The sequence below is a fragment of the Paenibacillus pinihumi DSM 23905 = JCM 16419 genome (assembly GCF_000422505.1).
In the GTDB taxonomy this organism is placed as follows: domain Bacteria; phylum Bacillota; class Bacilli; order Paenibacillales; family Paenibacillaceae; genus Paenibacillus_D; species Paenibacillus_D pinihumi.
This window is the reverse complement of the sequence record NZ_AULX01000006.1, coordinates 115,344-230,686: the sequence shown is the minus strand read 5'-3', so window position 1 is coordinate 230,686 and position 115,343 is coordinate 115,344. Positions and strand designations below refer to the sequence as shown.

87 protein-coding genes and 1 pseudogene (2 of these 88 cut by a window edge) are annotated in these 115,343 nt (G+C 47.1%); 73 read left to right on the top strand and 15 right to left on the bottom strand.

Annotated elements, in window-relative coordinates; translation table 11 throughout:
• A protein-coding gene (locus tag H583_RS0100885; RefSeq protein ID WP_028558820.1) for a UvrD-helicase domain-containing protein crosses the window boundary here: on the top strand, positions 1-808 show its final stretch. The gene continues 1,148 nt to the left of window position 1, outside the view; the window shows 808 of its 1,956 coding nt (coding positions 1,149-1,956); the start codon falls outside the window, past its left edge; it ends in the stop codon at positions 806-808.
• A 153-nt stretch (positions 809-961) separates the two neighbouring features.
• Here the strand turns inward: H583_RS0100885 and H583_RS0100880 are convergent, their stop codons facing one another.
• The 3 genes from H583_RS0100880 to H583_RS0100870 form a co-directional block, all read right to left on the bottom strand.
• Positions 962-2,116: a hypothetical protein gene (locus tag H583_RS0100880; protein ID WP_028558819.1), complete on the bottom strand. Its 1,155-nt coding sequence runs from the start codon at positions 2,114-2,116 to the stop codon at positions 962-964.
• Between the two features lie 563 nt (positions 2,117-2,679).
• On the bottom strand, positions 2,680-3,168 hold the full coding sequence (locus tag H583_RS0100875) for a hypothetical protein (RefSeq protein ID WP_028558818.1): 489 nt from the start codon (positions 3,166-3,168) through the stop codon (positions 2,680-2,682).
• A gap of 478 nt (positions 3,169-3,646) precedes the next feature.
• Entirely contained in the window at positions 3,647-5,116 is a 1,470-nt protein-coding gene (locus tag H583_RS0100870) for a hypothetical protein (RefSeq protein ID WP_245585812.1), read from the bottom strand.
• A 267-nt stretch (positions 5,117-5,383) separates the two neighbouring features.
• Here H583_RS0100870 and H583_RS0100865 point away from each other — a divergent pair, with 267 nt between their 5' ends.
• The 4 genes from H583_RS0100865 to H583_RS0100850 all read left to right on the top strand — a co-directional run bounded on the left by H583_RS0100865 (position 5,384) and on the right by H583_RS0100850 (position 16,106).
• Positions 5,384-7,591, top strand: coding sequence for an MrcB family domain-containing protein (locus tag H583_RS0100865; RefSeq protein ID WP_028558816.1), 2,208 nt, complete (start codon positions 5,384-5,386; stop codon positions 7,589-7,591).
• Complete coding sequence (locus tag H583_RS0100860; RefSeq protein WP_028558815.1) at positions 7,563-9,980, top strand: restriction endonuclease-like protein; 2,418 nt, start codon at positions 7,563-7,565, stop codon at positions 9,978-9,980. The genes H583_RS0100865 and H583_RS0100860 overlap by 29 nt, the downstream gene beginning before the upstream one ends.
• A 358-nt stretch (positions 9,981-10,338) precedes the next feature.
• On the top strand, positions 10,339-15,072 hold the full coding sequence (locus tag H583_RS0100855) for a DUF4011 domain-containing protein (RefSeq protein WP_028558814.1): 4,734 nt from the start codon (positions 10,339-10,341) through the stop codon (positions 15,070-15,072).
• Positions 15,073-15,098: 26 nt separating this feature from the next.
• The gene (locus H583_RS0100850) at positions 15,099-16,106 is read left to right on the top strand and encodes an AAA domain-containing protein (RefSeq protein WP_081666920.1); all 1,008 of its coding nucleotides are present in this window, start codon (positions 15,099-15,101) and stop codon (positions 16,104-16,106) included.
• Between the two features lie 145 nt (positions 16,107-16,251).
• Here the strand turns inward: H583_RS0100850 and H583_RS0100845 are convergent, their stop codons facing one another.
• Positions 16,252-16,476 carry a helix-turn-helix domain-containing protein gene (locus H583_RS0100845; RefSeq protein ID WP_028558812.1) on the bottom strand — a complete coding sequence of 75 codons (225 nt, stop codon included), beginning with the start codon at positions 16,474-16,476 and terminating at the stop codon, positions 16,252-16,254.
• Positions 16,477-16,645: 169 nt separating this feature from the next.
• Between H583_RS0100845 and H583_RS0100840 the strand changes: the two genes are divergently transcribed.
• From H583_RS0100840 to H583_RS0100785, 12 genes are all read left to right on the top strand, one after another.
• Positions 16,646-16,903 (top strand): hypothetical protein, encoded by a 258-nt coding sequence (locus tag H583_RS0100840; RefSeq protein WP_028558811.1) that lies wholly within the window; start codon positions 16,646-16,648, stop codon positions 16,901-16,903.
• Positions 16,900-17,151 carry a hypothetical protein gene (locus H583_RS0100835; RefSeq protein WP_028558810.1) on the top strand — a complete coding sequence of 84 codons (252 nt, stop codon included), beginning with the start codon at positions 16,900-16,902 and terminating at the stop codon, positions 17,149-17,151. Before H583_RS0100840 ends, H583_RS0100835 begins: the two co-directional genes overlap by 4 nt.
• 1,038 nt (positions 17,152-18,189) lie before the next feature.
• The gene (locus H583_RS0100830; RefSeq protein ID WP_028558809.1) at positions 18,190-19,476 is read left to right on the top strand and encodes an ABC transporter substrate-binding protein; all 1,287 of its coding nucleotides are present in this window, start codon (positions 18,190-18,192) and stop codon (positions 19,474-19,476) included.
• Between the two features lie 78 nt (positions 19,477-19,554).
• Complete coding sequence (locus H583_RS0100825; protein ID WP_051235810.1) at positions 19,555-20,442, top strand: carbohydrate ABC transporter permease; 888 nt, start codon at positions 19,555-19,557, stop codon at positions 20,440-20,442.
• Positions 20,443-20,462: 20 nt separating this feature from the next.
• Positions 20,463-21,290 (top strand): carbohydrate ABC transporter permease, encoded by an 828-nt coding sequence (locus H583_RS0100820; RefSeq protein WP_051235809.1) that lies wholly within the window; start codon positions 20,463-20,465, stop codon positions 21,288-21,290.
• A gap of 39 nt (positions 21,291-21,329) precedes the next feature.
• On the top strand, positions 21,330-22,355 hold the full coding sequence (locus H583_RS0100815; RefSeq protein WP_028558806.1) for a LacI family DNA-binding transcriptional regulator: 1,026 nt from the start codon (positions 21,330-21,332) through the stop codon (positions 22,353-22,355).
• Positions 22,356-22,384: 29 nt separating this feature from the next.
• Positions 22,385-23,335 carry a carbohydrate kinase family protein gene (locus H583_RS31500; protein ID WP_051235808.1) on the top strand — a complete coding sequence of 317 codons (951 nt, stop codon included), beginning with the start codon at positions 22,385-22,387 and terminating at the stop codon, positions 23,333-23,335.
• Positions 23,335-24,618 carry a glycoside hydrolase family 125 protein gene (locus tag H583_RS0100805; protein ID WP_028558805.1) on the top strand — a complete coding sequence of 428 codons (1,284 nt, stop codon included), beginning with the start codon at positions 23,335-23,337 and terminating at the stop codon, positions 24,616-24,618. Before H583_RS31500 ends, H583_RS0100805 begins: the two co-directional genes overlap by 1 nt.
• Before the next feature lie 58 nt (positions 24,619-24,676).
• Complete coding sequence (locus tag H583_RS0100800) at positions 24,677-27,763, top strand: glycoside hydrolase family 2 TIM barrel-domain containing protein (protein ID WP_028558804.1); 3,087 nt, start codon at positions 24,677-24,679, stop codon at positions 27,761-27,763.
• Between the two features lie 58 nt (positions 27,764-27,821).
• Positions 27,822-28,763: an aldo/keto reductase gene (locus H583_RS0100795; protein ID WP_028558803.1), complete on the top strand. Its 942-nt coding sequence runs from the start codon at positions 27,822-27,824 to the stop codon at positions 28,761-28,763.
• Complete coding sequence (locus H583_RS0100790) at positions 28,760-29,530, top strand: sugar phosphate isomerase/epimerase family protein (RefSeq protein ID WP_245585811.1); 771 nt, start codon at positions 28,760-28,762, stop codon at positions 29,528-29,530. Before H583_RS0100795 ends, H583_RS0100790 begins: the two co-directional genes overlap by 4 nt.
• A gap of 245 nt (positions 29,531-29,775) precedes the next feature.
• A complete protein-coding gene (locus H583_RS0100785) occupies positions 29,776-32,925 on the top strand; it encodes an alpha-mannosidase (protein WP_028558801.1) in 3,150 nt (1,049 codons plus the stop codon).
• 286 nt (positions 32,926-33,211) lie between these two features.
• Here the strand turns inward: H583_RS0100785 and H583_RS38025 are convergent, their stop codons facing one another.
• Positions 33,212-33,523 (bottom strand): retropepsin-like aspartic protease, encoded by a 312-nt coding sequence (locus H583_RS38025; protein WP_425414494.1) that lies wholly within the window; start codon positions 33,521-33,523, stop codon positions 33,212-33,214.
• A gap of 88 nt (positions 33,524-33,611) precedes the next feature.
• Positions 33,612-33,854 (bottom strand): hypothetical protein, encoded by a 243-nt coding sequence (locus H583_RS0100775; RefSeq protein WP_028558800.1) that lies wholly within the window; start codon positions 33,852-33,854, stop codon positions 33,612-33,614.
• A gap of 69 nt (positions 33,855-33,923) precedes the next feature.
• Here H583_RS0100775 and H583_RS37450 point away from each other — a divergent pair, with 69 nt between their 5' ends.
• On the top strand, positions 33,924-34,130 hold the full coding sequence (locus H583_RS37450; protein ID WP_036708035.1) for a hypothetical protein: 207 nt from the start codon (positions 33,924-33,926) through the stop codon (positions 34,128-34,130).
• A gap of 439 nt (positions 34,131-34,569) precedes the next feature.
• Here H583_RS37450 and H583_RS35030 read toward each other — a convergent pair whose 3' ends face one another.
• On the bottom strand, positions 34,570-35,436 hold the full coding sequence (locus H583_RS35030) for a helix-turn-helix transcriptional regulator (RefSeq protein ID WP_028558799.1): 867 nt from the start codon (positions 35,434-35,436) through the stop codon (positions 34,570-34,572).
• Positions 35,437-35,639: 203 nt separating this feature from the next.
• Between H583_RS35030 and H583_RS0100755 the strand changes: the two genes are divergently transcribed.
• From H583_RS0100755 to H583_RS0100610, 29 genes are all read left to right on the top strand, one after another.
• Positions 35,640-36,665 carry a sorbitol dehydrogenase gene (locus H583_RS0100755; RefSeq protein ID WP_028558798.1) on the top strand — a complete coding sequence of 342 codons (1,026 nt, stop codon included), beginning with the start codon at positions 35,640-35,642 and terminating at the stop codon, positions 36,663-36,665.
• Between the two features lie 52 nt (positions 36,666-36,717).
• Positions 36,718-37,845: a glycoside hydrolase family 88 protein gene (locus tag H583_RS0100750; protein WP_028558797.1), complete on the top strand. Its 1,128-nt coding sequence runs from the start codon at positions 36,718-36,720 to the stop codon at positions 37,843-37,845.
• Between the two features lie 20 nt (positions 37,846-37,865).
• Positions 37,866-38,831 (top strand): glycoside hydrolase family protein, encoded by a 966-nt coding sequence (locus H583_RS0100745; protein WP_028558796.1) that lies wholly within the window; start codon positions 37,866-37,868, stop codon positions 38,829-38,831.
• A gap of 11 nt (positions 38,832-38,842) precedes the next feature.
• Positions 38,843-39,271: an HIT family protein gene (locus tag H583_RS0100740; RefSeq protein WP_028558795.1), complete on the top strand. Its 429-nt coding sequence runs from the start codon at positions 38,843-38,845 to the stop codon at positions 39,269-39,271.
• Between the two features lie 16 nt (positions 39,272-39,287).
• Positions 39,288-42,269, top strand: coding sequence for a chondroitinase-B domain-containing protein (locus tag H583_RS0100735; RefSeq protein ID WP_028558794.1), 2,982 nt, complete (start codon positions 39,288-39,290; stop codon positions 42,267-42,269).
• Positions 42,270-42,534: 265 nt separating this feature from the next.
• Positions 42,535-43,491 carry an ABC transporter permease gene (locus H583_RS0100730; protein WP_051235805.1) on the top strand — a complete coding sequence of 319 codons (957 nt, stop codon included), beginning with the start codon at positions 42,535-42,537 and terminating at the stop codon, positions 43,489-43,491.
• Positions 43,491-44,372, top strand: a complete 882-nt coding sequence (locus H583_RS0100725; RefSeq protein WP_028558792.1) for a carbohydrate ABC transporter permease — start codon at positions 43,491-43,493, stop codon at positions 44,370-44,372. Before H583_RS0100730 ends, H583_RS0100725 begins: the two co-directional genes overlap by 1 nt.
• 31 nt (positions 44,373-44,403) lie before the next feature.
• Positions 44,404-45,981: a type 2 periplasmic-binding domain-containing protein gene (locus tag H583_RS0100720; protein WP_028558791.1), complete on the top strand. Its 1,578-nt coding sequence runs from the start codon at positions 44,404-44,406 to the stop codon at positions 45,979-45,981.
• Between the two features lie 389 nt (positions 45,982-46,370).
• On the top strand, positions 46,371-50,366 hold the full coding sequence (locus H583_RS0100715) for a carbohydrate-binding protein (protein ID WP_028558790.1): 3,996 nt from the start codon (positions 46,371-46,373) through the stop codon (positions 50,364-50,366).
• Positions 50,367-50,803: 437 nt separating this feature from the next.
• Positions 50,804-50,992 (top strand): DUF3934 family protein, encoded by a 189-nt coding sequence (locus H583_RS0100710; protein WP_028558789.1) that lies wholly within the window; start codon positions 50,804-50,806, stop codon positions 50,990-50,992.
• 55 nt (positions 50,993-51,047) lie between these two features.
• Entirely contained in the window at positions 51,048-51,491 is a 444-nt protein-coding gene (locus H583_RS0100705) for a HEAT repeat domain-containing protein (RefSeq protein ID WP_028558788.1), read from the top strand.
• 52 nt (positions 51,492-51,543) lie between these two features.
• Positions 51,544-51,831 (top strand): hypothetical protein, encoded by a 288-nt coding sequence (locus H583_RS0100700; RefSeq protein WP_028558787.1) that lies wholly within the window; start codon positions 51,544-51,546, stop codon positions 51,829-51,831.
• Between the two features lie 295 nt (positions 51,832-52,126).
• Positions 52,127-53,074 carry a nucleoside hydrolase gene (locus H583_RS0100695; RefSeq protein ID WP_028558786.1) on the top strand — a complete coding sequence of 316 codons (948 nt, stop codon included), beginning with the start codon at positions 52,127-52,129 and terminating at the stop codon, positions 53,072-53,074.
• Positions 53,074-54,030 carry a nucleoside hydrolase gene (locus H583_RS0100690; RefSeq protein WP_028558785.1) on the top strand — a complete coding sequence of 319 codons (957 nt, stop codon included), beginning with the start codon at positions 53,074-53,076 and terminating at the stop codon, positions 54,028-54,030. The genes H583_RS0100695 and H583_RS0100690 overlap by 1 nt, the downstream gene beginning before the upstream one ends.
• Before the next feature lie 94 nt (positions 54,031-54,124).
• Positions 54,125-55,339 (top strand): NupC/NupG family nucleoside CNT transporter, encoded by a 1,215-nt coding sequence (locus H583_RS0100685; protein WP_028558784.1) that lies wholly within the window; start codon positions 54,125-54,127, stop codon positions 55,337-55,339.
• Between the two features lie 145 nt (positions 55,340-55,484).
• A complete protein-coding gene (locus H583_RS0100680; RefSeq protein ID WP_028558783.1) occupies positions 55,485-55,688 on the top strand; it encodes an urea transporter in 204 nt (67 codons plus the stop codon).
• Between the two features lie 112 nt (positions 55,689-55,800).
• Positions 55,801-56,409, top strand: a complete 609-nt coding sequence (locus H583_RS0100675; RefSeq protein WP_028558782.1) for a hypothetical protein — start codon at positions 55,801-55,803, stop codon at positions 56,407-56,409.
• A 414-nt stretch (positions 56,410-56,823) separates the two neighbouring features.
• On the top strand, positions 56,824-57,504 hold the full coding sequence (locus tag H583_RS0100670; protein ID WP_028558781.1) for a response regulator transcription factor: 681 nt from the start codon (positions 56,824-56,826) through the stop codon (positions 57,502-57,504).
• Entirely contained in the window at positions 57,501-59,261 is a 1,761-nt protein-coding gene (locus H583_RS0100665) for a sensor histidine kinase (RefSeq protein WP_028558780.1), read from the top strand. The genes H583_RS0100670 and H583_RS0100665 overlap by 4 nt, the downstream gene beginning before the upstream one ends.
• Positions 59,254-59,808: a hypothetical protein gene (locus H583_RS0100660; protein WP_028558779.1), complete on the top strand. Its 555-nt coding sequence runs from the start codon at positions 59,254-59,256 to the stop codon at positions 59,806-59,808. Before H583_RS0100665 ends, H583_RS0100660 begins: the two co-directional genes overlap by 8 nt.
• A 507-nt stretch (positions 59,809-60,315) precedes the next feature.
• Positions 60,316-61,635, top strand: a complete 1,320-nt coding sequence (locus H583_RS0100650) for a lysine N(6)-hydroxylase/L-ornithine N(5)-oxygenase family protein (RefSeq protein WP_028558778.1) — start codon at positions 60,316-60,318, stop codon at positions 61,633-61,635.
• A 1-nt stretch (position 61,636) separates the two neighbouring features.
• Positions 61,637-62,008: a cupin domain-containing protein gene (locus H583_RS0100645; RefSeq protein ID WP_028558777.1), complete on the top strand. Its 372-nt coding sequence runs from the start codon at positions 61,637-61,639 to the stop codon at positions 62,006-62,008.
• The gene (locus H583_RS0100640) at positions 62,005-63,591 is read left to right on the top strand and encodes a class I tRNA ligase family protein (protein WP_028558776.1); all 1,587 of its coding nucleotides are present in this window, start codon (positions 62,005-62,007) and stop codon (positions 63,589-63,591) included. Before H583_RS0100645 ends, H583_RS0100640 begins: the two co-directional genes overlap by 4 nt.
• A gap of 16 nt (positions 63,592-63,607) precedes the next feature.
• Positions 63,608-68,638, top strand: a complete 5,031-nt coding sequence (locus H583_RS31480) for a non-ribosomal peptide synthetase (protein ID WP_051235804.1) — start codon at positions 63,608-63,610, stop codon at positions 68,636-68,638.
• 75 nt (positions 68,639-68,713) lie between these two features.
• Positions 68,714-70,516, top strand: a complete 1,803-nt coding sequence (locus tag H583_RS0100630; protein ID WP_028558775.1) for an ABC transporter ATP-binding protein — start codon at positions 68,714-68,716, stop codon at positions 70,514-70,516.
• Positions 70,497-72,284, top strand: coding sequence for an ABC transporter ATP-binding protein (locus H583_RS31475; protein ID WP_051235801.1), 1,788 nt, complete (start codon positions 70,497-70,499; stop codon positions 72,282-72,284). Before H583_RS0100630 ends, H583_RS31475 begins: the two co-directional genes overlap by 20 nt.
• 24 nt (positions 72,285-72,308) lie before the next feature.
• On the top strand, positions 72,309-73,586 hold the full coding sequence (locus H583_RS0100620) for an APC family permease (protein WP_028558774.1): 1,278 nt from the start codon (positions 72,309-72,311) through the stop codon (positions 73,584-73,586).
• On the top strand, positions 73,567-74,682 hold the full coding sequence (locus H583_RS35025) for an NAD(P)/FAD-dependent oxidoreductase (protein ID WP_051235799.1): 1,116 nt from the start codon (positions 73,567-73,569) through the stop codon (positions 74,680-74,682). Before H583_RS0100620 ends, H583_RS35025 begins: the two co-directional genes overlap by 20 nt.
• A 3-nt stretch (positions 74,683-74,685) precedes the next feature.
• Entirely contained in the window at positions 74,686-75,156 is a 471-nt protein-coding gene (locus H583_RS0100610; protein ID WP_028558773.1) for a GNAT family N-acetyltransferase, read from the top strand.
• Positions 75,157-75,307: 151 nt separating this feature from the next.
• Here H583_RS0100610 and rsgA read toward each other — a convergent pair whose 3' ends face one another.
• Positions 75,308-76,369: a ribosome small subunit-dependent GTPase A gene (gene rsgA / locus H583_RS0100605; protein ID WP_028558772.1), complete on the bottom strand. Its 1,062-nt coding sequence runs from the start codon at positions 76,367-76,369 to the stop codon at positions 75,308-75,310.
• A 579-nt stretch (positions 76,370-76,948) separates the two neighbouring features.
• Between rsgA and H583_RS0100600 the strand changes: the two genes are divergently transcribed.
• The 4 genes from H583_RS0100600 (at position 76,949) to bshB2 (ending at position 80,352) form a co-directional block, all read left to right on the top strand.
• Positions 76,949-77,350, top strand: coding sequence for an iron chaperone (locus H583_RS0100600; RefSeq protein ID WP_028558771.1), 402 nt, complete (start codon positions 76,949-76,951; stop codon positions 77,348-77,350).
• Positions 77,351-77,374: 24 nt separating this feature from the next.
• Positions 77,375-78,985, top strand: a complete 1,611-nt coding sequence (locus H583_RS31465) for a stalk domain-containing protein (RefSeq protein ID WP_051235797.1) — start codon at positions 77,375-77,377, stop codon at positions 78,983-78,985.
• 244 nt (positions 78,986-79,229) lie between these two features.
• Positions 79,230-79,574 carry a YojF family protein gene (locus tag H583_RS0100585; RefSeq protein ID WP_028558770.1) on the top strand — a complete coding sequence of 115 codons (345 nt, stop codon included), beginning with the start codon at positions 79,230-79,232 and terminating at the stop codon, positions 79,572-79,574.
• 121 nt (positions 79,575-79,695) lie between these two features.
• Positions 79,696-80,352 (top strand): bacillithiol biosynthesis deacetylase BshB2, encoded by a 657-nt coding sequence (gene bshB2, locus H583_RS0100580; RefSeq protein WP_028558769.1) that lies wholly within the window; start codon positions 79,696-79,698, stop codon positions 80,350-80,352.
• Positions 80,353-80,410: 58 nt separating this feature from the next.
• On the opposite strand, the gene H583_RS0100575 is transcribed toward bshB2, so the two are convergent.
• Positions 80,411-81,622: an IS701 family transposase gene (locus H583_RS0100575; protein ID WP_028558768.1), complete on the bottom strand. Its 1,212-nt coding sequence runs from the start codon at positions 81,620-81,622 to the stop codon at positions 80,411-80,413.
• A 249-nt stretch (positions 81,623-81,871) separates the two neighbouring features.
• On the opposite strand from H583_RS0100575, the pseudogene H583_RS38020 reads away from it, so the two are divergent.
• The 5 genes and pseudogenes from H583_RS38020 to msrB form a co-directional block, all read left to right on the top strand.
• A pseudogene (locus H583_RS38020) lies at positions 81,872-82,096 on the top strand (response regulator); the annotation flags it as partial.
• Positions 82,097-82,187: 91 nt separating this feature from the next.
• On the top strand, positions 82,188-83,237 hold the full coding sequence (locus H583_RS0100570; protein WP_028558767.1) for a sensor histidine kinase: 1,050 nt from the start codon (positions 82,188-82,190) through the stop codon (positions 83,235-83,237).
• Between the two features lie 132 nt (positions 83,238-83,369).
• Positions 83,370-84,083 (top strand): cytochrome c biogenesis CcdA family protein, encoded by a 714-nt coding sequence (locus H583_RS0100565; protein WP_081666917.1) that lies wholly within the window; start codon positions 83,370-83,372, stop codon positions 84,081-84,083.
• A 16-nt stretch (positions 84,084-84,099) separates the two neighbouring features.
• On the top strand, positions 84,100-84,654 hold the full coding sequence (locus tag H583_RS0100560; protein ID WP_051235792.1) for a TlpA family protein disulfide reductase: 555 nt from the start codon (positions 84,100-84,102) through the stop codon (positions 84,652-84,654).
• A 23-nt stretch (positions 84,655-84,677) separates the two neighbouring features.
• Positions 84,678-85,826, top strand: a complete 1,149-nt coding sequence (msrB, locus tag H583_RS0100555; RefSeq protein ID WP_036708030.1) for a peptide-methionine (R)-S-oxide reductase MsrB — start codon at positions 84,678-84,680, stop codon at positions 85,824-85,826.
• Positions 85,827-85,960: 134 nt separating this feature from the next.
• On the opposite strand, the gene H583_RS0100550 is transcribed toward msrB, so the two are convergent.
• On the bottom strand, positions 85,961-87,313 hold the full coding sequence (locus H583_RS0100550; RefSeq protein WP_028558763.1) for a glycoside hydrolase family 30 protein: 1,353 nt from the start codon (positions 87,311-87,313) through the stop codon (positions 85,961-85,963).
• Positions 87,314-87,479: 166 nt separating this feature from the next.
• Between H583_RS0100550 and H583_RS0100545 the strand changes: the two genes are divergently transcribed.
• The 12 genes from H583_RS0100545 to H583_RS37935 all read left to right on the top strand — a co-directional run bounded on the left by H583_RS0100545 (position 87,480) and on the right by H583_RS37935 (position 103,408).
• The gene (locus tag H583_RS0100545) at positions 87,480-88,295 is read left to right on the top strand and encodes an AraC family transcriptional regulator (protein WP_036708028.1); all 816 of its coding nucleotides are present in this window, start codon (positions 87,480-87,482) and stop codon (positions 88,293-88,295) included.
• 148 nt (positions 88,296-88,443) lie between these two features.
• Positions 88,444-89,295: a metallophosphoesterase family protein gene (locus H583_RS0100540; protein WP_028558761.1), complete on the top strand. Its 852-nt coding sequence runs from the start codon at positions 88,444-88,446 to the stop codon at positions 89,293-89,295.
• A 212-nt stretch (positions 89,296-89,507) separates the two neighbouring features.
• Positions 89,508-91,817 (top strand): helix-turn-helix domain-containing protein, encoded by a 2,310-nt coding sequence (locus H583_RS0100535; protein ID WP_028558760.1) that lies wholly within the window; start codon positions 89,508-89,510, stop codon positions 91,815-91,817.
• A 482-nt stretch (positions 91,818-92,299) separates the two neighbouring features.
• Positions 92,300-93,184 (top strand): ABC transporter permease, encoded by an 885-nt coding sequence (locus H583_RS0100530; protein ID WP_028558759.1) that lies wholly within the window; start codon positions 92,300-92,302, stop codon positions 93,182-93,184.
• A gap of 18 nt (positions 93,185-93,202) precedes the next feature.
• Positions 93,203-94,099 carry a carbohydrate ABC transporter permease gene (locus H583_RS0100525; RefSeq protein ID WP_028558758.1) on the top strand — a complete coding sequence of 299 codons (897 nt, stop codon included), beginning with the start codon at positions 93,203-93,205 and terminating at the stop codon, positions 94,097-94,099.
• 263 nt (positions 94,100-94,362) lie between these two features.
• The gene (locus H583_RS0100520; protein WP_028558757.1) at positions 94,363-96,012 is read left to right on the top strand and encodes an extracellular solute-binding protein; all 1,650 of its coding nucleotides are present in this window, start codon (positions 94,363-94,365) and stop codon (positions 96,010-96,012) included.
• A 115-nt stretch (positions 96,013-96,127) separates the two neighbouring features.
• Positions 96,128-99,181, top strand: a complete 3,054-nt coding sequence (locus H583_RS0100515) for an alpha-mannosidase (RefSeq protein ID WP_245585810.1) — start codon at positions 96,128-96,130, stop codon at positions 99,179-99,181.
• 272 nt (positions 99,182-99,453) lie between these two features.
• A complete protein-coding gene (locus H583_RS0100510; protein WP_051235872.1) occupies positions 99,454-100,140 on the top strand; it encodes a Fic family protein in 687 nt (228 codons plus the stop codon).
• A gap of 213 nt (positions 100,141-100,353) precedes the next feature.
• Positions 100,354-101,358 (top strand): methionine ABC transporter ATP-binding protein, encoded by a 1,005-nt coding sequence (locus tag H583_RS0100505; RefSeq protein ID WP_028558754.1) that lies wholly within the window; start codon positions 100,354-100,356, stop codon positions 101,356-101,358.
• Entirely contained in the window at positions 101,355-102,017 is a 663-nt protein-coding gene (locus H583_RS0100500; RefSeq protein ID WP_028558753.1) for a methionine ABC transporter permease, read from the top strand. The genes H583_RS0100505 and H583_RS0100500 overlap by 4 nt, the downstream gene beginning before the upstream one ends.
• 43 nt (positions 102,018-102,060) lie before the next feature.
• On the top strand, positions 102,061-102,918 hold the full coding sequence (locus H583_RS0100495) for a MetQ/NlpA family ABC transporter substrate-binding protein (protein WP_028558752.1): 858 nt from the start codon (positions 102,061-102,063) through the stop codon (positions 102,916-102,918).
• Positions 102,919-103,246: 328 nt separating this feature from the next.
• Positions 103,247-103,408 carry a GNAT family N-acetyltransferase gene (locus H583_RS37935; RefSeq protein WP_342663498.1) on the top strand — a complete coding sequence of 54 codons (162 nt, stop codon included), beginning with the start codon at positions 103,247-103,249 and terminating at the stop codon, positions 103,406-103,408.
• A gap of 9 nt (positions 103,409-103,417) precedes the next feature.
• Here H583_RS37935 and H583_RS0100480 read toward each other — a convergent pair whose 3' ends face one another.
• The gene (locus H583_RS0100480) at positions 103,418-103,927 is read right to left on the bottom strand and encodes a hypothetical protein (protein WP_028558751.1); all 510 of its coding nucleotides are present in this window, start codon (positions 103,925-103,927) and stop codon (positions 103,418-103,420) included.
• A gap of 406 nt (positions 103,928-104,333) precedes the next feature.
• On the opposite strand from H583_RS0100480, the gene H583_RS0100475 reads away from it, so the two are divergent.
• Complete coding sequence (locus H583_RS0100475) at positions 104,334-106,901, top strand: PEP/pyruvate-binding domain-containing protein (RefSeq protein ID WP_081666916.1); 2,568 nt, start codon at positions 104,334-104,336, stop codon at positions 106,899-106,901.
• A 230-nt stretch (positions 106,902-107,131) separates the two neighbouring features.
• Here H583_RS0100475 and H583_RS0100470 read toward each other — a convergent pair whose 3' ends face one another.
• From H583_RS0100470 to H583_RS0100460, 3 genes are all read right to left on the bottom strand, one after another.
• Positions 107,132-107,545 carry an organic hydroperoxide resistance protein gene (locus tag H583_RS0100470; protein ID WP_028558749.1) on the bottom strand — a complete coding sequence of 138 codons (414 nt, stop codon included), beginning with the start codon at positions 107,543-107,545 and terminating at the stop codon, positions 107,132-107,134.
• Between the two features lie 190 nt (positions 107,546-107,735).
• Positions 107,736-108,767: an ABC transporter substrate-binding protein gene (locus tag H583_RS31460; RefSeq protein ID WP_036708025.1), complete on the bottom strand. Its 1,032-nt coding sequence runs from the start codon at positions 108,765-108,767 to the stop codon at positions 107,736-107,738.
• A 108-nt stretch (positions 108,768-108,875) separates the two neighbouring features.
• Positions 108,876-110,477 (bottom strand): AraC family transcriptional regulator, encoded by a 1,602-nt coding sequence (locus H583_RS0100460; protein ID WP_028558748.1) that lies wholly within the window; start codon positions 110,475-110,477, stop codon positions 108,876-108,878.
• Positions 110,478-110,702: 225 nt separating this feature from the next.
• On the opposite strand from H583_RS0100460, the gene H583_RS0100455 reads away from it, so the two are divergent.
• On the top strand, positions 110,703-111,269 hold the full coding sequence (locus H583_RS0100455; protein ID WP_028558747.1) for an SLOG family protein: 567 nt from the start codon (positions 110,703-110,705) through the stop codon (positions 111,267-111,269).
• Between the two features lie 98 nt (positions 111,270-111,367).
• Entirely contained in the window at positions 111,368-112,546 is a 1,179-nt protein-coding gene (locus H583_RS0100450; RefSeq protein WP_028558746.1) for a GNAT family N-acetyltransferase, read from the top strand.
• Between the two features lie 217 nt (positions 112,547-112,763).
• Here H583_RS0100450 and H583_RS0100440 read toward each other — a convergent pair whose 3' ends face one another.
• Positions 112,764-113,813 (bottom strand): CotH kinase family protein, encoded by a 1,050-nt coding sequence (locus H583_RS0100440; RefSeq protein ID WP_028558745.1) that lies wholly within the window; start codon positions 113,811-113,813, stop codon positions 112,764-112,766.
• Between the two features lie 276 nt (positions 113,814-114,089).
• On the opposite strand from H583_RS0100440, the gene H583_RS0100435 reads away from it, so the two are divergent.
• Both H583_RS0100435 and H583_RS37300 read left to right on the top strand, forming a co-directional pair.
• Positions 114,090-114,518 (top strand): DUF2642 domain-containing protein, encoded by a 429-nt coding sequence (locus tag H583_RS0100435; RefSeq protein ID WP_028558744.1) that lies wholly within the window; start codon positions 114,090-114,092, stop codon positions 114,516-114,518.
• A gap of 19 nt (positions 114,519-114,537) precedes the next feature.
• Positions 114,538-115,343, top strand: partial view of a hypothetical protein gene (locus tag H583_RS37300; RefSeq protein WP_051235789.1) — the 5' portion only. The gene runs 70 nt beyond the window's last position; 806 of the gene's 876 nt are visible here — the first part of the coding sequence; the start codon lies at positions 114,538-114,540; its stop codon lies off the right edge, out of view.

Below are 115,343 nucleotides of genomic sequence, written 5' to 3'. Positions count from 1 at the left end.
TAAAATATTTAATGATAGCGTATTTACAGTGAAAAAACATGAAGATAAGCGTAGACTGAATAAATTTTTGCAAAAAATTTCGGAGGTATATAGTGATACTGAAAGGGTATATAGCATAAAATCAGTATTAAATGTTTTTTTGGAAACTGAACTGGGTAGACCAGAGTATATAAGCTCTATTATTGACGACGAAGACTACTCTTTAGTTTTAGATGTCAAACTAGAAGAGTTTAGGTTTCTTGCTCAATATTTAAAAACCCCAAATGTATCAACACAACATGGCGTAAAGGGAGAGAGTCATGACACAGTTTTTTTTATAGCGGAGGATAATAATAACAAGCCATTAGTTCATATGTATCGGTTCTTTAAAATGTGGAGTAGTATGGAAGTGTCACTTGATGATTTTGAATCCTTTTATTATGAATATGTTGAGTGGATAAATGAGACAATTTCTTACTTAGGGTTTAAATTAACTGAAATTAATAGTGCCTTGCATAAAGAACATCAGGGATACTTAAAATCAAGAGTTAATCATCTACTTAAACACTTCGAAAATAACGATTATTTTAAAAATTTATGCGAGAGTGAGTATAAAGCTTATTTAAAAAACTCTATTGTTAGAACGGCAAAAATGTGTTTTAAAGAAAGCCAAGTGTATGGTTCATTAAGTGCCTATCGTTTGTTTTATGTTGGTTGCTCCCGTGCACGCCAGAATTTGTCAGTATTTATCGACAAAACTAAAATTGAAGAATTTTCTTCTCAACTAATGAAGAAGTTTAATGAGACAGGATTTGTAATCGTGGAATAAACAAATTGAGAATTAAATCACAAATAATATAAGAGATTATCTTTTACTGATATGCTCGCCTTTATACAACAGGTTTAATTATTTCACCTGTATATTTAAAGGTGAGCATATCAAAATAGCAAAGAGGGGCGGATAACCTTTCTTTTTTTGGAACTAAGCTTTTTGATCAACTCTACTTTCATATTTACTTACAACAAGCTTGTTTCTTCTTAATAAATCGTTCATGCTTCGCGTCTGCTGATTGTATGCGCCAAAAGCTTGAATTTTAACTTTCGTAATAGGAATATTAATAGTTTCTTGATCGATTGTAATTATTTCATTGTTTTGAGTTGAATTTTTTTGTTGCAGATTTTTTATTTGTTCTTCAAGATACTTTCTTTTAATTTTTTCGGTTTCAATTTTTTCAATTAAATATTCTTGAGTAAGTTGTTCTGTTCTAATTTGTTCTTTCCTTACCTTTTGCTCTTGAGTTGCGTCATAAATAGTTTTTCCTACTTGAGCCACATTAGGTAAAATATCAAAGTAAGAAGGACTGCTATGTCCGAAGCTTTTAAAGTCGAGTTCAGGTAACGTTTCTTTTCTTTTTTTTAAATGATTGGAGCAGAGAATTTTAACTTTATTTTTTTCTTCTAAATAAACTCCAATTAATGGCTTCTGAATTTTATTAAAAGTTTCAAAAAAACTATTAAAGTATAATGGATACTTCTCTAGCGAAGTATTATTACTATCTTTTTTTAATTTAGTAATATACTCATCTATGTCAAGTTCATATTTAAGAAATTCGTTAAATTCACTTTCTAATTCCTTTTTTTGATTCAAAATATTGTTCTTTAATGTTCCAGTAGCAGTTTTTGGTAAATTTCTAATTGCTGCAGATGTCATTTCATCAAGAGCATCAGTAAAAGAATCACTTAATAAGTTAAATGATTGAAATAAAATGATGGAAGAGATATTACGTGTAAGTATTGCGTTTAATCTCTTGTACAATCTAATGAGCATTGATATTTTTAATATCTTTTTATTAGGATATAAACTTATAGGGTATCCAATAGACTGAAAATCAACAAATTGATTATTTTTTAATAAATCAACATATTCATAGTTGAAGTATCTTCTTTTAATAGGATTATTTAAAATTATAAGCTCTCTAGGTGATACTCCATTTTGTAACTCTTTCGAGATATTTCTTAATAAGTCTAACTTATAGTATTCGTTTCCGAAATTATTAATAAAGTTAGAAAGTTCCCAAGGGTCGAATATTTCATTAACTGTTCTAGTTAATGTTAATCCAAATCTCTCATGTTCCATAAAAGTTTACCCCCTTAACAGAAGTAGCCACATTCACCTGCTCGCGATGATAACTCGAATTAACATATTTTAAATATTTTCTTATACAAAACACTACATAATAACCTCGAAGCTCGGGCTGATATTAATATTCTTTTTGGCGTTTTTATAATGATTATGATATAGCGAACTATATCATAAATAGTAGAACAAAAAGCAAACTGACCGTTATAGTTGCAATTATTAAATATTAGAAGTAAGGTTTATCGTTTGGTATATTTAGGGCGACTAAACAAGTACATTGTTTTGTAACTCGAAAATATGTTGTCTCCGAATTTGAAGGTGGGCATAATAACTTTTTATGATAAAAAAATCTTATATTTTGACGAGTAATGATAATTGGTTGTTTGGATTCTCATTCTGTTTAGTAAAAAGTCATGATTACTCAACAAAATTACTCGAGTCGATTGCATCATCGTCATATGCTTATGAGAGAGAGTAAGTTCATCCACATTATTAATTTTAATGTAATGACCAAACTGTTTGAAGTATTCTAACTTAATTTTAAGTTGTAAAGAGTTGAGCTATGGCCGTTCCCTTTCTATCTCGTTTACAGCAGCAAGGTGTGCTTTTAAAATCTTATTTTTATCATTCTCAAAATAGATATGAAAAGTATAAACTACTAATAAAGCTCCAATTAAAATAGCTAATAAACCTATACCATATATATCTTTGACTGTTGTTTTTGTCATTGAACTTAAAATACTAATTAAGGAAACCATAATTGTGATTATTACTAAAAGTATTCCGACGAAAGACTGAACAAAATTATCTTTTGCAAATGAGCGCAGTTTTAATTTTGCAATTTTAAAGTCTTTATCAGGCAAACTTTTGTATTCATCATATATCACTATGATATCTATATTCCGGAATTTCTTTTTTCTTCTTGACCCCTTCATTACGTTGTAGTAAATATCATTAATAAAAGAATAATAGCTAATCCATTCTCTTACGGGGATAGCTATTATTAATATTATTATAATAGCTAGAAAAACCAATGTTAAAGTTTCCATTAAAAATTGCCTACCTTTCTATAATAGTAATCGAAAAAGCGTTCATATGCATGCGTATGGTTCCCTTTGGATTTCTGTTTTATTTTAACTCTCCTGATTGAGATTAAGTATTAATAATTAGCTGAGGAATAAGTTTATTATTACAATATCTTTTATAAAATGTTTCATGAAAAATATGAAAATTATTATATTATTAAATAAATTATAAGTATAATAACTCAATTTTATATATTCACTTAAAAAAGAGATATGTCTAGTTATCTACTAAAGTCAATTTATTAAGGGCGCGTCAAATTAATCTAAAAGATTACAACGAAGTGGAGCAGTTGAGCACCATAACAATAGCAATTACTAGATTAATGTGAAACCTCTTCGCTACGCTGAGTTACCCGATCTACTCCACACTCGCTTTATAAAGTATTGTATTTGATGTTGTTTAGATGTGAGAGAAAAGATGGTTACAAAAATTATTAGGCTATTAATTCATAATAACTTTCCGTAATCGATCTGCTAGAAACTCTTCAATAAAATTTTTGTTGTTCTCTTTAATCGAATTAAGTAGGGAGATAAGATCGTCGTCAGTAATTGGAATAATTGCTCCTCTGCCATCCTTGTATGTATCATTACATCTTTTGAGGAATAGCTCCATATTGTCTATCTTTCTACAAGTAATAATTCCAAACATACCTCTATTAGGGGAGAATCGACCAGAAAGCTGATCTAACTCAGGGTTTGCTACTTCAGAAGCATAATTTTTACATTCAATTACAACATATTGACTCGGTATCTTCTTGATATCGTGAAGCTGGTAAAAGAATCCTTTGGTGGCTGAGTTGTCAAAAGAAATGTCTATACGTTTTCTACCGTCGTGGATATCATCCTCAATTACAGGTCGAGTAAGATTGGGATAAAATAGGAACTCTATGATTCCAACAATATGTCGGTGATATCTTGTTGCTTGTTTTCCAGATCCAGTTTCTATATTCATAAGTCTATCTGTCAAATAGTCAACAAAATCGTTAACCTCTACTTCACCATCCAACTGTTCATTAGTTAATGGTTGCATTTGGTCTTTAGCTTTCTGTCTGAATTCACTAAATACAGTAGGATGCTTTTTTGTAAAATCACGAAGATATTCCTTGCGAAACGGTTCTTCCAATTTAATGAGTGTCTTTTTATAAGGTGGGAGTATTAAATCAGGTCCTTTCTTCCGTTTTTTAATTCTCACTAGTGAAGAGTTAAGACGAACATGTTCATGCTGAAGAAAGTTAAGGACAAAGTGTTGGCAGTATTTTTCTGGAGTGTAATAATAACTGAATGTTACAGCGCTTTTAGGGACGAGTAATATTACTCTCTCATTAATCACAAGCATATCTGTTAGATGAGAACCCCACCTCAATTCAGTATCGTTCCAGTAGTATCCTGAAGGTACTTCTTTTGTCAAACCAATTCCATGAAGCTTACACTGGGATTGGGTATACTTCATAAGATGTTTGCGTATAAGATTAGTTGTTAAATCGGATATTTTATCTTTTCCTACCCCATCTACAAATAGAACAAAATCTTCAAAATGTCCTATAAGCCCTGATTCTATAGCTCTACTATTCATTAAGCTATCAAATATTTTAGTTGCCTCGTCTGTTCCAACACCTCTGCCCCTTGGTCCATTAGATGATACTCCAAGGCAAGTCTCATTTGGCTCACTAAGATTCTCAAACAAAATTCTTGCTTCTTTTTTATAGCCTGAATCAAGCAACCCTATTACATGATGAAAAAAACTGTGAATCGTTCGATGAGCTGACATTGACCAAGGGTCTTTTCGGTACGATAAGAAATATGGATCAATAAATAACGGCAAGTCATTGTCGATGTCAATGTCAATGAAATCAAGCTCTCTTTGGCTCTTCTCAAGATTGAAAATTGCACTGATCTTAATGCTAACCCCCACCTTATCTTTGTAGCTTCATAATTCACAATATCTAATAACTTACAATATAATACAACAGATGACAATATATTTATCAAATTATTTGTGACTATTGTACCTTTACTAAGCACAATAATGATGCAGAAGAGGGAAGTTAATATATTAAATAGAATTCTTAATAAAATGCTGTTTTCGGGTCTAATAGAGAAATTTAAATATATAGACAATAATATTATATAATAAAGAATATACATCAGTTGATGTCACTAAATTTCCGGAGAAGATCCCATGACCCTTCCTACAAAATTATCAACCATATTTCGCATAAAACAAAAATCATACAAAATGGTTCTTATAATTTCTATCATTGATGAGTATAAAAGATTAGGCAACCGTCAATTGCCGCTAGATAATCTAGCTTCACGCTTTTTGCAATATTACAAACAAGCTGCTGTCGCGGGAAAAACAGTAGATATTCCTCCCAAGGCAATAGCGTCCCGATGGCTTGACTTTACAATTACGCAAACCAAATCTTTATTAAAAACACCGATAGCAGCACTATCATCCATCTTAGACAGCTCACCAAGCTCTATTACTTTTAAGCCAGAGATATGGGATATGCTAGATGATCAGACACTGAAAGAGCTTGAGAATTATGCTTGGTCTGAGTTAAATACATACAATCAGCAGCTAGCTGATAATACATCATCAACATTTTCTTTGCACGACGCACTAAACCAAATCCTTAACCAATACCCTCAAGCTAAAACTGAAAGCTTTGCCAATCATTCGCTCGGCACATTAGTCCGGCAGTCCATTCCTGAATATTTCCGGTCTTTGTCTTTCATAGATGAGAACTATAAAGTTCAGGGCTCCATCGGACAGGGAAATTGGGCGACCATTCCTTGGATCGCAATACTGGACAAGCGTAATACGACCACAACGCAAAACGGTCAGTATATCGTATATCTTTTTGCAGAGGACATGCAGTCCGTCTATTTGACGTTCAATCAAGGGGTAACAGCTCCCATAGAAGAACGAGGCAGGCGGGAAGGTCACCAATACCTTGAAGAAAAGGCCCAAGAAATAAGAGAACAGCTACCTCTAAAAGGTCTACAAAAAGATTCCGAAATCCGCCTCACTTCCAGCGGGCTTGGTCGGGACTATCAAGTATCCACCGTCGCTTACATTCGTTATGATCGGGACAATATCCCTGACGATGATCAATTACTTCAAGATCTGAAGAACGTGATGGATAACTATAAACTATATATGAATGATCTGGACGGACAAGATGTTGTCCAAGTAGCGGACGAGGTGGAGCCTATGAGTACGTTATCCATATCGGAGCAGATTGATAAAATTAAAGCCTATATCAATCATAAAGGCTTCTACTTCCCAGAGAATCTAATCGAAAACTTTTACTTATCCCTAAAAACAAAGCCTTTCGTCATTCTAGCCGGAGTATCCGGAACGGGGAAAACGAAGCTGGTCAAGCTCTTTGCAGAGGCTATAGGGGCAACTAGCGATAATCAGCAGTTCACCTTAATTCCTGTCAGGCCAGACTGGAGTGACCCATCTGATTTGTTAGGCTATAAGGATTTATCAGGAAAATTCCGTCCTGGGAAGTTGACGGAGGTTTTAATTGAGGCTTCAAAACCAAGCAATCGACATAAGCCGTACTTTATCTGTCTCGATGAGATGAACTTGGCCAGGGTTGAGCATTATTTTAGTGATTTACTCAGTGTGATCGAAACCCAGGAATGGAAGCAAGGACGGATTGTAACGGCTCCCCTGTTCCATCCAAATTCATTACACGATGATGACCGTGATGCATTAGGAAAGCTACATTTTCCAGATAACGTCTATCTAATCGGTACGGTGAATATGGACGAAACAACACATCCGTTCAGCAAAAAGGTATTGGATCGGGCAAACACAATTGAATTTAACTTTATTGATTTAGAGCAATATCCGCAGCAGAACGGGGATTTAGTCAACGCTGAAAGCTATTCGGCTTCGAATAGTTTCCTGCGAAGCGAGTATTTACAGCTAGTTGATATGTTTGAGCAAGAAACAGAGCTTTCAAAGCGAACAACAGAGCAACTGATTAAAGTAAATAAGATTCTCGAACAGATTCATTCCCATGTTGGTTTTAGGGTGCGGGATGCAGTCTGTTTCTATATGGCGTACAGTAAGCAATATGACCTTTTAAGCGAAGAAGATGCTTTTGATTTACAGCTGCTGCAAAAGATTCTGCCGCGCGTACAGGGAAGCAGTTATTCCGTAAAGCGAGTTCTTCTGCAACTTATGCAAGAGGCATTAGGGAGAAGGATAACAATAGATAATTATCTAGACGATGCTTCCGAGATTTATAATAAATGGGTTGCAAATCAAACTACAGACGAAGCAAAATATCCACGCAGTGCAAAGAAAATAGCATTCATGCTACGGAGGATAGAGGAAGATGGATTCACCTCCTATTGGCTCTCTTGATGAGAGTGTAGAGTTGCTACGCATCGAGACAAATCTGTTTACAATGTATATTCAAGGGAAGCCTTATCATCCGACTGTAGAGTCCATGTCCTTGCACCGCACGGAGGAACAGCAGCTTATCGAGGCGCAGTTACAGGTTGTCCCTCTTGCCAATCGGCTGAATATAACCGAAGTAAAGGTATTCAATCCAGTAAGTAATCGCCTGAAAAATTGGACAGATGATATTTCGAGCTACCCTATATTCTTTGAAACACAAGCGTACGTGCTGGTGATTGAAAAAAAGGAGGAAATTGACCTAACCTTTCATCATGAAAATATGAAACTCCGGCAAGCGATAAAGCCCTTAGGCCGAAATCTTCTTACCGGGCCACTGAATTTTCAAAATGAAGTGGGGCTTACGGAACTGGAGATCCGTGGTGAAGGTCGCACTTTGTTACAAGTGCAGCTTGAAATTTTTCCTTCAAAAATGGATTACAAAAAGGACTATCAAATGATACTCCAAGATGTGAACCAGCAGATTTATAATTTATCATTTGATTTTCTTCGTAAGACGTATCATTTAACCGGGCTCAGGGATACGCGGCAGCAGAGCATGACGGAGTATTTTACAATTCTTCAGCATGTATTTCATCAGCTAGTGCAAGCTGTCGAGCGAATTAAGCATGCTCCGAATACAAAGCAGCAGGCTGAACAACGAGTCGTCGAAGTGGATCGGGCTCGGAGAATGGGTAAGGATACGATATCGTTCCTTAACAAGCGCCAACACTTATTCAAAGCGGATTCGGAGCAAGGTTTTATTCCTATAAACGGACAGATGTATTATCCGACCCATGTCAGGGAAAGAAGGAATCAGGTCAACTATGATACGAATGAAAATCGATTTGTGCGTTGGGTCTTGCTCCGTATCATCCAAAAATTGAATGAGCTAAAGGGGCGCTTATTAGAGGGAACACGTGATTTGGACCCTGCATTAATTCAGAAGATAAGAGATATGCAAACTCAATTCCAACGTTTGTTGAGGCTAGACTTCCTTAACGTAAAAGAGATGTCGCATTTCTCGGTATCTTTAGTTTTACAAATGGCACCTGGTTATAGAGAGGTTTATCGTCTTTACTTGATGCTAATGAAGGGGCTAGCTATCCAGAGTGACCTGTTCCGACTGTCTATGAAGGATGTTGCGCAACTGTATGAATACTGGTGCTTCCTTAAAATTCACGATCTCTTAAGTCGGAAATATGAACTTGTGAAACAAGATATTATTAAAGTTAATCGGCAGGGCCTTTTCGTCAAATTAGATAGAACGCAGAAGGCGAAGATGCTATACAGAAACCCCCGTAACGGTGAGATGTTTACGTTATACTACAACACATTACCTAGTGGGGATAAAGCACAGACTGTAGGGCAAAAACCGGATAACGTGCTAACGCTTAAAAAGAATGATTCTGCTTTTGAATATAAATATATTTTCGATGCAAAATATCGCTTAAATCCTGCTGTCCAGGGATCATCGTACAAGCATAAATATAAAAATCCAGGGCCAGAAGAAGACGACATTAATACGATGCATCGATACCGGGACGCCATTGTGTATGACGAGAGCGGGGCTAAGGAATATGAGCGAAGTATGTTTGGGGCTTACGTGCTTTTTCCCTATCATAATGAGGAAGAGTATAAGGATCACAAGTTTTACAAAAGTATAGCCTCAATCAATGTGGGTGCATTACCGTTCTTGCCTAATTCCACAAGTTTGATGGAGTCATTTCTGGATGAGATTATTATGGATAGCCCAGAAAAAGCTTATGAGCGTTCAACACGCCCGCGCGGCACGAAGGAGTACTACCGTGATAAGTTTTCGGGTAAAAATGTACTCGTCGGTTCGCTTCGTGACGTATCTCAACTTGAGGATGCTTTGGAATATGGATTTTACCATGTCCCGTTAGAAAATATTTCAGATCATAAATTATTAACCCAATTAGAATATGTGGCACTTTATCAATCGAAGAAGAGATTTGCGCAGCAGGGCGATTTAGGGGTTAATTATTATGGGCGTATTTCGGACTGGAAGGTTGTACGACGTGCTGAGATTACAGAGCGTCCGGCTAGGCGGGGAACAGAAGAACAGCTATATGTAAAGTTCACGGTGGAAAACTGGGAGCGTCGACTGACATCAATTATTCCTGGTGGGCGAGGGATATATACATTGCTTTATACTTCAAAATATATCTTTGATCGGGCCTTGGAAATTTCGGAGCTGAAGTTAGAGACGGCTGAGGAATTGAAGGAATGGCGTGAGAAGCGTAGGCAGGGCAGGGTGGAGATTGAGTTGGATCATGAGCATGTTGATTTGGCAAGTCAGGTTCGGGGGATAAGAGTTCGGGGGTATGAGTAAGGTGGTTGGGTTCTCTAACGGCCCAGTACTCATGAATTTTAGCCAAAAGTAAGATTTCTCTATACCGCAAACAGTTATTTAGATGCACAGATTGAAATGTTATGTTTATTATTACAGTCTTTGAAAAGAATAATCTAAAGACATGCTAGAGTTTAGTCCCAATGGAAAGAAGACGCCAGGAGAATTTCTGGTGTCTTCTTTACTATTCATTTATAGGTTTAAAAACGACATACTCTTATCATGGTGTATGGTGGTATCAAACTTTGCCGGGACGTGGTACAATTTTCCTAAAAAGAGAACTGGATAAATAATACTAAGTCTATTTTCTTCAAATCCCAAGGTGCGAAGGTGAAAAAACATGGTAAATCAACTTGAAAATCCTCTTAGTAGTAGGATTGCTACTTGGAAAAAGAACCTAATTGATATGAGCAAAAGAAACTCACTTCTCAATTTTAAACCCAAAAGTACAAATAGTGTTAGGTTTCAAGAAAGTCCGTCGAGTTTGTTCAAACTGCTTGTAGACAACGAAGAACAATTAGATTGTGAAAAGATGTCTACTCCATTTACTGATCAAATTGCAAAAATTCAAGCATCCACAATACTGGAGGATTTGGATAAGAAAAAACAGATTGCAGAGATAACTCAGAGTTACAAAAAAATTCTTAACAAGTTGCGAACAGATGCAAAAAAACGGATGAGCGAACAAGGCATCAATACATCGTATCTTTCTTTTGGCCTATTAAAATGGAAAGAAACACAAATAGCTGCGACTTCTGAATTCTTTTTGGCTCCATTACTGCTTGTGCCTGTGACTATAAAGAGAATTAGTGCGAATGACCCATTTTCCTTGTCTCTGTTTGATGACGACATCGTGGTAAATCCTTTTCTTGCGCATATGTTACATGAATATCATGGAATTAGCATCCCAGAGTTGCCAGAGGACAAATCAGATCTTGATGTAGCTGAGCTTTGGGCAGAGGTGCGTAATTATATTGCTAATCTTGAAGATTGGAGCATAGAAGAAGACGTTTATTTGTCGTCATTCTCATTTAACAAGCTGGTTATGTACAAGGATATGGAAACCTACAAAGACTTAATTGAAAGTCACCCATTGATAAGGGAAATTGCGGGTGTGTTAGATGAGGAAAGTAAAACGCAAATATTCGATCATACACGTATTCCCGATGAGTCCTCAATGGATCGCGATGTTCCATCACAAGAGATTTTTAATATTCTAGATGCCGACTCAAGCCAACAACAGGCCATTTTGGCAGCCAAAAATGGGATGAGCTTTGTACTTCAGGGTCCACCAGGAACCGGTAAAAGCCAAACCATTTCAAATATCATTGCAGAGAACTTAGCCAACAATAAGAAAGTACTTTTTGTTAGTGAAAAGATGGCGGCACTCAATGTTGTTAAAACGCGGATTGAGAAAGAAGGGCTTGGGGATTTTTGTCTTGAAATGCACAGCCAAAAAGCAAATAAAAGACAGGTGCTGGATGAATTAAATCATGTCCTTAGTAAGCGTCCATCGAAAGAGAGAATTCCAAATGACGTGTATGGACAGATCAATGTCATTCGGGAAAAGCTAAATACATATGCTGAGAAGATACATGAAACAAGAGGGCCATACGGAAAAACGACTTTCGAAATTCACGGTATACTGTCCAAATTGGAAGAAGTCCCTGAATTGATGGTCGATTTTAAAATTGATCCAAATACAGAACTCGAATACATTTACAGGTTCCTGACCGATCTTGAGCGATATAGGAATACAGTTTACAATGCGGTTTTTCATCCATGGGAAGGGTTTAACCATGAAAACTTTTCCCTCGAGTTAAAATCACGTGTCAATAATTTCTTAAAAGAGCTGATAAAGCAACTGAATCATTCAATTACATCAGCTTCTTATATAAAAGAAACTGTTGGCATTCAAGTTGAAACATTGAGTAATCTCAAAAAAGCTATTGATATTTTGGATATGGCAATCCATTCACCAATGCCGCCAGTTGGTTGGTTTGATAAGAAGAACATTATGCAGATTGTTTCTGACGCGAAGGATTACCAAGAACGCTTCTCTACCTTCTTGGATGAAAAAAAGAAATTGTTTGAACAGTTAAGTGAGAGCGTGCTTGAGGATGAGCAGCTAGACCAAGTGGTTGAGTATTTGTTTGTGAAGAATGAAAAGCTTGTTTCAGTTTTTCCAGAGGAAATAAGAGCAGAGATCCTACTGAACCAGAGTGAAATTATACAAAGTATCGGCGATTTTGTTGCCGTTGTAAACATGATTCCAAGTTATACCGAAACAGCTTCCCAGCTAGGTATTTTTCAACTTGAAAATTTAGAAGAGTTGAAACGTTTGTTAATGTATATATCTTTGCTTAATAAATCAATCACTCCTTCAGAGCAATGGTTTGATGAAAAAAGTTTTGCTGAAATTGCGAAGTATGTTTTAGACATAAAGAGTGAGTACGATGATATCGAAGCAGTTCGTCAGAACTTGCTATCCAGATATATGCCGTCTTTTTTAGAGATTAACGCAGAAAAAGCATTGGTTGATTTTGAAGTCCACGAAAGTGATTTGGGTTTATTTAAGCGAAATCAAGATTCAAGCGATATTTTATTGTATGACCAGAAATCTAAATTAACGTCAGTTTTTAACGAACTCTTTCAAAAAATCAAACTTTTTAACATTTATAAAGTTCAATTTGAAGAGATATTCGGTATGCCAATTAATAATGTATCTTCTGTTGATAATCTTGGATTGGTTGTAGGTTTAATTGAAAAATCGCTGCGTCCGCAAGAGGGTTGGTTCAATCTAAAGACTAACCACGATATTCAGTCAGTTGTCCGAGAAGGAAAAGATATCTTCGGGAAGTATCTGGATGAATACAATAAGGCGTTTAAATTATTTGAAGAAGAGATTTACGATGAAAGAATTTATAACATATTCGAAAGATGTGAAAGCAAGTACCAATCTTACATGCGTATCTTTAATGGAACTTATAAAAAGGACTTGAAATGGCTCAGAGCTAACTTGAAGTCCAACGATAAGATCGATTTCGATACATTCCACAAGTATATCCGCAATATAAAACGGGTGATGGACTATAAAAAGTCAATTACCCAAAAAGAGAGTGACTTTAAGACATCGTTTGGCTGGCATTATCAAGAGTTTGATACCAATTGGGCTCAGATTGAGCAGGCACTGGCTGTCACAAGAGATATAGTTGAGTGGCATCAAGGCAAGAGCATTACTGTCTCGCTTAAAGACCTGCTAATTCAACCTGCGGGAAGAGTGGAGCAACTATTGGCTTCTTATAATCAGTTGAAGCAAATAAGTAACGACTTGCAGCAGACAGTTGTATTGCTCCAAACTGAATTCCCTAACTTGATAAATTTAATTTGCAGTAACGTCGCAACGGTGAATGTGGAGGAATTGAATACTAATTTACAAGTTGAGTGGCGGAAGGTTGAATCGTATTACTTGTTTGTTAACGAATTCACCAACCATCTTCTGAATCCGATGTATCTTAACATCTCTGGGCTCAAGGAAGACCTGAAAAGATTAATTGAGCTTAACCAAGAAATCAATAAGGTTGAAGATGACATTACAAATACTACCAAAGTCCTGGGTAATTCATTCAAGGGGAAGGACACGGATTGGGATAGGCTTCTTGAATTCATGGATGCCTTCGGTAACTTGTATAGATACAATATCGAAATAAATCAGGAGTTCAAAAATGCAATGCTCCAGGGCGGACTACATTTTCCATTGGATGAGGCGGAGCTGCGTAACTGCATAAGTAAAATTGAGAAGGATATGCTGTTATACATAGCAGTAATCCCAAAAGCATTTTCCGGATTGGAAGGGGTAGAGCATTTCTGGAAAATAAGTGCTTTTAGTAGTAGACTCTTGATGTTAAAGCAGAAAGTTACGGAGTGGCAAGATTGGTTTGCAAAGGTGTCTCCCTATTTCATTAGAAGCCTTTCAATTTATGAGGCAAAAGCGGCACTTGAAAAAGCAGTTCAAATCAAAGGGTTAAAGGAATGCTTGGATAGCGAACTTGAAAATCTTAAGTATGTATTTGGAGATCATTTTACTGGGTATACAACGAATTGGGAACAGATTTTTGATGCATTAGCTTGGACTGATGAATGGCACGAGTTGTTTGTTGGTGTTGATATGCCAGACCAGATAATTGATTTTGTCGGTGCAGAAGGAAAGAGGGATAAAAACGAATTAAAAGGGGTGCTCACCGAAGCAAAAAGGGCGTATGAGGAGACTCTTATCCTCGAAAAAGACTTTCATATTTATTTCACTATCTCCGTCATTTTTAAAGCTAATTTTTCAAGCATTGCTCTAAGTGAGCTCATTCATTTTGCTGAGATGAGGTTAAGCGCCATCGATCTTCTAGAAGATTGGATTAGATATCAGCGGCTTGAAAAACAGGCTACAGATAACGGACTAAACCAATTTATGCTAGCTATTAAACAGGAGGAAATTGGCGAGTATAAGTTTAAAGATCTATTTCAAAAGCGATTTTTTAAGCTCTGGCTGGATCAAATTTATAAACAAGAACCATTGCTTTATGACTTTGATGCAGACATGATGAATCAGGATGTTTCAGACTTTAGGGAATTAGATACATCCAGCAATAAGTTGAATGTTCATCGAATTAGGGAGAAACTGGATGAAAACCGAAGCCAGGCGATAAATTCTTTGGCATACCGTAGAGAACTTAACACGATTCAGGTGGAAATTGGTAAAAAGAAACGTCACTATCCTATTCGCAAATTATTAAACCTGACAGCTCAACTGTTTATGGAAATTAAGCCATGTCTTCTCATGAGCCCACTTTCTGTCAGTCAGTTTTTGGATGCATCCCAAATCCAATTTGATGTAGTCATTTTTGACGAAGCATCCCAGATATTCTCTGAAGATGCAATCGGAGCGATTATTCGTGGCAAACAGGTAATTATCGTTGGGGACACGAAGCAGCTTCCTCCAACAAACTTCTTCCAAAGCAGTATGATTGAGGAGGATTTTGACGAAGACGAGGAAGAAGAGATAACATATGAGAGTATCTAGATGAATGTGCCCATGTTCTTCCGTCGATTAAACTTAGATGGCATTATCGTAGTAAGCACGAATCGTTAATTACTTTCTCGAACCATGAGTTTTATAGTAATGACCTTATTACGTTCCCAAGTTCGGATAACGGCCCTTATCTGGGAACTGAGTTCATGTATGTGGAAGATGGAATATATGACCGCGGTAAAAGCAAGACAAACAAGAAAGAAGCAGAAAAAATTGCGCAGCTCGTATTTGAACACTTTAGAGATCACCCGGATCAATCACTGGGCGTTATTGCATTTAGTGAAGCACAGGCGTCTGCGATTGAATCGGAACTCACGATATTGAGAAACGCCAATTCACATTACGAACGATTCTTTCAGGAAGGCGCATACGAGGAGTTTTTTATCAAGAGTTTGGAGAATGTCCAAGGGGATGAGAGAGATGTCATCTTCTTAAGTGTTGGTTATGCGAAAGCGGCAGATCAGTCTCTACATTATAACTTTGGTCCACTGAGTAAAGCGCGTGGTGAACGGCGCTTGAATGTTGCAATAACTCGTGCAAAGTATCACATGAAGCTGATCAGTTCTCTAAAACCTTCTGACCTGCCCGATGTCAAAGTTAGCGGCAATGCGGGTCTTCGATTGCTCAGGGATTACATGCAGGCAGCGACCGATGGAAAATTACCAATCAGCATGACGAATCATTCAGAGCTTGAATTTGACTCGCCTTTCGAGGAAGATGTGTATTCCGTTCTAACTAATTTGGGATACAAAGTGAAAACACAAGTTGGCTGCTCAGGATATCGTATTGATTTGGCTGTTATTGATCCGTTAGACGGTAATAAGTTCATCCTTGGAATTGAATGTGATGGAAAAGCATATCATAGTTCAAAAGTGGCCCGTGACAGAGATCGGCTTCGGCAACAGGTGTTGGAAGGCCTCGGATGGAAGATTTATCGGATTTGGTCGCAAGAGTGGTTTAAAAAACGTAAGTTCGAGATCGCACGTCTTAAAGATCGCCTAGAAAGCCTAAGGCATCTAGTGTAGTTATAAATTTTGTTTACCTGTGGGACGCATTTGCGTCCATTTTTTTTGCTTTGTTTGGAAGATCACAAAGCCCCATTTTATTATAGTGACAGTTGGTTTGCATATATGAATTTACCGACAAAAATTCAATTTTCAAGGTTAAAGACTACTTTCTACCGACTTCATCTTCCTCAACAGAAACAAGTAATTCATCCACGGTAATCCCCAACGCATCACAAATATTCTCTAAAGTACGAATGTAAACTCTGTCCACAGAATCGGAGCAAAGATGATTAATCGTGCTAGGTCTTAAACCCATTTGGCGTGCCAGCTTTCTTTGGGACATGCCGCGCTCTTCCAAAATCTCTTTTAACCGAATTTTGATTTTCATAAATTCTCCCCCAGTATTAACCTTTAAGGGTTCTATAGTCATTCAATAAATATAACATGAAGCAGTTAAAAAATCATTGATTGTCACGCTTAAAAGGTATATAATTTAGAAAATGAACCTCTTAAGAGGTTCGATAATTCATTTTTTTGTTTAGTGGGGAGGAAATACATTGAATACCAATCTAGGTGATGCAATAGCTTCCTGGCAAGTATTTAAACTGAAGAGATTATTACCGCACGGGTCTTTATCGCAAATAGCGTACCAAGGTAATTACGTTGGTTTAACCACACAAAAAAACAAGCGATTTAAGAAAATGCAGTTTAAGCAGCGTTTTAGCCGCGGCTTGCCGTATGAAGAGATGTATTTTATCGCAATGTCAAAATCAGTATGCTCCACCATGCCTCTTTTCAGGACGGTAGTGGGATGAAGCAAATGAAGGAGTACAATCATTACGTTGAAGAAGAAGATCGTTGTTATCAGCAGTTAAAAACGCTGGAATCCTGCCAATCTGCGCTGTTTGATCACATTTACAAGTACGGTGGACAATTTGATGAAATGACCGCTGAAGAAGTACTATTGAATATACATCGACTGGAAGACTCAATACGCTTGGATCTATTGCATGTGAGACTGGGGAAGGCATTTCAGGCATATCACACGGATAAAGCAACTTAAATACAAAACTGGAATTAGTTTATAAGCCTGAATTGATACAGAAGATATTATTTGTCAAATACAGAAACGAAGATCGCTTTGTACTGGTAAACTCTCAATTAGGGTCAGTTAAGTTAGATAGGATTGAAGTCCGTCTTTATATGATAAGTAATATGAAACCTAAACATAGAAGCCTGAAATTAAAGGGGCCACTTTAAGCTTATATCGTTAACTATAAAGCGATGTAGGAAGTTATTGTATTAGGCGAGGAGTGAAAAAGACATAATAATATCTACTTAAAGCTCGGGTAATGTAAACCTGAGCTTTTTATCTGGCTAAAGGGAATACATAGTTAAAGTAGTGGAGTCCTAACAAAAGTTAAAATTTATACTCTATAACATTTAACTTAGACAAACCCATTAATTCCCTCCAAAAACCATGAAAACGCCACCAAAAATACTATTGTCAAACTTCACCCGAGCGATTATAATGAACACAAGCGATGAAAGCGCTACTAAAACTTTTGTCGGCTTCAAATCTGGAATCGGTTCCAGATCAATCCGAAATCATCGCTCAATGAGTGAAATTGAACATTCCCTATCCGACATTCTGGTATCGATTCCATATATGATTAAACATCAATATGATCAACGATACCAGAAAATTTGAATCCATTATGGAATCGATACCAGAGTGCTTCAAATCACTGTTGCTTAACGACTCTTTTCAAATCTTCTTTTCAAGTCTAACTTTTATCGTCACCATCAGCTTCATCTTCTCAATCCGTAATCTAATTTTCTTGTCTAGTTTCTTAATCTAATTTTCTTATTCTCAATCTAGCTTTCCCAGTCTGGTTATCTTAACTCAGACAGGCCCTTAAGAGGAGCCTGCGACCTAACTTCTCACCCATTGTTAACTCCAGCGAAAGGACGGTGATGTCAACGCCACAGCTTCAGTTCACTTATCACAACAAGCAAGTAAGGCAATGCTAAGCGCAAGAAGAATGAAGGATTTGTTTCACTCAATTTCTTACCGAATACGAATAGGGGGAACACACCGATGAAATTCAAAGCCTACTCCAGCGCACTGCTGGCACTCTGCTTCATACTTGTCATGACTGCATGCAGCTCGAACTCCGGCCCCACGCAAGGAACGAACGGCTCTGACGGCAGCAAAGGAAATGAAAAGGTTACGCTGAAAATGTGGTATTGGAACGGAGCGATCTCCGACTCCACGATCGAGGCTGCCAAGGCGAAATTCCCGAATATTACGTTGCAAGCGGAGAAGCTGCCATCTGGCGACGACTACCTGACCAAGTTGAGAACGACGCTAGCCGGAGGCGGTACTGGCCCGGATATCGTAGCGATGGATGCCTGGATTTCCTCGATGATTACGTACAAAGATAAATTTGTGAACCTGTACGATCAGGGCGCACATGATATTGAGTCCAAATATCTGGACTGGAAATGGAAGATGGCGACCGACGCTGAAAATAAATATCTGATCGGCCTGCCGATTGACGTTGCGCCAGTAGTACTCTACTACCGCACGGACCTGTTCCAACAGGCTGGCGTGCCTAGCACTCCGGAAGCGATCCGCAATGAAGTGAAGACGTATGAGGATTACCTGAGCCTGCTGAAAAAAGTTAACGAAGCTACAGGCACCAAGACAGGAACGATCGCAGATGTATTCGGCTTCCTGCTGGGACAAAGCCCTGAGAAGTTCTTCGACAAGGACGGCAACTATATTGGCGACCAGGCAGCTGTCAAGAAAGCCTGGGACGGAGCTGTCAAAGCGTTTCAGGAAGGTCTGACTTTCCAGACATCCAATGATACAGAGAAAAATGCAGCGATCAATGGCGGGAAAATTTCTTCTTTCGCCGGAGCTTCATGGGTCGTGGGTGACCTGACGAGCGCAGCGCCGGATACGAAGGGCAAATGGGGAATTGCGTATCCGCCGGGAGGCCCGGGCAATCAGGGCGGTTCCTTCTTCGGTGCTCTGAAATCTACGAAATACCCGAAAGAAGCGTATGAAGTGATTCAATTCCTTACCAGCCCGGAGAACCTTCTGACCGCTTATAAGGAATTCGGAAACTATCCGTCCACGCCGGAGATCTATGACAATCCGGAGATGGAGAACAAGAATGACTTCTTCGGCGGCCAGGATCTGAGTGTGGTCTATGGCGAAGCGGCCAAGGACGTTATCATCGCACCTACGAATCCGCAGGATGACATGGTGGCGAATTCCCTGATTGATTCGCTCAAGGAAGTGGACGGCGTCAAGAAAGACCCTGAACAAGCCTGGAAAGAAGCACAAGCCAAGATCAAACGCCAGCTTTCGAGATAAGCAAGTATCCGGCTGGACTCAAATAAAGGGTGGGGGAGGACGAGCCTCCCCGCCTCATCCTATTAACGGAGGCATACTATGGGAGCCCTTTTAAAAGAAATTTACAAGAGCAGAACGTCGTACCTGTTTATTTCACCCTTCTACATCCTGTTCCTGGTCTTTGGACTGTTCCCGCTGTTCTTCTCCATGTATCTGGCGGTCCATAGCTGGGACGGCATCGGGGAAATGAAGTACGTCGGCGTCGGCAACTTCATCTATATGTTCAATGACCCGACCTTCTGGCAGGCTTTGGTGAACAACGTCGCGCTCTGGCTAATGGGCAATGTGCCCATGCTCATTTGCGCACTGGTCATCGCCTTTTTCATCAACCATACGCTGGTCCGGTTCAAAGGCTTTTTCCGGATCGCCTTTTTCCTGCCGAACATTACGGCCATGGTGGCCGTGGTTATTATCTTTCAATCCCTCTTCGGGAATGAATACGGGCTGATCAACTTCTTCCTGGTCAAACTTGGCATGGAGAAGATCGCCTGGCTTAACTCCAGCACGGGAGTCCGGACGGCGATTGCATCGATGATTACGTGGAGATATCTGGGATACAACGCGATTATCTATCTGTCCGGCCTGCAACGGATTCCGAAGGACTTGTATGAAGCGGCAGAGCTGGACGGGGCAACTACATTCCAGACCTTTACGAAGATTACACTGCCCATGCTCAGATCGATCATCCTGTTTACGGTTATGATGTCCACGATTGGCGGTTTTCAAATCTTTACCGAACCACAGGTTCTGGCAGGGAACTCTCAAATGCCATATCCGGGGTCGGACACAGTGGTGCTCTATATGTTCCGTGAAGGCTTCAACTACCAGCATTATGGCTATGCGGCATCTGTGTCATGGATTTTGTTCGTCATTATCGGGATTTTGTCGATTGTAAACTGGAAGTTCTTTAACAAGTCGGAGGATTAGTGAAAAGAGGTGAACAGCAAATGAATGTTGAAATCTTATCGAAGAAAGTTTTTTTTCACGCTGTATTATTGCTTGGTGTCGTGATTTCCATATTTCCGTTCTACTGGCTGGTGGTCATGGCCACCAATGAGACCAGTGCAATGTTCGCCTTTCCGCCCAAGCTGACCTTCGGCAGTTATTTCGTGGAAAATTTCAACAATGTCATGCAAAACATGAATTTCTTCCGTGCGCTCCTCAATACCGTATTCGTGGCTGTTGTCAGCACAACGCTGCAGTTGTTCTTCAATTCTCTCACAGGCTTCACGTTTGCCAAGTTCAAATTTCCGGGCTCGAAGGTTCTCTTCTTTATTCTGATTGGAACGATGATGATTCCCGGGCAGATGGTGCTGGTGCCGCAGTTTATTATTATGAAGAACCTGGGCTTGCTGGGAAGCTATATTGCGCTGATTCTGCCCAGCATCGCGACAGCGTTCGGGATCTTCTGGATCAGGCAGTATGCGCTGGCGATCTATGATGATCTTCTGGAAGCGGCCCGCATCGACGGCTGCAACAAATTCGGACTTTACTGGCATGTGGCCCTTCCGGTACTGCGGCCTGCGCTCGCATTCCTGGCAATTACGACCTTCATGGGCGTATGGGAGGATTACCTGTGGCCTCTGATTGTATTGACGGATACCTCGAAATTCACGTTAATGCTGGCGTTGCAGCAGCTGAAAACGGTCCATACGGCGGATTATTCCATGGTTATGACCGGAACCTTGCTGTCTACAATTCCACTGATTGTCTTCTTCCTCATTGTCAGCAGGCAGTTCATCGCCGGAATTATGGAGGGGGCGGTCAAAAGCTAACGCACAGACCCAGTTATTAGAGAAGGTAGGGTGACAACGATGGCGCCTAAAATTAAAGATGTTGCCAAAAGGGCAGGCGTATCCGTGACGACGGTCTCCAGAGTATTAAATGATGAGAAATACGTAAAAGATGACTTGAAGGCCAGAGTCCGGCGGGCCATTGATGAGCTCGGCTATACGCCAAGCCATATTGCACGGAGCCTTGTCCGCAAAAAGACGAATCTGCTCGGGGTCATTGTCCCGGATATTACGTCCAGTTTCTATTCAACGATTCTCAGCAATATTGAGAAGACCGCGAGCCTCAACGGCTATAATCTTATCGTCTGCAACATCATTGAGGATATCGATAAAGAGTACAAGTATTTGCAGGTATTCAAGGAGATGCGGGTGGAAGGCATTATTATCATGCACGAAAAGCTGAATGATGAAATCCGCGAGCTGATCGGCAAGCTGGATATTCCGATTATTTTCTCCAGCGTCAAGCCGGTTGACCAATCGTTCATTTCGGTTATTATCGATGACTATCATGCAGCTTATGATGCCACACAGTACCTGATTCAGCTCGGCCATGAGCGGATTGGCTTTATCGGCGGGGACATGCGGGATATGACCTCGGGGCAGAACCGGTATGTCGGCTACACGCAGGCATTTCAGGACAGCGGCCTGGAGATTGAAGAAGAATATATTTTTTTCGGGGATTACAAACCGCAGAGCGGCTATAACGTCATGAAGGAAATGCTCAAATGCGAGCCGCGGCCGTCAGCTGTGTTTGCTGTCAGTGATGATATGGCTGTGGGTGCGATGAACTGTATTCATGATCATGGCCTGAGTGTGCCGGAAGATATCTCGGTCATCGGATTTGACGGCAGCCAATTGACAGATTTGGTGCGTCCGCGCCTGACCTCCATGGAACAGCCGATTGATGAGATGGGCAAGGTGACGGTGGATACGTTATTGGATTTGATTTCAGATGAACCGAAGGGCGCGCAAGAAGATGTCATTCTAAAGCATAAGCTGGTCGAGCGCAACAGCTGCCAGCCATACAAAAACCGCACGAAAGTTTAATCATAGCGGATTGGAAGAGGGAGACAACGTTGAAAACATTTGATGCGGTAGTAATTGGCGATGCGAATATTGACCTGACCGTTGTAGGGGCGAATGAAATTCCCCTCCCCGGACAGGAAGTGCTCGTGGATCATGTGATGTTGCATGTTGGCGGCGGGGCGGCTGTTTTTTCACTCGCTCTCGCCAAGCTCGGCCTCCGCGTCGCCTTTAACGGAATACTGGGCGATGATATGTATGGACAGTATGTACGGGCTCATTTTGCCAAATATGGAATCGATACCAGAATGATTAAAACAAGTCGGCTCCATCAGACCGGAATCTCGATTGCCTTTAATCCGGATACGGACCGGTCGTTCATTACCTATGCGGGAACGAACATGGAGCTGCGGATGGATCAGCTTGATTTGGAACAAATTTCCGAGGGACGCCATGTCCATGTGACCGGCTACAAAGGGAGGAGCAACCATGAGCCGTATATGGCGATGGCCAAGGCGCTGAAAGCGAAGGGCGTTACCCTCTCCTGCGATGTGGGCTGGGATGACTCCGGCGAGTGGTATAAGGGCGTCTTCGAACTGATGCGCTATATGGATGTATTCCTGATGAATGAAACCGAGGCGCTGCATTATACAGGCCTTGACGATATAGAGGACAGCATGCGGTATATGGCTCAATATTGCAGCCACGTCGCGGTCAAGCTCGGGCCAAAAGGGGCCGCCGTCATGAAGGACGGCATTCTGACCCGCCAGGGGGCTTATCCGGCAGAGGCCGTCGATACGACAGGAGCAGGCGACTGCTTCAACGCCGGTTATCTGTTCGGGTTTCTGACCGGCCAGGGTGTCGGGGACAGCCTGAGTTACGGAAACGCCTGCGGAGCGCTGTCAGTCGGCGCATATGGCGGCAGCACCGGTTCACCGGATGCAGAAGCGTTGCGGGCCTTTGTTGCCGGACATGCACAGCCATTGAAGAAAGGGGTGGAATAATGATGCAGCTTCCACGTTCAGTCCATTCACTGCTTGGGGAAGCAGATCAGCGGCTCGCGGGGTATCCGAAGCTGCGCGAGATGTTCAGAAATTGTTACCCCAATACGCTGGAGACGACTGTTGCGATGCAGCCGGATGGAACGGCATTTGTAATTACCGGAGATATTCCGGCCATGTGGCTTCGCGATTCCAGCGCACAGGTGAGGCATTACTTGCCGCTTGCCGCGCAGGACGAGGAACTTCAGGGGATTCTGGAAGGCCTGATCGCCAGGCAGATCGATTGTGTTCACCTTGATCCTTATGCCAATGCCTTCAACGCCGAACCGAACAATAACCGATATGATGAAGACTTGACCGAACTGACGCCATGGATCTGGGAACGCAAATATGAGATCGATTCCCTCTGTTATCCGATCCAGCTCGCTTATTTATATTGGAAGGCTACCGGACATGCAGAGGTGTTCACGGAGAAATTCCGCGCCGCCGCGGACATCATCCTGAAGCTGTGGCGGACGGAGCAGCGGCATTTTGAGGAATCCCCATATCGTTTTGCCCGTACAGATTGCCCGCCAAGCGATACGCTGCGCAACAACCGGATGGGGATGCCGGTGAATTATACGGGGATGACCTGGTCGGGTTTTCGGCCAAGCGATGATGCGTGTACATTCGGCTACTTGATTCCCTCCAACATGTTTGCGGTGGTCGTGCTGCGCTACCTCGAAGAGATTGCAGAGACAGTCTGGGAGGATGCGGAATTTGTGCGGCTGGCTGCCGGGCTGCGGGAAGAGATCGATTTTGGCATTCAAAATTATGGCATTATTCTGCATCCGAAGTACGGTCGCATTTATGCGTATGAGACAGACGGCTTCGGCAATTACAATCTGATGGACGACGCCAATGTGCCAAGCCTGCTCTCCATTCCATACCTCGGTTATACGGATGCGAGTGATCCGGTGTACCAGAATACGAGACGGTTTCTGCTGAGCAGCGATAATCCCTATTACAATGAGGGACGCTATGCCAGGGGGATCGGCAGTCCGCATACGCCGAAGGGTTATATCTGGCCGATCAGCCTCGTGATGCAGGCGCTGACATCAGATGACCAGGCGGAAATCCGGGAGCTGCTGGATATGCTGCAGCAGACCGATGGCGGCACGGGCTTTATGCATGAAGGATTTGATCCGGACAATCCGGCCAACTATACAAGACCCTGGTTCGCCTGGGCCAACAGTCTGCTCGGGGAATTGCTTCACCGCCTGATGCAGGAAGGATTCTTTGACTAAAGATGCTTTGATTAATGATGCTTTAATTAACAACGCTTCTCAAGGAAGGGGTATAGCCATGATTCAAATCAACCGGTACTGGGAAGACCTGAATGTGCTGCAAGTAAACCGGGAGCCAGCCCGGGCTTATTATATTCCCTATAAAGACGAAGGGGGCGCAAAAGCCCGCAAACGCGGCCGTTCCCCGTATTACCAGCTGCTGAACGGTATGTGGAAGTTTCAATATTACCGCAGTGTTGCGGATGTGCCGGGGGAATTTTACAAGGCGGATGCCGACACCTCGCAGTGGGATGATCTGATCGTGCCATCCTGCTGGCAGGTCAAGGGCTATGACCAGCTTCAATATACGAATCTGAATTATCCGTTTCCTGTCGACCCGCCGTATGTTCCGAATGACAATCCGGCCGGATTGTATGTGCGGGAGTTCAATGTTGCCGGGCAATGGCAGGACAAGGAGAAGTACATCGTCTTTGAAGGCGTGAATGCCTGCTTCTACCTGTGGGTGAACGGCGAGTTTGCCGGATACAGCCAGGGCAGCCGGATGCCGGCCGAGTTCAATCTGACGGGCCTGCTTCGTCCGGGCAAGAACCGGATCGCGGTCATGGTGCTGAAATGGTGTGACGGCTCCTATCTGGAAGACCAGGATGCGTGGCGCTATTCCGGCATCTTCCGGGATGTCTACCTGCTGGCGAGAGATGCCTCTCATGTGCGGGATGTGTTCAACCGCCAGAGCTTTGAGGACGGATTCTCCAGAGCTGTGCTGACGACGGAGCTGGAGACGACGGGCCCGCTGGACGTTCGTGGGGAGCTAAAGAACGCAGACGGCAAAATCATCGCTTCAGGACAGGCTGTCATTGACGGAAAGGGGACGCTCCGCTTCGAGGTGGAGCAGCCGCAGCTGTGGAGCGCCGAGCGAGCCTATCTGTATCGGCTGTATATTCACAGCGGCAATGAGGTGCTGCATTTCCATGTCGGGTTCCGGCAAGTATCGGTATCCGGGGGCGTATTTCATATCAATGGCAAGCCGGTCAAGCTGAAAGGTGTGAACCGCCATGATTCCCATCCGGAGCTGGGGCAGACGGTTCCGGTGCAGCATATGATCCAGGACCTGGAACTGATGAAGCGTCATAATATTAATACGGTTCGCACTTCGCATTATCCGAATGATTCCCGGTTCATGGAGCTGTGTGATGAATACGGCTTTTATGTCGTCGATGAAGCGGATCTGGAATGCCACGGCATGGGGATCGCGGGACTGGACTGGAGCAGTACAGATATTCATCGGCTGGCGGAGAGTCCGGAGTGGCGCGATGCTTTTCTGGAACGGGCAGTGCGCCTGGTAGAGCGCGACAAAAACCATCCATGTGTTGTGATGTGGTCACTCGGCAATGAGTCCGGCTACGGTGCCAACCATATTGCCATGGCAGAGTGGACACGCGGCCGTGACGGCTCGATTCCGGTCCATTATGAAGGCGCGGCACCCATTAATAAGGGCAGCGAAGATACTGCATGTCTCGATGTAGAGAGCCGGATGTATGCGTCTGTGCCGGATATTGTGGCTTATGCAGATGATGACGCGCAGACGAAACCGCTGTTCCTGTGCGAATACAGCCATGCGATGGGGAACGGGCCGGGAGATTTGCATGAATACTGGGAAGCGATCTACAGCCATCCGAAGCTGATGGGCGGCTGTGTCTGGGAATGGTGCGATCACGGTATTTTGACGCATACAGAGGACGGAACGCCATACTTCGCCTACGGCGGCGATTTCGGGGACAAGCCGAATGACGGCAATTTCTGTATCGACGGGCTGGTCTCACCGGACCGCAAGCCGCATACCGGGCTGCTGGAGTTGAAGCAGGTGCTGGCGCCTGTACGCATGGAGGCGGAAGATCTGCACCAGGGTACGGTCAAAGTCAGCAATCTGTATGATTTTATAGACCTGTCCCATCTTGATCTGCATTGGAGCGTGGAAGCGGCTGGCGTGGCTGTTCAGCAGGGGCGTATTGAATCGCTTCCTGTGGCGCCTCAAGCCACTAAGATCGTTACCGTACCGTACGAACTTCCTGCTGCGGGAGAAGGCGAATATGTACTGACCTTATCCTTGAGGCAAAAGGAGGATACGCGCTGGGCGGAAGCGGGCTATGAGCTGGCCTTTGCCCAGTTGGAGCTGCCCGTGCAGCAGACGGGTGAAGCGGAGACGAATGAAGCGCAAACGGATCAAGTGCAAAAGGATCAGGCGAAAGCCTCGGGATTCCGGGCTGCACATCCGCTTCAAGTTCTGCAACAAGGCGAGCTGCTTCATGTGGAGGGCTTTGATTTCCGTTACGAATTCCATCTGGGCAACGGGATGATCCAGGGGATCACCCGCAATGGAGTGCCATTGCTTCAAAAACCGGTCACGTACAATATCTGGCGTGCTCCGATCGACAACGACATGCATGTGAAGGAAAAATGGCTCGATGCCGGGTATGACCGCGCAGTCACGAAAACTTACGGTTGTGAATGGACGCAGGAGAGCGATGGTGCTGTTACGGTGGAGAGTGCGTTCTCACTTAGCGCAATCGGCAAGTTTCCGCTTCTGCGGGGAAAAGCACGCTGGCAGGTTGCGGCTTCAGGAGAAGTTGCGCTCAGGCTGGAGGTGCAGCGGAACGACAAATTGCCGTATTTGCCGCGCTTCGGGCTGCAGATGGTGCTGCCGGAGGATATGACGGAAGTGGAATACGATGGATTTGGACCGCATGAGAGCTATGTCGACAAGCGCAGAAGCGTACGCAAAGGCTTGTTCCGCTCCAATGTGCGCGAGATGTCCGAGAACTATGTCATGCCGCAGGAGAGCGGCTCCAGATACGGAACCGAATGGGCGATTGTCTCGAATGTGCAAGGCATGGGGCTGCGGTTTGCGGCGTCAGCGGCGGACAGCTTCTCCTTCAACGCGTCCCGCTATGCGCCGGAGGATCTTGCTGCCGCGAAGCATACGTGGGAGTTGAAGGAACGGAAGGAGACGATCGTTCAGCTGGATTACAAAATGAGCGGGATTGGATCTAATTCCTGTGGTCCGGAGCTAAGTGAGGCCTACCGGTTGAATGAACAGGAGTTTGCGTTCGAGCTGACACTTGCCCCGGTGTTCCGGGAGGATGAGTAGCAGACGATTGCTGGAGCAGGCGTTCGGGATGTGTTGAAGCCAAAAGGAGGATTGCACAATGAAGGTTATGCATATTGCGGGAGTGGACAAGCCGATTTCCCGCCTGTTCATGGGAACCGGAGATTTGAGAAAGCTGGAGGAGCCGGAGCGGCTGATGCTGGACGCCTATATTGAGGCCGGAGGCAATGCATTTGACACCGCGCATCAATACCGGGGCAGGGAGCAACTGCTCGGACAATGGCTTGCGGAGAACAATCTGCGGGACAAGGTGGTCATTCTGTCCAAGGGCGCCCATCATGACGACGGCAGCCCGGGACCGCGGGTCAATCCGCAGGCGATACGCAAGGATCTGCTGGAAAGTCTGGAGCGGCTGGGCACGACGTATGTGGACCTGTATGCCCTTCACCGTGACGATCCCGGCGTTCCGGTCGGACCCATTATGGAGGAGCTGAACGAGCATCTGGCTGCCAAGCGGATCGGGGCGATCGGGGCCTCGAACTGGAGCCATCAGCGGATTCAGGAGGCCAATGAATATGCGGCAGCCCATGGTCTGACCGGATTTGCCTTCAGCAGCCCGAACCTCAGTCTGGCCAAGCCGAATGAACCGCGCTGGGAGGGCTGTGTCTCGGCAGATGGCGATACCTGCGCCTGGCATGCAGCGCATCAACTGCCGCTGCTGTCCTGGTCTGCTCAGGCAGGCGGTTTCTTCTCCGGTTACTTCACGCCGGACAACCACTTGGATGAGGAGATGGTGCGCGTGTATTACAGCGGGGACAACTGGGAGCGGTACCGCCGTGCGGTGCAGCTCGCAGAGGCGAAGGGCGTAACAGCAATCCAGATCGCCCTGTCCTATGTGCTGCATCAGCCTTTCCTTACCGGGGCCATTATCGGGCCGCGCAATCCGGAGGAGCTGAAGTCGTCGGTAGAGGCAATGAACCTGCCGCTGACACCGCAGGAGGTCGAGTGGCTTGATCTGGTCAAGGAGGATATCGGACAATGACAATCAGGCATCAGTTGGCTGCGCAATTATCTACGGTGAGATATCAATTAAAGGAAGACTTCGAGGGCGTGCTGAGAGAGCTGCATAAAATGGGCTGGACAGCGGTGCAGATCGATGGCCTGCATGGCAATCCCGCCAAGGATATTGCCGCCATCATGAACGAGTTGGGTCTGAAAACCGCAGGCATGCATGTGGGCTTGGAGCGGATGAAGAATGATCTGAAAGCGGTTCTTGAAGAAGCGGATTTATTCGGCACGAAGGACTTTATATGTCACTCTCTGCCTGACGGCCTGCAAACACCTGAAGGCTATGCCAGCGTCCGCAGCGATCTGTTGCATGTGGCGGAGCAGGTGAAGGGAACCGGATACAGGGCTGGCTATCATAATCATGATTTTGAATTTCATACCCGGATTGAGGGGAAATACGCCCTGGAATATTTGCTTGAGGATCACTCCGTTCATGCAGAGCTGGATACGTACTGGATTCGCAAGGCGGGACTCGACCCGCTGGAATTCATCCGCAATTATGCCTTCCGCATGCCGATTTTGCATTTGAAGGATATGACAAGCGATGAGCGGGAATACTTTGCCGAAATTGGCACAGGCGTCATCGACTTCTTGCCGATTCTCCGCTGGGGCTTGCAGAACGGGGTGGAATGGTTCGCCGTGGAGCAGGATTACTGCCCGGGCAATCCGCTGGACAGTCTGGCGCTCAGCCTGGAAAATCTGCTCAAGCTGGAGGGGCAGCTCGGACTCGATAAAAATTGAACCATACAAACGGAAGCCGGATTGCCCAAGTGTGAAATGATTCTGGAGGAAATCCGGGAATAACAGCGATCGGTATTACACTACGGCCTTACTTGAAGGAAGACTTTGCCGAAATTGGCACAGGCATCATCGATTTTGTCCCGATTCTCCGTTGGGGCTTGCAAGTCTTTCGTTCAAAATAAATAGATCGGATAAGACAATGGCATTTGGCATGAACAGAGATCAGAAAGGCAGGTGTGGAACAGATGTTGTTTACAGAGAAAAAGCTGGAAGCCAGACTGCGGGAGCTGAGTGAAACCCGCTACCGGGATGCGATACAACTGGAGCGATTCGCGGCTGTGGAAGATGAAGAAGGAGCTAATGGCGCAAGGCCGCCATTACATTCCGCTTCCTTCGAGCTGAAGACGGGTGAGACCTGGAGCGGCCGTGACCGCTATCTGTGGCTGAGCCGCAGCATTGAAATTCCGCAGGCATGGGCAGGCAAAACGGTACTGGGCCGTTTCGACTTTGGCGAGACGGGAGGCGGCGGCAACAGCGGCTTCGAGTCGCTGCTCTATTGGAACGGGGCGCCTTATCAAGGTGTGGATTCGAACCATCAGGAGGTGTTCCTCCCTGATGATGCTGCCGGGTCAACGGGCACAATGGATATCCGGCTGTGGTCCGGCCTGGAGGGCGGAGGGCCGCCGCGCGATCTGAAACATACGGTAAATGTAGCGGAAATCTGCTGGCTCGATGAGAAGATCGACGATTTCTACTACACGGGCCGCGCAGTGCTGGAGACTGTAAAGGTGCTGGATGCCGGACATCCGGACCGGACGAACCTGCTGCGGGCGCTGGACCGCGCTTTTCTGCTGGTGGACTGGTCGGTTCCGGGCTCGGATGCGTACTGTGAATCCGTTCACCGTGCGAGAGAGGTGCTGCATGCCGAGCTTGAGGGCATGGACAAGCAGCATTCCGTGACCGTGACTTGTGTGGGACACACCCATATTGATGTGGCGTGGCTATGGCGGCTGAAGCATACGCGCGAGAAGTGCGCGCGCTCCTTCTCCACGGTGCTGCGCCTGATGGAGCGGTTCCCGGACTATGTGTTCCTGCAGACCCAGCCGCAGCTCTATGCCTACATCAAGCAGGACTATCCCGAAATCTATGAACAGATCAAGGAACGGGTCCGCGAGGGCCGCTGGGAGATTGGCGGCGGCATGTGGCTGGAGGCCGACTGCAATCTGACCTCCGGGGAGTCGCTGGTCCGCCAGTTCCTGTTCGGCACCCGGTTCATGCGCGATGAATTCGGCGTGGAGAGCACATATCTGTGGCTGCCGGATGTATTCGGCTACAGCTGGGCGCTGCCGCAAATTTTGCAAAAGTCCGGCTTTGATACGTTCATGACGACGAAGATCAGCTGGAACCAGTTCAACCGGATGCCGCATGATACATTCAAGTGGCGCGGCATCGACGGCTCCGAGGTTGTGACGCATTTCATTACAACACCTGACGATTGGGAAGAAGCCAACTCTTTCTTCTATACGTATAACGGTCTGGTCTCTGCCGATACCGTCAAGGGTGCCTGGGACGCTTACCAGGACAAAGAAGTGAACCAGGAGATGCTGCTGTCCTACGGTTATGGCGACGGAGGCGGCGGGGTCAACCGCGAGATGCTGGAAATGCGCCGCCGACTGGACGATATGCCGGGGCTGCCGAACGTCAAAACCGGCCGTGCCGACGATTACTTCAAGCGGCTGGTGAAGACGGTAGAGGAGAGCGACCGCTATGTCCATGTGTGGGACGGCGAGCTGTATCTGGAATACCATCGCGGCACCTATACGAGCCAGGCCTACAACAAGAAAATGAACCGCAAGCTGGAGCTGCAACTCAGAGAGACGGAATGGCTGAATGCGCTGGCGGCGGTTGCCCGCAAGGACTGGAGCCAATATCCGCAGGAAGCGCTGAACCAGGGCTGGACCATTGTGCTGCGCAACCAATTCCATGACATTATCCCGGGCTCCTCGATTGCAGAAGTGTACGAGGACAGCCGCGAGGAATACGCAGAAGCACAGCAGTTGGCCGATACGGCATGGAATGGGGCTGCAAGCTCCATTGGCAACGGTGAAGCTACGCAGGGCAGAGCGCTGACCGTGCTGAACAGCTCGCCTTGGGAGCGCAGCGGCCTTGCCCTGCTGGACGGCGCAGCAGCGCCTGCGGGCAGTGCGTGGTCCGACCATGAAGGACGTCCGCTGCAAGCACAGCATACGGATGGCCGCTGGCTGATTCAGGCGCCGAATGTGCCTTCACTCGGCATGACGGGTATCCGGTACGAAGCAGCTGCCGATGGACAGGAGCAGCGCGCATCTGAAGTGCCGTTCCGTCAGGAAGGCCGTGTGTTGGAGACCCCGCATTATGTGCTGGAGTGGAACGGGAACGGACAGCTCAGCCGTGTCTTCGATCTGGATTACCGCAGGGAAGTGCTGGCTAAGGATGCGCGCGGCAATGTGCTGCAGGTGTTCGAGGACAAGCCGCTGCATTTTGAAGCGTGGGACGTGGATATTTTCTATCAGGAGAAGATGCGGGAAATTACGGAGCTCGTATCCGCGGAGCTGGTGGAGATCGGCCCGCTTGCGGCAACGATGAAGTTTCAGTGGCGGTATGCCAGCTCGGTTATTACCCAGCGCATGACTGTCTATGCAGGCAGCCGCCGGATTGATTTCCGGACGGAAATCGACTGGCAGGAGCATCAGCAATTGCTGAAGGTAGCCTTCCCGGTAGATGTGCGCTCAACCGAAGCGACCTACGATATCCAGTTCGGCAACGTGAAGCGTCCAACCCACTGGAATACGAGCTGGGACTGGGCCCGCTTTGAATCCGTCGGGCATCAATGGGCCGACCTGTCGGAGCGCGGTTATGGCGTCAGCCTCTTGAACGACTGCAAGTACGGCTATGATATTAAAGACAATGTTATGCGCCTGTCTTTGCTCAAATCAGCGATCCATCCGGACCCGAATGCAGATATCGGGGAACATGCCTTTACCTACTCCCTGTACCCGCACACCGGAGACTGGTATGCCGGAGGAACCGTGCAGGAGGCTTGGGCGCTGAATAATCCGCTGACGGTGAGCGGAGCGGCTGCGGCGGTTGAGCCGCTGTCTCTGTTCACGCTGTCTGCCCCTAATGTGATGGTGGACGCGGTGAAGAAGGCGGAGGACAGCGACCAACTGGTGCTGCGTGTGCATGAATTTGCCGGGGTTCGCACGACAGTCGAGCTGGGCAGCAGCTACGGCATTTCCGCTATGCAGGAGTGCGATCTGATGGAGCGGCCGTCGGGTGAGCCGATATCCGGCTCGAATTCCTTTGAATTAAAGCCGTATGAAATCAAAACGTTTCTGGTACAGCTGAAGGCTTAGCTATTGGTAACCACCGGAGGTGCATCGTCATGTTCAATAGAGCGTGTACGATCATGCAGCCTTTAATAAAGGCGAACAACGTGCCTCTATTACTATTTTGTCGCAAAGCTAAGAAATCCGAGATTCACTCTTTTTCATGAATTGATGGTTTGCAGTTGTATGAAGCAAGTCCATACAAGAAGTCTATTTATTGAGAGCGTTTGTCTGTTGATTTATAAGGGTTTTGAGTAGACGTACAGTGTAGTTGGGGACGAAATGGGGACGCGAGTAAACTCGCGTCCCCATTTCAGTACGATTTGGAGTTTGCCGAATACATTTCCATTTGGTGAAGGTCGATGATCATGTTACCATTTTTCAGGATATCGAGGCCAATAAGGCCATTTATGTAATTGATGTCTTCATGGAAGACACCAAAATCTATGCTGATATCTGTCATGATTAGATCACCAAGCTGAATTTGATCAACTCGCTTTCGAAACGAATATTCGTCTCCACCGATCCCAAAGCTTCTCACAAGTTTATCGCCATTTTCAAATTTGATGCCGATCTCTGATACAGCATCAGAGGATAGAAGAGAATGCGCCGCGCCAGTGTCAATTACTAAATTGTCGATTGTTAACGAGTTTCCTCTATAACAGATCGTTAAGAATGCTTAAAGCAAACCATCGATATCATCCATCTGCAACTTATCGGCCCCGGTAAAAGAAAGTTCTTCTAATCTCAATAGCTATCTTATCTTGACCAGTATGATAGACGATGTTGCTGTCTCTACATTTCAACAGTTCCTTGGTTGCTTCAACTGGATCTTGAATTGCTTTAATTAAAGCGACTTCATCAACATATTGAACACTATCTTCTGTATGAGAATTCAGGATTTCAAGAAGGACATATTGATCGGGATAAATATTGCGAACCTCTTGCCACTGCATAGCATAACACCTCGCTAACAGGTATTTTCTTTTTTCATTATACCTACTTTTAGGGGCTAACAGGGTGGTGTGAGTTTTCTTTTTGCGTGGCAAGCTGGAGTTCACTTATGCAAAGACATCGAGAAACTAATTAAGCTTACGGGAGATCGAGCTAAGTTAGATGCCAAAGCAAACGGGACATACATTGTATATAAAACTGCACAAGGCCAAATTGTAAAGGAATACAATAACGGTAATGTTATCCCTCTGTCTGAAAAGGACGGTTCTCATGCATAATCCGACTCCAATCATGTACGTTTTTGCTGGGAACAATGGAAGCGGAAAAAGTACAATCCGTAATCTAATTGCTGATTGACTCGGAATAAGTGTTAATATTGATCCCGATGCCTTGGCCCGAGGAATCAATCCAATTAATCCGGACAGACGACATAACACTTCCATTCAAAATTTACTCTCTCATCTACATTTAATCGACCATCTGATTGTTATAGATAACAGTCATATAGAAGGTGTAATTATTCTGAGTACAACTAACGGTTCAATAACATATCGGTCGGATTCCCTTCCTCAATGGAGTGAATCCATTGTGCATAGATTACAGCCCTTGTAAGAGCAGCCAGGAAATTCGGGCTGTTCTTTTTGAATGAGCGGGGAATGTTAGAGATGACCTCGTCCGATTTCTCCAACTGGACTGTTATCAGTTCCTGCCCGCTGTTTATCCATGAGTGACCAGCCAGGTATTTTCAAAATCACCACTTAAATTAAGATCCTTGCCAATGGCTGTTCGAATAATTTCGCGATAGGCGGAGGCAGACATACCTTCTTTCGATCGGAACAGTCTCGAAAAGTAAGGCAAGGAAAGACCGACTTTTTCAGAAATTTCAGAGATAGACAGGGCGGTAAATTCTAAATATTCACGTGCTTTCTCCAAACGAAGTTTTTGCAAAAGCTGGATTGGTGACATTCCCGTATATTCTTGAAACAGATTAATAATATAATGCGGATGATACCCGAACTTCCGGGCCAGTTCATTTAATGTAATGTTGTGGTGCAGATTGTCTTGTAAATACTGCGCCATGTCAAAATCTGATAGGAGCAACCGTTTATGATGTTCAGAATTACTATGGCTATCGTCTTGAAGTAAAGAAAACAAAGAAGATTTGAAACCGCTTTCAACTCGAAAAGGGAGGATATCGTTCGGTTTTCTCATATGCTGCAGCGATAGCTTGAACCATTGCTTGAATTCCGCAATTGTTCCTTCACCGCATATTCCGGATGCGGGTATTGTTTCAATCCATTGCAACAGATTGTAATCCAGTATGACAAATTTAAAATCAAGTGTAATCGTATTTTTAGTGAAGCTAAAGCTATGGGTGACGTTTTGCTTGAATAAATAGTAACTGTTCGGTGTAATATCCAGCGTTTCATCTTCAATCATGATTTGACCTGCGCCTTCAAGAGGCAACAAAAGCTGAAAGTAATCGGAATGCAGATGGGGCAGGACAGCATTTTTTTTAGGATAATCGACTCTCGCGGTCCATAATAACTTTAATTGGCTATCACGCAAAATCGGAACATTCATGCGGGGTCCCTCCTAGTTGTGCAAATGCTTATATGCAAACATTACTTATGATAAGCTGATATGTCAAGGATTTTACATTAATGGGACAATAATGATATGAGTATTGGTTAAGTATTGATGTGTTATCGTCATGGTTCTAAAAAAACGTTCGGCTTATAATGAATTTGTATATACATTTCAAAAAATGAAGGAGTGTAGGAAGAATGGTTAGACAAATGTCTGTTCCTTCAATGGAACTGGTTGAGCATGATGGTCCAGGGACTCAAATGTGTGCGGTAATGGATGGAATCGGAGAAATATCAGTAAAACGTGCTTTGGTACCTGAGCCTGCCGAAGGCGAAGTCAGAGTGAAAATTAAATGGGTAGGTATTTGCGGCAGCGATGTAGAAGTATTCCGCGGTGCCCGTGAAGCTGAATTTATAAGTTATCCGACAAGACTGGGTCATGAAGTGGCCGGCATTATAGACAAAATTGGTCCAAATGTGATTGGATTAAAGGTAGGCGATCATGTAGCACTCCGTTATGTATGGGGAGCATTTGCTGAATATGTGTGCTGTAGTCCCTTCTCTGTTAAAGTATTGCCGAAGGATTTGCCGCTAATCGAGGGTTCGCTAATCGAAGTGCTTCCAGGTATTATACATGCGGCTGAAATCGCTAACATTTCACCTAATAAGAATGTATTAATTACTGGCCAAGGGGTCAGCGGCTTAATTATGACACAGGTCATTAGTCTGTTCAGTCCACGCAATCTGGTTGTGACGGACCTGTTCGATGAGAAACTGGAGCTGGCTAAGAAGTATGGGGCTACTCATACGTATAAACTGCCGGATGAGCATGCCCGGACAATGGATATTGTCGGCAAGGATTTTCCGGAAGGATTTGATGTGGTTATCCCATGTCTTTTAGAAGGCGCAGGGATGGTAGATGCAATTGACGCCGCTGCGCAGAACGGTAGAATTGTCATGTATGGTTGCATTGGAACATGCCAGAAACCGGTTGATTTCTTCAAAGTTCATAAAAAGAGATTGGATATTTTCTCTACGGAGCCTAAACGGGATATTGATAATAGAAGATACTTTGATGAGGGTTTGAAATTAGTACTTGATGGACTTATCAATACAGAAGAAATGATTACGGATATTGTACCCTTGTCGGAAGTGGATAAAGCCTTCAAATTGCGCAACGAGCATAAAGGCAGTGTCATTCATGTTATGGTGGACTGCGAATAAAAGTAAGCGGATACAAGATGGTTTGTGATTTCAGGAAAAGGGGTGAATAGGCTTGAATATTCAAAGTGAACATAATTTGACCGAACAGTTGCCGCAGATATGGGAATCCTTGCAGACGAAAGTACAGCGAATGATTGTGCAACTGAAGGGAAAGACGCCACATGCAACCAAGAATGGTGTTTATGATAACATCCGAAATGATTGGTGGACATCCGGATTTTGGCCGGGAATGTTGTGGATCTGTTATGACATCTCCGGTAAACCGGTGTACCGGGATGAGGCTGCTGAGTGGGATATCAGATTAGAACAATGCTTTATCGGGGAATCAAGATTGCATCATGATGTCGGTTTTCAGTTTTTATTAACCGCCGTTTTGAAATATAAAATAACCGGTGATGAGGATGCCAGGAGAAGGGGACTTCAGGCAGCGAACTTTTTAGCCGGCAGATTTAATATTGCAGGTAACTTTATTAGAGCACAGAATGATGACAAAATCGGCCGGGCAATTATTGATTCCGCGATGAATCTTTCGATCCTGTTTTGGGCTTCACAGGAGACGGGTGATCCCCGGTTTAGCCATATCGCCAGAGCACATGCGGAGACGATCCTGACCCGTTTTATTCGGGAGGACGGCTCTGTCAGGCACATTGTCCGGTTTGATCCCTTTACCGGTGAATTTGCGGAAGCATTAGGAGGTCAGGGCTATGGCCCTGATTCATCTTGGACCCGTGGTCAGGCATGGGCGATTTACGGTCTGGCGAACATCTATCGTTTTACAGGAGAGCGTATTTATTTGGACGCTTGCCGCAAAGTAGCTGATTATTTCATCACGGCTCTATCGGAGGATTCAGTTACGGTTTGGGACTTTAGGGTGCCGGAACCTGAGATGGAACCGAAAGATACTTCAGCTTCATCGATTGCGGCATCGGGGCTGTTGGAGCTTGCGATGCACCTTCCGGAAGCGGAAGGCAGGGTGTACAAATCAGCTGCCTTGAAGATGCTGACAGCGCTGACAAACGATTATGCGGTATGGGATGACCCGGAATATGAGGGAATATTACGAGGCGGAACAGGCCATAAGCCGGAAATGAAAGATGTGGATGTATCCTTAATTTACGGAGACTACTTTTATGTGGAAGCTATCGCCAAACTGAAAGGCTGGAACCGGCAAATTTTCTGATAATAGAAGGAGATGTATAGATGCGATCCTCACTAAACGGGTTTATAGATTACAATCAATTGTCTAATCCTGTGCTGCAATATCCAAATTGGTCGATTAAAGATTGTGCCTGTGCCTATCACGAAGAAGCAAAAACATTTTATTTGTTCTTTTCAGCTTTTTACGAGGATAAGGGAATGATTCGAAGCCATGTAGTCGGAGTCCAAACCAAGGATTTTAAGGCGTTTTCGGAGCCGTTTTTCCATGTGGACGGTCTTGAAGAAGGCTGGGCAGGCATGTGTTCTCCCGAAATTCTGAAAGTAGCCGACACGTATTACTTAACGTTTAACTCCTGGGGCGATTTGCCTGACCGTCCAAATCAACTATTTTATAAAACATCAACGGACTTGATTCACTGGAGTGAGGGCTATGCCCCGTTGGCGGCCAATTTGACTCAAGGGAACCGGGCGATCGATTCTTCTTTAATCTACGAGAATGGAACTTTTTATTTGTTTTGGAAGGAACGGACGGATGCAGACCGGACCCGCCTGGCTCAAGCTTCTTCCATGTCAGGTGATTTTGAATTAGTAGGGGAAGGATACCCTACACTGGTGATGAAGGACGGCCGGGACAATGGACTGATCCATGAAAATTTCTGTTTCTTTAAAGCGGATAATCGTTGGCGAATGATAACGACGGACTATAAGAAGGATTCCTTTGCGCTCCACAACAGTTATATCTACACGATGGTGGCGGATGGAAGTGAAAACACAGATTTTCTTGCATGGGGAGAAGGGTACAAGCTTGATATTGCGAAGCAAGCCTTTAACTCGGACCACAGGGCTAATGCCGCAGCGTTATATAATTGGAGAGATTATGACGGCTATTTCTACATGATTTACGCGGGCAATACAGAAAATGAAGCCTTCGCCACCCGCGGACATAACCGGTTAGGGATATCCCGGTCCCAAGATTTGATTCATTGGATTCCGTTGCAGGAAGGGTAAGGAGGCATGGGATGTCAGACTGTATTTACTGCCGGCAGGATGAAGGGTTATTGCGCTTAATGCTGCCGGTCTGTTCATTGCAAGCATCAGAAGTTTACTTGTTTAAAGACCAGCTCTATCCCGGCAGATGTGTAGTTGCTTTGAAGGAACATAAGCGTGAAATGTTCGAATTAGATGATGTCACCCTTCAGGACTATATGAGGGATGTTTCCAGGACCGCTCAAGCACTTCAACAGATGTACCAGCCGGACAAGCTTAATTACGCCGTTTACGGGGATATTGTGGACCATTTCCATGTACATCTGGTACCCAAATATAAGGATGGTTTTGGGTGGGGGCAACCCTTCCAAACCCATCCGGACTTTGCGGTCAAGCTTGAAGATCATGAATATGAGCGGATATGCAAGGAATTAGAACAGCAGCTTTCAAAATTGCTCTGAAGGAGGAATTACAAGCATGAGAAACGTTTATTCGAAAAGCATATCCATCATTCTAATATTTTCATTGATTATTATGAATGCGCTTCCATTTATTGCTGAAGTTAATGCTGCGGAAACATCGGTAATTGACAGAACGAACTTTGATGCATATGTAGATGCGGGAGTAGTGGATGCTCCAACGGAATTTCCGTTAACAGCTGTTCATGTAAGTAAAACTCCGGTCAAGCAACAAATTTACGCTACCGGCTTTGATCAATATCAAGATCTCTTGTCAGGTACAGGTGATGGGGTCAAAAAGGATATTATCGGCACACTGACCGATGATCCCTGGAGCAATGATGGAACATTATTATACTATAAAACGCCTCCCGCAAACAGCAGTTATATCCGGTCATTGCCAACTTCTGCAAGATTATATAGGGATAACGCTATGACACTTCGTCTATCCACAGCTGTATATGGCGAGCTTTTGATAAGCTACTGGTATCGTACACATGATGCTAACGGGATGTTCCCGCTGCATCTGGAATGGTCGCCTGATGGCGGCGAAACATGGAAGCTGGCAGACACAATTATCAATGCATCCGCATCATTTACGCAAAGAAATATAATTATTGATGATCCTGCTGCCTCAGATAATGCTCATTTCCAGCTTCGTTTCAGAGCAGAACTGGGAACAGGCTCCGTATATGTGGATGATCTTATGGTCAGCGGAGAACCGCTGCAAATCATTCCGGTAACGGGCATGACACTTAATAATTCCAATACTTCTATTGCATTAAATCAAGTCACCCGGTTGTCAGTGGCACAAGTAACCCCGGCCAACGCAACGGGTGTTAGTGTGAAGTGGTCGTCTTCGAACGAAGCTGTAGCAACGGTGAACCCTGCTACGGGGCTGGTTTCTCCAGTGACAGCGGGGACAGCGAACATCACGGCTACGAATCTGATCACGGGAGTTCAAGCGACAAGTACAGTTGAGGTGAAAAATGAATACGCGTTTGTACCCGTGGAAACCGTCACGATTCCTGAGGCTTCATATTCGCTATTCCCGGGCCAGACGATTCCGGTCAGCGCCTTGGTAAGCCCGTTTAATGCAACAAATAAGGCTATAAATTGGGCTATAGAGAATTCGGGAGTTGCGACTGTTGATGAACATGGCAACGTAACGGGGGTCAGCACAGGAACAACTACGTTAAGGGCGACAGCTGATGATAATACAACGGTTTATGCAGAAGCTGCAATCTCAGTGGTAGAAGAAGCTGCAACGGCCAGAAAAATCACGTCATTCGGCTTTGAAAACCCGAAATCTTCGGGGATCATTGATATGAATGAGGGTACAATTACAGTCAAGGTTCCGCAAGGCACCAATCTGAACGCTTTAAAGGCATTATTCTATACGACGGGAACAGGTGTTTATGTAAATGGAGTTGAACAAATTAGTGGTGTAAGCAGCCAAAACTTTTCTCAGCCTGTTACCTATGAGGTTCGGGGCGTTTCAAACACAGTAAACACCTTTACGGTCATTGTCGAGCACAGGGAGACAAGTTCTGTTGAAAAGACATGGATAGTCAATAATGTCGATGAGCTGGTCGCGGCTAATAAACTGGCGCTGCCGGGTGACAGGATCATTATGAAGAATGGAACATGGAACGATGTGGATTTCATATTCTCTGGTGACGGCGAGGAGGGCAAGCCAATTACATTGCAGGCCGAGACGCAGGGCCAAGTGAAAATTGAAGGTGCCTCAAGGTTAACCGTTGCAGGCACTTATTTAATTGTAGACGGTCTGACATTTCAAGATGAAAGTGACTGGAAGCCATATGGAGCCATTACGTTTGACTTTCTATCTTATAAATCCCGTTTGACGAATACAGTCATTGATAACTTTAATCCGACTAATTTGTTGAAGCCTACAGGTCCGGGCGAGGATACCAAGCATCCCTGGGTTGTGAATAAAGGGACATATAACCGCTTTGATCATAATGCTTTTACCCGTAAAGGTTTCACAGGCGAAATGATGCGGATGTTTAAAGGAATCGAACATCATGCACAAATCGATCATAACTATTTTGGCGATCGTGTGGAGGATACGGCCAATGGTACGGAGGCCATCCAAATTGGCGTGCAGCCTGACACGCAAGATAAAGAATGGGGTTCCAATAATTCGTTCACAGTTATAGAGCATAATTACTTTAACAATTGGCTCGGTGAAATTGAAATTGTATCCTTTAAAACTTCAAATAATACATTCCGTTATAACACAATTGAAAATAGCCCGGGTACAGTAACACTGCGGATTTCGAATCAGATAGATGTATACGGCAACTTTTTCCTTCAGAATGGAACTGCTGGATCAGGCGGAGTGCGTGTATATGGATCAGGACACCAAATTTACAACAACTATTTCCAAGGGACCTCTGGACAAGGGGATCAAAGGGTTGCAATCGCATTGCAGGCCGGTCTTGACGATCCGACTTCGAAACTGGACCCACAGCCCGTAAAAGATACATTAGTTGCCTTCAATACTTTTGTCGACTGTAAATCAAATTGTATTACACTTGGAGCATCAAATGCCGGCAGGCCCGTTGCACCTGACAATATTATTATTGCTAACAATGTTGCGTTTAATAGCCCGGGAATAACAGGAACAATCATTAGACAAAATTTGGCTCCGACGAACTCTGTCATGCATGGGAATATGTATTATGGGGCGGAACTGGGCATCGCACAGAATGACAATGAATTTAAAAAAGTTGATCCCATGCTGCAAAAAGACAGCAATGGCATTTATAGACCTTCGGTGAACAGCCCGGTAATCGGGGCGGCGCAGGGGAATTACAGCATGATTGATATCGACATGGATGGACAGCCGCGTACAGCCGGAGCCTATGACGTGGGTGCCGATCAAGTGTCGGATGACCCTGTCGTGCTTAAACCGTTAACAAGAGCCGATGTAGGTCCGGTACTGCCAGCAAGCGATGCAAGACATAATAGATAATGAAATTTGAATGTTTATTTACGAAGTAAATCTGAGTTTTGATTAACGAATGCTTAACAATGAATATATGATAATGGGGAGTTTATATTTATAATAAAAAAATATAAAGCGTTTTCAATTAAACTTTGAGAACACTCGACATACTGTTAATCAAGAGTAGGAGAGGGGATAGAATGATCATTTAACGGCACTAATGTTTCAGGATATTTGGTCCCTAATCCTATGCTTTGAGGTTACATTGCGTTAGTGAGAGGAGAGAGTCACCTTGGACAACATCGCCAACCGGCAAGCAATTCCAAAAAAACGAAATCAGACAGGATTCATTCGTTTTATCATTAAACACAAGTTTTATCATTTACTAGTGCTCCCTGGTGTCATATATTTCTTGCTATTTCATTATGTCCCTATTTACGGAGTTATTATCGCATTTAAAGACTACAACGGATTTGGCGGTATACAAGGGATTTGGAACAGCCCATGGGTTGGCTTTCAGAACTTTAGCAATTTTTTTAATAGTACCTATTTTTGGAGACTGCTGTCTAATACATTCATAATCAGCTTTTATCAATTGGTCTTTGGTTTTCCGGCGCCTATCATTTTGGCATTATTGTTAAACGAAATCAGGAACAATCGGTTCAAACGTATTGTACAAACGATCACCTACATGCCTCACTTTCTTTCCTGGGTTGTTATAGCTGGTTTAATGACGCTATTGTTAAGCAATGAAGGTGTAGTTAATCACTTGCTGTCTTATTTCAATGTGGATCGAATTGACTTTCTGGCAAGCACAACCTATTTCCGTTCCATATTAGTCGGTTCCTCCATTTGGCAAAGTATCGGGTGGGGTACAATTCTGTATTTGGCGGCAATCGTCAATGTTCCTCAGGACTTGTATGAAGCCGCAACAATGGAAGGTGCAACACGCTGGCAAAAGGCAATTCACATTACACTTCCTTCTATTTCGTTTGTGATTACGATTCTATTTATTCTCCAGATGGGGAAAATTATAGATCAAAACTTCGAACAAATTTTAAATCTCTATAATCCCGCAGTTTACGAAGTAGCTGATGTCTTCGATACATTCGTGTATAGGCGGGGAATTGTTCAAGGTGACTTCGCATACTCGGCTGCAGTCGGGTTGTTTAAGTCAGTTGTCAGCTTTATTCTTGTTATTCTGGCGAATAAAGCAGTCAAAAAGATGGGGCAGGAGGGGATCTGGTAATGTATTTCAGAGCTACTAAAGGCGAAAAGGTTTTTGATGTTTTTAATACATTATTCATGCTGCTAATCAGTGCCAGCATGCTTTACCCCATCCTGTTTGTAGTTAGTCACTCCTTGATGACGGATACGGAACGGGCGCTCCATCCGTTTACGATTATTCCGACCGAGTTAAACTTCAGCGGATATGAGTTTATTCTGGCAAAAGGATCTTTGTTGTTGAGTTCCTTTCAAATCACCTTTTTCCGGTTAAGTGTTGGAACGCTGCTTAGTCTAATCGTTGAATGTATGTTTGCCTATGCGATTTCCAAAAGGGTTTACCCTTTGGCGGTTCCGTTGACGATGATGATTGCATTCACCATGTGGTTCCAGGGAGGCTTGATTCCTTCCTTCCTGGTAATGAAATCGCTTGGATTCCTTGACTCGATCTGGGTGTTTGTAATACCAAAGCTAATGAATGTCTGGTACATTTTATTGCTCCGCAATTTCTTTGCCCAGATTCCTGCCGAAATAGAAGAGTCGGCGAAAATTGACGGATCGAATGAAATGGGCATTCTATGGCGGATCATTCTGCCGCTGTCTACACCGGTGCTGGCAACGATTGCATTATTTCATGTCGTTTATCACTGGAATGAATGGTTCATGGGGATTATTTATATCTCTGATCAGACCTTGCAGCCTGCAATGGTTATTCTGCGCCAAATTCTAAGTCAAGCGAATGCAGCCAATATGTACGCAGAGGATATGGGAGGCAGTTTTGTGCCGCCAACGTCTATGATCCAAATGGCAACCATTGTAGTAGTTTCGTTCCCGATAATTGCAGCCTATCCGTTTTTCCAAAAGTATTTTACAAAGGGACTCATGGTAGGTGCAGTTAAGGGATAAATCATAGATTTGAATAAAGGGGGAAAAACAAGTGAAAAAAAGAAAGATTACAATGTTTTGCATACTCGTTGCTGTTATGGTTGCGCTTGTCGGCTGCCAGACAAAGGGTGCTAATGAACCGGAAAATCCAAGTGTAAGCGGATCAGATAAACAAGCCTCAGCTCAACAAACCGATCCTGTTGTCATCCTAATGTCGGAACCAAGGGATTCAAATCCTGCAGATGTTGAGAAGGTTAAGAAGTATATTGAAGAACAGTCCGGGGTGAAAATTGAGGTCAAGAATGTCAAGGCCACCTCAAATGAAGATTACCAGCAATTGATCAATGTTAATCTGGCCTCAGGCGGCATCGATGCTGTTCTTGTAAATAGCAAGGAGATGTACACGCAGCTGGTGCAATCCGGAAGGGCCCAAAGCATTAATGAACCTTTGCAACAATTTGGTACAGATTTGTTAAAGGCATATCCCCCGGATTCCTGGAAAGCCGTAAGTGACAGTAAAGGTGATATTTACGGTTTGCCGCGTCAAAGTATTCTGGCATCCGATACAATCGTCATCCGTAAAGACTGGCGTGAAGCGTTAAATATGGAACCCATTACTACGTTGGATCAATTTGAGAAGTATATGCAGGCGATCAAGGTTGCTGATTTTGACGGGAACGGAAAAGCGGATACGATTCCGCTTCTTTCGAATCAGAACGATTATTCTTCATTTGACAGAACACTATTGTATGTATTCACCGGGAATAGCCCGTTTAATAATGAATTAGATCAAGACGGGAACATTATTCCCACCTACATGGATCCGAAGTATAAAGACTATCTGGGTAAGCTGGCAGAATGGAGTAAAGAGGGATTACTGTATTCGGGAATTCTAAGTATTAAGAAATCTCTTGCTGATGATTTGATTATTGCAAACCGTGTAGGAGCCTTTGCTGCCTGGTATTCGGACTACATTCGTCCGCTGGAGAAGCTTCGTGAAACCGTTCCTAATGCAGAATATGAGATCATTACTTTGAAAACGCTGGATGGCAGTCCTTATAAATTCCATCATAAAGACCCGTATGGACAACGTGTACTATTCGTTAAAGGGAGCAAAAATGTTGACCATGCAATCAAGCTCTTTAACTGGATGATGGCATCTCCGGAAAACTACTTCACAACGAAATGGGGCACATACGGAGAATATTGGGAGTTTGCGGATAAAGATAAGGGCACTGTCGTTCGTCTAAAAGGTGCTGAAGATCCGACAACATCCTATAATTATGCATTTTCTATGATGTTCTATGGACCTTGGGATTTCAGAACAGATGATCCTGACTTTGTTAACAGTCACTATTATGCCGGGTGGGATTATTTTATTGAAAACAAAGAACATTTCATTCAAGAACCGGACTGGTTTATGAATTATGAATTGAAAGGAACGCCGGCAGATGCAACTCAAGAAGATGGCAAAACGCTAATTATGGAGAATCGAACGAAAATTATTTTAAATACGATGCCGCTTGATAACTGGGACAAGACCATTGAACAGTATCGTAAAATGTTCGGCGATCCATATTCCGAAATAGCGACTCAACAATTTAACAATTTTGTAAATAATAATAAATAAAGTTGCAGGAAATAGAAGACCAACTGAAGGTAACCTGAATCAGGTATACGTTCAGCTGGTCTTTTTTTCTGAATGAAATGATGATGAGCGCATAGCCCGTTCAAAACCAACTGCATAAGATCTGACATAACCTGTGTTGAAATACACCTCTAAATTTGTAGGCTATAGAATTAGAATGAAGGTGCAGCAGGAAATAGCTGCTCTATTGGAAGGAGGATGAGGGCCAACAAAGTCATAGATTTGAAAGCGCTATCAGACGAGCTGTTGAAGTGAAGCGGACAAGAGATGCGGATTCAGAAGAAAGGCCAGGCATTACCAAAGCGTGGTTGTATTTGTCGTGATGTGCGTAATGTTTGTCATTCATTACACGGTTAGGAGGAAGGATTAAGATGCGAAACAAGTATTTTGTTTGGTCGTTAGTAGCTACATTTGTTCTCTCGACCCTCTTTTCCAGTATAGGACCGAACATCAAAGCGGTGGCAGCAGCAGGGCCAAACCTTGCAACAGGAAAAAATGTTACCGCGAGCAGTCATAATGATGTCTACACAGCCAGTAATGTCATTGACCAAAATCCGGGCACTTATTGGGAGAGTGCAAATAGTGCGTTCCCGCAATGGATTCAGGTTCATCTTGGAAACGCTGCTAACGTTGAGCAAGTCGTACTGAAGCTCCCCGCCGGCTGGGAGACCAGAACACAGACTTTGTCTATCCAGGGCAGCACCAACGGATCGGATTTCACTACAATTGTCAATTCTGCTCCTTATACATTCAACCCCAATACAGGAAATACAGTCACCATTAACTTCCCGTCAACCAACACGTCATACCTAAGGGTACAAGTGACAGCCAATTCCGCATGGGCGGCAGCCCAACTGTCTGAATTGGAGATTTACGGCGGAGTTGCTGCTCCAACAGCCAAACCGATTCCAGGCAAAATCGAAGCCGAAAATTATGATGCCATGAACGGCATTCAGACGGAGTCGACCTCCGATACAGGCGGCGGACAAAATGTGGGCTGGGTCGATACGGGCGATTGGCTGGACTATTATGTGAATGTCGCACAGTCCGGCACCTATACGGTTGAATACCGGGTAGCCAGCAATACGGCTACTGGCGCTATCCAGCTTCGCTCCGGGCAGAACACGCTGGCAACAACTGCGGTTCCGAATACCGGAGGCTGGCAGACATGGCAAACGGTCAATGCGACCGTACAGCTTACCCAAGGCGAGCAGACGCTGCGCGTCCATGCGAGCGGCGGCGGCTTCAACCTCAATTGGCTCAACTTCAAAGAGGGAAGCTCCGGTCCGGGACCAGGAAACGGGCCGCTGACTACGCCGGGCAATCTGGCGTACACCCAGCCTTCCCCAGGCTCTATTCAATTGACATGGAATGCTTCTACAGGCAGCACTGGCGTGCAAAGCTACGAGATCTATGCGAATGAGCAGCTGCGCGGCAGTGTGAACGGCTCCACGCTCAGCTATACAGATAACCAGCCTTCTACGGCTACGGTGACGTACTATGTAATCGCCAAGGATGCCGCAGGCAATGCTTCTCCGCGCAGCAACTCGGTAACACGTCCCGGTGAAGTTGTAAGCGGCAGCAATCTGGCCCTGAACAAACCGATCACCGCGTCGTCTACCGTCCATACCTTTGTGGCCGCCAATGCGAACGATGGCAGCACGAATACGTATTGGGAGGGAGCAGGCAACGCATACCCGAATCATCTGACGGTTAGTCTCGGGGCGAATGCAAGCCTCACCTCCATCGTTGTGAAGCTGAACCCGTCCGCCTCATGGTCGACACGCACACAGACCATTCAGGTGCTTGGGCGCGACCAGAATGCTTCCGGCTTCACCAATCTGGTGTCCGCTCAGACGTATACGTTCAATCCGGCTACAGGCAACTCGGTCACGATTCCGGTGACAGCCTCAGCAGCGGATGTGCGCCTCACCTTCACGAGCAATTCCGGATCATCTGCCGGTCAGGTAGCAGAGTTCCAGATTTTCGGCACACCTGCTCCGAATCCGGATCTTACCGTGTCCGGACTGACCTGGACACCTGCTTCTCCTAGCGAGACGGCACCGATTACATTGTCCGCTACGGTCAAAAACATCGGCACTGCGTCTGCTCCTGCTTCAACCGTCAACTTCTATTTGAATAACACACTGGCAGGTACGGCTCCTGTCGGCGCACTGGCTCAAGGCGCTACTGCAAACGTATCTGTTAACGTTGGTGCCAAGGTAGCCGCTTCCTACACGGCGAGTGCCAAGGTCAACGAGGATCGTTCCATAGTGGAACTGGATTATGCCAACAACACTTACACGAACACGACTCCGCTCGTTGTAAGCGAAGTTCCGAGCTCCGATCTGGTGCCGATTGCATCCTGGTCCCCGGGCAGCCCAAGTGCCGGAGATACCGTTAACTTTACGGTAACGCTCAAGAACCAGGGCAATATTGCAACGACTGCCGGCCCTCATGGCGTGACACTCGTGCTGAAGAATAACGAAGGAAATACGATTCGTACGTTAAATGCCAGCCATAACGGTGTCATACCAGCGGGAGGAACCGTCAATGTTACGCTGGGAGCATGGACGGCCGCAAACGGCAGCTACAATGTGACGACTACCGTTACAGCTGATGCGAACGAAATCCCGGCCAAACGGAATAACAATACGAGCACAAGCGGACTGTACATTGGCCGCGGGGCCAACATGCCGTTCACGATTATTGAGGCCGAGTCACCTGCCAACACGACGAATGGAACTATTTTGGCTCCGAACTTCAAGCCGGGCGATTATGCGGGCGAGGCATCCGGACGTTCTGCTGTACATCTGGATGGCACAGGCAAGTATGTGGAGTTTACACTGACCTCTCCTGCCAATGCCTTCGTGCTCCGCAGCTCCGTTGCTGAGAATTCGTCAGGAACCATCAGCATTTACGCGAACAATGTGAAGAAGGGCACCTTCGCGGTGACCTCCAAGTATTCTCACGTATATGCAACACCTAGCACACTGGGCCGCTTGGGATATGACAACCAGCCGGGTGCAGGGTTGACCGCTTACTGGCTCTATGAAGATTCCCAGCTCCTGCTTAATGAAGTATTCCCGGCAGGAACGAAGATCAAAATTCAGAAGGATGCCGGAGATGTGCCATGGATTTATGTCGATATGCTTGAAACGGAAAATGTTGCTCCTCCTGCTTCCAACCCTGATCCAACCAAGTATGTTGAAGTATCGGCAAGCAAATCCATTGAGCAGGCATTGTCAGATTTCAGACAGGATTCAACGAAGAAGGGAATCTTCATCCCTGCCGGAGAGTGGACGATCAGCAACAAAATCTTCTTGTACGGCAGAGCAACAGAAATTATCGGGGCCGGCCCGTGGCATACGAAGCTGGTAGCTCCGAAAAATCAAACGAATACCGATGTCGGCTTTAACATCAGCTCTGCGGCAAACGGTTCCACGATTCGTGACCTGTCCGCATGGGGCAACTACGTCTATCGTGTAGACGGTCCGGGCAAATTTATTGACGGCAACGGCATGCAGAACGTCACGATTCAGAATACTTGGGTCGAGCATTTTATCTGCCTGTACTGGGGAGTCAACTCTTCCTACAATACTTTCAAGGACAACCGGATCAAGAACGTCTTCGCAGACGGCATTAACATGACGAACGGCTCCTCCTACAATATTATCGACAACAACTATTCCCGTGGAGCGGGTGACGATGCGTTTGCCTTGTTCAGCGCCATTGATTCCGGCGGCTCCTATAATGTTGGGAATAAGTACACCAATTTGACGGCAACTAACGTAAGACGCGCGGCAGCATTTGCCGTATATGGCGGTTCGGATAACCTGTTCCAGAACCTCTATGGAGCAGATACGCTGACTTATCCGGGCATTACGATCAGCTCCCTTAGCTTCGGATACAACACGCTGGGCTTCGGCGACAAGGATACCGTCTTTGACGGCGTAACCCTTGACCGGACAGGAGGAGACTTCTGGACCAGCGTGGGCGCGGACGACAAGATCAATGAGTATCAGAACTTCGGCGCGATCTGGTTCTTCGGAGGGGACAGAACGTTCAAGAACGTTGTGGTCAAAAACATCGACATCAACAATCCGGTCTACTTCGGACTGATGTTCCAGACGAAATCACCGGAAAATCTGCCGATGTCCAATGTCCGTATTGAAAATGTCAACATTAACAACCCGGGCCGCTATGGCATTAAGCTGGTAGCCAGTGCAGAGCAGGGGCAAGGTCCGGCTCTCGGCCAGGCGAGCTTTACGAATGTCAAAATCAATAACCCGGGCGTCCGCGCCATCTATGGCGAGGATAAGAGCCCTGGCTTCACAGTGAACAGAGTATCGGGCAACAACTGGTAATCGTAATTATCGTAAAAAATCGTGTGCACTTGTGCACACGATTTTTTACGTAGTAAAGGTATATAGGTATACTGAAGTTGCAATCATTATTTAATGAAAATACGGGATGGGGAGCAGTTTTGACGGCATTATTTGTATTTGGCATGATTTTTATTTTAACGACGAGTAACTGAACTGACTGAACCGTACTCCGTGCATTCAAACCTTTTTTATTATACTCCAGATGCTCAAGGTGAAATTGACTTGAATGAAGTCTGCTGCTTGAAAATACGGAATAATCCAAATATAAATCAAGCTTGATTCAGTCGCAGAACAGCATCACAAAAATCACAATCATAGATTCTCTGCATAGAGAGGCCGAATCGTGGTATAATTTGATGAATGAGAACAAGGTACGCCTGCAGTAGAGCAAGTATGTGCTAAAATGGAGTGATAAATTGAGCAAAGCAAAGGGCAAGGGCGGAACAGGCAGAGGAACAGACAAAAAAGGCTGGAACAGATGGCAGGCAAGTGCCAATAGAGCCAAAAACGCTCCTAAGCCATATAAAAGCAAGGGCACTAAAAATAAAGACGGTGCAGCAGCTTCCAAGAACAGTGAAGGCAGCAAGCCCGCCAAGCGGGATTAAGGCTATATAGCAAGACAGCTTTCCCATAAATTATAATGGAACAGGATGAAAACCTTTGGATACAATTGAAATCGACAATGAATGGCAAGAAACTTATGAGCAGTTAAAAGCAGCGGCGAACCGGAAGTCAAGCTGGAGAGACCGTCTGGATGCTGTGGAACAACTCGGCAAGTGGAACAATGAACAGGCCATTGAATTGCTTGCGAATCGATTGAATTATGATACGGTGTATCAGGTTCAAGAGGCTGCTTACCGCATACTCAAACAATTCGGTGAAGACGTTCAACGTCCGTCACAGAAAAAGGGCGAGCTGATCAAGGGTGTGAACAAGATCCTCGTTAGAGTCAAAAAGAGTCTTCCGGCAGGACATTCCTTTGAAGAATTTAAAGAAAAGTTGAAAAGAATGCGTTCCGATATCTACGATATCTATGAGGGCAACAAGGGCGCAGACTTTGAAAAGTGGCTTGAAGACATATGGAGTTCAGCGTCAGCAAGATAATTGAAACAACTAAATTGATTATAGGGGTGGTCACCTGAGAAAGCATAAGCCAATCTCATTTGATGATTTGTTGAAGGAATTACAAGGTCAGAAAACCGGTCAGGAAGAAGCTGGCTATATAACACTAAGCCAGTTATTCAATGAATCGTTCATGAGCAAGTATTCCAGCCACGAGAATTTTGAAGCATTCTTGGAAAAAGGGAACTTCCAAGCCGAAACCCGTGAAGAGATCGAGAATATTCCAGCTGAGCTGTTTGATCGGCATGTTGCCAGAGAGACGAGTTTTGCAGACTGGAAGTCCATGCTGGCAACGGCCAACAGGGAGCATGGAGCTGAATAATAAGATACGGGCAGGAATCAATTGACTATGTATTGACCTTGTTGCCCAAAAAGAATCCAAGTGACCGGATACCGGTTGCCTGGATTCTTTTTCTTTGGCTCTTTTCTTGAATGATGTCCGCGATTTTTTTCATCAAACTCTATATTTTTTGTCGAATCTTTAGTATCATTTTTAGGGGAATTCCGAATGATAATGACTGAGAATGGTATTTTTATTCGGTTTTATAACACTTTATGCATGATGCGACTATGATTCATATGAAGGCGTGTTAATGTATGGACAAAAAGGAGATAAAATGAAAAAGATTTATTTTAACCATGATGGCGGCGTGGATGATTTAATTTCATTGTTTTTGTTACTGCAAATGGACACGGTGGAGCTGACAGGCGTATCGGTCATTCCGGCAGACTGTTACCTGGAGCCGGCCATGTATGCCAGCCGTAAAATCATCGACCGTTTCGGCAATGGCGGTCTGGATGTAGCAGAGTCCAACTCCCGCGGTAAAAATCCGTTCCCGAAAGACTGGCGCATGCACGCATTCTATGTGGACGCACTGCCGATTCTTAATGAATCCGGTAAAGTCGTGACTCCGGTAGCAAAGCAGCCTGCGTATTTACATATTATAGATACACTTCGTGCAACAGAAGGCCAAACAACCTTGCTGTTCACAGGTCCCTTGACTGACCTTGCCCGCGCACTTGATGTTGATCCGACGATTGAAGAGAAGATTGAACGTCTGGTATGGATGGGCGGAACTTTCCGTGAAGCGGGCAACGTACATGAGCCTGAGCATGACGGAACTGCAGAATGGAATGTATTCTGGGATCCGGATGCTGCGGCGCGCGTGTGGGAGAGTGGCATCGAAATCGATTTAGTTGCACTGGAAAGCACCAATCAGGTTCCGTTGACGCTGGATGTCCGTGAGCGTTGGGCTTCAGAACGCAAGCATACCGGTGTTGATTTCCTGGGCCAATGCTATGCAATGGTTCCGCCGCTCGTGCATTTCTCCACCAACTCGACCTACTATCTGTGGGATGTACTCACGACTGCATTTGTAGGGAAAAGTGATCTGGTGAAGGTACAGACGCTGAACAGCAAAGTCATTACCGAGGGCGCAAGCCAAGGCCGCACAATTGAAGTGCAGGATGGACGTCCGGTCAATGTGGTTTATGATGTGAATCGCGATGCTTTCTTTGATTACATGACAGAGCTGGCGAAAAAAGCATCGGAGAGGAACGTATAATGTCAGACAAAAGAAAAGTCATCATTGATACCGACACCGCTGCTGACGATACGATTGCCATTTTAACGGCTCTTCATTATTTTCAGGTTGAAGGCGTTATGATTACCGGCGGCAATGTCCAGTTCGACCAGCAGGTTGAAAATGCGCTTTATACTATTCAGGTGGCCGGAAAAAGCGGACAAGTTCCTGTATACAAAGGCTATGAGCGCCCGCTCATGAGTATTGGCGAGCAGGAGCATCGCACCGTTGAGGATGTCCATGGCAAGGACGGCATGGGGGATTCATTCTTTGATAAAGCGGTTCAAGCTCCCGAAAAAGGTCATGCTGTTGATTTTCTGATCGATGCGGTACACCGGAATCCGGGTGAGATTCACCTGATCGCAATTGCCCCGCTGACGAATATCGCCATGGCGCTCAAGAAGGACCCGACCATTGCTCCGAAAATCCCGCATCTGTACATTATGGGCGGCACGAACAATGCGCTCGGCAATATTACGCCAAGTGCGGAGTACAACTTCTACGTAGATCCGGAAGCGGCCAGAATCGTCCTGCATTCAGGCATTCCGATTACGATGGTAGGCTGGGAAATGTGCACGCAGTATTCCATTATGGATGATGCTGATCACGAAGAAATCGAGGCACTGGGTACAAAAGGCTCGAAGTTCTTCCAGGATGTCAACAGAGTCGTGATGCGGTTCAACAAGTCGGTTCACAGACTGAACGGCACCACCCATCCGGATACACTGCTCGCAGCTGTAGCGGCGGATGAGAAGATCATGACGAAGTCGAATCTGTATCACGTGGATGTGGAGACGGCGGGTGAGCTGACAAGAGGCTACAGCGTTGTGGATATCAACAATCGTCTGGAGCGCCCGCGCAATGTCCGGGTGTGTGAAGCCATTGACCGTTCTGCGTTTAAGGACATGCTGTTCGAGGTATTAAAAGCTATAAACTAATCAGTAGTCGTACTCAAAAGATAGGGAGCGGCTGTTGCCGGCTCCTTCACTTCTGTGATCCAGGGTAGCTTGGCGATGAAGAAAGGATAAGGACATGCAATATATTTGGGGTGTGTTAGGGATCTTGGGCATTTTTGTGATCGCATTTGCGTATTCGAAAAACCGTAAAGCGATCAATCCGAGAACCGTGATCGGCGCGTTTGCGATTCAATTTATTTTTGCATTAATCGTATTAAAATGGGAGTTCGGCAAGAAGCTGCTGCAGCAGCTGGCTGTTGTTATACAGAAAATTATTGATTCCACCAACGCGGGCATTCAGTTCCTGTTCGGCGGGATTCTGGGTGCGGAAAAGGTCGGCTTTACATTTGCACTGCAAGTATTGCCGATTATTATTTTCTTCTGCTCGCTGATCTCGGTTCTGTACTATCTCGGCGTGATGCAGTGGTTTACCAAAATCATTGGCGGATTTTTGGCCAAGGTACTGAAGACAGGCCAAGCCGAATCCATGTCTGCAGCTGCAAACATTTTTCTGGGGCCGACGGAAGCCCCGCTTGTCATTAAGCCTCACATTGAGAAAATGAGCAAATCCGGATTGTTTGCGGTTATGGTAGGCGGACTCGCTTGTGTCTCCGGTTCTGTTCTGGGCGGATACGCGATGCTGGGCGTGCCGATCGATTATTTGCTTGCTGCAGCATTTATGGGAGCTCCGGGCGGCCTCCTGATGGCCAAGCTGATTATGCCTGAAACTGAGCCCCTGCATAATGTTGAGCGGGTGGAGATGGTCAAAGATACGGAATCCCGCAACGTCATTGACGCCGCAGCCCGTGGTGCACAGGATGGTCTGAAAATTGCGGCCGGTGTCGGTGCGCTGCTGCTGGCATTTATCTCGCTCATTTTCCTGCTCAACTCGATTATTGGATGGGCTGGCGGCTTATTCGGACTTGAAGCTTTGACGCTGGAGCAAATATTGGGCTATATTTTTGCGCCGGTTGCCTTCCTGATTGGAGTTCCGTGGGATGAAGCTATTCGTGCCGGTTCTTTCATTGGTCAAAAGTTCGTATTGAATGAATTTGTCGCTTATACTTCATTTGCGCCTGAAATTGCAACGTTGTCCCCGAAGAGCGTTGTCATTATCAGCTTCGCGCTGTGCGGATTTGCAAACCTGGCCGGTATTGCTCTTCTTGTCGGGGGGCTCGGCGGAATCGCGCCTTCCAGAAGACAAGACCTTGCTGAACTGGGCCTCCGCGCAGTAGTTGCAGCGACTCTGGCAAATCTGATGAGTGCGGCTATTGCCGGGATGCTGGTATAGTTTGTATAGTGATTGAGCTAAGAATTGACGACCGTCCTCCAAGTCTGGATGCCGGTCGTTTTTTATTTTTCAGCGGGTAAACAGAAGGAAAGTGAATTGAAGGAACTATATTCTGAACAGACAGCTAACGGCTAGTGCCCTAAATGTGAAATTCGGCCTTGTCCCTTTTATTCTTGCCTCCTTAAAAGGAGTATCCCAGGTCATACTGATTGAGAATGCCCTCTCAGGCTTCTTTATTATCGTTGCTCTGGGGACTGTGCATATTAAACTCGGTGTCATTGCCCTGCTGTCCGCCATGATTGGAACGTTGATCGGCTATTCTGGTATAACAAGAAAGCAAAGCCTGTAAGCAGACGCTTCATGCAACGTGTTCTGCTCCCGGGCTTTGCTTTTTTTATTTGATAGCACCATACTGGCCTTCCATCTATATACTGTAGAAAAAAATGGAGGCGTCAGCCCGCATGTATGGTTATTACCCGATTCAGTACAATCACTATTATTTCAGGCAGGAAACGCAATGGATTTGGACACCTTCCAAGGTGGAGTTGAACCGCAAGCTGAGAGCTTTGTGGGAGCAGCATATCTACTGGACCCGTTTGACTGTGAACAGTATCGTCGGTAAACTTCCGGACGTGGAACCTACAACGAACCGTCTGCTTCGCAACCCGGATGATTTTGCAGCCGTATTGAGTGTATACTATGGGCCGGAGCTTGCTTCCGATTTTGCCAAGTTGTTCCGGGAACATCTGACAATTGCCGCCGAACTGACCACCCAGCTCAGAGACGGGAAGACGAAGGAAGCAGCAGAGACCGAAAAGCGCTGGTATGCCAATGCGGATGCAATCGCAGCATTTCTGGCACGGATTAATCCGTACTGGTCACAAAAGGAATGGCAGCAAATGCTATATGAGCATTTGAAACTGTTGACGGAAGAGGTAGCAGCCCGGATTGCAGGGGACTATGTCAAAAATGTCGCCACAAATATGGAAATTGAGCCTCAAGCTCTGGAAATGGCTGATATGATGACTACCGGAATTGTTCAGCAGTTCCCGGGTTCATTTGTACATTAGTATTCTCTGCTTACAGCAGAGTGTCCGTTATGGTTTAAGAGAAGAAGGATTGGCGTGCAGCTCCGCCGGTCCTTTTTTTTATCTAAAGGTTCACTTTGTAAATGAGCAGTGTTCTTTCGGAATTCTCACCATGTACACACGTTGGACACAGGAGTTTCCTATAATCAGTCTTGAGGTTAATAAATGGAGGTGCAGTGCAGCATCGTATAAGGTAAAGCAGCAATGGGCAGGTATGCATAATAAGAGGAATGGAGATGCATATTGCATAAGGGACTTTCGATGTTGGAGAAAACTGGAGCCGCTCATACGGCGGAGAAGCTCCGCATTGAAACATGGCTTGTGATACGATGATGCTACAACAGAAATGAATGCTGCCTTCATGGAAGGAGCATGAGCAGATGCGGAGTGTACAGCATGAATCGAAAAATATTGTTGGTAGAAGACGATATGCTAATGCGTGAATTTATAATCGATTATTTCAAAAAGGAACAGTGGGATGTATACGAGGCCGAGAACGGCAAAATCGGAATGGAGATTTTCGCCCGGACACCGGTTGATCTGGTGGTGCTCGATATTATGATGCCGGAGATGGACGGCTGGTCGGTATGCCGCCGGATCAGAGAGAAATCGGCGGTCCCGATCATCATCATTACGGCCCGCGCTGAGGACGATGATCAGGTCATGGGGTTCGAACTGGGCGCGGATGAATATGTGACCAAACCTCTTAGTCCAAGGGTGCTCGTAGCCCGGGCGACGGCATTAATGAAGCGGACGGAAGGCACCATCGGACGGGACAGCGATCTGCTGAGCTTTGGGGATATTACGATTAACAGAATGGCCCATTCGGTCGCTATTGCAGGTGAACTCATTAACCTGTCGCCCAAAGAGTATGATTTGCTATTATTTCTGGCCAAGCATTATGGTAAAGTGCTGTCCCGTGAATATATGCTGGACGCCGTATGGGGGTATGAGTACTTGGGAGATTTGCGCACTGTAGATACGCATATCAAAAAATTGAGAGCCAAGCTCGGAGACGAGGGCCGTCATATTTGCACGGTAATCCGCTCGGGCTATAAATTCGAAGTGCAGCCATGAGAAGGCACAGTGTCGTCGTTAAGCTGTTCGTCGTCACGTCCGTTCTCATTCTGGCCGTATTTTCACTGGTAATGCTGGCGGAGGGATTGTTTTTTGAGCGGTTTTACCGTACATCCAAAATTCATACGTTAGAGAGAAGTATGAATGAATTCGCGGAACAGTACCGGCAGGCCGGATTCAACAGCCAGCAGCTTCCGAGATTGCTCGGCTCTTTTATGAATAATCACGATGTAAGCACTTCAATCTTGAATGAGAACTTTGGGCGCATTCCCGTCAATCCTTATTTTCTGGTTGTGCAAACCGCAAGCAAACCGGTTACGATCCTCATTTCCCTGGAGGGGCTGGAGGGCAAAGCAATTCCGAAGGACCTTAAAACCGGCGATCAGCTTGTAGTAGACGGCATCTTCATGGATGAGAAGGATACGGTGCTGCATCCGATTGCTTTTCAAACCGGGAATAAACAATTGGAGGATGGACTTGTCCGGGTTACAGGGAAGGTTACGGACTTCCTGCTGCCGGAGCGGCGTTCGTACAACCCGTTCTATCAGGATGGTCTGATCAATCAGACTTTGCAGGAATGGGCTCCGCAAGCGGATCAGTACCGCTCAGAGCTCCAAAGCGGCAAGCCGCTTCAAATGACGTGGAGCGATAACTGGAGCGGCATTGAGTACGCAATACTCGTTAAGGCGCTGCCGAACGTGACAGGCGGGGAGCGGTATTTGTTTGTCATGGCCTCCCTGCAGCCAGTAGGGGAAGCGGTGGAGATTTTGAAGCAATACTTCATCTATATTGCACCGTTAATTCTGATACTCGCGGTCATTCTGTCCCTGATTTATTCCCGTATTGTCTCCCGTCCGCTGGTAATGCTGAGCCGGTCGGCGGCGCGCCTGGCCAAGCTCAATTTTACCGGGCAGCATGAAATTCGTTCCAAGGACGAGTTCGGGGAACTGTCACGCAATCTGATTTCATTATCGCAAAATCTGGATACGGCGCTCAAGGAACTGAAGCAGGCAAATGTAACACTCCAGGAAGACATAGAGGAAAAGAAAAAGTCTGAGGAGCTCCGCAAGGAGCTGATCGCCAATATCTCCCATGAGCTGAAAACTCCGCTTGGCATTGTCAAAGGGTTCGCGGAGGGCTTGCAGGACGGTATCGCAGGCGATAAAAAGGACCGTTATCTGGCGCTCATCGTACATGAGACAGACCGGATGAATGACCTGATCATGGACATGCTGGAGCTCTCCAAGTTTGAAGCCAAGGCTGTCCGCCTGCAGCCGGGAACGTTAGCTCTGGTGTCGCTGATCCGAAAGGCGGCAGATTCCTTCTCCCGGCAGATGGAGAGCAAGCAGCTTGTGCTTGAGGTGAACAGCCATGGGGAGGGTGAATGGTTCGTCCATGCCGATCCCAGAAGAATCGAGCAGGTCGTGCTCAATCTGCTGAGCAATGCCATCCGGCATGCAATGGAGAATAGTATTATTGGGATTGAGATCAGCCGTACTGCCCCCGGGCAGATTACGACCGTCATCGAGAATAGCGGATCACCGATTGCAGAGGAAGACTTGACCCGGCTATGGGACCACTTCTACCGGGCAGAGCGGTCTCGGGACCGCAAATCCGGCGGTACGGGTCTCGGGCTTGCCATTGTAAAGCATATCATGGAGCTCCATGCGGGCGGCTTCGGTGTAAATAATACAGAGCGCGGGGTCGCATTTTATTTTAACTTGACTGAAATTAAAGGAGACAACCATTATGAGTAAAAAGAAATCTGTCTATCTGATTACAGCAATTGCAGCGATGCTGCTGGTTAGCGCCTGCGGTGCCAAAAATACAGGAAACGGCATTACGCCTCCGAATCAGGCGGAGAGCACAAATACCGCACAGAACGGCAGCAATAATGCGGGGAAAAACGCGGATAACAATACGGAAAGCGGACCGGATACACAGCACCAGGATACGGGAGCGGATTCATCCAACACGGACCAGGAAATTCTCATTATTATCGACCAGACGGCCAAGCCGATTGAAGGCAATGCTTTTGACTTCGGCCTGAGCAAAGTTCCGCAGGGCTACTCCCTGTCCGAGATGAAGTGGATTTCAGGGGAGACGCAAATTGTAAACACCGTAGCGGAAGCTGCCCAGCACGGGCAAACAGGCGAGGACGGCTTCTACATTAGCGGCAACGGACAAATCTCCGGCTTCTTCTATCCGGACAAAATGAAAGGCGAGAAGGGCGAGGTCATCTTCGTTTTCAAAAATGAGCAAGACAAGGAATTAACGTGGAAAAAGGAAATTACGTTGAAGTGATCAAGTAAGTGTGCCGGAATTCATATTAAGCCGCTCCCATTAACAGGGAACGGCTTATTTTATATGGCTTACCTTTTCTTGGCCGGACGCCATTTAAAGCCGCAATTCATGCAGCCGTTAATCAATTCATTTTTGCCTGCGAAGCCGGCTGGAATGCTAATCGGCAAGAGTACGGATTGATCAGAAATTATTACAAAAAATGCGCTAATATCCTTAAGCTGCTCGTGCGAAAAAAGTTAAAAATTATGATATTTTGTTTTAAACTATTATATTTACTCTAATTATATATTATGCTATAATTTGGTAGTATTTTTATAGGAAATTAATGATTTGGTCAACTGTTTTCAACCCCGGTTTATTTACCTGTTCACCCAATAATTATCAACATAACTACGGATCACCGGTCGCCGCAAGGTGACAACTCCCAACTTTCACAAATGACAACAAGATTAAGAGCGTTGGCAAGGCAGCAAGTTTTTTTGAAAATAACGAGGGGGAATCGAATTAATGGCAGGTCAACGAACAGTAGGGATTGGAATGGGGCCTTCCAACCTGGCGCTCGCAATTGCACTTGTGGAACGATCAGCTTCACAAGAATGCGGAGAGTGGACATTCCTTGAACGGAACGAAACGGTACAATGGCATTCCAATATGCTGTTGAAAGGGTCAAGATTGCAAATATCCTTTTTGAAAGATTTGGTTACACTCCGAAATCCAACGAGCTTCTATACGTTCATAAATTATCTGAAATGTCGTGGACGGCTGGATTATTTTATTAATAGGGGTACTTTCAATGCCAGCAGGGATGAATTTACAGATTATTTAAATTGGGTGCATGGGAATCTCCCGGATCATTTATCCCAAATGTCGAGAACGGTTCAGCAGGTTGAGCCTGTATATGGATCGGACGGGGAGGTTGCTGAACTAGAGGTTATATATGCGGACCGCGATGGAAACGAATATCGCTTGCGTACTGATAATCTGGTTGTGGCAGTCGGCGGGATGCCGGTGATTCCTGGTGTATTTCATAATCAATTAGATGAAAATATATTCCACTCTTCGAATTTCTTATCCCATATCGAGAAATATAAAAATCACCAAGGGCCGTTGCGCATTGGGGTCGTTGGCTCCGGACAGAGCGCGGTTGAAATCATACATTATTTGAACGATCACTTCCCGAATTCCCAGATCCATTCCATTTTTCGCAAAGCGGCTTATAAGCCTGCGGATAATAGTCCTTTTGTTAATGAAGTTTTCTTTCCGTCCATGACCGGTTTCATGTATGGACTTGCCGATGACAATAAACGGAGAGAGGTTCTGTCTGAATACTGGCAAACCAATTATGCAGCGGTCGAACTTGATCTTCTGGAGAGTTTATATGAGAAGCTATACGCAGATAGAGTGAGCGGCGTACAACACATCCATATTCATAGCTATACGACCATTGAAGGGGTTCATGCCCTGGACAAGGGGTATCGGCTGGTTCTTTCAAATGTATTAAGCGGGGACAGCGACACGATGGAATTGGATGCTATCATCCTTGCAACCGGTTATGAGCGGACAATGCTCCCGCCGTTTATGGACAAAATAATCCCGAATATCCAAATGGATAACGGAAGATTGTCTATTGCCCGGGATTATACTCTCCAGATGACGTCATCTTTTAAACCAAGAATATATGTGCAAGGAATGTCCCAATTGACGCATGGCATTTCTGATTCTTTGCTTAGCGTGCTTGCTGTTCGGTCTCAGGAAATTCTCGAATCCATATTATGCGGACAAAGCCACGGCCAAGAGGCTTCTTTGTCGGAAGAGGTGTTGATCTAATATGTATATTCAATCTATTACACCCGAAGCTATCAAATCGGAGTACGGCATTCAGATGCGGAGAGTTTATCAGGTAAACGAGGCTCCTTTCCACCCGCCGTTTGGTTCAGCGTGGGCTTTTATTGCGCCGGGAGAACAATCCGCGCCTCATACCCATGATGAAGATGAGACCTTTTATGTGGTAAAAGGAAACGGTGTGATGGTCATTGATGATGAAGAGCAGGATGTACAGGCGGGAGATACGATCTATATCCCGGCAAATCACAGCCACGTTCTGCGAAATACAGGGTCTGAAGAATTAGTCTTTATTACGATATGGTGGGATGTCACAAGTAAAGAAGATAACAATGAGAAAAACGGGGTGGGAAAATGACGAAAAAGATACTGGTGACAGCTACACCGCCAACTACAAACGGCGATCTCCATTTGGGACATTTATCGGGACCCTATCTGGGTGCTGATGTATATACAAGAGCACAAAAAATGATGGGCAACGAGGTCCTTTTTATCAGCAGTACAGATGATAATCAAAGTTACCTCATGACCAAGGCGCTGCAAGAAAACCGCTCCACGATAGAAGTAATTGAGGATTACACCCGGAGAATTACAAAATCGCTATATGAAGCGCAGATTAATATGGACGGATTTACAAGTCCGTTAAATGATAAGCATATCAGCCGCGTGCAACAGTTTTTTCTTAAGCTTTACAACGAAGGCAAGCTGGAAACAAAAGTGACACCGACCTGTTACTGTGAAGCATGTGAGAAGTTTTTGTTCGAAGCTTATGTCAAGGGGGCATGTCCGACATGCGAAAAATCAGCAGGAGGCCAATTCTGCGAAGAGTGCGGACACCCTAATGACCCTGTGCAAATGGCTGATCCGGTGTGTGCGTTATGTGGAGAAAAGCCGGTCATTCGGGACCTGAAAGGGATTTGGTTCCCGATCGAACCTTACCGTCAGCAACTGGAGAACTATTATCGAGAAAACTCCGGCAAATGGCGCCCTCATCTGTCCCGCTTTTTCCAGGAAATTCTGGATTACAAGGAGTTGCCTGCCTTCTTGATCAGCAATCCGTCGAACTGGGGCATACCTGTACCGCTGCAAGAATTCGAAGACCAGGTAATTAATGTCTGGTTTGAAATGCTGCCGGGCCACATTCAAACGACCGCAGTTGTGGAAGGCCATGACGAGGAGAAGACAGAACAATGGTGGAGTGAGAGTGCTGATGTCCGTCTTGTACAGTTTTTTGGATTCGATAACAGTATCTACTATGTCATTTATCATACCGCGATGTTGCTTGCACATGGCGAATATCGCCTTGCGGATACGTTTATAAATAACGAGTTTTATTTACTGGATAACAAAAAGTTTTCGACAAGCCGGAAACATGCGATTTGGGGAAGCGAGTTTTTCAATGAATCAAACAGTGACTGGCTGCGCTATCATTTATGTTTGACGGGCCCGGAATTTGAACAGACGAATTTCTCGGTCACGGAATTTGAACAGACGCTTGAGGGAGAGACACTGAAGAAGTGGCGCAGCCTATGTGAAAAAGCTTTGACGGTTCTTGAGGAAAGTCAATCATCGGTCGCTCCGCCAGGAGAACAGACCGGGCAATGGCTGGATCAATATAATGAACAATTCCTTCGTTGCTATGGAACGGAGCAATTCTCGCTTCGCCAAGCTGCTGTTACACTTGCTTCATACGTGACAGAAGGCAGCGAACGGGTAACAGAGTCCTCTAATGTGAATGATGTACATGCAATTTTACGAGGTTTATGCCTGTTCTCACTCCCTATTACCCCTAGGTTTAGCGGCAAACTTCATGCTTTGCTTTATGGAGAGCAGAAGGACCACGTATGGGAGCTTAGCCCGCAAGTTATTCCAATCATAGACCTTGCTCAAAAGAATGATGTACTGGCAAGCTTTTCACCTGTTCTTCTGGAGAACCGCTAGGATGGAGGTCTTGTAGTTGAATTCTGAACCCGTAAATACACTCTTATTGGATCAGTCCCGAATTGAAACGCGGTATTCTCTGGATGATCTGCCTATTCATATATTGTTTGAGCTTCAGGCTGCCCGCACTCCGGATCATATTGCTGCAATTTATGAACAGGAGCAGCTTACTTACCGCGAATTGAACGAATATGCGGACAAAGTTGGGGCTTTGCTTCGGGGACAAGGTGCTGTACCCGGGGACTTTATACCAATCGTGATGCATAAGGGGCTTAACTTCTTAATCTCTATGCTTGCCATTTTGAAATCGGGAGCTGCTTATGTACCCGTTGACCCCGATTGGCCGCTGGACCGAATCCGTTACATACTTGAGGATGTTGACGGTCCCTGCTCTTTAACTGAGATTTCAAGTGACAGCGTAGCAGGCGATAAGACTCTGGTCGTAGATTACAGCTCGATGTCTGCATCTCCTGCTGACACGGCATCAATCAAAGTGCCTGACTATTCTGACGATGCATCTGCCAAGTTACTGCTGGAAGCAGCGATGTACGTTATTTACACCTCGGGTTCAACAGGCAAGCCCAAAGGTGCAATTGTCCCGCACCGTGGTATTGTGAATCGTTTCCAGTGGATGACTGAGACTCTCGGTTCGGATACGGCGCATACGACACTGCAGCTATCCAGCCCGACCTTTGACAGCTCCGTCTGGCAGTTTCTTTGGCCGCTTGCACATGGCGGGAAAACAGTGATCCCTTCTCAACGGATGGAGAAAACGGCTGAAAATATATTGAAGCTGGTACATGATTATCAAATAACGCTTTTCCATGTTGTTCCTTCCTTATTTGATTTCCTGACAGAACAATTAGAATATGATGAAGCAATGAGAGCTGCTCTGGACACTGTGCAATATGTCTGGGTAGGCGGGGAGAAGCTGTCTCCGGCAACCGTGGCATCTTTTCAATCGATGTTCCCTGACATCCGGATCTCCAATCACTATGGTCCTACGGAAACCAGTATTGCTTGCCTGTATTATCCGATTGAGGTTTTACCCGAAGGAGATATTCCACTGGGCCGGCCGATTAAGAATGTGCAGATCGTATTGCTGGATGATGCGGGAAAGCAAGTTGAACCTGGCGAGCCGGGAGAAATTTATATTGGCGGTGCAGGCGTTGGACTTGGTTATCTGCGGGATACAGAAAAAACGGCTCAAGCCTTTATCGCAAATCCCTTTCCTGAGCTAAACTCCAACCAGCTGTATAAGACGGGGGATATCGGCCGCTTGCTGCCCGACGGATCAATCGCCTTCATGGGCCGCAGAGATTTTCAAATTAAAATTAGAGGGTTCCGGGTAGAGTTAAGTGAAATCGAAGCCTCTCTAATGGCGCAAGATGATATCCGTCAGGCCGTGGTCCTTGCCCGTACGGATGCCAGCGGAGACAAGTTTTTGGTCGCTTACTACCGGTCCGAACAGATCGTTCCGGCGCAAGAGCTGCGGAACCGTTTATTGAAATTACTGCCGGATTATATGATTCCGCTTCACTATAAACATTTGACCTCGATGCCTCTTCTGAATAACGGAAAAATTAATCTGCAGGAGCTTCTTCAAATGCCGCTTGAAATGGAAGATTCTGAAGCAGAAGCTCCGGCAAGTGAAACCGAGCATAAGCTGCTGTCGATTTGGAAGACGCTGCTTGGCGCTTCTTCTTCTATTGGCAGAAACAGTGATTTCTTTCAATTGGGCGGACAGTCACTCAAGGCGACACGCTGTGCGATGCTTGTCAACAAATGCTGGGGAATAAAGTTAAAAATTGCTGATGTATTTCATTACCCGACCCTCCGGCAGCTTGCAAGTTTTATAGACAGTTTGAAGGACAAGGGGATTGAAGAAAATAAGGCCATTATGCCGGTTGCCGCACGGTCCCATTATCCGGTTACATCTGCGCAGAAAAGGCTGTACATCCTTCACCGCACACAGGGTGCCCACACGTCCTACAACATTCCCGGCTTTCTCGTTATCGAAGGGGCACTGGACAGCAGCCGGCTGGAAGCGGCATTGGGTCAATTAACAGCGAGACATGAGTCTCTGCGGACTTCGTTTCAATGGAATGGCAAGGAGCCCGTACAAGTTGTGCAGCAGTCCGTCGAGCTGAAGCTGGAGAAGATTTCTCTGGATGGCAGAACGCCGGAAGCGGCTGCTGCAGCTTTTGTCCGGCCGTTTGATTTGACGGCAGCGCCGCTAATCCGTGTCGGACTGGCGAAGCTCGATGAGAATTCTAATCTGTTTATGTTCGATGTGCACCACATAGCGGCGGATGCGATTTCGGTAAGTATTTTGCTGCAAGAGTTGTTTATGTTCTATCAGGGAGACAAGCCGGAAGAGCTGTCCGTCAGCTATACAGATTATGCTGTATGGGAGCAGGATAATGAAGCGCTTTGGAAGAGAGACGAGGCATACTGGGTAAATCAGTTTGACGGGGCGGAAACTGCTGCCAGCCTGCCTCACGATTTCCCGAGGCCAGCGGAGCGGCAATATGAAAGCAGCCGGGTCAAAAGATATTTAACACCCGAGCAAAATGCACGACTGGATGAGTGGTGCAGGCATAGCGGGACAACCAAGTATATGGTTCTGTTCTCCATATTTTCAATCCTGCAAATGCAGTATACCAATCATGAAGACATCGTAATCGGGACGCCGACTTCAGGAAGACAGCATCCGGATCTGGAGCCGCTTGTCGGGATGTTTGTCCAAACTCTTGCTATTCGTACTTTTCCGGTTAAACAGCAATCATTCAGGAGCTATTTGTCAGAGGTTAAACAAACGGTGCTCGAAGCTTTGGACCGCCAGGATTACCCGTTCGAAGAGCTGATCGACAAGTTAAGGCTAGTACGTGATCCCGGGAGAAATCCTTTGTTTGATACGATGTTTGTTCTTCAAAATATGGATTTGCGGGAAGCCATGCTTGTTTCCCAAGGGATGCATGTCTCGCAGCAGAGGATGTACGATTGGACACTTCGTCCGTTTGCCTATGAACATCACGCAGCCAAATTTGACTTTATGCTTGAGGCTGTGGAACGGGCGGGAGCCACAGGTTTGAAGTTCGATTACAACACCTCGCTTTTCCGGCAGGAAACGATTGAATGGTTTGCCGAGAGCTTCATCAGCCTGTTGGATCGTTTTCTGGCCGAACCGGATGCTTTATTGGGCGATGTCAGTTGTGTAACGGAGCGGCAGAGGCAAATACTGCTGGAACAGTTCAATGATACAGAAGCTTCCTTTCCGGACAAACAGACACTGGACCGGCTCTTTGATGAGCAGACTGCCCGTTACCCTCATCATACAGCAGTCCGCTCCGGGGAGGAGACACTGTCTTATTTGCAATTGAATGACCGTGTGACGCACATCGCCTGCTTGTTGCAAAACGCTGGTGTTCAGCCAGGGGATGCGGTCGGGATTTTAACGGAGCGCTCCGTCGACATGTTAGCCGGCATTCTCGGCGTGTTGAAGGCGGGAGGGGCTTATATGCCCATTGATCCGGCATATCCGGATAGCCGTATCGATTACATGCTCGAGGATAGCGGCACATCTATAGTGCTTTCACAGAGGAAAACCATCGACAGGCTCCGGCAACAAAACGGCTTGAATGTAATTCTTTTAGACGACCTTCCCGAGGTTGAAGACGCAACTGTGAAATTGAAGTCCGATCATGGTCCTGCGGATATTGCGTATATCATTTATACTTCCGGAACAACAGGCAAGCCTAAGGGCGTCATGATTGAGCATCATTCCATAATGAACAGGATTAACTGGATGCAGACCGAATATCCGATCGGTCCTGAAGATGTTGTGCTGCAAAAAACGACATTTACGTTTGATGTTTCGGTATGGGAATTATTCTGGTGGGTATTCGCGGGGGCAAGTGTCACGCTGCTTGCGCCGGGGGCTGAGAAGGAGCCGAAGCAAATTCTCCGGATTGTAAAAGAGGATCAAGTGACGGCCATGCATTTTGTCCCGTCGATGATGTCCCTTTTTCTGGACTATGCCGAACGGGACGGGGCATCAGCGGATTTATCCTCGCTGCGATACCTGTTTGCCAGCGGAGAAGCACTGCCGCGCCGCCAGGTCAACCGCTTCCATGCCCTGCCCGGCATAAAAGCAAAGCTGATCAATGTATACGGACCTACGGAAGCGACTGTCGATGTAACCTTCCATTTATGTGAGCCGACAGTGGAAACCGGGCCGGTACCGATCGGAAGACCCATTCATAATACTCAGATTTATATTTTGAATGATAAGCTGGAACCCGTACCGATTGGTGTGCCGGGAGATCTGTGGATCGCCGGTGTCGGAGTTGCCAGAGGGTATCTGAATCAGACGGAACTAACAGCGGACAAGTTTGTTCCTTGTCCGTTCCGTCCCGATCAACGAATGTATCATTCCGGCGATATTGCCCGTTGGTTGCCAAATGGACAGATTGAATATTTCGGAAGATCGGATCATCAGATTAAAATACGGGGTTTTAGAATTGAAGCAGACGAGATCATTCATCACGCGTTGTCGTTCCCGCAAGTGACGGAGGCGATTATACAAGTCAGAGGCGAGCATGAGGAAGCGCGGATTTGCCTGTATATCGTAGCAGCTTCAGAAGTGTCGGCAGTAAGCATGACTGACCATTTGGCCGGATCATTGCCTTCCTATATGGTTCCTGATTTTGTTGTTCAATTGGAAGCAATTCCGCTTTCGCCAAATGGAAAGGCGGACTTGAAGCAGCTGCCGGAGCCGTCAGTCTCCTTGCAAGCCCCGGTAAATGAAATGCAGGAACAGCCTGATCCGCTGGAAGCTGAGCTTTTAGAAATATGGCAGCAACTGCTTAACATCAAACAAATCGGACTTGACGATGATTTCTTTAAGTTAGGCGGCAACTCACTGCATGCAATCAGGCTGGAACTTGAGGTGGAGGACAGAGGATACCCGGTTGACAATATTGGTGTATTCCGTCATCGTACCCCCCGGGCCTACGCCAGACACATACGAACGCAGCTAGTCTAAACCGCTGCAGCAGCAGATGGTCCATGCACAGGGCCATCTGCTTGCAGTTGTGGTAACTTGTGATGGAGGTTCAGAATGAATGTTAGCTTATCAACCTTAATTCGATTTTTGAAGCCGTACCAAGGCTGGATATGGGTAAGTGTCGTATTCTCATTAATTGTTGGCCTGATCGATATTAGTTTGGCGATATTATCCCAGCATTTGCTGGACGGAGTTGTGGGGTCGGAGGAAACGGCTAAAGTGATGCCGCTGTTATATGCGATTTTGGCTGCCATTACATTAGGCGTGATATGCAAATATATTGTGAAGTATACCTCGGTCCATTTCAGTGCAAATGTGCTTCAGAATATGAGAGCCCAATTATTTCGCAAGTTTGTAGGTATACCTGTATCGTACGTCGAAGAGCGGCATTCCGGGGAATTGGGCTCCCGAATCAACAATGATGCGACAGCTATTGAACAGGTTTTGGAAAATAAATTTTATGAATATATCTATAATCCCATCGTCTTCGTTTGTGCATTTGTCTATTTGGTACAAATCAACTGGCAATTGCTGCTATTCAGTATGGTTCTAATCCCAACTTCAACCTTTTTGATTGGCCGGCTAGCCAAGCCGTTAGACCGGATGGCAGCTGAAGTCCAACTGCAATACGGGGAAATTAATACCTCTGTTCAGGATACGGTGGGTGGCGTTCCGGTACTAAAAGCTTATAATCTCGAGCCGGAGTTTCGCCGGAAATTTTCGGGAGTGTTAAAGCAATTATTCGGAAGAATGTTGCGAGTGGAAAAACGAAAGGCATGGATGGAGCCGGTAAATACGATTCAAATGTGGGGGACTTATTTTCTGTGCACGATTCTTAGCGCTTACTTGTCGGCTGCCGGATACATATCAGTAGGAGAGCTGCTTGTCTTTCTCGTGCTGATTAACCAAATCATCCATCCAATTAATGCGCTGCCGGGACTGATTAGCAATTATAAGCTGACTTTAGGAGCTGTAGGCCGCATTGAGGAAGTTCTGTCACAAGAGGACGAGAGAAGTGACGGGACCAGACTGGAGGAGTTGCGCAAGACAACAGCAAATAGAGATAGCCATGCGGGTCCGGAGTGTATTCTTGAAATGCGCGGGGTATCATTCGGATACATTCCGGATCAGCCTGTATTGAATAAAATTGGGTTCACTCTTCAGACGGGTCAAATGTTGGCAATTGTAGGACCAAGCGGCAGCGGGAAATCGACTCTGATCCAATTGATTTGCGGCATTCAGCAGCATCAGGAAGGGGATATCCGGTTCTATGGACAACTTGCACAGGACATCACCCTGAGAGATATAAGAGCTAGCATAGCGCTTGTGTCTCAGGACAGCTTTTTGTTTCCGGGAACTGTTGCAGACAATTTGCGAATTGCAAATCCGCAAGCAAGTATCGAACAAATTATGGAGGCAGCCCGCGCGGCACATGCACATGAGTTTATAGATAAGCTTCCGCACGGCTATGACACCATAATCGAGGAAAGAGGAGCGAATTTCTCAGGTGGTCAAAAGCAGAGGCTTGCCATTACCAGGGCAATTCTAAAGCAGGCACCAATATTAATTTTGGACGAGCCGACATCAGCGCTGGACAAGCATTCGGAAGAACGCATCCAGCAGGCCCTGGAACGAATAAAAAAAGACCGGGCAGTCATTGTTATTGCCCATCGGTTATCTACGATAGTAAGTGCAGATCACATTATGGTACTGGATCGGGGTGTCGTCACACAGGAGGGCACGCATCAGGAATTGCTTCAAAGCGAAGGATTGTACAGGGAACTGTTCCGCCATCAGCAGTCTGATCAGCATGTATCCGTCCAGGGAGGAGGCCTGTATGAGCACAAAAGCTTTTAATATTAAAGAGTGCATTCAGGTACTGAATTTGATGGGGCGACGAAAGTGGCTGTATTTGCTTGGCGCCATCGGAGACGGGGCCTCTCACGCAAGTCTTCCGATCATTGCGGCGTTTGTCTACATCGATTCATTTAATGCAGCGATGGCGCGGGATACGGATATGATCATCAATTCGGCCATTCTTTTCAGCATAAGTGTTGTATCCGTATCCATCTTCGCAGCTATTTGCAAGTATATAAGTATTTATGCGGCCAAAGCCTCTGTCCGGGATCTTCGGGAAACCTTATATAACAAGGTTGTAGGGCTCCCTTTGGAGAGACATGAACAGACGCATAGTGGTGATTATGTGTCGCGAATGACAGTGGATACGCAGGCAGTTGAGGATTTGTACCTGAATCAATTTAAGTCCTTTTTTTATTTCTTTAATTATAGTGTCGGGTCTATTGTAACAATGCTTATCCTGGAATGGAGAATTGCAATTGTACTGATTGGAGTTACGATTATTTCTGCTTATTTTGTATCCCGGTTTGCCAATTCATTGCGAATTCTAAGCAATGAATTGCAAGAAGCCAAAGCGGAAATGACGGAACGTACGATTGACCTCATCTCGGGTCTTCGTGTGATTAAGATGTTTCAGGCTGAATCTTTTATATTGAACCGCAACTCTGAAACCAATGACAGATTGACCCGGACGAAGAAGCGGATCGGCTTCAAAACAGCCGTTATGGAGGCGGTAAGCTACTTTTTACATGTTATCAATTACTATGGTGTAATCCTTTTCGGCATCTTTATGATTATTACCGGCCATATAGGCATTGGAATCGTAATTGCCTTTGCCCAATTGCAATTTAATATGTCGAATGCTTTTTTACAGCTTGGCCAGTTTGTGGTGCAGCTTCAAGGCGGCCTTGCCGGAGCGGCGAGAGTTACGGAACTGCTGCATGAATCTCCTGAGCAGTCCCATTTTTCGCAGGATGAGAAACTGAACAGTAGCCGTATAGAGAGTGAACCGGTTGAAGTCGAGTTTCGGGAGACCGTTTTTGGTTACGCTGCCTCCGCTCCCATTTTGAATGGCATGAGTTTTGTAATAAAAAAGGGGCAAGTAGCAGCCCTTGTTGGAGCAAGCGGAGGGGGCAAATCAACCGTTATTAAGCTGCTTCTCGGATTTTATAAGTATCAGGCGGGGGAGATATTGCTTAATGGACAGCCGCTGGGCAATTACAAGCGATCAGATCTGCGAGACCTGTTTGCTTATATTCCCCAGGATGCCCATTTGTTCGATGGTACCATATTAGATAATATTCGTTATGGGAAGCTTGATGCCACAGAGGAGGAGGTTCATGCTGCTGCTGAGGCAGCCATCGCACATGATTTTATTGCATCGTTCCCTGAAGGCTACCGGACAAAGGTCGGGGAACGTGGTTCCAGGCTCTCTGGCGGGCAAAAGCAGCGAATTGCTATTGCACGGGCATTTCTCAAGAATGCGCCGATCGTTATATTGGATGAGGCCACCTCAGCACTTGATGCGGAGTCTGAACGGCTTGTGCATGCCTCACTCCAGCGCTTGATGGAAAATCGCACGGCCATTGTTATCGCACACCGGTTGTCGGCAATCCGAAAAGCCGATCTTATATACGTCGTAGACAATGGAAAGATTGTCGAAAGCGGGACCCATGAGGAGCTTATTGTGCTTCAAGGCGCTTATTTCAAACTCCAGAATCAGAGCGGCGCCCCGGATATTCATTCAGCAGCATGGGTGACAGCTTAGAGTGAGAAAGGAAATGGAAACAAGGTGACAGATAACGATAATCTTAATAAAGGACTTGGAACCTGGGGACTTACGGCATTCTATGTTTCCTCCATTGTTGGAGTCGGAATTCTGGTTGTACCTGGTATTGCTTATCAGTTGGCAGGTCCGGCATCGCTGGTGTCCTGGTTAGTGCTCATACTGGTTTCGTTCCCGCTTGCGTACTTGTTCTCACGCATTTCCATGCGATACCCGAATAACGGGGGGATTGTGTATTTTATTCGCCTCCGGTTTGGAAAACCGCTCGGCCAGGCGACCGGCTTTTTATTGACCCTTACCATGATTGTGGGAAATCCTGTTATGGGGATTGCGTCTGCCAGATATTTTTTTCATCTATTCGATATTGCACCGGATGTCGGGCTATTACTGGCTGGAGCTTTTGGCTTTATGCTAATCTCCGTACTGTTCAACATGGTAAAGCTGCAGCTCAATAGCCGTATTCAACTGGGGTTGCTGGGATTGCTGCTGGCGGGTTTGATCAGTATCGTCATATTCGCTGTTCCGCATTATCGGATAGAATCGATGACACCGTTTGTGCCTAACGGATGGGGAGCTGTCGGTACGGCTATGGTTGTATGCCTTTATTCGTTCTTGGGATGGGAAAATGTCTCCTCGATTGCCGAGGAGGTGCGCGATCCGGCACGAACCTACAAACAGGCAATGATTATTTCCGTGATAATAGTCGGCGTTTTATACTTAGCGCTGGCTTCCTCGATTGTTCTAACGATTCCCTATGAGGGAGGGGGAGTTGAAGAACTCGCTATCGCAAAATTGCTGGTGTTAATCAGTTCACCCCAAGCGGCACTGTTTGGAAATCTGGCCGCAATATTATTGATGGTCCTTTGCACCAACGCCTGGGTCCTAAGCGCGTCCCGGTTTATCTCTTCCCTGGGCAGAGACGGCGTGCTTCCCTCCTTCTTGAACAAAACATCCCGGCGGACGAACGTTCCCTACTATTCGTTATTTTTCCTGCTCATTTCTTATGGTGTTGTTCTGCTGCTGCTATTTTTGGCTAACGGTCAAGAAAAGGAGCTGATGCTGTTTGCCAACGGCAGCTTTGTGCTGGTATATTTGCTTGCGTTTTTAGCCAGCTACAAGCATTTTGGCAGCAGGTATGCAGATAGTTTTGCAGTTATATCTTTGTTATTTTGTTGCGTATCTTTATATTTTATAGGCTGGATTGCTTTACTGCCGATTATCTTTATTATCATTCAGATCCTTTATCAAAGGAGACGTTCTGCACATGTTCAGCAAAACTTATGATGCAGTTATCGTGGGTGGGGGAGTTATAGGCGCTTCGATTTTGGCTCAAATCGCCCGTAGTGGTCAAATAAAAACGGTGCTTCTGGAAAAAATGTCTTTTGGAATGAACGGACCGACAGCAAAATCTGGAGGTATGCTGCGAACTTACCATCCGGATTCGTATCTCAGTGATTTGGCATATGAGAGCATGCCGCATTTCATGAACTTTGAACAACTTTATGGCAGCAGTTGCGGATATACGAAGACCGGCTTAATCGTAGTTGAACCCGCGGAACGTCTAGATGCGGTGAAGAAAGAAGTAGAGCGCATCAATCGGCAATCCCCGGTACTCGAATGGAAACAGGGACCGGGTGATGCTTTTGGCTCCTCCATTTGTACAGGCAAGCAGGATATCGCGATATTTGAAGAGCGTGCCGGGTATGCCAATCCTTCACTAACAGCCCAGGCTTGGGTTAATTTTAGCCGCGGTTGCGGTATGGATGCAATGGAAGGCATAGCGGTCACAGAGCTTATGGTGAAGAATGGAAAAGCTACAGGCGTGAGAACAACAGCAGGTAATATTGCAGCAGATATTATTATTGTGGCGGCAGGCGCATGGAGTAAAAAAATAGTGGAGCAGGCAATTGGCCGTTCCGCTCCCATTCGCTCCAAAGCGATTCAAATGGATGCGTTCATTCGGCCGGATAAAACGGAGGCTCCGTTGCCTTTTACCGATTATACGAATCAATTATACGGAAAGCAGGGGGCAGGCTCTGTGCATATGATCGGACTGCCGGTAGACCAATGGGATATTGACCCTGATCAAGAAGAAGCCGTAGATCCTGTTCTGGCAGAACATACGAGAGTATGCGCGGCCGGACGGTTGGATTGGGTCAAGGGAGCATTATATGCGGGCGGGAAGCGAAGTTTTGACGCCTATTGTACAAATGGACGGGGATGGACCGGCCAAGTAGATGGGGTAGAGGGCTTGTTAGTATGTACAGGCTGGGGGGGCGGAGGATTTAAGGTAGCTCCTGCGGTTGGTAAAATCATTGCAGAACTGGCAGAGAAATGTTTAGATAGAAAAAGGAAAGTATTTCAAATTAAGGAGTGTTGATAAATGACGGAGAACATCACAGACGGTTTGATCTTGCGTCAAGCGACTACGGCGGATGCCGCGGCGGTAGCCGTTCTCTTTGATCAATACCGGATTTTCTATGGCCAGCAGACGGATATTGCCGGAGCTGAAGCCTACTTGCAAGAGCGTCTGGAACGGGGGGAATCGGTTATTTTTGTCGCATGGGACGGGGAGACCGGGCAAGCAGCAGGGTTTACCCAGTTGTACCCGACCTTTTCTTCTATTTCCATGCAGGCCTCATGGATTCTAAATGATTTGTATGTTCCTGAAGCTTTCCGTCAAAGGGGGATTGCGCGTCAGTTAATGAACACGGCCAAACATTTTGCAGCAAGCACAGGAGCGAAAGGGCTAGCGCTTTCCACCGGGATTAACAATAATACTGCCCAACGTCTTTATGAATCGCTTGGTTATGAACGGGACGAAGACTTTTATCACTATTTTTATACGGTTTAACAGGTCTTCTCATTGAGATAAATAGAACTGCTTATAGGGCGGATAAAGACCCGGGCATTCTTCTTATTTAGAAGCCCGGGTCTTTATCCGCTTTTCAAGCGTGATGGCTAATTCATCATCCATGCAAACCGATTATTTTTAAGATACTCCATTAATACTTCCTTCTCTTATTTATTACGGATAATTTATTCCACTTGTCTTTCTCCCGGAGGTAAGCAGCTTTATCAGTTACGAACAGATTTTCCTTCTTCAATTGCAGGTAACGGTGCCAGCGGTCCTCGCTGAGCCCGCCGCTTGCAATGGATTGTCTGACTGCACAGCCTGGTTCCTTCTCATGTGTGCAATCTGAAAATTTGCATTGATAAAACAAGGACTCCACATCAGAGAACGTCTCGCTAATTCCCGTATTCGCATCCCACAGCCCCAGCTCACGCATCCCAGGCGTATCAATAATCATCACACCGTTGTTAAGTAGTGTAAGCTGTCGATGGGTTGTCGTATGGCGGCCTTTGGAGTCGTTCTCCCGAATGTCGGCTACCTTCATAATTTCTTCTCCGGCCAGCGCATTAACCAGACTGGATTTGCCGACACCGGATGAGCCAAGAAATACGATAGTCTTTCGTGGCTGCAAATAGGTTTTTAACTTGTCAAGCCCTTCCCCTGTCTTGGAACTGATTGCAAATACGTCCGCCCCAATCGCAATTTCCCTGACCTGTTGAAGCTGCTGTGACACCTGATCCGACAGATCGGCTTTGGTCAAAATAATGACAGGCTGCGCACCACTTTGCCAGGACATTGTCAAATAGCGGTCGATCCGTTTTATATTAAAATCATAATTAAGCGAAGCCATAATAAACACATAGTCGAAATTTGCGGCGACCATCTGTTCCTGTACGCTCTTGGCAAAGCCTGCATCATGGCCGGAGTAATCACTCCGGGAAAAGGTCGATCTGCGTTCGCCGGTTTTTACAATTAAGCTGTCACCGTCGGGATTATACTGAAGCAGCACATAGTCCCCAACGGTAGGGAACCGTTCTTCTACGGCTACGCTATAGTAAACACCTGATTTGAGTTTTGCTCCAATTTCTCCATACTGACAGACAACCTCATAGCGTTCCCGGTGTACAGCGGTGACCCGGCCTGGAATCGGGGCGGAGGGGTCAGTTGAATCTTTTATAGGGGTAATACCATAATCTTCAATGTTCGTATTCATGATCTTTTGCCTCCATATTTTAAAATTCTCGTCATGTTTCAATGGATTACGCTTGTTCCGTTTTTCATTAATCTCTTACTCACGATTGGAAAAAAAGCCATGCCAAAAAAGCGCAGCAAGCAGCCATTCACATGGATAGGCTGATCTGCACTTGAGTTGAAAAACAACAAAGAAACACACCTCAACAAGTGTGCCTGCAGTTAACAGTATTCACGAAAGGTTCCTTTGACAAATGGGCATTAACGCTAGCTCAAATAAACGTACCCAACTTCACTCAAATTCTGAAGCAGTTAGAGTACAGGTCTGTCTATAAGCGCATGAGCTGCCCGTATTTAGTTTTAAGCGTTCATCACCGTTACATTGATTGTCATTTGAGAAACATCCCCTTTCGAATGCGTTGTACGCGAAAAATAGAATTGGTATATGCAGGAAAAACCTGCTATCGTTAAATATACAATGCTCTTTCAATTATGTAAAGTTAAATCTTAAAATGCAGAAATATGAAATAACTTATATATTGAGAATTCAGGTTGAGTCGGGTATATCCGCTTAAACCCGGGCACAAGGAAGGAGAACAGGATGGAAGGCAGCAATAAGGCCACTTATGAATCGGTCACGGATTATATTTCGCAATTTCCTGTAGAGGTGCGCGTAATACTGGAGGAGTTGAGAGGGGTTATTCGTGCAGCAGCACCGGATGCCAAGGAGAAAATTAGCTACCAGATGCCGACCTTTGAACTGTATGGCAATCTGGTACATTTCGCCGCCTATAAGAATCATATTGGATTCTACCCGGCACCCAGCGGCATCCAAGCCTTTCAGGCTGAATTGTCGCCCTACAAAGGTGCTAAAGGATCGGTCCAATTCCCGATTGATCAACCGTTGCCGCTGGATCTGATTATCAGAATTGTAAAGTTTCGGGTGACTGAGAATGTGGAAAAAGCAATGGAGAAGCGTAAAAGCAAAAAGAAGCAGTCGTAAATAAACCATTTATGGGGGATACCAATGAGCATTCGTATTCGATTCCTGGCAGTAATCCTATTAATTGTTATGATTCTTTCTGTTACATTGTTTCCATTCCAGCAACAAGTCTCAGCGGCAAGGACACCTCAGGTTTCCAAGATTTCAGGACAAATCGCGCTTTTTACCGATGGCACCGTCTGGGTATGGGGCAGTGACCCGTACGGATCTGATGGCAGCAGCTTTGAGCCGGAAGGACTGAGAATTCCAGTACAGATCAAGGAGCTGGCTGATGTCATTGATATTGCCCGTGGAGGCGGATTCTCCGTGGCATTAAAAAAAGACGGTACCGTCTGGGTGTGGGGGAGCGGCCAATTTGGAGGACTGGGAGACGGGAGAAATATGTTCTCCGAGAATCTGACCTTCCCTATGGAAGGGCCAAAGCCATATAGTCAAAAGCCTGTTCAGGTGAAAGCACTTTCCGACATCGTGGCAATCGCAGCGGGAGGTCATGGGTTAGCACTTCGAAAAGACGGCACGGTTTGGGGCTGGGGACAAAATGGGGCAGGCCAGATCGGAGCCGGAAAATATGCAGAATCCATGATGCCTGTAACTCAGGTTACCGGCTTGCCGGTCATTCAGTCTATTGCAACAGGCTGGTTCCACAGCCTCGCACTGGATACGAACGGGGAAGTATGGATGTGGGGCGAAAATTACTTTGGCAAGTCGGGCGACGGTACGGAAAGCCGTCTTAATTATAATGAAGGAGGAAATCATGAGGTAGGTATGCCTCAAAACAAAGCTGTTCCCGTAAAAGTTAAGCAATTGTCGGATGTTGCCCGGATACAGGCTGTTGGAGACTGGTTTAATATTGCGGTCAAAAAGGATGACTCACTCTGGTTTTGGGGCAAAGACAACATTTTGTCCTTCAGCCATGGTGAAACCCGCAATCAACTGCTGCCTCGGGAAGTACCTGAGCTCCATGGGGCTCCCAGCGTCGTTAGCAATTATAATTTCAGCATGATTCTCAGGCAGGATGGCACCGTCTGGACGCTTGGATATAACAAGTTCGGACAGCTCGGAGTCGGAACCAAACAGGATAATATGAAGCCTGCGCAGGTACCCGGATTAAAGGATGTAATTGGAATAAGTAATGAAGACTATTCGGCGTATGCCTTGAAGCAGGACGGGACAGTTTGGGCTTGGGGGCGAAATGATCAGGGACAGCTTGGCAACCGCAACCGGTATCTTTTTTTGACACCACGGCAAGTGATCTTTAATCCAGATACCCCGGTTATGGAAAGGTCGATTGAAGTCATCCTCGATGATGTAGTGATACCGCTGCAAGCACCTCCAAAAACCATCAATGGGAGCCTATATGTCCCGGCTGCTGCAATCGTCAATCAGCTTGGCTATACGTTGACGGTCAGGAATCAATCGACTGCTGAAATCAAAAAAGGAAGCCAGATACTGATCGTTGAGAACGGGAGCAAAAGGGTCAAGATTAATCAGAAAACCAGTCAATTAGATAAGCAAGTGATCATTTCCGGCAGAGAGGTCTGGTTGCCAATGAATGCACTGAAGCTGCTGTTTGATGTGAAGTCTTACTATGAAGCTCAAAATCAGATTATCGCCATTACGACACAGAAAAAATAATTGATGTGGGAGCTTGTATGCTCATATTCAAAAAATCATAGCGCTGTTGGCGCTATGATTTTTTATATTTCAATATCTTTAAATAAAAGTGCCCAATCTGTCACAGTTTTGCAAGATCTTAAATTTAGGACTATACTAATAAAGAGCAGCTTTCGAAAAGTTAGGATAGAGCTTTAAATCAGCTGCTGTCAGGAATATAGAAAAAGGCATGATTGATATAAATTGAGTTATAGGAGGCATCACGATGCAGCATATTCATCCGGCAGATATCCAGCCCCGGATCGACCGGCTCAAAGACCAGGATTTATACATCCATCTTGAAATGACAACGGGAGCTTACGCTGCTCATCTGGACAGCTCCAAGCACCCGGCAGCAACCTTCATCAGCAATGCGGTGATCCGCTATTCCCACGGTTCCATTTCCGGGAACGGCCCTTACCGGGTCGGACTGAAGACAGCGTCCGGCTGGATTTACTCCGAAGGACTGACACATTATGAGGAGAGCGACAGCGAAAGGCTGATTATGGCGGGGCATGACAGCCAGGGCAAGCTGGTTGTAGCTTTGCAGTTGAGCAAGGAACCATTCTGAACGAAACCATCATGATGGAAGGCCGCATCATTGAAGTTGTTTTATAGCGGCAGCACATGACCGTACAGATATAAGGAGCCGGCAGCCCTTTTAAGCTGGTGAACAGGAGATGAAGAACAATATGGAACGGCATATACTTGTTGTACTGCCGCACCCGGATGACGAATCTTTCGGGATAGCGGGGACTTTGGCCATGCATTTGAATAACGGAACCCCGGTAACTTATGCATGCCTGACACTTGGAGAGATGGGCCGCAATATGGGGATTCCGCCATTTGCAACCCGTGTGACACTTCCGGAAATCCGGAAACAGGAGCTGGAGGCTTCCTGCCGCGCGATCGGAATCAAGGATTTGAGAATGCTCGGCTTCCACGATAAAATGATTGAATTTGAGGATCAGGAGCTGCTGGATTCCAGCATCGGCGCACTGATTGAGGAGCTGGATCCGTCACTGGTGATTACGTTCTATCCCGGCTACGCGGTACATCCCGATCATGATGCATGCGGAGAGGCGGTCGTTCGCACAATTGCGGGATTGCCGGAAGCCAAGCGGCCGAAAGTCCACTGTGTGGCATTTTCCAGAGATCATGAGCAAGCGATTGGCCGTCCCGATGTGGAGAATGATATCAGAGACTTTCTTAAGCAGAAAATGTCTTCCATTCAGGCGCACCGTTCCCAATTCCAGGCTGCAGAGCTTCTGGGAAAGAAGAAGCATACGGACAAGGAGCTGCAAGCCCGGTTCGGGAAAGAGCATTTCTGGACGTACCGGTTTGAGTAACTATTATCCTTCCTACTATAAATGAGTAAAATCGAATACAAAAATTGGTAGACTCCCTTTAGGCCAGTTTGAACCGCTCACAAACGACATGAAAGGGGACGCCCCTTTGTCCACATTCATAAATGGCTCGAACTCGGTCCTGTTGAACCTGTTTACGCACAAGGCGCAAGCCGTCACCGAACTGATGGGGTTGTTCCAAGCCAGTTGTGCAGTATAAATGAGTAAAGGCGAGCAAAGCCCAAAGGCGGATAAAGGCCGTGGACGAACGGACTTGGTACGTGTTTAATCCCAAGTTGTTCTTGGACTGGCGGAAAAAGATCTCAATCGGCCATCGTTTGGCGTAGTAAGCCAAAATAGTTTTCGTCTCGAGGGAAACGTTAGTGCATAGGAAAGCGCGCAGCCCTTTCGGTTCCCCAAAAGCATGCTCCGGCCAGCACAGCAGGACAACGGCATTGTCGATGTCGTTCAACGCGCCTTCGTACCGATACGTCCAGTAAGAGGAACCGTTCACGGTCACGAGGCGAACGTCTTCCTTCCGGATGTGGGTGGCAAAGTCTTGAACCGAAAAGCGAATGCCCTGTGGGTAGATAATCCGATTGGTCTTGAGCGCCCCAATGAGATGGTAACCCGCCGCAGCGTAGCAGTCGATGACACGCGCGCAGGTAAACCAGGAATCGACCAGCACGTACCCGCCATGAGGCGGAAGTGGAAAAGTCGCCGCCATGTCGCAGACGCGGTCGATTTTCGTATAGACCGTACCATCGGGGTGGGTTTTTGTTTTGTCGTAGAGATCAATCGAGTGAATGAGCGACAAGTCCGCGCATCCCACGAAGGCAGCCTGCATCTGGTGGCCCCACACGACCTTGCCCAGCAGATGCGAATGATGAAAACTGGTGAGCTCCATCGGAGCCTCAGCCTGTGACGAAGGCTTGCTCTTCTGTGCAATCGTATCATCATGGATGACGAACAGCGGATCCGCTGTCCGTTGGGACACTTGCATCACCTGGCGAAGGGATTCGGTCTTCACTTTGGCTTGCAGTACCCCATGGTCCCACTTCCCTTCAGCCAGAAAATGACCGAGTGTAGTGCGATGACAATCGCTGTATTCTGCCAGATCCACCACCTTGCCGCGAAATCCTTTCGCTGTCGCCGCCACCATATACGTTTCGATATGTGTCAGAACCGCCTTGGAAAAATACAACGGCAGCCGGTGATGCAATATATAGTTGCGAATCGTCGCATGATCAGGTACGATGGCGGTATGAGACATAGCGAATTCTCCTTGGTGTAGAATGGGGTTGTGGTGACTACTTTTACCACAAGGAGCGCGCTTTGTCTCTATTCTTTTTGGTTTTACAATTTACTGGAAGCGAATTTGCTCATTTATAGCTTCCTATATGAAAAGTGCAAGAAGCCGGACCAAATGGTCCGGCTTTTTAGATTTTTGTAATATTTATCGTTTACAATACATGAAAACGACAATGACTATAACGGATAGCTAAAAGAAAGCTGGTGCACGATGAGCCACAAGGTGCTGATTGTTGATGATGAGATGAATATTACGGACGTTTGCGGCCGGTATTTGCAGCGGGAAGGTTATCAAGTAATCATGGCGCATGACGGGGAGAGCGCCTTGGCCCTATGGAAAGCCGAGCAGCCGGACCTGGTTATTCTGGACATTATGCTGCCAGGCAAAAACGGGTGGGAAGTCTGTGAGGAAATTCGTCACGAGCAGGATATTCCGATTATCATGCTGATGAGCTTAATCCTTCCGAGCCGCAGTGGATCAGGACGGTATGGGGGATTGGCTACAAGTTCCGGAAGGGTGATTCAGCATGAAGTTAAGAACCTATCTGTTTCTGTCCAATATTGCCAGCCTCGGTGCGGTACTGGTCAGTCTGTTCATCATTTATCATCTCATGCTGCTGACGTGGCCCACCATGCTTCTGCTGATGTCAGTCACCCTGATTGCAGCGATTATCTCCATTTTGGTCCATGCATTAATCACCCGGCCAATCGTGGCTTCAGTGAACAATATCAGTGAAGCGAGCGGGAAGATGGCGGAGGGGGATTTCCAGGGAGAAGTTCCGCTGACAGGGCCCAAGGAGTTCAGGATGCTGGCGCTCCGGTTTAACGAGATGAAATCGCAGTTGGAGCACAGTATTCAGACACTGAAAAGTTCCGAAGCCTCCAGAAGAGAACTTGTCGCCAACGTCTCTCATGATCTGAGAACCCCACTGGCCTCCATACAATCTTACGTAGAAGCGCTTCAGGACCGGGTGATTGATAATGAAGCCGACTTTCAAAATTATTTATTGACCATAAAAAAAGAAACGGTGCGCCTGAGCAAATTAATTGATGATTTGTTTCAACTGTCACGGCTGGACGCAGGGGTCTACCCCTTCGATCCGAAGCCTTATCCCCTGGACACTTTAATTGTAGAAACCTTGCAAAGCCAGTCCTTGCTGCTCGAAGAAAAGCAGCTTAGCGTCAATACCAGTGTGCCTTACAATCTGCCGCCGGTACGGATTATGCCGTTTGAGATTCAGCGTGTCTTAAGCAATCTGCTGCAAAATGCCATCCAGTATTCGCCCCGGCACGGGGAAATCCATGTTCAGGCGCAGAGAAAGGGAGAGTATGTTGAATTAGTGGTACAGGATGAAGGCGAAGGCGTTCCGGAGGAAGAGCAGGATTTAATCTTTGAACGCTTTTACCGTACGGACAAATCGCGCAACCGCCATAGCGGCAGGGCGGGCCTGGGCCTTGCGATCTCCAAATCCATCATGGACTTGCATGGAGGAACCATCCGGCTTATTCGGACGGAGCGTCCGGGTACCGCCTTTTGTCTGACGCTGCCAATCGCAGACATAGGCGAGCGGCTGTAGTTAATACTTTATTAAGATCACTGTTAGATGCCTGTAACGTCCCTCCCTTATGCTTGGAACTGTAAGCAGGGAAATGGAAGAGAGTCATCTCTTTGTTCCCTCTTAAGGCAGATGGAGAGGGGGAAGGCGCTGATGACCGAACAGCTTTATATTGGAAGTGTGTTTGCCGCGGGGGTGCTGTCCTTCTTTTCGCCGTGCATCCTGCCGCTGCTTCCCGTATATCTGGGCTATCTGGGCAGTTCGGAGTCAGGAGGCCATCCGCAAAGCTGGAAGCTCGGCTGGCTGCGTATAACGCCGGTACTGCTCCTAAGAACGCTGCTGTTTATGCTGGGATTGTCGACGGTGTTCGTACTGCTCGGTTTTGGTGCGGGGGCGCTCGGCAATGTGCTTAGCAGCAGCTGGTTCATAACGGCTTGCGGCATTGTTGTGATTTTGTTTGGCATTTACCAGACAGGGGTCCTCAAGCTTTCGTTTTTGGCCAAGGAAAAGAAGCTCAATATGGAGCTGCCGTCCAAACAAAAGCACTTTGGCGCATTTTTGCTTGGCTTCACCTTCAGCTTTGGCTGGACGCCGTGCATCGGACCTGTGCTTGCCGCCATTTTCAGCCTCTCAGCCAGCGAAGGCTCGATTGGGGCAGGAGGGTTCTACATGCTGATCTACACACTGGGTCTGGGCGTTCCGTTTTTGCTGATGGCTGTATTGTCAGATTCGCTGCTTGTGCAGGTGCGCAAAATTTACAAGTACATGCCTGTTTTGAAGGCGGTTTCCGGTGTGGTCTTAATTGTGATGGGGCTCCTGCTGGTAACCAATAAAGTAGACTGGCTGGCGGCGAACTTGCAATTTTAAGAGGGAGTGATCATTTATGGCAGTGAACAAGAAATGGGGCTGGATCGTTGCAATCGTCGTGGTAGCAGTTATTGCTTTCTGGGGTATAAGGAGCACCAGTGTGACCCGTTCTGAAGTATCCGCGCAGGGAGAAACGGGAACGGTCAATCAGGGACAGGCGGCTCCAGCGTTTGAACTGGCGAATTTGCAAGGAGAAACCGTTTCTCTGAAGGAGTTCAAAGGCCAGAAGGTATATGTGAAGTATTGGGCATCATGGTGTCCGATCTGTCTGGCGGGCCTTGAGGAACTGAATGAGCTGTCCGGCGGCAACCATGACTATAAGGTGTTGACGATTGTCAGCCCCGGCTATCATGGCGAGAAATCCGCTGAGGATTTTACCAGCTGGTTCTCCAAGAGAGGGTATAACAATGTCGAAGTGCTGCTCGATAATGACGGCACGCTGGCCAAGAAGTTCGGTGTAAAAGGCTATCCGACATCCTATTATATTGGTTCGGACGGTACGCTGGTCAAAGGGTCCCCCGGACATCAGACCAATGAAGTGATTGAACAGACCTTTCAAAGCATTCATTAATTGATTCCGTGAGGAGGCTACTCATGAAAAGACGTCTGATTCATCATTCAATGAGAAAAGCAGGTTTTATCGGGTCCTTGCTGGTGGTGCTTCTGCTCTCTGCGTGTTCCTCCGTTGAGCAGCTTAGCAGGGAAATTACAGCTTCCGCAGCAGGCGGAGGGCGTGCAACGACAGCTACGCTGCCGAACCCGAACAAGGGGGTCGATTATTCCGGCAGCCACTTGCAGAACATTTATCTTGCGGGCGGCTGCTTCTGGGGGATGGAGGCCTATATGTCCCGAATTTACGGGGTGAGCGATGTCGTTTCCGGCTATGCGAACGGCACAGGCGAAAATCCGTCCTACGAGGATGTGACCCGGGGGGACCGGGGCTACGCCGAAACGGTCAAGGTGACGTATGACCCGGCCCGGGTCACACTGGGTGAACTGCTGGCGGATTATTTCAAGGTCATCGACCCGACCAGCGTCAATCAGCAGGGCAATGACCGTGGCATTCAATACCGTACCGGCATCTTTTATGAGCAAAAGCAGGAGCAGGGCGTCATTGAAGCGGCGGTGAAGCAGGAGCAGCAGAACTATGAGCAGAAAATTGTAACCGAGGTACTGCCGCTGCAGAATTTCTATTTGGCTGAGGAGTATCATCAGGATTATCTGGAGAAGCACCCGGACGGGTACTGTCACATTGATTTGAATATATTGAATGATCAGGAGATTAAGATTGATCCTTCTCTCTATCCGAAGCCAAGCGATGAGGAACTGAAGAAGAAGCTGACCAAGATTCAATACCAGGTTGCGGTTCTGGCTGATACCGAGCACGCCTTTTCCAATGAATATTGGGATGTATACGATCCGGGAATTTATGTCGATGTGACAACGGGCGAGCCGCTATTCTCCAATAAGGACAAATATGATGCGGGCTGCGGCTGGCCGAGCTTTACCAGACCGATTGCATCCGATGTCGTTACTTACAAAGCGGATACCAGTTACGGGCTGGAGCGGACCGAGGTTCGCAGCCGTGCCGGAGATATCCACCTGGGCCATGTTTTTGACGATGGTCCTGCTGACGAAGGCGGCAAACGCTACTGCATCAACAGTGCTTCGATCCGTTTTGTGCCGAAGGCGGATATGGAGAAGGAAGGGTACGGGTATCTGATTAGCGAAGCAGGAAATTAATTTCCGTGGAATAAGCTGTATCAACAATTGAAAATAACCGCCGATGAGCGCTGTTCTTCGCATCCTCATTTGGCGGTTATTTTGGTCATTCTGCTGCACGGGTCTGAGCCGCATAGTCTCTCGTCAGCAGCGAATTAATTGTTTAACGGGAACAGCAAAGTCTGGATCGCATGGGCAGGAATCTTCGATTCTGCAATGTCACCGCCGTTGGAAATCGTATACGGCAGTTCCTCATCCGTACGGTTCAGCACAACTGCAACTGCGCTGCCGTCCGGATTTTTGAATGCGATGGTCTCCAGCTTATCTGTATATTTGGAGCTGGCGATACGTACCGCACCCGGACGGATATATTTGCTGAAATGTCCAATGTAATAGTAGGAGCTTTGGAAGGTAAGGGAATCGTTTTTCGTGTCGGCGATAATTGGCGCGTCGCAGTAGTTGCCTACATGGTTTGGTCCGCCTTGCTCATCAAGCACGATGTTCCAATCTGTCCAGGCCGACATCCAGTTGTTCAGGTTGCCGATAATATCATGCGCATAGCGCTCGCCGCTCTTCCAGGAGCCGATTTGCACGCCGCCTTCATGGCAGCCTTCGGTAAAGACAAGCTGCTTGTCCGGGAAACGGTCATGAACAGCAGACAGCGCCTCGAAGTGATCGCCGGAATACCAGTGGAAGCCGATGCCCCAAATATATTTGGATGCCTTCTCGTCAGTGAAGGCAACTTTTGCCCGGTCGTACACGCGTTCCTTGTTGTGATCCCAGATCATCAGGCGGATACGGGATAGGTCTGCCGCTTCCAGTGCAGGTCCGAGATAGTCCGCTACAAAATCACGCTCTTCCTCAGCTGTATAAATACAGGAATCCCAAATCTGCTTCGCCTTGGCTTCATTCTGGACCGTCAGTCCCCAGACTGGCAGGCCTTCTGCTTCGTAAGCCTCGATGAATTTGACATAGTAACGTGCCCATGCCTCGCGGTATTCCGGCTTGAGCTTGCCGCCATTGTTCATCTCTCCATTGGTCTTCATCCATGCCGGAGGGCTCCAAGGGGATGCGTACAGCAGGAAATCTTCTCCAGCTTTGGCAGCCGCCTGCTTAATATAAGGGATGATCGCCTGCTTGTCGCGGCTAATATCGAAGTTCGACAAGGTCGGGTCTTCTTCTTCAACATATGCATAATTGCCAGTAGAGAAGTCACAGCTATTAATATGCGTACGAACAAGGTTATATCCGATGCCTTCTTCGGCATCAAAGTAAGCTTTAATAATCTCATCGCGGTTCTTGTCGCTCAACTTGTAGGCCGTTACAGCAGAAGCTTCGGTAATGGCGCCCCCGAATCCGAGAATGGTCTGATAAGTCAGGTCATCATAAATCTGGATCAGCTGATTTTCTACGCCATGCTCATCAGCCTTGAAGGTCAATGAATCTTTCTCTGTCAGTCTGTCCTGCGCTTCTTCTGTCTGAATTAATCGAATAACACGCTTGCTCATATTGTGAATACCTCCGTATTTCAAGTCGTTAGAACCCATAACCTTATTATCCTTAACTATTCATGTCATTATTATAGGAGGAATAGGCGGCTCATTGTAGAAACAATATGATTGTAAACCTATACGATCTGATCGTTATCAATAAATGAATGTGAGAGGTCCTGGCATGAAAACCAAGGAAATACATATTCGGCTATGCGGATACTCGCGGCATCAGGAGCCCTTCCATCAGGACGCCGACAGCCTGGATACCTATATTATCCGATTGCAGACCGAAGGCATCAGCCTGGCGCTGACGGACGGGGAATTTACTGAAATCGGCCCGGGCGATCTGCTGCTATTCAAGCCGGGTGATGCTTATAAACTGAGAATCGGAAAAACAGGAGTGCCGATGCAGCCAAGCAGCGATTATTTTGTAATCTGCTCCGGTCCCGGAATGGATGAATGGTGGCAGCTCAGGCAGCGGGAGACCCGAAAAACTATCGTCGTGGATGAACGGCTTAAGGGGATTTGGCATCAATTAATCGGTGAGAAGCGGCGGCTCAACGGTGGCGATCCGGAGCTGATATCCCTGCTTGCCCGTTCGCTGCTTATTCTGCTGGACCGGGCAATCGAAGAAGCGCCTGTCGCCCAGTCGCTCTCCGCTTTCCATGCGCTGAAGATGCGCAACTATATTGAAGAGAATGCGACAAGCCCAACCCGGCTGCAGGACATAGCAGGTCATGCGGGCCTGAGTGTGTCGCGTGCTGTTCATCTGTTCAAAGAGCATTTCGGCATGTCCGCGATGCAGTATGTACTGCAACTGCGACTCGCTCATGCGCTCGAACTGCTGGATCATAGTGTAATGTCATTGGAACAGATCGCTGCGGAGACGGGACTGAGCAGCTATACGTATTTTCACCGGGTATTCCGGGAAAAGTATGGCATTTCGCCCGGCGCATACAGGAAGAAGCGTATCGGCAAGAAAGGCGGTATGGATTGAAGGCTGGTTAACCGGATAAATGTTTAAGCTTATGAATCAAACGGTAAGAAATTTTACAAAAGTCACTCCTTCTTTTAATGGCGGCACAATAGTTGGGCGGTACGATAGAACAAAGCTCAGCATACACTAAAGGCCGGAGGGAGCAAGCATGAAACTGGTTATTATGGGAGACTTGCACTATCATGATGTCGATCCGGGTATTCCGGGTCTGCTTGTTGCACGCAATCTGTTCTATGGCAATCTGCTGGGACGGTTTCTGCAAACGGAAGGAGACCTCCATATTTCCCTTGGCGATCTGACAAATGCCGGATCAGCGACCGAACTCCGGGAAGTCAGCGAGATGCTCCGGCGCAAAAACCGCAGCTTCGTTCATGTGCTTGGCAATCATGATCTGTACACCCGATCGAAGCGGGAAGTGCTGGAGATTACAGGGCAGCAGCAATATCATATGAAGGATACCGGGCAATGCATCCTGGTGTTTCTGGATACAGCAAGAGAGATGGATTTGGTTAGCGGGGGCGGCTGGCTAGATGAAGAGCAGCTGGGGTGGCTGGAGGCAATCGTTTTGGCTTCGGGTACCAAGCCGATGATTATTTTCGCCCATCATCCCGTTCATAACACCACCATAGGCTCGGATCGTATAAAAGGCTCACTTCATCCGGATGTGCCGATATGGGATGTCCTGAAGTTAAAAAAGGGTACAGGGATTTACTTCAATGGCCATGCTCATGCTGATTCCATCGTGACGCAGCACAACTGGACTTTTATTCAGATATCTGCCTGTCTGGATCAGCCGGCATACCGGATTGTGGAGCTGGAGAAAAGCCGCTTCCAGATGACGGCTGTCGATGTCACGGATGCGGGTGTCGTTACCCACATTCCGCTGCTCAAGCATTACATCCCTTATTACTACCCGAATCCGGATGCGAGAGGGACGGATGCTGACCGGCAGATTGCCATTTCGCTGAAACCATCCAAGCGGCTGCAGAAAATCGATTGAATATCAGGATAAGCATTGTATCCGAAAACCACAGACTTTTGGTTACTGCGGAACCCTCAAGGACACACAATGATGTGTTTTGGGGGTTCTATGTGTTTCCCGGCAGATTTAGAAGACTTCCAGTCATTCATGACATGAAATATCCGGGCAAGGCTGGCTGAATCCGCGCTCATGGCGTACAATATGAAATGGGCTGTTAACGCTTACAGAATGTGCACCGGAAATGGGGGAGAGTCATCAAGTTCACCGGCCTGTTTTATAAATATTTGATCTCTTATTTAATTGTCCTTTGTATTCCTGCTATTGCGGGTTACGTATCCTACCGCGTTTCGATTGCCGAGACCCAGACGATCTCCATTGAAAACAGCGTTCTGCAGCTTCAGAAAAGCCAGGAAACGCTGGAGAGCCGGATGAGCGAGGTAGAGGCGTTTACCAGACAGCTGGCCATTAATCAGGATTTGAACTCGCTGATGCATGAAGCGATGCCGGAGGAGCAAGCGAATATTCACGGCATATGGAAACTCAACAGGGACATTACGGCAATTAGCCGTACAAATAATTTTTTGCAGGACTATTATGTCTATCTGAATAATTATAATCTCATCCTGGCCCCGGGTTCGTCTTATTTCCGTCCGGAGCATTATTATGAGAGCTTTCACTACCGGGATATATCCCGGAAGGAATGGGAGCAGGACTGGCTTGGCAAGACGCACCGTAGTGACATACTGCCTGCAATGCCGTACTCCAAAATGGGTGTGGAAACCTCGGTCATCTCATACATTCAATCATTGCCGTTGGAGAGCCTGAGCCCGACGGCCGCGACAGCAGTCGTGCTCATTGATCAGGAGCAGGTGAACAGCCTGCTGACGGTTATTCCTGAGCAATACGGAGGTTGGGCGCACATTATGGATGGCCAGGGACATACAATCGGCCTCCAGGGCATCGATCAGGCCCATGCGGCACAATTAGAGACGGAAGCTGCCAGCAAGCTGGAAGCGGACAAGGTAAGCCAAATGTACAACGATACGCTGCTGATTACCATTCGTTCGGAGAAGAACGGATGGGTATACCGGGCTGGCATTCCGAGAGAAGCATTGATGAAGAACGCCAATAAGATCAAAGATATTACCTGGGCAGTTACCGGGACGGCATTGCTGCTTGGAATCATTGCCGGGCTGCTGCTCGCCTATCGCAACAGCCTGCCGATTACAAAACTGTTGTCCATCTTCAGCCAGGAGTCCCGCGGTGTGCGGAATGATTATGATTTTCTGCAGGGGAATATTTCCGGGATGATTACAAACAATAAGCGTCTGGAAAGCGAGCTGAATCTGAAGTTGCCGCTGCTTCGGGATGCTTTTCTCCGAAGGCTGGTTGCGGGGGAATTTCTGTCCGGTTCCGAAATTGAAGCTGCGGCTAATCAGGCTGGAGTTATGCTGAGCGGCCAGGCGGGATATGCAGGACTGCTGAAAATTACCGGTTATGAAGACATGAATCATATTGATGTGCTAAATGAGCTGAATGCGGCCCGGCTGCTTGTGAAGCAGACGCTGCAGGATGTGGACGGCTCTTTGCTGATGACCGATCTGGGAAGCAACCAGGTTATAATTGTTTTCCTGATCGCCGAAGAAGCCGGAGGAGCAAGAGAAGAACAAATCAGCCGTATTGTGGAACAATCCTCCCGCAGTCTGTATGATCAATATAAAATTAGGGTGGCTGCCGCTATCGGATCATCGTTCAGCGAGCTTCGGGACGTAAGCCGCTCCCATGAGCAGGCCAAGGAGGCGATTGCCTACACGGACCCGAAAGAGTCGCGCATGCTCGTCTGGTTCGACGAAATCCAGATCGACAGCACTACCTTTTATTACCCGCTGGATGTTGAGCTGCGACTAATCAGTACAATTAAAGCAGGTGACGGCGAGAAAGCGCGGAGCATACTGGAAGATACAGCGGAACAAAATCTGGAGCGCCGCAATCTGTCCGCTGAAATGAAAAGACAGTTTATACTGGAGCTGAAAGGGACGCTCCTGAAGCTGCTTGATCAGAAGCCCTTTCATGAAACCGCGCTTGCGGAGCCGATGAAAGAGCGGATGCTGGGCATGGCCGGCGGTCAAAGCATGGAGTCTGCGCTTGAAGAAATCGGTACGATGATGGATACGCTGACCGATTGGATTAATACGAAGAAGAACAGCGAGCATAACGAGACGATTGAACAAATCCGGCAATGCATGGCCGACATGTATATGCAGCCGGAACTGTCGCTCTATCAGGTTGCTGAGCGGGTAGGTTACCCGGAGAAATATATCTCCGGCTTGTTCAAGGAAGTGACCGGAACGAACCTGTGGGATTATCTGGAGAAGCTGAGAATCGATCAAGCCGTGAGACTGCTCAGGGAAAGCTCATCTACCATTGAGGACATTGCCCAGAGGACCGGCTATAACAGTGCGCATTCTTTCCGCAGAGCATTCAAGCGGGCTGTCGGTGTATCACCGAGCGCTTACCGCCAGTTCAAAGACGAGGATTGACGCCAGTGTAACCTTCCGGATAGATGTACCCCGATGTTTTGCCCTTAATCTGTACCCTTATCCAAATGATGAAGCTGCCTGTAATGAGGCAGCTTTTTTTGCATGTTCAGCCAGAGTGCGAAAAAAAATCCGGAGCAACAGCAATCGGAGGCGCCTTTCACAAGGCTGCTTTACTTGAAAGCTATCCCTACGTGCCATTCACATTGTTGTCCGCAAAGAACCTGCCGCACAATACATCCAAAAGCCTTAAATGCCGCTGTACGCAAGGGATGTACCCCTCCTGCCGGAATGGATGTACCCCCGGGAAACGATGTACCTTTCGGAGATTGCCGGAGAAGCCATACACTGTTGGGGAAGAAGAAAGCGCTGTTATGAACGGCAGCAACATGCAGGAGGGATGGCTTTTGAGCAACGTGACCGGCATCAGTCAGAGATCACAACATCAGGGGAAGGAGCGTTTTTGGAACGTACATGGCAAACGGATGCGGAAGCATTGGCAGCTTTATTTATTCGTCCTTGTACCGGTCTTGTATTTTATATTGTTCAAATATTACCCGATGATTAATTCCGTGCTGGCATTCAAGGACTACAATGTGACCAAGGGGATATGGGGCAGTGATTGGGTCGGGATGAAGCATTTCAGATTGTTTTTCGAGAATCCGATTTTTTGGACGCTGGTTAAAAACACCCTGATCATCAGTGTGTATCAGCTCGTGGTCGGCTTTCCGATTCCGATTCTGTTAGCGCTCTCTTTGAACGAAATACGGAATGGCCGGTTCAAGCGGTTTATTCAGCTTGTCACCTTCGCGCCTTATTTTATTTCGACAGTGGTCATCGTCTCGATGATTATGCTGTTTTTGGCTCCGCGTCTTGGCTTCGTCAATGTGGCCCTCGGCCATTTGGGACTGGAAGGCGTGAATTTCCTCGGAGAGCCGGGCATGTTCCGTTCTATCCATGTATGGTCCGATATATGGCAAAATGCCGGGTATTCGACGGTTATTTATTTGGCAGCGCTCGCAGGGGTTGACCCGATGCTGTACGAGGCGGCGAAGGTCGACGGCGCTTCACGGCTGCAAAAGATTATTCACATTGATCTGCCCGGTATTTTGCCGACGGCTACGATTATTTTGATTTTGAACGTGGGGTCGATTATGGCGCTTGGATTTGAAAAAATCTATCTGCTGCAAAATCCGCTCAATCTTGAAACATCGGAGATCATCTCAACCTATGTGTACAAAGCCGGATTGCTGAATGCAAACTACAGCTTTGCTACGGCGGTGGGGCTGTTCAACTCCGTCATCAATTTGCTGCTGCTCGTATTCGTCAATACGCTGGCCAAGCGGCTATCCAATAACAGCTTATGGTAGAGGGGAGCGGTATCAGAAATGGCTAAAGCTGCGAAAATTAAAGAACCACTATCCGACCGGCTGTTTTTGGGTGTCGTCTATACGGTGCTCATACTGATTATGGTGGTTGTGATGTACCCGCTGATTTATATAATCAGCAGCTCGTTTAGCAGCCCGGCTGCTGTAGCGTCGGGAAAAGTATGGCTGTGGCCGGTTGAATTTTCATTGAAGGGTTATGCAGGGCTGCTGCACAATCCGCAAATTTTGACGGGTTACGGGAACTCCATTTTTTATACAGTAGCCGGTACGCTGATCAGTGTTACACTTACGATTCTGCTTGCTTATCCGCTGTCAAGGAAGTCCTTTTCCGGCGGCAGGACGTTAATGATGTTCATTACGTTCACGATGCTGTTCAACGGCGGGCTGATTCCAACCTACATGGTGGTGAAGGAGCTCGGCTTTATTGATACGAGGTGGGCGCTGCTGATTCCGAATGCAATCTGGGTGTGGCAGGTGATTATTGCCCGTACCTTCTTCCAGTCGTCAATTCCCGATGAACTGGCGGAGGCAAGTGAGATAGACGGGGCCAGTGATGCGCGATTTGTATGGAGCATCGTACTCCCGCTGTCCAAGCCGGTCATTGCGGTATTGATGCTGATGTATGCTGTCGGACAGTGGAATGCGTATTTTGATGCGCTGATTTATTTGAAGTCCGACAATCTGTATCCGCTGCAACTGGTGCTGCGCAGCATTATTATTCTCAATAACAATGCAGCAGGTCCGATGGATGCGATGAAGCTGGTGGAGCGCCAGCAGCTGGCGGAATTGCTGAAATACTCGCTTATTGTTGTGTCGACACTGCCTGTGCTGATTATTTACCCGTTTGTGCAGCGTCATTTTGTGCAGGGCATGCTGATCGGCTCTGTCAAGGGCTAGTTGGCAGCCGGAGCGGTCATCTTGAAAGGGGTGATGCAGGGCAATAGTCTTAAGGCCGGCGTGTAACAATAAGAAAAGCAAGCGTAAGCGGGTCAAGCGGCAGTATGATAAGAAATGTAAAAAAAGCGGAGTCTGAGAAGGTGTCAAAACGGTGATCAAGCCGTGAAACGAGCAAAAGCCTGGAATCTGATTCAGGCAGCTTATGCGTAAAAAGGACGATTGTATCCCGACGTTGTTAACAATGATCAAAGGAGAGGAAGCCATTGAAAAGGAACATCATCAGCCTTGTGTGCATGATTTTGCTGGCAAGCAGTGTACTGGCGGCATGTGCCTCAAATACAAAGGGTGGAAATACCGCCAGTGAGGGCGGAACCGGACCGGTAGAAATCAGTGTGTTCACTCAGCAGGAAGCAACCCAGGATTTGAAGACGAGCGATTTCACCAAACTTGTAGAGGACAAGTTCAATATCCGCTTCAAGTGGGAGATCATCCCGTATGACGGCGCCAAAGAGAAGCGCCAAATTTCCCTGGCAAGCGGCGATTACCCGGATACGTATATTTTAACCGACTATGTGGACCAGTTCTCGCAGGCGGATGTGCTCCGTTATAGCCAGCAGGGGATTTTCGTTCCGCTGAATGATCTGATCGAGCAATATGCGCCGAACATCAAGGCGGCGATGGATAAGAATCCGACACTGAAGGCGATGAATACAGCGCCAGACGGCAATATTTACGGCCTGGTCAATTACAGCGAGTGCTTCCACTGTTCTTATCCGAACAAAATGTGGATCAACACCAAATGGCTCGAAGAGATGAAGCTGGAGATGCCGAAGACGACAGATGATTTCCGCAACGTCTTGAAAGCGTTCAAAACAGGAGACCCTAACGGCAACAAAAAGGCCGATGAAGTGCCTCTCAGCGGTTCAACAGAGGATTTCGGCGTACGGATTGTACCGTTCCTGATGAATGGCTTTATTTATAATGATGACCGCAATTATTTGACCATGAAGGACGGCAAGGTCGACACGGCTGCGAACAAGCCGGAATGGAAGGAAGGGCTGGCCTATATCAAGTCGCTCTATGACGAGGGGCTAATTGACAAGGGAGCCTTTACACAAAATGCTGAAGCATTCAAACGGATCGGAGAGAATGCGGATGCCCAGATTCTCGGTGCCGGAGCAGGCATGCACCCGGCGATATTCGTGAACACAGGCGAAGGCAATACCCGTGGCATGGACTATAATCCGCTGCCTCCACTACAGGGGCCGCATGCATCCTATACGGTCCATAATGCGTCCAGCGCGATCCCGGGGGCTAAATTCGTCATTACGAACAAGGCGAGCGAAGAAGCAAAGATTGCACTGATCAAGCTCGTCGATTATTTGTATACCCCGGAAGGACAGGTATCTGCTGAGGCTGGCAAGGAGGGCGTCGGCTGGAGAAAGCCGGAGGCAGGCGAGAAGGCGCTTGGAGAGAATGTGACACCGCTGTTCGCCAGCATTCCGTCCAAAGAGGGCGACAAGCCTAACAATACGGGCTGGTATGGCATGGGCAACTTCTATATGCCGAAGGAATACCGGGACAGTTGGGTGCAGGGAGAGGATATCTATGCATCTTCCGGTTATGAGCGCAGATTGTATCAAGCGACGTTGCAGTATCAGGGCAAGGAGCCGAAGGAGATTTACCCGGTCTGGGCGGTCTGGATTGATCCGGCCTTGGCGGACGAGCAAAGCATGCTGCAAATTAATTTGAAAAACTACATCGATCAATATACGTTGCAGTTCATCACGGGCAGCAAGGATTTGAATAAGGACTGGGATACGTATACGAAGGGGCTTGAGAATTTGAAATTGGGCCGTTTCCTTGAAATTATGCAGCAGTCTTACGATGTGACGTATAACTCATCCAAGTAAAAGGGCAGGCCGCAACTTCGGGAGGTCAGGCTTGCGAGAAGAAGCGGCCCCCTTTTTGCTGTTCAACTCATCAGAGATCAAATAAAAAGCTGTAAAGATTAGAGGTGGAGTTTACATGATGAAAAATGCCAAAGAGGTACTGTTTCACATTGCGAAATGGCAGCGGGAGAAGGAGCGTTATATTTACAAAGAGACAGGAAAGATGGAGCTCTCCTATCGTCCTTCAGATACATGGCTCTCTTATGAACAGGCCGCATCCGGGGCGGGAACGCCAATTGATACGGGGACAAAATGGGGGCAAAACTGGCAGTATGGCTGGTTCAGCGGCAAGGCGGTCATGCCGGAGGAGGCAGCAGGCAAGCGTGTGGTGCTGCAGCTGAATTTTGGCGGCGACGGATTAATCTATGTGAACGGCAAGCTGGCCGGGGCGAGTGACCAGCAGCATCCCTATATTGAATTGACGGAGCAGGCAGCAGCAGGAGAAGCCTATGAAATTCTGGCTGAAGCTTACGCAGGCCATCAGGACGAGCAGCCGGTCTACAGCAAGGCTGCAATTTCCATCGTCAACGAGTCCATGTATCAATTTTTTATTGATTTGAACGTGCTGGTTCAGCTCCGCAACGGACTGGAGCTCGGATCGCTGCGTGTCAGTGAAATTGATAAAGGATTCCGAAAGCTGCTGGCAGCAATTGATTGGAGTGTGTCCTGGGACGAGCTTGAGGTCATGGCTCTGGCAGGCAGAGAGATTATGCGTCCCTTGCTCGAGTGTGTGAATGGCTCCACAGTTCCCAAGCTGTTCATGATGGGCCAGTCGCATCTGGATATTGCGTGGCTGTGGCCGATTGAGGAGACGAAACGGAAGATTGCCCGGACTTTTTCCAACCAGCTCGCCCTGTTGCGGGCATACCCGGAATATGTATACACGCAAAGCCAGCCGTATTTGTTTCAGATGGTCAAGGAACTTTATCCTGAGCTGTACGAGGAGATTAAGTCCTATATTGCGGCCGGAAGAATCATCCCGGAGGGCGGCGCATGGGTAGAGCCGGATACGAATATTCCGAGCGGTGAAAGCCTCGTACGCCAGTTTCTGTATGGCAAGCAGTTTTTCCGCGAGGAATTCGGCACGGACAGCAAGCTGCTGTGGCTGCCCGATGTATTCGGCTATTCAGGCAATCTCCCGCAAATTATGAAAAAAAGCGGCGTCGATTATTTCGCATCCGTGAAAATGTATCAAACCTATGAAAACGTAGTCGATCCGTTCCCGTATAACACGTTTCATTGGGAGGGGATTGATGGCTCCACAGTTTTGACGCATCTGATGGACTATGGTCCTTTCCCTAACCCGGCGGATGTGAGCTACGCTCTATTCCAATGGAATGAACGTATTCAGAAGGAAGATATCTCGACCCGTCTGGTGCAGTTCGGCTACGGAGACGGCGGCGGCGGGGCGAACCGGGATGATCTGGAGACGCTGCGGCGTATCGGCAATCTGGAGGGTGTGCCACAGACAGCCATAACCGGTCCGCTGGATTATTTCGAGGATCTGCAACAGCGTGGAGTACCGGATGCCCGCTACATTGGGGAGCTGTATTATCCGGCTCACCGCGGAACCTTCACCTCCCAGGCCCGGATGAAGCAGGGCAACAGAAGAGGCGAGACAGCTTTGCGCGAAGCCGAACTATGGAACACCATTTCCTATGTGAGAGGAAAACTGGCTGCTTATCCGCAGGATGAACTTCGGGAGACATGGAAGAAGCTGCTGCTGAATCAGTTCCACGATATTTTGCCGGGTACGTCAATTCCACGGGTTCATGAAGAGGCAGATGCGCAATTTGCAGAGATTGAGGCGGAGGCAAGCCGGATCGCATCCGATGCCTTGATCACACTTACAGATAAGCAGGAGGATGTCGTCAGTGTATTCAACTCACTGGCCTGGGAGCGGGAGAGCGTCATCGAGCTGCCGTCATCATGGGAGCATGCAGAGACCATTGATAGCAAACAGCTTACAATCCAGACGCAAGGTGCTAAACGCTTCGCTCGTGTAACGATCCCCGCACTTGGAAGCCGTGTGATCGGCAGAAATGCAGGACCAGAAGCAGAAGCGGGTGCCCAAGCGCCCGAAGTTTCCGTGACTGCCACAAGCCGCTCTTTGGAGAATAGCCGAATCCGGGTGGAACTGAACGAATACGGCGAAATCACGGCCATTACAACTAAAGAAACGGGAACGGATTGGAATAACGGTTTCTGCAACCGGTTCCGCATGTACCGCGACCAGACGTCGATCTTCGATGCCTGGGAAATTGACCGCCGGTATGAGGAGGCGGAAATGGAACTTCCGGAGACGGCAAGCATCACCGTCATTTCCGAAGGGCCGCTATTTGCCGCTGTCCGGGTCGAGAGACGGTTGAACCAGTCGCTGCTCACCCAGGAAATTTATTTGGAGGCTGGCAGCAGCAGGGTGGAGTTCCGCACTACGGTTGACTGGAAGGAGAAAAACAAGCTGCTCAAGGTCGGATTTGATACGAATCTTCATGCGAATGAGGCGCTGCACGAGATTCAATTCGGCTACGTGAAGCGGCCCAACCATGCTTCCCGTCCGCATGATGGGGACCGTTATGAGGTGAATCAGCATAAATGGTCGGCGCTGGTCGAAGGCAACCGGTATTTTGCCCTGCTGAATGACTGCAAATACGGGCTGAATGTGAAGGGCAAGCAGATGAATCTGACCTTGCTGCGCGCCCCTGTCTACCCGGATGCGAATGCGGATATCGGAATACATCAATTTACGTATGCTTTGCAGATCGGCCACGACGGGTTCATACAAAGCTCTGTTGTCCGTGATGCATACGAATTGAATACGCCTGTGCAGATTGTACCGGGAGCAGCACTGGAGCAGGAGACATTCTTATCTTGCGACCAGAGCAATATTATCGTGGATACAATCAAGCGGGCCGAGCATTCGAATCAGGAGTGGGTGGTCAGGCTTTATGAGAGCAAAGGGACGTCTGTAAATTGTAACTTGGCTGTAAGCGAGGATTTCGCGGAAGTCTGTGAGACCAATATGCTGGAGCAGCCGATCGATGGGGAGATCATCAGAACGGAAGGCGGTATCCGCTTGAACTTTAAGCCGTTTGAAGTGAAAACGATCAAATTTACGTCTGTGCGGTAGGCAGCCGGCGGGCAGCAAGCCCAATGAAATAAAGAAAAGGACATGAAAGCAAAGCCCTGTATGGTCGCTTTGCTTGATGTCCTTTTTTTATTTTAAATTTGCGAGATATCCTGGATACGGATCGTTATAAAGGAAGCGAGCCGATTGCCACACGGCTCTTTTTCTGATGTGGTATAATGGGGGATAGGACGGTTGGATAGGGTGAGGAGGAAGATCTTTTGGATTTTATTACCATTGATCGATTAAAAAAAGAGCTGGATGCGCTCACACCTATGCCACCGGCAGCCGTACGGAATTTGGAACAGGTTTACCGGGTTGAGTGGACCTATAACTCCAATGCGATAGAAGGCAATACCCTGACTTTGCTCGAGACCAAACTGGTACTGGAGGAAGGTCTTACAATCGGCGGCAAGAAGCTGAGGGAGCATTTTGAGGTTATTAACCATTCAGAGGCGATCAGCTTCATTGAAGATATGATAAGTAGCAATACAGAGCTTACGGAATATATGATCAAATCGGTTCATCATCTGGTTCTGAAAAATATTGATGACGAAAATGCCGGGCGATACCGGATGATTAACGTGATGATATCCGGTTCCCGCCATATTCCTCCAAATTTCGCAATTGTCTCTGAAAAAATGGAGCAATTGATGACGTGGTATCAGGCGCACAAAGATCAGCTTCACCCTGTGGAGCTGGCAGCAGAGTTTCTTTTCAGATTCGTATATATCCATCCTTTTGCAGATGGGAACGGCCGTACAGCCCGTCTTTTAATGAACCTGGTGCTGATGCAACATGGTTACCCTCCTCCGATTTTAAAAGCTGCAGATACAGACAGACTGACGTATTATGAAGCATTGGAGGAAGCAAGTCTTCATGGGAATGTGAATCCGTTCATTGCCTTTATTGGAGACGCAGTTGTGGAGAGTTTGAGAAGATACATTGGTGCTGTTACGTAAGAGCAGTGTGATTTATACGTTTTAGTTAAACCCATCACAGTTGATGTCTACGATTTTGCTGCCAAACCATGCTGTCGCCATCAGGCGCCAGCCGTTTGTGTTGGAGGGAATGTTGGCTTCCCTGATTTAGGGAATTGAAAATCAGGCTGAATTATATTAAACTGGTCCAATAGGAAATCCGAGATTTTCGGTTGGATATGGGGAGTGTTTGATCTGATTGAATTAGCAGGCGTTAATAAGGTCTATCGTGCCGGTGCCTCTGAGGTACAGGCCTTGATTGATGTTAACGTGACCGTAAATAAAGGAGAAATTTTTGGCGTGATCGGCCATTCCGGCGCCGGGAAGAGCACATTGCTCCGTTGTGTGAATCTTCTGGAGCGGCCCTCGGAGGGCCGGGTCACAGTCGGGGGCACCGAGCTTACAAGCCTGGGGGAAAAAGAGCTGCAAAGCCGCAGGCAGAAGATCGGTATGATCTTTCAGCACTTCAATCTGTTGACAACTGCGACTGTCAGGGACAATGTGGCGTTTCCGCTTAAGATATCCAGCCTGACCAAGAAGGAAGTCAAAGCACGGGTGGACGAGCTGCTTGAACTGGTCGGCTTGCGCGACCATCAGCACAAATATCCGGCCCAACTGTCAGGCGGACAGAAGCAGCGGGTAGGCATTGCCCGGGCACTGGCTAATCATCCTGACGTCCTGCTGTGTGATGAAGCGACTTCTGCGCTTGACCCGCACACGACCGAGTCCATTCTGGAGCTGCTCAAGGACATTAACAGCAAGCTTGGGATTACGATTTTGCTGATTACACATGAGATGAATGTTATCCGTTCGATTTGCGACCGTGTAGCTGTTATGGATCAGGGGCGGGTCATTGAGATGGGCGACGTGCTCAGCGTATTCTTGAATCCGCAGCACCCCACCACCAAGGGATTTGTCAGTCAGGTGACGGATATGATAGATACCGAGGCGCTCGGAATCCGTTCAGAAGGCCGGGTAGTACGAATCAATTATATGGGAAATACGGCTTACGAGCCTGTACTATTTGAGACCGTACGCTCCACAGCGGCAACCTTTGTTATTTTGCAAGGGACTGTTTCACGGATGAAGGATACGCCTTACGGGCAGTTAATTGTAGAGCTGAGGGGAGAACGGAAGGATACCGACCATATCATTTCCGAGCTCCGGCAGCAGGGATTGGATGTGACGATCATTCAATGAGCTTCTTTGAAAATGTAAACTGGGCTGATATTTGGAAAGCATCGAAGGAAACGCTGACGATGCTGGGTGCTTCGTTGTTCTTTACGTTAATTATCGGACTGATTATTGGTCTTGTCCTGTTTTTGACTTCCTCAGGGCAATTATTGCAAAATAAGTGGCTGTACCGTCTGATTTCCATGGTAGTCAATGTCTTGCGGTCTGTGCCGTTTGTCATTTTGATGATTACGATCATGCCGCTGACGAAAATGATGGTCGGGACCTCAATCGGGGTCAAAGGGGCTATTCCGCCTCTTGTAGTAGCTGCTGCTCCATTCTTCGCTCGCCTTGTAGAGGCGGCGCTTCGAGAGGTAGATCGCGGTATTATTGAGGCAGCGCAAGCAATGGGCTTCTCCAAGGGCATGATCGTCTGGCAAGTGATGGTTCGGGAATCCAGAACCGGATTGATTGCGGCTGTGACCATTACTGCGGTAACTCTTGTATCGTATACGGCAATGTCAGGAATTATCGGGGGCGGAGGTCTTGGAGACCTGGCGATTCGATTCGGTTATCAGAGATACCGGCCTGACGTTATGCTCGTCACGGTTGCATTTTTAGTGATTTTGGTTCAAGCTTTGCAAATGGCGGGTGACGCGCTGGTGCGTCGTTTTAGCCGGAAGTAAAGTGGACAATAGATAAACATAAAAGGATTAGGGGGAAACAGAAATGAAAAAATCTTTAGTTGTTTTGATTGCATTAATGCTGGTGCTGGCCGGATGCGGAGCGCGCGACACGGCGCCGCAAAATACAGGTGCCAATAAAGGCGAAAACACACAGGGTGCTCAGCCAGCACAAAATGAGGAAGTAACCTTGAAGGTTGGCGCTAGCCCTGTACCACACGGTGATATTCTGAAATCCATTATCCCGGCTCTGAAAGAGCAAGGGGTTAACCTGGAAGTTACCGAGTTCAACGACTATGTTCAGCCGAATGTACAAGTGTTCGAGAAGCAGCTCGATGCGAACTTCTTCCAGCACACACCATACCTCGATCAATTCAACAAAGACAGAAACTATGATCTTGTAAAAGTAGCGGGTGTCCATGTCGAGCCTTTCGGCGTATACTCCCACAAGCTGAAATCCATTGATGAGCTGAAGGATGGAGCAAAAATCGCGATCCCGAACGACCCGTCCAATGGCGGACGCGCACTGCTTCTGCTTGCACAGCATGGCCTGATTAAACTGGATGAAACCAAAGGCGTAGAAGTTACAGTTGGAGACATCAAGGAAAATCCGCGCAAATTCCAATTTGTAGAACTGGAAGCTGCTACTCTGCCGCGCGTTCTGGATGAAGTAGACATTGCAACCATCAATACGAACTATGCACTGGAAGCAGACCTGAATCCGACACAAGACGCACTGCTGATTGAAGACAAGGATTCTCCATATGTGAACATTCTCGTTGCCCGTCCGGACAACAAAGATTCCGATGCGATGAAGAAGCTGATTGCAGCTTTGCATACACCGGAAGTAGAGAAATTCATTAATGACACTTACAAAGGTGCTGTAGTACCGGCATTTGACTAAGTGAATCAAGTTTATATTTTATAGTATGAAAAATATTTTAGATGCAATGGCATTCAAACTGGTGACAGTTTGAATGCCATTATTTTTTTCCGGAAATGCCTATACGAAGATGCTTGAAAAACAATTTGAAATATCCAGTTATTGTTATATAATCGTATGAAAATCTTTTGGGGGAATGTCTGATGAAACTTAGGTTTGAAACCGAAAGGCTTGTTCTTTTGCCCTTTGAAATGACGGATGCTGAAACTGTACAAGAGCTTGCCGGGAGCTTTGCTGTAGCAAGAACAACAATGTCCATTCCACATCCTTATCCCGATGGGCCGCCGCGTTGCCCCAAAATCCGGCTTCTACAGGTGTGATGAAAAAACTGGGCATGAGTTATGAAGGAGAATTCAAACAGCATATCTGGATGAGAGGCAATTTTGAGGATCTGATGTACTACGGCATGACGAAACAAGACTATGACCAAATGCAGAATCGTCAAGCCTGATAAGGGGGATTATTTTTTTCCTTCGTTGTCAAAGGCGGCTTTGATTTTTTTCGCTTCCTCCAGATTCGCAGCAGGAGCTGTAATAAAGTCAGGATCGGACGAGCCCGGATCATTGACCTGCAGCTTCATCTGGTCAAAATCTCCCTTGATCCAGAGTGCGCCCAGCAATTTCAGATCCGGCTTGCCATTAATGACAGAGGTATAGGTGAGCCCGCCAAAACCGTTGCGGATTTCTTTGTGAAAGACGACATCAATCAGCTCATAGGTCTTCGTAAATTTATAGTCATCCCCATCCACACTCAGCTTGCCTCTAAATGAGGATTCACCAAATAAAGGCCGGGACAAGGTGCCTTCCACTTGAACAGATGTTTCCTGCGCGGAGGACAGATCGCCTTCACTAAATTGAATTGCTGAATACGTGACATCAATGGTTCTGGGGAAATGATAGACAGACAGGAAGACGCCCAAAGCCAAAACAGCCAATACAGTGAAAAAGAGAGGTTTTTTGGATCGACGCAAGATAGTGGTCCCCTTTCCGTTACAAAAAAATAGCGCCCCGGATGGAGAATAGGGGAGCCTGCTATTGACGACAACTAGAATTTTCCTGAAGAAATCAGCTGCACACCTTGAACATCAGTGATCGGATGCAGATGAAGCAGTGGAAAAACAAAGTTCTTTGATTATATAATATCTGGAATTTCTAATCAATAGTGCTAACCGCACTTGTGATGCCCGGCGAATCCTGAAGAAAGGCGGAGTTTTGCTGGTGCAGCGGGAAATTTGATCCGTAATGTAGAAGTTAAGAAATATTCGAAAGTTTTTTGAACGATATGCAATTATGAGCTGTATGACTGGAAGATGTGTTTCGTAGTGTGAACGTCTGAGGCAAGCTATTTGCGAATCAGAGTGAAGGGGGCTATCGTCTATGGGTGAATCAGAGATGAATGGCAAGGTGAGTACAGGAGTAACCGGGTTTGATCAGGTCATCGACAAGCTGAGGCTCGGGGATAATGTGGTCTGGCAGGTCGATTCGGTTGCACATTATAAGAAAATGGTCGGACCGTACGTCGAACAGGCGAAGCGGGAATCAAGAAGGCTGGTATATGTCCGGTTTGGCAGCCATGAGCCGGTGCTGGAGGAAGACCCGGATATCGAGGTGTATGCGCTGGATGCCCGCAAGGGATTTGAGAGCTTCGCAACAGCTGTCCACAGCCTGATGGAGCAGGAGGGCCGCAAAACCTTTTACATTTTCGACTGTCTCACGGAGCTGCTGGAGCACTGGTATTCCGATGCGATGATCAGCAACTTCTTTAACGTGTCCTGCCCGTTTCTCTATGAGCTTGATACGATTGCTTATTTTTCCATCATCCGCAATGCCCATACATACAGCACAATTGCCAGCATCCGGGAGACAACACAATTGCTGCTTGACCTATACCAGGTGAACGGGCATTTTTACATTCATCCGCTCAAGGTATGGAACCGGTATTCTCCAACGATGTTTTTCCCGCATCTTATTGACGGGCAGGAAGCCGTTTGCATTACAGCAAGCACCCAGGCAGCCGAATTGTTCTCTGCCATTCACCGCGGCGAGGAACGGCTTGACTATTGGGATACGGTGGTGAACCGTGCAAGAGAAACCATTACGATGGGAGCATCCGGATCAGCAGAGCAGGAGGCATACAAGAAGCTGCTGCTGTCCCTGCTTGTTGGTTCAGAGTCGCGGATGCTCAAGCTGTGCGAGCGCTTCTTCATGCTGGAGGATCTGATCATGCTGGCTTCAAGGGAGGTAGGGACAGGCTTCATTGGCGGCAAAAGCGTAGGCATGCTGCTCGCCCGCAAAATTTTGGAGCATGAAGGCGCGGAACGATTCATTCCATATCTGGAGCCGCATGATTCGTACTATATCGGGTCTGATGTGTTCTATACGTATATCGTGCAGAACGGCTGGTGGAAGCTGCGCGCGAAGCAGAAGACAAGTGAAGGTTATTTCAAGTATGCCCCGGAGCTTCAGGACAAGCTGATGCACGGCAAGTTCTCGGAAGGCATCCGCAGGCGGTTTATAGAAATGCTCGAATATTTCGGACAGTCTCCGATTATTGTCCGCTCCAGTTCCTTGCTGGAGGATAATTTCGGCAATGCCTTTGCCGGGAAATATGAGAGTGTGTTCTGTGTCAATCAGGGGACGCCGGAGGAACGCTATGAAGCATTCGAGCAGGCCGTGCGGTTAGTCTATGCCAGTATGATGAGTGAGGACGCGCTCAGCTACCGGTTGAACCGGGGACTGGTGGAGCAGGATGAGCAGATGGCACTGCTCGTGCAGCGGGTGTCCGGGGATCATCATCATGACGCCTATTTTCCCCATATTGCCGGGGTAGGGAACTCTTCTAATCTGTACGTGTGGGATCAGAACGTCGATATGGATGCGGGGATGCTGAGGCTCGTATTTGGACTCGGGACGCGCGCTGTAGACCGGACAGTAGGCGATTATGTCAAAATAGTCGGGCTCGACAATCCGCTGCGGATGACGCCGATGCATGCCGGGGACCAGCGGAAATATTCCCAGCATAACGTAGATATTCTCTGCCTGAAGGAGAATGTATTGACGAGCCGCAATGCGGACCAGATGCTGGGCCGCTCTTTACGCGCTGACAGGACATTATTTGCCTCGATTGATTACAGGACCGCCGACCGTCTTCATGAGCTTGGTTATACGGACAGGCCAACACCCTACATTCTGGATTTTAACAAGCTGCTCGCAGGCACGGATTTTCCGGTTGTTATGAAGGATATGCTGGCACTGCTCTCCAAGATCTATGAATATCCGGTAGACATCGAGTTTACTGCGAATTTTACGCCGGATAACCGGTTCAAAATCAATCTGCTCCAATGCCGTCCCCTGCAGACGAGAGGGCTCGGACAGCCTGTGGCAATGCCGGCTCTGGAGAATGGAGAGAAGTGCTTTTTCCATGCCAAAGGCGGATTTATGGGCGGGAATGTGCGGCTGCCGATTGACTATGTTGTGTATGTGCATCCGCAGCCGTATCTGGAGCGGACAGAGCAGGACAAATATGCGGTAGCCAGACAGATCGGGAAGATTAACCGGGAGCTGAAGGGGAAAAATGCGATGCTGGTCGGACCGGGCCGCTGGGGGACAACGACGCCTTCGCTGGGCGTGCCCGTGCATTTCTCGGAGCTGTGCCATATGTCCGTCATTTGTGAGGTAGCGTTCGGTGAAGCTGGATTCATGCCGGAGCTTTCGTACGGAAGCCACTTTTTCCAGGATCTTGTGGAAACAGGTATTTTCTACGCGGCAATTTTCGACGGGAATGAGGGTGTTGGTTTTCATCCCGGGCAGGTCTTGGACAGGGAAAACCAGCTTGCGGCTATTCTGCCCCAGAGCGAAGCATTCGCCGATGTCATTCATATTGCCCGGACAGACGGCATGGAAATCTACTCGGATATTGTGACACAGACATTGCTGTGCCGTTAGAGGCCGGAAGCCTGGAGAGTTGAACGAGGCTGAGGATTAGGTAAGGATTACCGTCCACAGGCCGGACATGAGTCCGCCGCCCGGACGGAGGGGCGGGCAGCCAGTGGAAGGAACAGTTTCCGGCACGGGAACTGATCACGAAAAAAATCCGGCTGGAAATCGCAGGTTGCGAATTCCGGCCGGATTTGATCATTTAGCAGAATTACGCCGTCTCCTAATGATGCTGCCCGTTATTCCGCCGACAGGGTCACTTCAATATTGCCGCGGGTCGCTTTGGAGTAAGGGCAAAACTGGTGGGCCGCTTCCGCAAGCTTTTCCGCCTCTCCCTTTTCCACACCAGGGATATTGACTTTAAGACCAGCGGACAGCTTGTAGCCGTCCCCGTCTTTATGCAGGGAAACGCTAGCCGTGACCGTAGTGCCGTCGACCGAGATTTTCTGCTGGCGTGCAATCAGACGCAGCGCGCTTTCGAAGCAGGCGGCATAGCCTGCCGCAAACAGCTGCTCCGGATTCGTACCGGCAGCACCGTCCCCGCCCAGTTCTTTGGGGATTGTCAGCACCTGGTTGAAATTTCCATCTACTGAAGTAGCTCTGCCGCTTCTTCCACCTTCCACGGTTACTGTTGTCGTATATAATGCTCCCATTATGAACGCCTCGCTTTCCTGAAAGTTTAGGGTGAATCAGGCTTGTACCACTCTGTTGTCATTCACAGCCGGATGTCCGGCCAACAATTCCTGTTTACCCTAAATTCCAGCTCCGTAAACCTGTGCTGCCGTAATCATGCTGGCTGATACCATCCGGGATGAAGGTGGGGCAGTCGGGCTCAAGCAGTGTTTACGGCTTGGTGAGCCATTCTGTCAGTTCCTCTGTTTGAGCAAGAACGGCCAGCGGATCATAGTACCAGGAACGCTCTTCAGGCCATATATAGAAATGTCCATTTTTCACCGCAGGAAGATTGCTCCAGATCGGATCGGCCTTGAAATCCTCAATTGTACGTTTGTTTGAGGTCATGATGACATAGTCTCCTGCAAAATTCTCCAGCAGCTCCGGTGACAGCTCGGCCCATTGCTTCTCCATAATTTGTGCAGCAACTTTATCCGGGGGCTTGCGTCCCAATGCCTGATAGACAGGCTGGCCGCCGCGGCCAAAGTTATCTCCGTATACCCAGGTTGTCTTTTCTCCGTCCTCCATAATCGAGAAGGTAGCATCAGCCGGAATTACGGCGTCTACCTTGGCTTTTGCATCAGCGATGCGCTGATCATAGTTTTCCAGCCAGGCTTTGGCTTCTGTTTCTTTCCCGAGCAGTTCACCGAAGTATGTCAGCTCTTCATGGACATTTTTCAAGTCCCCGTAAGGAATGAAGAGAGTAGGGGCAATCTTGCTAAGCAGCTCGTAGCTGTCCCCGTTGCCGGTAATGATCAGATCCGGGTTCAGACCGACCATGTTCTCTGCGGAGGGTTTGCCATATACGCCCGTATCCGCCACTTTCGAGAGGGCGTCCTTATAATAATAATTTTTAATCGTCAGACCGGGAGCCCCTACAGGTATAACCCCAAGTGCGATAAGGCTTCCCAGGTATTCCTCTGCGACAATGCGCTGCGGGCGGACGGGAATTTCAATTTCCCCTTTAACCGTCTGCACCTTTTTTGTGGCGGTCTGCTCCGCCTGGGATGCGTCGTTCTGATCCTCCCCGGACTGCGAATTTGCGCTGGAACCAGGGGCTGCCTGATTCCCTGAGGGCTGCACTGTCTGATCAGGAGACGGTGCTGCCGAGCCGCAAGCGGAAACGATGACAGAGAGAAATATCAGGCAAGGCAAGATAAAGCGCAGCTTGGCTGCCCAGTTGAAAGCCTGTTGTGAAAGCAATATGAATCCTCCTCATAAAAATGATAACCATTCTCATTGATACTTTACAGGGTGTCATGGCAAATGACTATGCCCGGAAGTGATCTGTCCCCCTGTATATTTATGATGTCAGCGTAACAGCACTCTTTGGAGCTCCAGCAGCTGTGCCTGCGTGGATAGCGGGTCATAGCCAAAAAACAGTCCAGGCTGATTGAGCAGGTAGACCTGCTTCCGCCGGACAGCTTCCATGGCAAGCCATGCCGGGGAACGAAATAGCTGGCTCACCCGGCTTCTGGCGTCAATGCGGGTGGGGAGTGCGGTGATAAAAATATGATCGGCAGGACAGGACGGCATTTCCTCAATATCCAGCTGGACATAACCGCGTCCCATCAGGTCTTGTTCGAGCAGTTCATCTGGAGGGCTGAAGCCAAGGTCGTCATATAGAATCTGGCAGCCTCTGCCGTAATGGCTGCTGAAGCAGTAGGCCTCATTTGGACCGATTTCCCACACGACAGCCGTCCCGCGCGATCGTGGACGCTGGTCCAGCTGTCTGTTGATTGCTGCAGCCAGCTCATCGTAGCGCTTTAGCCAGCTTTCTGCCTGCTGCTTGCGCGCTACAATATCGGCAATGAAACGGAACTGTTCCCGCCAGTCCATGCTCATGACGGGCAGTTCAAGCACTGGAGCAATAGACCGCAAGGCTTTATTTGCCTGTGCGCTGCTATAATTAATAATCACATCCGGATGAGTGGCAGCAACGGCCTTGTACAAGGCAGCGTCATCAATTTCATCATGCGGGCGGAGCTTCTTCTCAGAGCTGACAGGTTTCACATTCTCCAGCCAGGGGTTATACACACCCAGCACCGGAGTGATCCCGAGGGCCAGCAGGATAGCCGTATGGTTGAAATTCAGGGCGGCTACCTGTTTGTTCTTATGCTGATAAGCAGTGGGAGACAGTCCGACCAGCTGCTTGAATTTACGGCTGAAATAAGTGGCTTCTTTATACCCGACATCGATTGCCAGAGTATTCACATGAGGTGACCCTGTCAGCAGGCGCTGCTGGGCACTGCGAATTCGGAGCATAGCCAGATAGGCATTGAAGGTTTGTCCGGTATGTCTGTGGAAGGCACGGGAGAAATGCTCGTTGCTTACTCCGGCAATTCCAGCTACCTGCTCTCTCGACAAATCTTCATCGTAATGGGTCTCCATATAGGAGAGTACCTGATCCATCCATAAACTGGCGGGCTTGCTGCCCAAGGTCATCTCCTGATGGAGATCTGCGAGCAGTTCTGTGAACGATTGCTGAATACGAAAGGAATCGTGATGGCCGGGGGCTTTCCAGAGCCTTAGCAGCTCTGCGGCGAGCCGCACGGTTTTGCCCGGGCAGCTTAGAGGCGGAATCATAGTATCCAGCGCCCGCGGCTTTGATCCGTCTGTTGTCAGTGCGCGATATTCAATCATTACCCCTTGCAGAGGCGTAAGGAATTCAACCTGCCATTCAAGATTGGGTGACACATTGCACATGGCTGCACTGCCGCGCGTCAGTGAATAGTGGTGCCCGCCCAGATGGAGCAGGCCGTGTCCGCTTCGGATAACAAGGATTCTCGCCAGAGAGGGTGTTTCTGCATTTATGTTCAATAAGCTGCTGCTGTTCAGTTCCATGATGCGAACGGGAATATAAAAGGTATGGGAATGAACGGATAAGACATCAACGGACTCAGTAGTCGGCATCGTATTTCTCCTGTATTTTGATAATGATTTTCAATTACATACTTAGTAGTATAGCAAATCTGCGGGGCGAGCGTATGTTTCGTTTCGGGGAGGCGATAGCAGTGTTAAGATACTTACATAAGGATTTCAGGAAACTGCATGTACAAGGACGGCTTGTCTGGTTATGGAAACGGTTAGCGGCTCTTTGGCTGCAAAAATGGCGAATGGGTGAAGTGTGATTACAAGATGAAAAATCTGTTAATAACGGGCTATCGTGCCCATGAGCTTGGCATTTATAATCAAAAGCATAAAGGCATTGCCTATATTCAAAAAGCAATCCTCTCGCGTCTGCTTCCTCTGGTAGAGGATGGACTGGAGTGGGTGATTACACCGGGCCAATACGGAGTAGATCTGTGGGCATGCGAGGCTGTCTTTGCGCTGAGGGAGCAGTATCCACATTTGCAGCTGGCGATTATTACGGCATTCGCCAATCAGGAGGAAAACTGGAAGGAAGAGCGGAAGGAATATTATGAGGATTTGATTCTGCAGGCAGATTACTATGGCTCTGTAAGCAATCAGCCTTACACGGGTATTTGGCAGTTCCGGGCAAGAGACGAGCTGCTTTTTCGCAAGACGGACGGGATTTTGCTCGTTTATGACGAGGATGCGGGAGAAGGCAGTCCCAAATTCATCAAGGAGCAGGCGCTTCGCAAAAATGCCGAGGACGGCTATGTCTACATCGGCATCAGCGCCGAGGATATTCAAAACATAGCGAATGAAGAGGCCTATGAAGCTGCCGATGATTATGCCTGAGCAGAAAACAGCTATATTGATCGTTTCCTTTTACTTCCGGGAACGATCTTTGATAGGATAGAGATAGCATTCAATTACAGGAATGGAGCGTTGAAAATATGGAAATCAGGCAGCTTCGCGCCAATGAATATGATAGCAGAATGGAGCTTTCACAGTTTGCCTTCCAATTTCAGATCAGTCCGGAGGATTTGGAGTCGGGCAAGTTAACGTACAAGCATGAGCAGGATTGGGGCGTATTTGATGAGCAGGGAAACTTGCAATCAGCGCTTATGCTGATTCCGCTGGAGGCTTGGATACAGGGCAAGAAGTTCCCTATGGGCGGCATTGCAGGTGTTGCGACTTGGCCTGAGGCAAGACGGCAGGGATGTGTAAGCAAGCTGCTTGTTCAAGCTCTGGAGACGATGAAGCAGAGCGGGCAATCGCTGAGCATGCTTCATCCGTTTGCATTTGCTTTTTACCGTAAATATGGCTATGAGCTGACAATCGAGCGCAAGAAGTATACGATTGAGACCAGCCTTTTGCCCAAGCGGGTGGAGACTCCGGGGCAGGTCAAGCGTATGCCGGATCCGAATATTGAAATTTTGAATGCGGTTTATGAAAGATTTGCCTCCCGCTACAGCGGAAACGTCGTCCGTACAGAAGAATGGTGGAAGGACCGGATACTTGACCGGAACGGCCGTCTGGCGGTGTATTACAATGAGCAGAACGAAGCGGAAGGCTACGTGTTCTACCACATTGAGAAGCAGATCATGACGATCCATGAATATGCAAGCACGAATGAGACTTCACGGGTGGCCTTATGGACGTACATCGCGAACCATGATTCAATGATATCCGAAGTGTCGCTCATCGTGCCGACGGATGATCAGCTGCCGTTCCTGTTGTCCAATCCGCGGATCAAGCAGGAGGTCATCCCGTATTTCATGTCTCGTATCGTGGATGCAGAAGCGTTCGTGAGCCAGTATCCATGGGCCGCGGCAGAAACCGGGGCGTCAGTGCTGCTGACCCTGTCCGATGAGCATGCGCCATGGAATAACGGTACCTATAACCTGAGCTGGAGTGCGGAAGGAGCAGGGAAGCTGGAGCGCAATGAAGAAGCTGCCGAGCACGAACAGGCAATTAAATGTGATATTCAGGCATTAACAGCAATCCTGGCCGGGGGCCGAAAGCCTTCGTTCCTGCGGGAGACTGGCCGAATTAACGGTCCGGAGGACAGGATCAGGCTGCTGGAAAGTCGTATTCCAGAGCGTTTGTCTTATTTAATGGACTTTTTCTGATTGGCAGCGTGTAGTAGCCGCTGTATCGTTTCAATAGCAATAGTTTTTACAAAGCACAAAAGGTCCTTGCGAACGATCGCAAGGACCTTTTGTGCTTTTGTAAATTGTTTTTGAACGTGGAGCAGGGTCATTTCTACAGCCGACCCGGGCTGTCGGAACTGTGACTCTCTTATGGAACAGAGTTCCGGCGCCGGGACACTGCCGTTTACTTTTAATCTTATAGCTTGGAGAGTTCCTTTGATATGAAAGCTCTGCGCTCGGGGATGTAGCGCAGAAATACATTCAGGTCAGACCGAATTTCATAAGGAGAATGCCGCCGTGTCCGGTCGTTCACCAGTTCAGGAAGCAGCTTTGCATGCAGCATGCGAATTTTCGGTTCCAGGGCCTCGATTGTAAATTGCTTCTTCATAATGCTCTGAAGCGTCTTTCGGTAGCTCTCCCGGATGGAGGGATACGACAAAAGTTTCTCTGTCAGGCCATTGTATCCCTCAATTCGCAAGGTTCCGCTGCTCACAATCCCCCCGTAACAATCCCGTCCCCAGGTTCCTTCGTAATCCCAGGGGCTAATATGATATTTGACGCTTCCTGCAGTCCGGTACAACGCATAATTCTGGTCAAATCCATCGTAGTTTCCTGTAAACACGGCCCCGGCAAGCCACCGTAAATATTGAGGAATATGAAGTCGAGACTTCAAATACGCCAACCGGCCTGAACGTTTCAACGTCTGCACCTTTCTCACAAACAATCCGATATCCCGAAATTCCTTTGCTCCTCCAATGACCAGCTCATACCCGGAAGACAGGGACCTTTTCTTCTTTTTATACTCATTTTCCAAGCGGAAGTTGGCATTGTTATTGACCGCATACAGCAAAGAATTTGCCTTTACCCTTCGTTTGGAGAAAAAAGAACGGTCCACGCCTTCAATTTCCAAATATAATCCCCGGTCAACCCCATTAATTCTGAGTTTGACATGTCTTGTTCTTGGACTTGGGACGCCCAACTGCTCAAAAAAAGCAAATGAGAGTGCATTTCTCATCATCGTTGGGTCATCCAGCTCCGCATTATAGTGAATACTTCGGTTGCCAATGCGCAGCTCATAAGATTTCTTTGGATAATAGCGGGTATGGCCTCCGCGGTACCGGATTTTGACATTATGCTCTGCATGGTCCGCTATAAGCGTAGCACGTACAAACTCATCAGGTCCGTAGCTCTTCAGGCGTGACTCTTCAGCACGGTCCAGATAAATTATGCGTGTAGGAATGTTCACTCTGTCACCTCATCTATACAAAAAGCCTGCCATTTTCTTTATGCAGCCTATACAACAGCATATGCAGCAGCCCTTTATCAGGAGCCCATCCCAGTGCTATTTGCGCCCGGACATCTTAAGCTCCCTTGCAGATTTACTATATGAATCTAGGTAATCGAACCTGGTATAGGTATGGAAATTGATAGGGTTTAGATATAAGGCTAGTACAAAGGCAACCCCAGGTTCATAGAATACATTATCTTCCAAAAGGGGAGAGGGCATAAGGAGGTGATAGAGTTGGCCTACTACCAATCATTCAGCCAGCTAATGTATCTCATAGGGAAGGAAGTTGCGGTCAACCGGAGCAAGCCGGGTGCTTGTCTGGGGAAGCTCATCAGTGTACAGAATGACTATCTGACTATACAGAGAAAAGACAACAGTGTGGTGTACTATCGGCTTGAAACTATTATTCATTTCTCTGAATTTCGCAGAAAACGGTCTCCCAGAGGATACAAGATTAACATTCGGGTCGTACTGGCATACAGCTTCGTGCAAATTCTTTGCAGCTTCCGTAGACGCATCCTTACTATTGACCATAGTGGGCCGGAGCAACACGTCGGAATGGTTGTCAATGTGACACCAAGCGAGTTGACTATTGTCAGTGACGGGAAGGTCGTTAACCTGCCGCTTGGGAAGATCCGGTATGTCGCAAGTTCAACTTCATAAACGAAAGGGGCAATACAAGATGTCTTTTGTGAACTATCCATCTCAAGGCAACTATGACAATTTGAGAGGCAAGACGGTTAAGGTGAATCGTGGAGGTCCTGACTCTGTCGAAGGTATTCTTTTCTCAGCCAACAATGGCTATCTGGTTGTTCTGGCCAAAGACGGGGTTGTGTATATTCCACTCACTCACGTCAAGAGCATCTCTATCAAGCTGGGTTTCTCTGGCGGCAAATCTGGCGGAAGCCACGGACACCGTTCCCATGGAAGGCATCATACCCCTTATGCCAATGCAGGCAGCTTTGAACAAGTCTTGCATCATTTGAAAAATCACCTCGTTAAAATCAATCGTGGGGGCCCTGAAAAAGTAGAGGGTGTGCTCGTGGATGTTAATCCGGATTTCATCCTGGTTGTGGCTAAGAAAGACCTGATCCGTATCCTGATTGTTCATATTAAGAGCGTTACGGTATCATCGGGCGGCGGAAGCAGCAGCGGGAATAAAAGCAGTGGAAATAAAAGCAGTGGAAATAAAAGCAGCAACAGAAGTGGCGGTCAAAACAGCAGCCGTGGGAACCAGAACCGTACAGGCGGTCGTCGTACTGGAGGCACAGGAGGCCGTCGGACAGGCGGTACAGGCGGACGTCGTACAGGAGGCAACCGTACAGGAGGCACCGGTGGACGCCATACAGGAGGCACAGGTACAGGCGGTCATCGTACAGGAGGAACGGGTACGGGCGGCCACCGTACAGGAGGCAACCGCACAGGAGGCACCGGCGGACGCCATACAGGGGGCACGGGCAGAGGCGGTACAGGTGGGCGCCGTACGGG

Bases quoted from the DNA above. Each gene is read 5' to 3' on its own strand.
- H583_RS0100880 (WP_028558819.1), bottom strand. From the start codon at position 2,116: ATGGAACATGAGAGATTTGGATTAACATTAACTAGAACAGTTAATGAA.
- H583_RS0100875 (WP_028558818.1), bottom strand. From the start codon at position 3,168: ATGGAAACTTTAACATTGGTTTTTCTAGCTATTATAATAATATTAATA.
- H583_RS0100865 (WP_028558816.1), top strand. From the start codon at position 5,384: ATGACCCTTCCTACAAAATTATCAACCATATTTCGCATAAAACAAAAA.
- H583_RS0100860 (WP_028558815.1), top strand. From the start codon at position 7,563: ATGGATTCACCTCCTATTGGCTCTCTTGATGAGAGTGTAGAGTTGCTA.
- H583_RS0100855 (WP_028558814.1), top strand. From the start codon at position 10,339: ATGGTAAATCAACTTGAAAATCCTCTTAGTAGTAGGATTGCTACTTGG.
- H583_RS0100845 (WP_028558812.1), bottom strand. From the start codon at position 16,476: ATGAAAATCAAAATTCGGTTAAAAGAGATTTTGGAAGAGCGCGGCATG.
- H583_RS0100835 (WP_028558810.1), top strand. From the start codon at position 16,900: ATGAAGCAAATGAAGGAGTACAATCATTACGTTGAAGAAGAAGATCGT.
- H583_RS0100830 (WP_028558809.1), top strand. From the start codon at position 18,190: ATGAAATTCAAAGCCTACTCCAGCGCACTGCTGGCACTCTGCTTCATA.
- H583_RS0100825 (WP_051235810.1), top strand. From the start codon at position 19,555: ATGGGAGCCCTTTTAAAAGAAATTTACAAGAGCAGAACGTCGTACCTG.
- H583_RS0100820 (WP_051235809.1), top strand. From the start codon at position 20,463: ATGAATGTTGAAATCTTATCGAAGAAAGTTTTTTTTCACGCTGTATTA.
- H583_RS0100815 (WP_028558806.1), top strand. From the start codon at position 21,330: ATGGCGCCTAAAATTAAAGATGTTGCCAAAAGGGCAGGCGTATCCGTG.
- H583_RS0100805 (WP_028558805.1), top strand. From the start codon at position 23,335: ATGATGCAGCTTCCACGTTCAGTCCATTCACTGCTTGGGGAAGCAGAT.
- H583_RS0100800 (WP_028558804.1), top strand. From the start codon at position 24,677: ATGATTCAAATCAACCGGTACTGGGAAGACCTGAATGTGCTGCAAGTA.
- H583_RS0100795 (WP_028558803.1), top strand. From the start codon at position 27,822: ATGAAGGTTATGCATATTGCGGGAGTGGACAAGCCGATTTCCCGCCTG.
- H583_RS0100790 (WP_245585811.1), top strand. From the start codon at position 28,760: ATGACAATCAGGCATCAGTTGGCTGCGCAATTATCTACGGTGAGATAT.
- H583_RS0100785 (WP_028558801.1), top strand. From the start codon at position 29,776: ATGTTGTTTACAGAGAAAAAGCTGGAAGCCAGACTGCGGGAGCTGAGT.
- H583_RS0100775 (WP_028558800.1), bottom strand. From the start codon at position 33,854: ATGCAGTGGCAAGAGGTTCGCAATATTTATCCCGATCAATATGTCCTT.
- H583_RS35030 (WP_028558799.1), bottom strand. From the start codon at position 35,436: ATGAATGTTCCGATTTTGCGTGATAGCCAATTAAAGTTATTATGGACC.
- H583_RS0100755 (WP_028558798.1), top strand. From the start codon at position 35,640: ATGGTTAGACAAATGTCTGTTCCTTCAATGGAACTGGTTGAGCATGAT.
- H583_RS0100745 (WP_028558796.1), top strand. From the start codon at position 37,866: ATGCGATCCTCACTAAACGGGTTTATAGATTACAATCAATTGTCTAAT.
- H583_RS0100740 (WP_028558795.1), top strand. From the start codon at position 38,843: ATGTCAGACTGTATTTACTGCCGGCAGGATGAAGGGTTATTGCGCTTA.
- H583_RS0100735 (WP_028558794.1), top strand. From the start codon at position 39,288: ATGAGAAACGTTTATTCGAAAAGCATATCCATCATTCTAATATTTTCA.
- H583_RS0100725 (WP_028558792.1), top strand. From the start codon at position 43,491: ATGTATTTCAGAGCTACTAAAGGCGAAAAGGTTTTTGATGTTTTTAAT.
- H583_RS0100715 (WP_028558790.1), top strand. From the start codon at position 46,371: ATGCGAAACAAGTATTTTGTTTGGTCGTTAGTAGCTACATTTGTTCTC.
- H583_RS0100695 (WP_028558786.1), top strand. From the start codon at position 52,127: ATGAAAAAGATTTATTTTAACCATGATGGCGGCGTGGATGATTTAATT.
- H583_RS0100690 (WP_028558785.1), top strand. From the start codon at position 53,074: ATGTCAGACAAAAGAAAAGTCATCATTGATACCGACACCGCTGCTGAC.
- H583_RS0100685 (WP_028558784.1), top strand. From the start codon at position 54,125: ATGCAATATATTTGGGGTGTGTTAGGGATCTTGGGCATTTTTGTGATC.
- H583_RS0100675 (WP_028558782.1), top strand. From the start codon at position 55,801: ATGTATGGTTATTACCCGATTCAGTACAATCACTATTATTTCAGGCAG.
- H583_RS0100670 (WP_028558781.1), top strand. From the start codon at position 56,824: ATGAATCGAAAAATATTGTTGGTAGAAGACGATATGCTAATGCGTGAA.
- H583_RS0100665 (WP_028558780.1), top strand. From the start codon at position 57,501: ATGAGAAGGCACAGTGTCGTCGTTAAGCTGTTCGTCGTCACGTCCGTT.
- H583_RS0100660 (WP_028558779.1), top strand. From the start codon at position 59,254: ATGAGTAAAAAGAAATCTGTCTATCTGATTACAGCAATTGCAGCGATG.
- H583_RS0100650 (WP_028558778.1), top strand. From the start codon at position 60,316: ATGGCAGGTCAACGAACAGTAGGGATTGGAATGGGGCCTTCCAACCTG.
- H583_RS0100645 (WP_028558777.1), top strand. From the start codon at position 61,637: ATGTATATTCAATCTATTACACCCGAAGCTATCAAATCGGAGTACGGC.
- H583_RS0100640 (WP_028558776.1), top strand. From the start codon at position 62,005: ATGACGAAAAAGATACTGGTGACAGCTACACCGCCAACTACAAACGGC.
- H583_RS0100630 (WP_028558775.1), top strand. From the start codon at position 68,714: ATGAATGTTAGCTTATCAACCTTAATTCGATTTTTGAAGCCGTACCAA.
- H583_RS31475 (WP_051235801.1), top strand. From the start codon at position 70,497: ATGAGCACAAAAGCTTTTAATATTAAAGAGTGCATTCAGGTACTGAAT.
- H583_RS35025 (WP_051235799.1), top strand. From the start codon at position 73,567: ATGTTCAGCAAAACTTATGATGCAGTTATCGTGGGTGGGGGAGTTATA.
- H583_RS0100610 (WP_028558773.1), top strand. From the start codon at position 74,686: ATGACGGAGAACATCACAGACGGTTTGATCTTGCGTCAAGCGACTACG.
- rsgA (WP_028558772.1), bottom strand. From the start codon at position 76,369: ATGAATACGAACATTGAAGATTATGGTATTACCCCTATAAAAGATTCA.
- H583_RS0100600 (WP_028558771.1), top strand. From the start codon at position 76,949: ATGGAAGGCAGCAATAAGGCCACTTATGAATCGGTCACGGATTATATT.
- H583_RS31465 (WP_051235797.1), top strand. From the start codon at position 77,375: ATGAGCATTCGTATTCGATTCCTGGCAGTAATCCTATTAATTGTTATG.
- H583_RS0100585 (WP_028558770.1), top strand. From the start codon at position 79,230: ATGCAGCATATTCATCCGGCAGATATCCAGCCCCGGATCGACCGGCTC.
- bshB2 (WP_028558769.1), top strand. From the start codon at position 79,696: ATGGAACGGCATATACTTGTTGTACTGCCGCACCCGGATGACGAATCT.
- H583_RS0100575 (WP_028558768.1), bottom strand. From the start codon at position 81,622: ATGTCTCATACCGCCATCGTACCTGATCATGCGACGATTCGCAACTAT.
- H583_RS0100570 (WP_028558767.1), top strand. From the start codon at position 82,188: ATGAAGTTAAGAACCTATCTGTTTCTGTCCAATATTGCCAGCCTCGGT.
- H583_RS0100565 (WP_081666917.1), top strand. From the start codon at position 83,370: ATGACCGAACAGCTTTATATTGGAAGTGTGTTTGCCGCGGGGGTGCTG.
- H583_RS0100560 (WP_051235792.1), top strand. From the start codon at position 84,100: ATGGCAGTGAACAAGAAATGGGGCTGGATCGTTGCAATCGTCGTGGTA.
- msrB (WP_036708030.1), top strand. From the start codon at position 84,678: ATGAAAAGACGTCTGATTCATCATTCAATGAGAAAAGCAGGTTTTATC.
- H583_RS0100550 (WP_028558763.1), bottom strand. From the start codon at position 87,313: ATGAGCAAGCGTGTTATTCGATTAATTCAGACAGAAGAAGCGCAGGAC.
- H583_RS0100545 (WP_036708028.1), top strand. From the start codon at position 87,480: ATGAAAACCAAGGAAATACATATTCGGCTATGCGGATACTCGCGGCAT.
- H583_RS0100540 (WP_028558761.1), top strand. From the start codon at position 88,444: ATGAAACTGGTTATTATGGGAGACTTGCACTATCATGATGTCGATCCG.
- H583_RS0100530 (WP_028558759.1), top strand. From the start codon at position 92,300: ATGCGGAAGCATTGGCAGCTTTATTTATTCGTCCTTGTACCGGTCTTG.
- H583_RS0100525 (WP_028558758.1), top strand. From the start codon at position 93,203: ATGGCTAAAGCTGCGAAAATTAAAGAACCACTATCCGACCGGCTGTTT.
- H583_RS0100515 (WP_245585810.1), top strand. From the start codon at position 96,128: ATGATGAAAAATGCCAAAGAGGTACTGTTTCACATTGCGAAATGGCAG.
- H583_RS0100510 (WP_051235872.1), top strand. From the start codon at position 99,454: ATGCCACCGGCAGCCGTACGGAATTTGGAACAGGTTTACCGGGTTGAG.
- H583_RS0100500 (WP_028558753.1), top strand. From the start codon at position 101,355: ATGAGCTTCTTTGAAAATGTAAACTGGGCTGATATTTGGAAAGCATCG.
- H583_RS0100495 (WP_028558752.1), top strand. From the start codon at position 102,061: ATGAAAAAATCTTTAGTTGTTTTGATTGCATTAATGCTGGTGCTGGCC.
- H583_RS0100475 (WP_081666916.1), top strand. From the start codon at position 104,334: ATGGGTGAATCAGAGATGAATGGCAAGGTGAGTACAGGAGTAACCGGG.
- H583_RS0100470 (WP_028558749.1), bottom strand. From the start codon at position 107,545: ATGGGAGCATTATATACGACAACAGTAACCGTGGAAGGTGGAAGAAGC.
- H583_RS0100460 (WP_028558748.1), bottom strand. From the start codon at position 110,477: ATGCCGACTACTGAGTCCGTTGATGTCTTATCCGTTCATTCCCATACC.
- H583_RS0100455 (WP_028558747.1), top strand. From the start codon at position 110,703: ATGAAAAATCTGTTAATAACGGGCTATCGTGCCCATGAGCTTGGCATT.
- H583_RS0100450 (WP_028558746.1), top strand. From the start codon at position 111,368: ATGGAAATCAGGCAGCTTCGCGCCAATGAATATGATAGCAGAATGGAG.